This window comes from Streptomyces sp. NPDC104367, assembly GCF_055583825.1.
The window spans coordinates 1-115343 of the sequence record NZ_JBVJND010000030.1 but is presented as its reverse complement, the minus strand read 5'-3'; the positions used below and the strand labels follow the sequence as shown (position 1 = coordinate 115343).

At 71.4% G+C, this 115343-nt stretch carries 92 protein-coding genes and 7 pseudogenes (1 of these 99 running past the window's edge); 43 read left to right on the top strand and 56 right to left on the bottom strand.

What is annotated here, in order from left to right; all coding sequences use genetic code 11:
- Nucleotides 1-1560 carry the 3' end of a non-ribosomal peptide synthetase gene (locus ACZ619_RS34980; protein WP_469607739.1) on the top strand. The gene continues 2379 nt to the left of window position 1, outside the view, so only the last 1560 of its 3939 coding nucleotides appear in the window; its start codon lies off the left edge, out of view; the stop codon is at nucleotides 1558-1560.
- A gap of 15 nt (nucleotides 1561-1575) precedes the next feature.
- Nucleotides 1576-1674 (top strand): annotated as a pseudogene (locus tag ACZ619_RS34975) (ABC transporter permease); the annotation flags it as partial.
- Nucleotides 1675-1722: 48 nt separating this feature from the next.
- Here ACZ619_RS34975 and ACZ619_RS34970 read toward each other — a convergent pair.
- The 3 genes from ACZ619_RS34970 to ACZ619_RS34960 form a co-directional block, all read right to left on the bottom strand.
- Nucleotides 1723-2244, bottom strand: coding sequence for a hypothetical protein (locus ACZ619_RS34970; protein WP_469607736.1), 522 nt, complete (start codon nucleotides 2242-2244; stop codon nucleotides 1723-1725).
- Between the two features lie 441 nt (nucleotides 2245-2685).
- Nucleotides 2686-3342 carry a fasciclin domain-containing protein gene (locus tag ACZ619_RS34965; protein ID WP_469607733.1) on the bottom strand — a complete coding sequence of 219 codons (657 nt, stop codon included), beginning with the start codon at nucleotides 3340-3342 and terminating at the stop codon, nucleotides 2686-2688.
- Nucleotides 3343-3444: 102 nt separating this feature from the next.
- Nucleotides 3445-5079, bottom strand: coding sequence for a molybdopterin-dependent oxidoreductase (locus ACZ619_RS34960; RefSeq protein WP_469607730.1), 1635 nt, complete (start codon nucleotides 5077-5079; stop codon nucleotides 3445-3447).
- 481 nt (nucleotides 5080-5560) lie between these two features.
- Between ACZ619_RS34960 and ACZ619_RS34955 the strand changes: the two genes are divergently transcribed.
- Together ACZ619_RS34955 and ACZ619_RS34950 are read left to right on the top strand one after the other, a co-directional pair.
- The gene (locus tag ACZ619_RS34955; RefSeq protein ID WP_469607727.1) at nucleotides 5561-6157 is read left to right on the top strand and encodes an RNA polymerase sigma factor; all 597 of its coding nucleotides are present in this window, start codon (nucleotides 5561-5563) and stop codon (nucleotides 6155-6157) included.
- Nucleotides 6154-6756, top strand: a complete 603-nt coding sequence (locus ACZ619_RS34950) for a hypothetical protein (protein WP_469607724.1) — start codon at nucleotides 6154-6156, stop codon at nucleotides 6754-6756. Before ACZ619_RS34955 ends, ACZ619_RS34950 begins: the two co-directional genes overlap by 4 nt.
- 763 nt (nucleotides 6757-7519) lie before the next feature.
- On the opposite strand, the gene ACZ619_RS34945 is transcribed toward ACZ619_RS34950, so the two are convergent.
- The gene (locus tag ACZ619_RS34945; protein WP_469607721.1) at nucleotides 7520-8329 is read right to left on the bottom strand and encodes an SAM-dependent methyltransferase; all 810 of its coding nucleotides are present in this window, start codon (nucleotides 8327-8329) and stop codon (nucleotides 7520-7522) included.
- A 711-nt stretch (nucleotides 8330-9040) separates the two neighbouring features.
- On the opposite strand from ACZ619_RS34945, the gene ACZ619_RS34940 reads away from it, so the two are divergent.
- On the top strand, nucleotides 9041-11824 hold the full coding sequence (locus ACZ619_RS34940; protein ID WP_469607719.1) for a SpoIIE family protein phosphatase: 2784 nt from the start codon (nucleotides 9041-9043) through the stop codon (nucleotides 11822-11824).
- 600 nt (nucleotides 11825-12424) lie between these two features.
- On the opposite strand, the gene ACZ619_RS34935 is transcribed toward ACZ619_RS34940, so the two are convergent.
- On the bottom strand, nucleotides 12425-12985 hold the full coding sequence (locus ACZ619_RS34935) for a TetR/AcrR family transcriptional regulator (protein WP_469607716.1): 561 nt from the start codon (nucleotides 12983-12985) through the stop codon (nucleotides 12425-12427).
- Between the two features lie 38 nt (nucleotides 12986-13023).
- Here ACZ619_RS34935 and ACZ619_RS34930 point away from each other — a divergent pair, with 38 nt between their 5' ends.
- Complete coding sequence (locus tag ACZ619_RS34930; RefSeq protein WP_469607714.1) at nucleotides 13024-14106, top strand: epoxide hydrolase family protein; 1083 nt, start codon at nucleotides 13024-13026, stop codon at nucleotides 14104-14106.
- Here ACZ619_RS34930 and ACZ619_RS34925 read toward each other — a convergent pair.
- The 6 genes and pseudogenes from ACZ619_RS34925 to ACZ619_RS34900 all read right to left on the bottom strand — a co-directional run.
- Nucleotides 14061-14402 (bottom strand): hypothetical protein, encoded by a 342-nt coding sequence (locus ACZ619_RS34925; RefSeq protein ID WP_469607711.1) that lies wholly within the window; start codon nucleotides 14400-14402, stop codon nucleotides 14061-14063. The genes ACZ619_RS34930 and ACZ619_RS34925 overlap by 46 nt on opposite strands.
- Nucleotides 14399-15124, bottom strand: coding sequence for a dienelactone hydrolase family protein (locus tag ACZ619_RS34920; protein WP_469607708.1), 726 nt, complete (start codon nucleotides 15122-15124; stop codon nucleotides 14399-14401). The genes ACZ619_RS34925 and ACZ619_RS34920 overlap by 4 nt, the downstream gene beginning before the upstream one ends.
- 753 nt (nucleotides 15125-15877) lie before the next feature.
- Nucleotides 15878-16600 (bottom strand): hypothetical protein, encoded by a 723-nt coding sequence (locus tag ACZ619_RS34915; protein WP_469607706.1) that lies wholly within the window; start codon nucleotides 16598-16600, stop codon nucleotides 15878-15880.
- Nucleotides 16601-17127: 527 nt separating this feature from the next.
- Nucleotides 17128-18510, bottom strand: coding sequence for an NADP-specific glutamate dehydrogenase (gene gdhA / locus ACZ619_RS34910; protein WP_469607703.1), 1383 nt, complete (start codon nucleotides 18508-18510; stop codon nucleotides 17128-17130).
- Between the two features lie 373 nt (nucleotides 18511-18883).
- Nucleotides 18884-18970, bottom strand: a complete 87-nt coding sequence (locus ACZ619_RS34905; protein ID WP_469607768.1) for a DUF5701 family protein — start codon at nucleotides 18968-18970, stop codon at nucleotides 18884-18886.
- 115 nt (nucleotides 18971-19085) lie between these two features.
- Nucleotides 19086-19184: pseudogene (locus tag ACZ619_RS34900) on the bottom strand (hypothetical protein); the annotation flags it as partial.
- Between the two features lie 419 nt (nucleotides 19185-19603).
- Here ACZ619_RS34900 and ACZ619_RS34895 point away from each other — a divergent pair.
- Together ACZ619_RS34895 and ACZ619_RS34890 are read left to right on the top strand one after the other, a co-directional pair.
- Nucleotides 19604-20893 carry a 2-isopropylmalate synthase gene (locus ACZ619_RS34895; RefSeq protein ID WP_469607700.1) on the top strand — a complete coding sequence of 430 codons (1290 nt, stop codon included), beginning with the start codon at nucleotides 19604-19606 and terminating at the stop codon, nucleotides 20891-20893.
- Nucleotides 20890-21576 (top strand): hypothetical protein, encoded by a 687-nt coding sequence (locus ACZ619_RS34890; protein ID WP_469607697.1) that lies wholly within the window; start codon nucleotides 20890-20892, stop codon nucleotides 21574-21576. Before ACZ619_RS34895 ends, ACZ619_RS34890 begins: the two co-directional genes overlap by 4 nt.
- Nucleotides 21577-21937: 361 nt before the next feature.
- Here ACZ619_RS34890 and ACZ619_RS34885 read toward each other — a convergent pair whose 3' ends face one another.
- From ACZ619_RS34885 to ACZ619_RS34865, 5 genes and pseudogenes are all read right to left on the bottom strand, one after another.
- Nucleotides 21938-22723 (bottom strand): hypothetical protein, encoded by a 786-nt coding sequence (locus tag ACZ619_RS34885; RefSeq protein ID WP_469607696.1) that lies wholly within the window; start codon nucleotides 22721-22723, stop codon nucleotides 21938-21940.
- Between the two features lie 156 nt (nucleotides 22724-22879).
- Nucleotides 22880-23006 (bottom strand): annotated as a pseudogene (locus ACZ619_RS34880) (beta-ketoacyl synthase N-terminal-like domain-containing protein); the annotation flags it as partial.
- A gap of 378 nt (nucleotides 23007-23384) precedes the next feature.
- Nucleotides 23385-24080 (bottom strand): response regulator, encoded by a 696-nt coding sequence (locus ACZ619_RS34875; protein ID WP_469607693.1) that lies wholly within the window; start codon nucleotides 24078-24080, stop codon nucleotides 23385-23387.
- A complete protein-coding gene (locus ACZ619_RS34870) occupies nucleotides 24077-25267 on the bottom strand; it encodes a sensor histidine kinase (RefSeq protein ID WP_469607691.1) in 1191 nt (396 codons plus the stop codon). Before ACZ619_RS34870 ends, ACZ619_RS34875 begins: the two co-directional genes overlap by 4 nt.
- A gap of 20 nt (nucleotides 25268-25287) precedes the next feature.
- On the bottom strand, nucleotides 25288-25836 hold the full coding sequence (locus ACZ619_RS34865; protein ID WP_469607688.1) for a hypothetical protein: 549 nt from the start codon (nucleotides 25834-25836) through the stop codon (nucleotides 25288-25290).
- Nucleotides 25837-26091: 255 nt separating this feature from the next.
- Between ACZ619_RS34865 and ACZ619_RS34860 the strand changes: the two genes are divergently transcribed.
- Nucleotides 26092-29091, top strand: coding sequence for a carbohydrate binding domain-containing protein (locus tag ACZ619_RS34860; RefSeq protein ID WP_469607685.1), 3000 nt, complete (start codon nucleotides 26092-26094; stop codon nucleotides 29089-29091).
- A gap of 284 nt (nucleotides 29092-29375) precedes the next feature.
- On the opposite strand, the gene ACZ619_RS34855 is transcribed toward ACZ619_RS34860, so the two are convergent.
- Nucleotides 29376-30329, bottom strand: a complete 954-nt coding sequence (locus ACZ619_RS34855; protein WP_469607683.1) for a sulfurtransferase — start codon at nucleotides 30327-30329, stop codon at nucleotides 29376-29378.
- 339 nt (nucleotides 30330-30668) lie between these two features.
- Between ACZ619_RS34855 and ACZ619_RS34850 the strand changes: the two genes are divergently transcribed.
- The 8 genes from ACZ619_RS34850 to ACZ619_RS34815 all read left to right on the top strand — a co-directional run bounded on the left by ACZ619_RS34850 (nucleotide 30669) and on the right by ACZ619_RS34815 (nucleotide 38579).
- A complete protein-coding gene (locus ACZ619_RS34850) occupies nucleotides 30669-31376 on the top strand; it encodes a GntR family transcriptional regulator (RefSeq protein ID WP_469607680.1) in 708 nt (235 codons plus the stop codon).
- Nucleotides 31377-31906: 530 nt separating this feature from the next.
- A complete protein-coding gene (locus ACZ619_RS34845; RefSeq protein ID WP_469607678.1) occupies nucleotides 31907-33298 on the top strand; it encodes an LLM class flavin-dependent oxidoreductase in 1392 nt (463 codons plus the stop codon).
- A gap of 60 nt (nucleotides 33299-33358) precedes the next feature.
- Nucleotides 33359-34306 carry an ABC transporter substrate-binding protein gene (locus ACZ619_RS34840; protein ID WP_469607675.1) on the top strand — a complete coding sequence of 316 codons (948 nt, stop codon included), beginning with the start codon at nucleotides 33359-33361 and terminating at the stop codon, nucleotides 34304-34306.
- Nucleotides 34303-34545: a hypothetical protein gene (locus tag ACZ619_RS34835; protein ID WP_469607674.1), complete on the top strand. Its 243-nt coding sequence runs from the start codon at nucleotides 34303-34305 to the stop codon at nucleotides 34543-34545. Before ACZ619_RS34840 ends, ACZ619_RS34835 begins: the two co-directional genes overlap by 4 nt.
- Nucleotides 34542-35627, top strand: a complete 1086-nt coding sequence (locus tag ACZ619_RS34830; RefSeq protein ID WP_469607671.1) for an ABC transporter substrate-binding protein — start codon at nucleotides 34542-34544, stop codon at nucleotides 35625-35627. Before ACZ619_RS34835 ends, ACZ619_RS34830 begins: the two co-directional genes overlap by 4 nt.
- Nucleotides 35628-35632: 5 nt before the next feature.
- Complete coding sequence (locus tag ACZ619_RS34825) at nucleotides 35633-36514, top strand: ABC transporter permease (RefSeq protein ID WP_469607668.1); 882 nt, start codon at nucleotides 35633-35635, stop codon at nucleotides 36512-36514.
- Complete coding sequence (locus tag ACZ619_RS34820) at nucleotides 36511-37386, top strand: ABC transporter ATP-binding protein (RefSeq protein ID WP_469607666.1); 876 nt, start codon at nucleotides 36511-36513, stop codon at nucleotides 37384-37386. Before ACZ619_RS34825 ends, ACZ619_RS34820 begins: the two co-directional genes overlap by 4 nt.
- 20 nt (nucleotides 37387-37406) lie before the next feature.
- Nucleotides 37407-38579: a phosphotransferase enzyme family protein gene (locus ACZ619_RS34815; protein ID WP_469607663.1), complete on the top strand. Its 1173-nt coding sequence runs from the start codon at nucleotides 37407-37409 to the stop codon at nucleotides 38577-38579.
- Nucleotides 38580-39065: 486 nt separating this feature from the next.
- On the opposite strand, the gene htpG is transcribed toward ACZ619_RS34815, so the two are convergent.
- From htpG to ACZ619_RS34800, 3 genes and pseudogenes are all read right to left on the bottom strand, one after another.
- The gene (gene htpG, locus ACZ619_RS34810; RefSeq protein WP_469607661.1) at nucleotides 39066-40985 is read right to left on the bottom strand and encodes a molecular chaperone HtpG; all 1920 of its coding nucleotides are present in this window, start codon (nucleotides 40983-40985) and stop codon (nucleotides 39066-39068) included.
- Nucleotides 40986-41319: 334 nt separating this feature from the next.
- Entirely contained in the window at nucleotides 41320-41754 is a 435-nt protein-coding gene (locus ACZ619_RS34805; protein WP_469607658.1) for a protein-tyrosine phosphatase family protein, read from the bottom strand.
- A 137-nt stretch (nucleotides 41755-41891) separates the two neighbouring features.
- Nucleotides 41892-42518: pseudogene (locus ACZ619_RS34800) on the bottom strand (aspartate aminotransferase family protein); the annotation flags it as partial.
- 433 nt (nucleotides 42519-42951) lie between these two features.
- On the opposite strand from ACZ619_RS34800, the pseudogene ACZ619_RS34795 reads away from it, so the two are divergent.
- A pseudogene (locus tag ACZ619_RS34795) lies at nucleotides 42952-43191 on the top strand (DUF1206 domain-containing protein); the annotation flags it as partial.
- A 77-nt stretch (nucleotides 43192-43268) separates the two neighbouring features.
- On the opposite strand, the gene ACZ619_RS34790 reads toward ACZ619_RS34795, so the two are convergent.
- The 6 genes from ACZ619_RS34790 to ACZ619_RS34765 form a co-directional block, all read right to left on the bottom strand.
- A complete protein-coding gene (locus ACZ619_RS34790; RefSeq protein ID WP_469607656.1) occupies nucleotides 43269-43640 on the bottom strand; it encodes an STAS domain-containing protein in 372 nt (123 codons plus the stop codon).
- A 268-nt stretch (nucleotides 43641-43908) separates the two neighbouring features.
- Nucleotides 43909-45576, bottom strand: a complete 1668-nt coding sequence (locus ACZ619_RS34785; RefSeq protein ID WP_469607653.1) for a glycoside hydrolase family 43 protein — start codon at nucleotides 45574-45576, stop codon at nucleotides 43909-43911.
- Between the two features lie 42 nt (nucleotides 45577-45618).
- Nucleotides 45619-48273, bottom strand: a complete 2655-nt coding sequence (locus tag ACZ619_RS34780) for a family 78 glycoside hydrolase catalytic domain (RefSeq protein WP_469607651.1) — start codon at nucleotides 48271-48273, stop codon at nucleotides 45619-45621.
- A gap of 199 nt (nucleotides 48274-48472) precedes the next feature.
- The gene (locus ACZ619_RS34775; protein WP_469607648.1) at nucleotides 48473-49573 is read right to left on the bottom strand and encodes an LLM class flavin-dependent oxidoreductase; all 1101 of its coding nucleotides are present in this window, start codon (nucleotides 49571-49573) and stop codon (nucleotides 48473-48475) included.
- Between the two features lie 76 nt (nucleotides 49574-49649).
- Nucleotides 49650-50816, bottom strand: a complete 1167-nt coding sequence (locus tag ACZ619_RS34770) for a flavin reductase (RefSeq protein WP_469607646.1) — start codon at nucleotides 50814-50816, stop codon at nucleotides 49650-49652.
- 117 nt (nucleotides 50817-50933) lie between these two features.
- Nucleotides 50934-52406 (bottom strand): MFS transporter, encoded by a 1473-nt coding sequence (locus tag ACZ619_RS34765; protein WP_469607644.1) that lies wholly within the window; start codon nucleotides 52404-52406, stop codon nucleotides 50934-50936.
- A gap of 278 nt (nucleotides 52407-52684) precedes the next feature.
- On the opposite strand from ACZ619_RS34765, the gene ACZ619_RS34760 reads away from it, so the two are divergent.
- The 3 genes from ACZ619_RS34760 to ACZ619_RS34750 all read left to right on the top strand — a co-directional run bounded on the left by ACZ619_RS34760 (nucleotide 52685) and on the right by ACZ619_RS34750 (nucleotide 54981).
- Entirely contained in the window at nucleotides 52685-54010 is a 1326-nt protein-coding gene (locus tag ACZ619_RS34760) for an MFS transporter (RefSeq protein WP_469607641.1), read from the top strand.
- 108 nt (nucleotides 54011-54118) lie between these two features.
- Nucleotides 54119-54565 carry a hypothetical protein gene (locus ACZ619_RS34755; protein WP_469607638.1) on the top strand — a complete coding sequence of 149 codons (447 nt, stop codon included), beginning with the start codon at nucleotides 54119-54121 and terminating at the stop codon, nucleotides 54563-54565.
- Nucleotides 54562-54981, top strand: a complete 420-nt coding sequence (locus ACZ619_RS34750) for a ferredoxin reductase domain-containing protein (protein ID WP_469607635.1) — start codon at nucleotides 54562-54564, stop codon at nucleotides 54979-54981. Before ACZ619_RS34755 ends, ACZ619_RS34750 begins: the two co-directional genes overlap by 4 nt.
- Here ACZ619_RS34750 and ACZ619_RS34745 read toward each other — a convergent pair.
- Nucleotides 54962-57466, bottom strand: a complete 2505-nt coding sequence (locus ACZ619_RS34745) for a glycoside hydrolase family 3 protein (protein WP_469607632.1) — start codon at nucleotides 57464-57466, stop codon at nucleotides 54962-54964. The genes ACZ619_RS34750 and ACZ619_RS34745 overlap by 20 nt on opposite strands.
- Before the next feature lie 339 nt (nucleotides 57467-57805).
- On the opposite strand from ACZ619_RS34745, the gene ACZ619_RS34740 reads away from it, so the two are divergent.
- Nucleotides 57806-58396 (top strand): NADPH-dependent FMN reductase, encoded by a 591-nt coding sequence (locus ACZ619_RS34740; RefSeq protein WP_469607629.1) that lies wholly within the window; start codon nucleotides 57806-57808, stop codon nucleotides 58394-58396.
- Between the two features lie 118 nt (nucleotides 58397-58514).
- Here ACZ619_RS34740 and ACZ619_RS34735 read toward each other — a convergent pair whose 3' ends face one another.
- Entirely contained in the window at nucleotides 58515-59183 is a 669-nt protein-coding gene (locus ACZ619_RS34735; RefSeq protein WP_469607626.1) for a TetR/AcrR family transcriptional regulator, read from the bottom strand.
- Nucleotides 59184-59516: 333 nt separating this feature from the next.
- Nucleotides 59517-60530, bottom strand: coding sequence for a ketopantoate reductase family protein (locus ACZ619_RS34730; protein ID WP_469607623.1), 1014 nt, complete (start codon nucleotides 60528-60530; stop codon nucleotides 59517-59519).
- Nucleotides 60531-60741: 211 nt separating this feature from the next.
- Here ACZ619_RS34730 and ACZ619_RS34725 point away from each other — a divergent pair, with 211 nt between their 5' ends.
- Entirely contained in the window at nucleotides 60742-61962 is a 1221-nt protein-coding gene (locus ACZ619_RS34725; protein WP_469607620.1) for a metallophosphoesterase, read from the top strand.
- Nucleotides 61963-62187: 225 nt separating this feature from the next.
- Nucleotides 62188-63237 (top strand): cation:proton antiporter domain-containing protein, encoded by a 1050-nt coding sequence (locus ACZ619_RS34720; RefSeq protein ID WP_469607766.1) that lies wholly within the window; start codon nucleotides 62188-62190, stop codon nucleotides 63235-63237.
- 101 nt (nucleotides 63238-63338) lie between these two features.
- Here the strand turns inward: ACZ619_RS34720 and ACZ619_RS34715 are convergent, their stop codons facing one another.
- Nucleotides 63339-64124 carry a GNAT family N-acetyltransferase gene (locus ACZ619_RS34715; RefSeq protein WP_469607618.1) on the bottom strand — a complete coding sequence of 262 codons (786 nt, stop codon included), beginning with the start codon at nucleotides 64122-64124 and terminating at the stop codon, nucleotides 63339-63341.
- Nucleotides 64125-64320: 196 nt separating this feature from the next.
- Between ACZ619_RS34715 and ACZ619_RS34710 the strand changes: the two genes are divergently transcribed.
- Complete coding sequence (locus tag ACZ619_RS34710) at nucleotides 64321-64884, top strand: GNAT family N-acetyltransferase (RefSeq protein WP_469607616.1); 564 nt, start codon at nucleotides 64321-64323, stop codon at nucleotides 64882-64884.
- A 61-nt stretch (nucleotides 64885-64945) separates the two neighbouring features.
- On the opposite strand, the gene ACZ619_RS34705 is transcribed toward ACZ619_RS34710, so the two are convergent.
- The 4 genes from ACZ619_RS34705 to ACZ619_RS34690 form a co-directional block, all read right to left on the bottom strand.
- Complete coding sequence (locus ACZ619_RS34705) at nucleotides 64946-65473, bottom strand: hypothetical protein (protein WP_469607614.1); 528 nt, start codon at nucleotides 65471-65473, stop codon at nucleotides 64946-64948.
- Nucleotides 65474-65717: 244 nt separating this feature from the next.
- A complete protein-coding gene (locus tag ACZ619_RS34700) occupies nucleotides 65718-66995 on the bottom strand; it encodes an acyltransferase family protein (RefSeq protein WP_469607611.1) in 1278 nt (425 codons plus the stop codon).
- On the bottom strand, nucleotides 66992-69166 hold the full coding sequence (locus ACZ619_RS34695) for a bifunctional polysaccharide deacetylase/glycosyltransferase family 2 protein (protein WP_469607608.1): 2175 nt from the start codon (nucleotides 69164-69166) through the stop codon (nucleotides 66992-66994). Before ACZ619_RS34695 ends, ACZ619_RS34700 begins: the two co-directional genes overlap by 4 nt.
- A gap of 25 nt (nucleotides 69167-69191) precedes the next feature.
- Complete coding sequence (locus ACZ619_RS34690; RefSeq protein ID WP_469607605.1) at nucleotides 69192-69671, bottom strand: hypothetical protein; 480 nt, start codon at nucleotides 69669-69671, stop codon at nucleotides 69192-69194.
- 215 nt (nucleotides 69672-69886) lie between these two features.
- Between ACZ619_RS34690 and ACZ619_RS34685 the strand changes: the two genes are divergently transcribed.
- From ACZ619_RS34685 to ACZ619_RS34675, 3 genes are all read left to right on the top strand, one after another.
- Complete coding sequence (locus tag ACZ619_RS34685) at nucleotides 69887-70897, top strand: glycoside hydrolase family 26 protein (RefSeq protein WP_469607602.1); 1011 nt, start codon at nucleotides 69887-69889, stop codon at nucleotides 70895-70897.
- A 109-nt stretch (nucleotides 70898-71006) separates the two neighbouring features.
- Nucleotides 71007-72671, top strand: coding sequence for an outer membrane protein assembly factor BamB family protein (locus ACZ619_RS34680; RefSeq protein ID WP_469607599.1), 1665 nt, complete (start codon nucleotides 71007-71009; stop codon nucleotides 72669-72671).
- Between the two features lie 300 nt (nucleotides 72672-72971).
- Nucleotides 72972-73541, top strand: a complete 570-nt coding sequence (locus ACZ619_RS34675; protein WP_469607597.1) for a hypothetical protein — start codon at nucleotides 72972-72974, stop codon at nucleotides 73539-73541.
- Nucleotides 73542-73571: 30 nt separating this feature from the next.
- On the opposite strand, the gene ACZ619_RS34670 is transcribed toward ACZ619_RS34675, so the two are convergent.
- The 6 genes from ACZ619_RS34670 to ACZ619_RS34645 all read right to left on the bottom strand — a co-directional run bounded on the left by ACZ619_RS34670 (nucleotide 73572) and on the right by ACZ619_RS34645 (nucleotide 80570).
- On the bottom strand, nucleotides 73572-73880 hold the full coding sequence (locus tag ACZ619_RS34670) for a hypothetical protein (RefSeq protein WP_469607596.1): 309 nt from the start codon (nucleotides 73878-73880) through the stop codon (nucleotides 73572-73574).
- 742 nt (nucleotides 73881-74622) lie between these two features.
- On the bottom strand, nucleotides 74623-75588 hold the full coding sequence (locus ACZ619_RS34665) for a DUF1152 domain-containing protein (RefSeq protein WP_469607593.1): 966 nt from the start codon (nucleotides 75586-75588) through the stop codon (nucleotides 74623-74625).
- Nucleotides 75589-76182: 594 nt separating this feature from the next.
- Nucleotides 76183-77049, bottom strand: a complete 867-nt coding sequence (locus ACZ619_RS34660) for a carbohydrate ABC transporter permease (protein ID WP_469607591.1) — start codon at nucleotides 77047-77049, stop codon at nucleotides 76183-76185.
- A gap of 11 nt (nucleotides 77050-77060) precedes the next feature.
- Nucleotides 77061-78008 (bottom strand): carbohydrate ABC transporter permease, encoded by a 948-nt coding sequence (locus ACZ619_RS34655; RefSeq protein ID WP_469607589.1) that lies wholly within the window; start codon nucleotides 78006-78008, stop codon nucleotides 77061-77063.
- Between the two features lie 12 nt (nucleotides 78009-78020).
- Nucleotides 78021-79364 carry an extracellular solute-binding protein gene (locus ACZ619_RS34650; protein WP_469607586.1) on the bottom strand — a complete coding sequence of 448 codons (1344 nt, stop codon included), beginning with the start codon at nucleotides 79362-79364 and terminating at the stop codon, nucleotides 78021-78023.
- Nucleotides 79365-79505: 141 nt separating this feature from the next.
- A complete protein-coding gene (locus ACZ619_RS34645; RefSeq protein WP_469607583.1) occupies nucleotides 79506-80570 on the bottom strand; it encodes a LacI family DNA-binding transcriptional regulator in 1065 nt (354 codons plus the stop codon).
- A 217-nt stretch (nucleotides 80571-80787) separates the two neighbouring features.
- Here ACZ619_RS34645 and ACZ619_RS34640 point away from each other — a divergent pair, with 217 nt between their 5' ends.
- The 4 genes from ACZ619_RS34640 (at nucleotide 80788) to ACZ619_RS34625 (ending at nucleotide 86870) form a co-directional block, all read left to right on the top strand.
- Entirely contained in the window at nucleotides 80788-82677 is a 1890-nt protein-coding gene (locus ACZ619_RS34640; protein ID WP_469607581.1) for a glycoside hydrolase family 2 protein, read from the top strand.
- A gap of 234 nt (nucleotides 82678-82911) precedes the next feature.
- Nucleotides 82912-84891 carry a protein kinase domain-containing protein gene (locus tag ACZ619_RS34635; protein WP_469607578.1) on the top strand — a complete coding sequence of 660 codons (1980 nt, stop codon included), beginning with the start codon at nucleotides 82912-82914 and terminating at the stop codon, nucleotides 84889-84891.
- Between the two features lie 205 nt (nucleotides 84892-85096).
- Nucleotides 85097-85714 (top strand): BlaI/MecI/CopY family transcriptional regulator, encoded by a 618-nt coding sequence (locus tag ACZ619_RS34630; protein WP_469607575.1) that lies wholly within the window; start codon nucleotides 85097-85099, stop codon nucleotides 85712-85714.
- Between the two features lie 334 nt (nucleotides 85715-86048).
- Complete coding sequence (locus tag ACZ619_RS34625; protein WP_469607574.1) at nucleotides 86049-86870, top strand: hypothetical protein; 822 nt, start codon at nucleotides 86049-86051, stop codon at nucleotides 86868-86870.
- Between the two features lie 41 nt (nucleotides 86871-86911).
- Here the strand turns inward: ACZ619_RS34625 and ACZ619_RS34620 are convergent, their stop codons facing one another.
- Nucleotides 86912-87424, bottom strand: coding sequence for a hypothetical protein (locus tag ACZ619_RS34620; RefSeq protein ID WP_469607571.1), 513 nt, complete (start codon nucleotides 87422-87424; stop codon nucleotides 86912-86914).
- Between the two features lie 444 nt (nucleotides 87425-87868).
- On the opposite strand from ACZ619_RS34620, the gene ACZ619_RS34615 reads away from it, so the two are divergent.
- Nucleotides 87869-89521, top strand: coding sequence for a ricin-type beta-trefoil lectin domain protein (locus ACZ619_RS34615; protein WP_469607569.1), 1653 nt, complete (start codon nucleotides 87869-87871; stop codon nucleotides 89519-89521).
- Between the two features lie 371 nt (nucleotides 89522-89892).
- Nucleotides 89893-90021 carry a hypothetical protein gene (locus tag ACZ619_RS34610; protein WP_469607567.1) on the top strand — a complete coding sequence of 43 codons (129 nt, stop codon included), beginning with the start codon at nucleotides 89893-89895 and terminating at the stop codon, nucleotides 90019-90021.
- Between the two features lie 9 nt (nucleotides 90022-90030).
- Here ACZ619_RS34610 and ACZ619_RS34605 read toward each other — a convergent pair whose 3' ends face one another.
- Entirely contained in the window at nucleotides 90031-90480 is a 450-nt protein-coding gene (locus ACZ619_RS34605; RefSeq protein WP_469607565.1) for a hypothetical protein, read from the bottom strand.
- A 9-nt stretch (nucleotides 90481-90489) separates the two neighbouring features.
- Between ACZ619_RS34605 and ACZ619_RS34600 the strand changes: the two genes are divergently transcribed.
- The 3 genes and pseudogenes from ACZ619_RS34600 to ACZ619_RS34590 all read left to right on the top strand — a co-directional run bounded on the left by ACZ619_RS34600 (nucleotide 90490) and on the right by ACZ619_RS34590 (nucleotide 92135).
- A complete protein-coding gene (locus ACZ619_RS34600) occupies nucleotides 90490-91428 on the top strand; it encodes a polyprenyl synthetase family protein (RefSeq protein ID WP_469607563.1) in 939 nt (312 codons plus the stop codon).
- Nucleotides 91377-91673, top strand: a pseudogene (locus ACZ619_RS34595) (spherulation-specific family 4 protein); the annotation flags it as partial. The gene ACZ619_RS34600 and the pseudogene ACZ619_RS34595, both read left to right, overlap by 52 nt.
- Nucleotides 91670-92135, top strand: a pseudogene (locus ACZ619_RS34590) (endo alpha-1,4 polygalactosaminidase). The pseudogenes ACZ619_RS34595 and ACZ619_RS34590, both read left to right, overlap by 4 nt.
- A 78-nt stretch (nucleotides 92136-92213) precedes the next feature.
- Here ACZ619_RS34590 and ACZ619_RS34585 read toward each other — a convergent pair.
- Nucleotides 92214-92669, bottom strand: a complete 456-nt coding sequence (locus ACZ619_RS34585) for a MarR family winged helix-turn-helix transcriptional regulator (protein WP_469607560.1) — start codon at nucleotides 92667-92669, stop codon at nucleotides 92214-92216.
- Between the two features lie 57 nt (nucleotides 92670-92726).
- Between ACZ619_RS34585 and ACZ619_RS34580 the strand changes: the two genes are divergently transcribed.
- Nucleotides 92727-93596, top strand: coding sequence for an SDR family NAD(P)-dependent oxidoreductase (locus tag ACZ619_RS34580; RefSeq protein ID WP_469607557.1), 870 nt, complete (start codon nucleotides 92727-92729; stop codon nucleotides 93594-93596).
- 33 nt (nucleotides 93597-93629) lie between these two features.
- Here the strand turns inward: ACZ619_RS34580 and ACZ619_RS34575 are convergent, their stop codons facing one another.
- The 5 genes from ACZ619_RS34575 to ACZ619_RS34555 form a co-directional block, all read right to left on the bottom strand.
- Nucleotides 93630-94262: a LysE family translocator gene (locus ACZ619_RS34575; protein WP_469607555.1), complete on the bottom strand. Its 633-nt coding sequence runs from the start codon at nucleotides 94260-94262 to the stop codon at nucleotides 93630-93632.
- Between the two features lie 11 nt (nucleotides 94263-94273).
- Nucleotides 94274-95362 (bottom strand): FAD-binding protein, encoded by a 1089-nt coding sequence (locus tag ACZ619_RS34570; RefSeq protein WP_469607553.1) that lies wholly within the window; start codon nucleotides 95360-95362, stop codon nucleotides 94274-94276.
- A 212-nt stretch (nucleotides 95363-95574) separates the two neighbouring features.
- Nucleotides 95575-95976, bottom strand: coding sequence for a hypothetical protein (locus tag ACZ619_RS34565; RefSeq protein WP_469607550.1), 402 nt, complete (start codon nucleotides 95974-95976; stop codon nucleotides 95575-95577).
- A 118-nt stretch (nucleotides 95977-96094) separates the two neighbouring features.
- A complete protein-coding gene (locus tag ACZ619_RS34560; RefSeq protein ID WP_469607547.1) occupies nucleotides 96095-96952 on the bottom strand; it encodes a hypothetical protein in 858 nt (285 codons plus the stop codon).
- A gap of 140 nt (nucleotides 96953-97092) precedes the next feature.
- Nucleotides 97093-97539, bottom strand: a complete 447-nt coding sequence (locus ACZ619_RS34555) for a MarR family winged helix-turn-helix transcriptional regulator (protein ID WP_469607544.1) — start codon at nucleotides 97537-97539, stop codon at nucleotides 97093-97095.
- A 118-nt stretch (nucleotides 97540-97657) separates the two neighbouring features.
- Between ACZ619_RS34555 and ACZ619_RS34550 the strand changes: the two genes are divergently transcribed.
- Nucleotides 97658-98587, top strand: a complete 930-nt coding sequence (locus ACZ619_RS34550; RefSeq protein WP_469607541.1) for an alpha/beta hydrolase — start codon at nucleotides 97658-97660, stop codon at nucleotides 98585-98587.
- Nucleotides 98588-98744: 157 nt separating this feature from the next.
- Here the strand turns inward: ACZ619_RS34550 and ACZ619_RS34545 are convergent, their stop codons facing one another.
- A complete protein-coding gene (locus tag ACZ619_RS34545; RefSeq protein WP_469607538.1) occupies nucleotides 98745-99572 on the bottom strand; it encodes a M15 family metallopeptidase in 828 nt (275 codons plus the stop codon).
- A 945-nt stretch (nucleotides 99573-100517) separates the two neighbouring features.
- Between ACZ619_RS34545 and ACZ619_RS34540 the strand changes: the two genes are divergently transcribed.
- Both ACZ619_RS34540 and ACZ619_RS34535 read left to right on the top strand, forming a co-directional pair.
- On the top strand, nucleotides 100518-101207 hold the full coding sequence (locus ACZ619_RS34540; protein ID WP_469607764.1) for a DUF4142 domain-containing protein: 690 nt from the start codon (nucleotides 100518-100520) through the stop codon (nucleotides 101205-101207).
- Nucleotides 101208-101545: 338 nt separating this feature from the next.
- Nucleotides 101546-104305 (top strand): lectin, encoded by a 2760-nt coding sequence (locus tag ACZ619_RS34535; RefSeq protein WP_469607535.1) that lies wholly within the window; start codon nucleotides 101546-101548, stop codon nucleotides 104303-104305.
- 97 nt (nucleotides 104306-104402) lie between these two features.
- Here the strand turns inward: ACZ619_RS34535 and ACZ619_RS34530 are convergent, their stop codons facing one another.
- From ACZ619_RS34530 to ACZ619_RS34520, 3 genes are all read right to left on the bottom strand, one after another.
- Nucleotides 104403-105482 carry a WxL protein peptidoglycan domain-containing protein gene (locus ACZ619_RS34530; RefSeq protein WP_469607532.1) on the bottom strand — a complete coding sequence of 360 codons (1080 nt, stop codon included), beginning with the start codon at nucleotides 105480-105482 and terminating at the stop codon, nucleotides 104403-104405.
- Nucleotides 105483-105623: 141 nt separating this feature from the next.
- The gene (locus ACZ619_RS34525; RefSeq protein ID WP_469607530.1) at nucleotides 105624-107603 is read right to left on the bottom strand and encodes a purple acid phosphatase family protein; all 1980 of its coding nucleotides are present in this window, start codon (nucleotides 107601-107603) and stop codon (nucleotides 105624-105626) included.
- A 121-nt stretch (nucleotides 107604-107724) separates the two neighbouring features.
- Nucleotides 107725-108933: a HupE/UreJ family protein gene (locus tag ACZ619_RS34520; RefSeq protein WP_469607529.1), complete on the bottom strand. Its 1209-nt coding sequence runs from the start codon at nucleotides 108931-108933 to the stop codon at nucleotides 107725-107727.
- A gap of 172 nt (nucleotides 108934-109105) precedes the next feature.
- Between ACZ619_RS34520 and ACZ619_RS34515 the strand changes: the two genes are divergently transcribed.
- Nucleotides 109106-109777 (top strand): hypothetical protein, encoded by a 672-nt coding sequence (locus ACZ619_RS34515; RefSeq protein WP_469607527.1) that lies wholly within the window; start codon nucleotides 109106-109108, stop codon nucleotides 109775-109777.
- Between the two features lie 50 nt (nucleotides 109778-109827).
- Here ACZ619_RS34515 and ACZ619_RS34510 read toward each other — a convergent pair whose 3' ends face one another.
- Nucleotides 109828-110421 (bottom strand): hypothetical protein, encoded by a 594-nt coding sequence (locus tag ACZ619_RS34510; RefSeq protein WP_469607524.1) that lies wholly within the window; start codon nucleotides 110419-110421, stop codon nucleotides 109828-109830.
- A gap of 110 nt (nucleotides 110422-110531) precedes the next feature.
- Nucleotides 110532-111494: a phosphotransferase family protein gene (locus ACZ619_RS34505; protein ID WP_469607521.1), complete on the bottom strand. Its 963-nt coding sequence runs from the start codon at nucleotides 111492-111494 to the stop codon at nucleotides 110532-110534.
- A gap of 195 nt (nucleotides 111495-111689) precedes the next feature.
- Here ACZ619_RS34505 and ACZ619_RS34500 point away from each other — a divergent pair, with 195 nt between their 5' ends.
- Nucleotides 111690-113294 (top strand): multicopper oxidase family protein, encoded by a 1605-nt coding sequence (locus tag ACZ619_RS34500; RefSeq protein WP_469607518.1) that lies wholly within the window; start codon nucleotides 111690-111692, stop codon nucleotides 113292-113294.
- Nucleotides 113295-113316: 22 nt separating this feature from the next.
- On the opposite strand, the gene ACZ619_RS34495 is transcribed toward ACZ619_RS34500, so the two are convergent.
- Both ACZ619_RS34495 and ACZ619_RS34490 read right to left on the bottom strand, forming a co-directional pair.
- The gene (locus ACZ619_RS34495; protein WP_469607762.1) at nucleotides 113317-114561 is read right to left on the bottom strand and encodes a 4-hydroxybenzoate 3-monooxygenase; all 1245 of its coding nucleotides are present in this window, start codon (nucleotides 114559-114561) and stop codon (nucleotides 113317-113319) included.
- Between the two features lie 108 nt (nucleotides 114562-114669).
- A complete protein-coding gene (locus ACZ619_RS34490) occupies nucleotides 114670-115203 on the bottom strand; it encodes a P-loop NTPase family protein (protein WP_469607759.1) in 534 nt (177 codons plus the stop codon).
- Nucleotides 115204-115343 lie beyond the last annotated feature (140 nt).

Here is a 115343-nt window from a genome sequence, read left to right as displayed (position 1 = left end):
GACGAGGACCTCGCCCCCGTGTCGGTGGGTGTGCCGGGTGAGATCTACATAGGCGGCACGAGCCTCGCCCGCGGATATCTGGGCGCCCCGGCCGCCACCGCCGAACGGTTCGTACCGCATCCCTTCTCACCGGAACCCGGACGCCGTCTCTACCGCTCGGGCGACCTCGCCTGCGTCGGCCCGGACGGCCTGATCCGGTACCTGGGGCGGGTGGACGACCAGATCAAGGTCAACGGGGTACGGGTGGAGCCTGAGGAGATCCGGTCCGCGCTGCTGCGGCACCCCGGTGTGCGGGACGCCGCAGTCGTCCTGGTCGCGGACGAGGAGTACGGCGACCACCTGGCCGCCTGCGTCGTCGCCGACGACGTCCACACCACGACGACGCAGGCCCTGCGCACTCACCTGGCCGAGCGGCTGCCAGCCCAACTGGTGCCGACCACGTATGTCAGGACCGAGGCGATACCCCTCACATCGAACGGCAAGGTGGACCAGGCCGCGGTCATATCCCTCGTCCAGACCGGCCCCACCGGGTCCCCGGTCTCGTCGGTGGACGGGGCCAACACACCGCTGGCCGACCCGGTGGAGGCCGCCGTGGTCCGGGTCTTCGAGGAGCTGCTCGGTGTCGCCCCCGTCGGCGCGGACGACGACTTCTTCACGCTCGGCGGCCACTCCTTGCTGGCCGTACGGCTGATCGCACGGCTCAACGGGGAGTTCCACGCCGAGCTCCCGGTCCCCGTGCTCTTCTCAGAACCGGAGGCGAGGCCGGGGCCGATTCACGAGGTGGGGCGGCCCGGAAGGGCGGCCACGCCGAAGTACCTGGCCCGGCTGCTCAAGACACGCAACACCGTCCCGCACACCCTTCCGGACGACATCGTGGCACTGCGATCCCGGGGCGAGGGCACCCCGCTGTTCTGCGTCCACCCGGCGGGCGGCGAGGCCACCGGCTTCCGCCATCTCGCCGCCTGTCCCGAGCTGCGCGGCCCGCTGTACGCCCTCCAGACATCGACGGACGGCGCCGACCACGAGGACCAGAGCGTCGAGGTGCTGGCCGCCCGCTATCTGGCGGCCGTACGCGCGGTGGCGCCGACCGGCCCGTATCTGCTATTGGGCTGGTCCATGGGCGGGCTGGTGGCCTTCGAAATGGCCCGGCTGCTCGAACTGCAGGGTGAGCGCACAGAGATGGTCTTCCTCGTCGAGAGCTACCTCTCCGCGCAGCTCCCGAAGTTCGACGAGAACGACGAGCGGGAGAAGCCCGGTCCCTTAGCAGAGGAAGATATGAGCGCCGCCGAGTTGCTCCAACTGGACCTCCGGCAACGCGCCAACCGCGCCCATCTGAGGGCCGCCCGGGCCTACCGCCCGTCGCGGTACACCGGCCCGGTCGCACTCGTCCAAGCCGACAAACAGGATGCGGACTTCCGGGGCACCGCGATCCGCTCCTGGTCCTCTGTCTGTGCCCCCACCCGGCTGATCCACCACATCCTGGGAGGAGACCACCTAACCCTGTTCGAGCCACCGCACGTCACCGAACTCGCCCGCCTGATCGACCGGACGACGCAGTAGTCGACCGGACGCAGGAGCATCGTTCTCATCGGCGCCGACGCTGTGGCCGTCGGCTTCCGGTCCACCGACGTCACGACCCTGCAGTGGCTGGCGGCGCTCGGGCTGGCAGCGCTGAGTAAGAGCCGTCGTGACCGCCGAGGCCAACTGCCGGGCGGAGCGGACCTACGGTGCGATGGGGTCGGTGAGGGACCTCTCAGGGTGGGCTGACGCGAGGTAGTCCATGGCCGTGTCCTCGGTGATCCCAAAGACCGTCATCAGGTGAACCGGATCGGCGGTCGCCCGGGCCTCGTCCAAGATCCTGTCGATGCGCACCTGCTCCGCGTTGATTCCGAGGCACCGAAAGAAGTACTGGAATGCCTTGTGGCTCATTTGAGGACCCTCAGGATCATGCGCCGTCACCCGCGTGACCAGCAGGTGTGGGTTGGTTGAGTGCGGCCAGCGTGTGGCACGTTCCTTGGGCATCGTGGCGATGAGGGACAACGTGAAGTCGTCCAGGTAGACGAGCCGAGTCTGTTTGCCGGAGGCACCCCGTACGCCGAGGGTCCCCTTCGACCGGTTCAGATCGGACAGCAGCACTGCCTTGTCGCGGTTGACGGTCGCCGAGTACGTCAGCCGGTCGCTCAGCGGCGGCTCGACCGCGGGGCGTCCGCCGGCCAGGCACCAGCGGACGTCGTCGATCGTCACGTACTTCACCTCAGCGTCGGGCCTGGCCCGGCGCAGGGAGGAGTAGGCCTCCCGCACGTAGGCGGACAAGTATGGCGGGACGCCCAGGCCGCTGGGCTCGACGGTGTAGCAGTCCAAGATCACTAAGGGGCACCGCCGCGCCGGGCGGCAGGCTCTGACCGCCCTGGAACTCCGGCGTCGTGGAGGGTCATGCCAACCGGATCAAGACGCTCGAGCGCCAGTTGTCCGGCCGCGCAGGATTCGATCTCCGCGTAAACAAGTCCTGTTGGCGTAACCGAGAGTCACGCGGCCACACGAAGTGGACCAGAGCCCCTGGAGACGAACGAAGCCACGCCGGCCGGCGGCGGACGGACCGGACACCCCTGGCACGAGGACGGGGCCCGCCCGGACCGCTCCCGCCGAGGCGGCCGGGCAGGGCCATGTGTCCTCGGCCCGCAGGGGTCAGCTCTTGGGCATGAGAACGGTGTCGATGATGTACACGTTGGCGTTGGCGGTCTTCACGTTGCCGCAGACGACCTTGGCGGAGTCGTTGACGGTGTAGGACTCGCCGGAGCCGGACGTCGTGAGCTTCGACTTCTCCAGCGTCTCGAAGGAGCCCGTCTCCAGGTTCTTCGGCGTGAGCTTCTGGCCGACGACGTGGTAGGTGAGGATCTTCGTCAGCTCGGCCTTGTCGTTCAGGACCTTGTCCAGGGTGGCCTTCGGGATCTTGGCGAAGGCGTCGTTGGTCGGCGCGAACACCGTGATGTCCTGCGCGTTGTTGAGGGTGTCGACCAGACCGGCCTTCTTCACCGCGGTCACGAGGGTGGAGAGGGCGGGGTTGTTGGAGGCGGCGGTGGCGACCGGGTCCTGGGCCATGCCGTCGAAGGAGCCGGCGCCGTTCTTCGGCACCGCGGAACAGGCCGGGCCGAACGGCTGGTCCATGCTGCCCGTGCTGCTGCCTGCGCCCATGTCGTCACTGCCCTTGGCGGCCGAAGCGGACGTCTTGTCCGAGGCGTCCGAGGTGCTGGAGTCGCTGCTGCCCGAGCAGGCGGTCAGGGCCAGGGGCAGGACGGCGGCAGCGGCGAGCAGACCGGCGGTACGGCGGATACGGGTGTTCATCAGGGTTTCTCCTGTGGATAGGCGCGGCACGGTGCGGCCGCGACCGGGTTGTTGCGGAAGGGTGGTTCGGAAAGGGGGCCGTGGGGCCCCGGGGAGAGGTGGTCAGTCGACAGTGACGACGACGGAGTGCCATCCGCTGGCGCCGTCGGGGATCGTGCGGGTGCGCCGGTCGCTCTGCACGGTTCCGGTGCGGTCGGTGGCCCGGACGGTGAGGGTGTGGCTGCCCGGGGTGGCCTGCCAGGGCAGGGACCACTGCCTCCAGGTGTCGCGGGTGTCCTCCGTGGCCAGACGGGCCTGTCGCCAGGGCTCGTCGTCGATGCGGACCTCGACCTTGTCGATGCCCCGGTGCTGGGCCCAGGCGACGCCGGCGACCATCACGGTGCCGGTCCTGGGCCGGGCGAAGGGCTTGGGAGTGTCGATGCGGGACTGGGTCTTGACCGGGGCTCTGCGCGCCCAGCCACGCTTGACCCAGTAGGGGTCGTAGGCGTCGAAGGTGGTGAGTTCGATGTCCTCGATCCATTTGCAGGCCGAGACGAACCCGTACAGGCCCGGGACCACCATCCGTACCGGGAAGCCGTGTTCGAAGGGCAGCGGCTCGCCGTTCATGCCGAGGGCGAGCAACGCGTCACGGCCGTCCATCACGTCCTCGACGGGGCTGCCGATCGTCATCCCGTCCACGGAACGCGCCACCAGCTGGTCCGCCGGGCCGCCGCGGGACGGCGGGACGACTGCGCACTCGGCCAGCAGGTCGGCCAGCCGCACACCCGTCCACCGGGCGTTGCCCACGTACGGGCCGCCGACTTCGTTGGAGACACAGGTCAGCGTGATGTCCCGCTCGATCAGCTCCCGTCGCAGCAGATCGTCGAAGGAGTAGGCGGCCGGACGGTGTACACCCTGGCCGTGGATGCGCAGCCGCCAGGCGGTGGCGTCCACCTTCGGCACGACCAGCGCGGTGTCCACCCGGTAGAAACTGCTGTTCGGGGTGGTGAACGGGCTGACTCCGGGGATGCGCAGTGCGGCCCTTGCGGGTACCGGCTGCGCCGGTGAGCCCGGCCGGGGCAGCACGACCTCGTCGCGTGAGGCCACCGCGTCCTGGCCGCGCGAGGCGTTCAGCGACCGGCCGGCCACGCCCGCCACGGCGGAGGCCGCCGCGGCGGAGGCCGCCGCCAGGACGAACCCCCGCCGGTCCCGTCCCCCGGACGCGGGCAGACCGTCTCCGGCCCCGCCGGGCACCGGCTCTTCTCCCCCGTGCACGGTCACCGGCCGCCTCACCGCGGTCAGACGGCCCGTCAAGAAGTAGAGGAGCAGGGCCCCGGCCAGGGCTCCCACGGCCGAGGGCAGCATGTCGGCCAGGCCGGTGGAGTCGGGCCGGCCGGCGGCGGCCGCCGCCCCGACGGCCCCGAAGAGAAGGACTCCGGCGGCTCCGGTCCGGCGGAAACGCACCGCCAGCGCGCCCAGCACCAGGGCCAGCACGGCGAGCACGGCGAGGATGCCCAGCTGCAGGACGAGCTTGTCGTCGGTGCCGAAATGCCGGATCGCCCAGTCCTTGACCGCAGCAGGCGTCGCGTCGATGGACGCACCGCCCACCGCGATCACCGGGCTGGCCTGCGGGCGTACTGCGGCTGCGGCCAGTTCGGCCACCGCCAGTGCGGCGAAACCGGCCAGGAGTCCGCTCAGCGCGCTCAGCGCCAGAGGCGGCCGAGCCCGCCCTCGTAGGTCCTTCTCTTCGTCCCTCACGCGGGGAATCCGGTTCTGCCCACCGGTCCGGATTGGTCCCCCACCTGATCAGGTGAAAAGAAAACCCTGGACCAATCCGCCTCTCATTCCGCAACGGATTACGCGTTTACCCGCTGAAGCATGGTGGAGACCGGGCTGGTCTGGGTGGAGTTGTCGACCGTGGGCTTGAGAACGATCAACCCGTGTCGGTCTCGTGGGAGGCGGCTGTGTTGCCCGTGCTTGTTGGGGCGTCGATGAAGACGGCTTTTTGCTGGGCGATGTGCCGATCGTGTTCGGGCTGCTTGCGTGCAGCGATGCAGCGGGTGGTCGGGCTGGTGATGTCCGCTTCCGGGTCGGGTGCGCGTCGTTGTCGCCTGTGCCGCGGTCGTCTTGCTCGACGTCGTCGGGGTCGTTCGCGCTCGGTGCCGTCGGGCTGGGAGGGGGCGTGGTCTTTCCTGTCCCTTCGTGAAAGGAAGTGAGGGGTGGTGGACAGGCGGGGGGTATGGAGTTCTTGTTGGAGCGCGGGCATTCCCGGGAACGGGAGGCTCTCTTCGAGGTGTTGGCGGGTGTGGTGGCCGAGCCGTTGCACCGGTATCTGAGGCGGCGTACGGATCCGGGTTCGGTGGACGAGGTTCTCTCGGAGACGATGGTGGTGTTGTGGCGAAGGCTGGAGGAGGTGCCGGGGCTCGGTAGGGGGCGTCCGCTTGATGCGGCGTCGGTGCTGCCGTGGTGCTACGGCGTCGCCCGTGGCTGCCTGTCCAATGCACGCCGGGCCGAGAGCCGGCGTCTTCGGTTGGTGGACCGGTTGGCCCGGATGGCGAGGCCCTCAGACCCGTGGCCGGGGCTTCAGGAAGCCGGCGACAGCGATCTGGAGGCCGCGCTGAAGAGGCTGAGCGCCGTCGATCGCGAGGTGTTGTTGCTGTGGGCGTGGGAGGGCTTGGCGCCGGGTGAGATAGCCGAGGTGATGGCCATGACTGCGAACGCCGTCAGCGTCCGCCTGCACCGTGCGAAGAAGAGACTCGCCGTGCTGCTGACGCGAAAGAACGGCGCGGTGGCGGGACAGATGCCGGGTGAAGCGCACGGAAGGAGTGACCGGTGAATGATGAGGACCTGCTCGCCCGGCTGAGGAACGCCGATCCCGCGGCGGCCTCGGTGGCTCCTGCCCTCGATCCCCAGCGGCTGATGGAGGCCACCATGACGACCGTCGACACCGACAAGCACACCCCGCGATCGTCACCCCGGCGGCCGCGGCGTCGGCTGGTCCTCGTGGCGGCGGCGCTGCTCACGGCGGCGGGCGGCATCGCCTGGGGAACGGCGGAGTCGCGTGGGGCCGAGCCTTCCGCGCTCGTGCTCAAGGCCGACGGAGAGAGCAGCGGAGCCAGGTGCGGGGTGCTCACCAGGGAAGACCTGCGCGAGCGGGAGACGGAGCCCACCACCGCGTTCAAGGGCAGGGTGATCTCGGTGCGAGGCGACCAGATCACCTTCGAGGTCGACCACTGGTACACCGACGGTGACGCGTCGACCGTCCGGATCACGAACGTCGAAGACTGGGAGGACGGCATCGCGTTCCATGTGGGCGAACGGGGATACATCCTCGCCTACAACAAGTCCGTCGGTTACTGCGACAACGCGTTCTGGACCGAGCACTTCCTCGACGACCTCTTCCACCAGGCGTTCGAGGTCCGGGGGCGGGATTGACGCGATCGCCTGCGTCGGTGAACACCACGCCGCTCGGGCCACTGTGACCACCGACGTGCAAGGCCGCACCAGCCCGCCGTCCGCCGGACCACGGATCTTGCCACGCTCACTGAGCACTTTCAGCGGTGGAGCGAGCGATGGCCTGCTCCACAGCGGCCAGGCCGATCGGGGCTCCCAGCCGGGGGCGGGTTGTCCGCGGCACTGGCCGCGGACAGGGCACGTCGATGGTAGTCCGCCGCGGTATCGGCGTGGCCGTCGGCCGCAGCAGGACCGTGGCGAGGACGTTGAGGGCGGCGACTTCGGGGAGGGGGCACCGCGTTCCGCCGCCAGGTCGGCGGCCGCGGAGGCCGCCTCGTGGGCCTGGGCGAGACGGCCGGCGTCGCGGTGCACCGCTGCCGCATGGCGCAGGAAGTCGACCTCGAGATACCAGTTTCGGGTCACATGGTGCGCCCCAGCGTGTTGCGCGACCGTCGCAGCAGCACGTCCCGGTAGGCGTCTGCCTGGCAGCACTGTGCTGCGCCGGGGAGTGGCGATGGGCATCGCCCCGTTCCTGCCGGGTTACGCGGTCAATCTCGTCGTGGCGTGCGCAGCGGTCTGGCTGCCTTGACGGCAGCCAGGCGCTCACACATCGCCCCCGGAGGCACCGGACTCCCCCGCTACCTGCGCGTCGCACACGGCCGGAACGGCCCGCCGCTACCGCGGACCGGGACGTGTCATCGGACGGCGGCCGCCCGGGCAGCTGTCGTCGGCGTGCGGGTCAAGGTCAGGGCTTGCGGGCGACGCAGGCATAGAACAGCTCCGTGGGTCCCGTGGCGGCCGCGGGAGAGGCTGCGTCGGGCCGCCACCGGGAACCGGGGACCAGCCCGGGCTCGACCAGTTCCAATCCGGTGAAGAACCGGCCGATCTCGGCGTGGCTGCGGAAGGTGAGGAAGACGCCCCGCTCGCGGTACACGGCGAGTGCGCGGGCCGTGCTCTCGGGATCGAAGTCCGCGGTCGTGTGCGAGAGGACCAGGTAGCTGCCGGGCGCGAGAGCCGCCAGGAGCCGCTCGACGCTGGCGTAGGCGCGATCATCGGGCAGGAAATGCAGCAGGGCGACCAGAGACAGGCCCACAGGCCGGGACAGGTCCAGTGTGCGGGCGGCGGCCTCAATAATCGCGTCGGCGTCGCGGGCGTCGGCCTGGACGTAGTCGGTGGAGCCCTCAGGGGTGCTGTGCAGGAGGGCTTGGGCGTGGGCGAGGACGATCGGGTCGTTGTCGACATAGACCACGCGGGCCGAGGACTCGACGCCCTGCGCGACCTCGTGCAGGTTCGGGCTGGTGGGGATACCGGTGCCGATGTCGAGGAACTGACGGATCCCGGCCTCGGCTGCCAGGAAACGGACGGCGCGGTGCATGAACGCCCGATTGGCGCGGGCCGGTCCACGGCCGTGGGGAAGCCCCTGCAGGACGCGCTCGGCAGCCTCCGCATCGACCGGGTAGTTGTCCTTGCCGCCCAGGTAGTAGTCGTACATCCGGGCCGGGTGCGGCTTGGACGTGTCGATCCTGAATGCGGGACCATGGATGTCGTTCGTCATGGCGGCCTCGTCGCTGCAAGAGGTGAATACCGGCAAGGACGAGGCTATCTCCCCTGTCCGGAAGGGGAGTTGGCGGGGGAAGCGGCCACGGGCGAGGGCGCCGTCACACAACAGGACCACCGGGGCGAAAGCCGAGGACCGGCTCCCGCCTCCGGCTGCCGGCGGCGAATCCGGCGCCGGCGGACCGCGACCGGGAAGCCACGGCACTGTCCTGGCCATCGGCCACCGGCCACCGGCCACCGGCCACCGATCCAGCGCGCCACCCCGCCGGGCGCCGCATCGGACACACCCGAGGAGGGTCCTCTCCCTCGCCGACCGGTGCGCCGTCGGGGCCGGGCGAAGGCCGTCCCGCGCGTCCCTCGCTCCACCAGTGGGTTGCGTGCCCCCGGTCCTTCCCGACACCGACCGGTGCGGCAGCCGGACGCTCCGCGAAGGGGACGCACTCCGTGTCGTCAGGCAGGGGGTCACGGAGCGGGTTACATGATCGTGAGCCGGCCGCCGAGATCCGACTCGCAAGAGGGTCAGCCCACCTGGCACCCCTGGCTTTATTTGATAGCTTTTATCTGCTTATTCGTTTGTTGCTGGTAGCCGAATCTCCAGGTCAGGCACGTGGTGAAGAAGGCGGCAGAAGCCGGGCAGACGCGTCCGCCCGCACACCCTGACGATGCCGGGAGCGAGTCGGAATCTCTGCGGCTCGCGCTCCTGCAGTCAGTGGTGTCCCTCGGGGCGCTGGGCGGAATGATCCACCTGGCCGGTGAGCGCGGTCCGCAGCTCCGGCTCGTCTCCACCCTGGGCGTTCCGCTGGACATCCGGGACGCGTGGCAGACCGTTGACGTGACCGGCGAGTCCGCGCCGGCGCTGGCCTTGCGCTCCGGCACGACGGTGTGGCTGCCATCGGCTGATCCAGGAGTCGGCTTTCCCTCTTTCGGCACGGGGCTGGCTGCCGTCTCCCTGCCCGCCCCGGCGGGAGGAACCGGAGTGCTCTCCGTTATCACGACGGCACCCGGCCCTCCTTCAGCGCCGCAGCAGGATCTCCTCGAAGCAATCGTCCGCTGGCTTTCCGTACGGCTGGGCCGTCCCGCACTCCCCCGGAGGGAAGAGCGGATTCCCCGGGACCCGCTGCGGCAGGCGATCCACGCGGCCGGGGTCGGCGCGTGGGACTGGGACATCCGCACCGGCGAGGTGCGGGGGAACGAGACGCTGCTCCGGGTGCTCGGCGCCGGCCGGGCGACCCTCGACGGCCGGGTCGAGAGCTGGGCCGGTGCCGTCCACGACGAGGACCTGCCCCGGCTGATGGCCGATGTGGCGGAGGCGTTCGTCAGCCACCGTCCGTACACCGCGGAGTACCGGCTGCGAGGCACCGGCGACGAGGTTCGCTGGGTGCAGGTGCAGGGGCGGGTCGCCGTTGGCCAGGACCGCGTACCGACGCACGTGCGGGGCACCGTCTGGGACAGCACGGAGCTGAGAATCCGCGAGGCGTCGGTCACCCGGGTACTGCGGCACATGGACGAGGCGTTCGTGACGGCAGCCCCTGACGGACTCGTCACGTACGCCAACGCCCAGGCGGAGCGGTTGCTGGGCCCCTCCCGAGCGCTGCTCGGACAGCCACTCTGGAACCAGCCCGCCCTGCGAACTGCGGGGCTGGAAACCCTGTGCAGGCAGGCCGCGGCGCAGGGCACGCCGGTCGACCTCGACCTCCAGTGGCCCAGTGACCAGCGCTGGTACCGCCTGCACATCACGGCGTCGCCGGACGGCCCCGCCATTCAGTTCAGCGACATCACCGAAAGGCGCCTCCTGGACGCAGAGCGCCTCCAGAGCGAGCAGGCCGTGGGAGAGCGCACCGCCAGGATCGCGCGGCTCACGACGAGCCTCGGAACAGCGGTCACCGTACGTGATGTCGTGAAAGCGATCGGTGCCGGCGTGCTGTCTCCCTTCGGCGCCGTGGGACTCGTCGTGCAGTTCGTCGAGGGTGAGTTCCTGCGGGTGGCAGGGGCAGCGGGCTACCCGGAGGAGTTCGTCGAGCGGGTCGGACGACTGCACCTGTCCGACCGCACGCCGAACGCCGACGCCTTCCGAAGCCGCGCCCCGGTGTACCTCACCTCACAGCAGGACTTCATCCGGCGCTACCCCGACTACGCCGACCACGCGGTCAGAGGCAGCAAACACGCCTGGGTCTTCCTGCCTTTGATCGTCTCGGGGCACCCCATCGGCTGCTGCGTGATCTCCTTCTCCCGGCCACGCCGCTTCAGCGAGGAGGAACGAACCCTGCTCACCGCCGTCAGCGGACTGATCGCCCAAGCCCTGGAGCGGGCCCGGCTGTACGACGACGAACACCGCCGTGCCACTGAACTGCAGCGCGGACTGCTTCCCAGGAAGCTGCCCGCGCTGCCCGCCGTCACCACTGCGGCCCGCTACCGGCCGGCCGGGTCGGGCGCGAGCGTGGGCGGCGACTGGTACGACGTCATCCCGCTCTCCGCCGACCGTGTCGCCCTCGTCGTCGGCGACGTCATGGGCCACGGCCTCTCCGAAGCCGCCACCATGGGGCGCCTGCGCACCGCCGTGCACACCCTGGCCAGCCTTGAACTCCCACCCGACGAACTGCTGGCCCAGCTCAACGACCTCGTCAGCGACCTCGGCGACGACCTGTACGCCACGTGCCTGTACGCCCTGTACGACCCTGTCACCCGCGTCTGCACCATGGCCCGCGCCGGACACCCCCCGCCCGCCCTGCTCCTGCCCGACGGCACGGTCCACTTCCCCCGCTCCGCGCCGGACCCGCCACTCGGCGCAGCGACCCCACCCTTCGACGCCACACATCTGCACGTGCCGGACGGAAGCATCCTGGTCCTGTACACCGACGGCCTCGTGGAATCCGCCACCCGCGACATCGACACGGGGATGCGCCAGCTGGCTGCCGTACTCACCACCACCTTCCATGACGGCCGTCCACCCGACGACAGACAGCTCGACCGTCTCTGCGACGCAATCATCGACACCCTTCTGCCCGGGCGGGAACCCAACGGCGACGACACCGCCGTGCTCGTCGCCCGCACCCACGGACTCCCCTCCGGGACCGCAGCAACCTGGGAACTTCCCGAAGGCCCCACGGCCGCAGGCGAGGCACGTCGCCACGTACGGCAACAGCTCAGCGACTGGCATCTCGACGACCTGACCACGACAACCGAACTGATCGCGAGCGAACTGGTCGGCAACGGCATACGCCATGCCCAGGGCCCCCTCGGACTACGGCTGCTGCACGGCCACGTACTCACCTGCGAGGTCTCGGACCACAGCCTCACCACACCCAGAGTCCGCCGCGCCCGTGACACCGACGAAGGCGGACGCGGCCTCCAACTCGTCGCGGCACTGTCCCAACGGTGGGGCACCCGCTACACCACCGACGGCAAATGCATCTGGACCGAACAGCCCCTGCCCACAACCCCCGGAACGACACTCGGCACCGAAGCGCTCCTCACCTCACAGCACAGCACCTGATCCACGCGGGGCTGCACGGTCCTCGGTGCAACTCCCGGTCGTGGAAGCAACACCCCTGATGAGCGACGCGGCCGTCGCACAGACTCCGGCGCCACGGCCGACACCTCCGTCACCGTGACCCGGGCATCCACCAGACGCTGAAGAGCGCGTTCCGCCTCATAAGGCTCGGCACGCACCGGCGCCGCCTCTTCCTGGACCCCCTTCTCCCGGGCCTCCAACAGACCGATCACCGACGGCACCAGGCCCCCACACACATGATCAAGACAAGCAGACGAAACACACCCATCTCTCCCGCCACCAGCCGGAGTTCATGCCCACCCAGCCCGAACCAAACGATCACGTTGGGAAAGCTGATGACGTCGTCACCGGTCCACGTCATCCCGATGTCCTGGACGCCCAAGGCCGCGAGCGCGCTCTCGTCCGCAGGGAACGGCAAAGACGCTGAGGCTCCAACCCACCACCCGAGCAGCCTGCTCCCGCACAGCTCAGACGTTCCTCGTCACGGCGCCAGTGCCGTGATCGCGATGGTCGGGCAGACGTCGGTGACTGGACCGCGGGTGCAGACCGGAAGCGGAGTTTCAGCACTTCCTGCTGTCGCGATCACCCGTCAGCGAGGCGTTGGATGGTGGCGCTCAGCCAGGCCTGGAGAGCAGCGGGGTCGCCGAGTTCGGAACGCAGGACCCGGCGGCGGGTCGAGACACCGAGCACGAAGGCGTCGATCGCCGCGGCCCGGCTGCGGGCCTCCATGTCGTCCAGGCCGCTGTCGCGCAGGTAGCGGTGCAGCGGATCCAGCGAGTTCGTGTCGAGGAAGGCGGCCAGCGCCTCCGCCGCCTCCGGGCGTTCACCGGACGCGCGTTGCAGTACGAGCAGCGGATCCTCCCCGGGTGCGCCGAACCAGCGCTGGACGATGCTCGCCGCGAGGCGCGAACCCAGGGCGGAACGGTCGCCGTCGAAGGAGTGGGAGACCGGGATCTCCACCCGGGTCGCCGCCAGGAAAAGGCCCTCTTTGCCGCCGAAATAGCGCGTGATGAGGTTGGGTGACACGCCGGCCGCGTCGGCCACGCCCTTAACCGTGATCGCGGTGTACCCGTGCTGGGCGAACTGGCGTTGTGCGTGCTCCAGGATCCGCTGCCTGGTGGCGGCCGCGTTGCGCAAAGTCATGTGTATCAGCATACACATCGATGTGTATGCTGATACACATGGACGACGAGACGCGAGAACGACTCCAGCGGACGCGGCGCGTCAGGACCCCGTGGAGCGACGACGGGACGCGGGGCATCAGCGGCACGCGCCTCGACGAACTGCTCGAACGCTGGGCGAACGGGTACGACTGGGGTGTGCACGAGCGCCGCATCGAGGCGTTCCCCTGGGTGACAGTGCAGGCAGGCGGCACCGACCTGCGGTTGATCCACCAGCGGTCCGCCGACCCCGGCGCCCCGGTTGTCGTGCTGCTGCACGGCTGGCCGGACTCGGTGCTGCGGTTCGAGCGCGTCCTGCCTCTCCTCACGGACGCGCACGTGGTGGTTCCCGCACTGCCGGGCTTCCCGTTCTCGGCCCCGCTCACCACTCCCGGCATGTCGGTCAATCGGATCGCCGGGATTGTCGCGGACGCTCTGGGCGAGCTCGGTTACTCGCGGTACACGGTGTCCGGCGGCGACGTGGGTGGCACCGTCGCGGAGTTGCTCGCAGCCGAACACCCGGACCGGGTGGCTGCCCTGCACCTCACGAACATCGCCCCGCAGCATGCGCTCACGGCGGACCCGGCGAAGCTCGCGCCCGACGCGGCGGCCTACCTCGGCCGGACGGCGCAGTGGTTCCGGACCGAGGGCGGGTACATCGCGGAGCAGTCGACACGGCCGAACACACTCGCCGTCGCCCTCGGCGACTCACCCGCCGGCCTCGCCGCGTGGATCATCGAGAAACTGGAGTCCTGGTCCGAGGAGTCGGCCTTCACTCCGGACGAGCTTCTCACCTGGGTCACCGCGTACTGGGTCACCGGCACGATCGGCACCTCCTTCACCACGTATGCCGAACCGGCCTCCCTCCCTGACCGGATCGACACGCCGACCGTACTCTCCGTGTTCCCCCACGACATCAAACCGGAGCCGCGAAGCTACGCCGAGGCGTTCCTGAACATTTGCGATTACGTGGAACACCCCGCCGGAGGCCACTTCGCAGCCTGGGAACAGCCCGAGGCTTACGCCAACGACGTACACCGCGCCGTCAGGCTGGGCGATCATGCCGTGCCGGTGAGTACGGACAAGACGCCGATCGCGAGGTAGCCCACGTCGGTTCCTGTGACGAGCAGTCCATGGTGTTCCGTGAGCGTGTGCACTTGGCCTGCCGGGGAGAGCGCGTGTGCTGTCCTGGTGCGCCGCAGCAGGCCACCCTCGGCGACGGCGACGGCGACGGCGACGGCGACGGCGACGGCGACGGCGACGGCGACGGGCAGGAACGTCCACGCGTCCAGGCGCGCTATGCAGGGGAACTGGCGAACTGCCCGGTTCTGCTGACCGGAGCCGGTGGCGGTCGACCAGCCTGTTGCACGGCCCGAAACCGCGGTTGTCGACCAGATCACTCCGTCACGGGCAAGCACTCGGCGAGCAGGTCGACAATGTCGCGCCAGGCCCGCTGTGCGTGCCGTGGGTGGTAGCCGACGCCGGGCAGCACGGTGTGGTCGACCGGTGGGTGGTGGAAGGCGTGCAGGGCTCCGCCGTAGACCACAAGGCGCCAGTCGACACCGGCCGCCTGCATCTCGGCGGTGAACGCGTCCCGTTGCGCGGGCGGCATGATCGGGTCTTCCGACCCGACCCCGGCCCACACCGGGCAGCGAATGCGCGCCGCCTCGCCCGGTCGGCCCGTGGTCAGTGCGTTGACTGTCCCGATCGCGCGCAGGTTGACGCCGTCGCGCCCGAGTTCCAGCACGATTGCGCCCCCGGTGCCGTAGCCGACGGCGGCGATCCGGTCGGCGTCGGCCCGCGGTTCGGCGCGCAGCACGTCGAGCGCCGCGTGGCCGATGCCCCGCATCCGGTCGGGATCGGCGAGCAGCGGCAGGCAACGGGCCAGCATGTCCTCGGGGTCGCCCAGATAGCGCCCGCCGTGGAGGTCGAAGGCCAGCGCCACATAGCCCAGCTCGGCAAGCGCATCGGCCCGGTGGCGCTCGACATCGCTGAGCCCCGTCCCCTCGGGCCCGACCAGGACCGCGGGACCGCAGTCGACACCGGCGGGGAGCGCGAGGTGCCCGATCATCGTGAGGCCGTCGGCCGGATACTCGACCGTACGCGTGGTAATCGCCACCATGAGACTGGACTTTAGTGACCTTCGAGCCCGGCCGGACGGGCGTTCTGCCGTCGGCGGAACAACCAGGGTGCGCTTCTGACATGCGGCGCTGTCTCACCGATCCGGGTCAGTGCTGCCGACGAGCCGCTGGTGAGCTTCGCGGCAGGTTCCACGACTCCCGTCTTTTCCGGTTTTCCGGGCTGCTGCGGGCGCGGATCCAGCCGGCGGCCAACCGGCAGCGTGAGACCTGTCCTCGCGCACCCGGGGGCTGAGCCGTCGGTTCATGACGGATCACCGGGGCACCACGGGACGAGGCGCAGCAGGAGGCGGAGGATGCGGCCGGTGACGGTGCGGGGAAGGGCGTAGGCGGTGGTGCAGGCCATCCGCCCGCGCGCAGGAAGGTCAGTGGGAGGCTCGCGGAGGTGAGGCAGGCGGCGGCCGCGGCCTGGTGGTGCCGGGGTGTGAGCTGCCGAGGCGCCATGCTCCGTGGGCCCAGCCGCCCACCAGGTTGGTGCAGTTGGAGGCGGAGTAGAGCGGTGTTGCCGTGTCCGGAATGCCGGCGTTCGGTGAGGCCGGTGAGGCCGGAACGGCGCCGGCGAGCAGTAGCGGCACGGGCCCGGCATGCACGCCCAGCGCGCAAGGAAAGTACCCGCGGCTGCCCGAACCGTTCGACAAGGCGCCCGATCCGGGGCCCGGCGACGGCGTCCGCGACACAGCGCACTGCGTCGAGCATGACGATGCTGCCTGTGCCCCGCCCGACGGACGGTCGTGCGATCACTGCCGGGGAATCGTGGTCCTCTCGCCCTCCGTGCCACGAACCCGAGCGAGCAGGCTTTCGATGGCGGGGCGAAGGGGCATCGGTTGCGCAGTGGACGCCCAGGCCTCGACGCCCACAGGCTGACCGCCGTCCCTCTGAATGCCCTCGGCGAGACGCTCGAGATCCTCTTGGTGGAGCTGTCCATTGACGAAGAGGTAGGCCGCACAGTCCATCTCACGCGCCCGCTGGACGAACCGGTCCGACGCCGTCACATCAATGTGCCCTGTGCGGTCCAGAGAGTACGCGGCGAAGACCCCGATCCTGACGTCCCCCGGGCTCACCACAAGAACCGCGAGTGGCTCACCCAAACCGGCGTTTGGATAGTGTTCCACCTGCTCACCGTCGGAGCGTGCGGCCTCGACGGCGTCACGGACCCGGTTCTCGAAGATCGAGAGCTCCACGGCACGCACCTGAGAGTCCTGGACTGACGCCGGGTTGAGTTCTTCGAGGATGTTCAGCGTGGCCTGAGCCTGCTCGGTCAGCCCGGAAGCGGCCTGTTCCTCCGCCTGCCTGCGCAATGCGTCCGCCATCGTGACCTCCAAGTCACCGAATCGTACGCTTTCGATAGTGCGGCCGCTCAAAGCCATCAGCAGAAACAGCCCACCGATCACCAACAAGGTGGCGGTACCCGCTTGGTTCTGCGAGACAAAGACCGCCACCCCGCCGGCGCCAACGAGCAAGCACCCGACTGCCCCGACCGCAGGCCGCTCCAACCTGCCCAGCCAGCCTAGACGGACGGGCGGTGCCCCGTCTCGCACAGCCATCGACCTTCCAACCCCTCCAGGCACGAGGGAATTTTACGGCCAGGCAGACCTCATCGAGCCCAAGTACCGGGAGACAGAGTGGAGTTATGACCCCCAGCCGTCGGCAGAACGCTGCACCCTCTTCTCTACGTCCGCGCAGCCGCGCCAAGCGCTCTTCCATGCCGTCCCGGCACAACGGAGGACTCGGGAAGCACTCGGGCATGCGGTGCGGCCAGTTGAGCGGGTGGTCGTCCGGCCAACAAGCGTGGGGTCGGTGTCAGTTGGTGACGGCCTCCCGGCCCGGCAGGTCTACAGGTCGACAGGTCCGGTCCTTCCAGCGCCGGGCCCGCCTCGGAAGCACTCCCACGCCCGTGCGGGTTGCGGCAAGGCCGGGCTGACCATCGTCCGCCCGGCCGTCCGGCCACTCGTCGTCCTGTTCGCCGTGGGGGCGGCGGTCCCTGCGCTCAGATGACGCCCTGGGCCAGCATCGCGTCGGCGACCCGTTCGAATCCCGCGATGTTGGCCCCCGTCACGTAGTCTCCGGGGGCGCCCCAACGCTCGGCCGTCTGGTGGCAGGTGGCGTGGATGTCGTTCATGATGTGCGTCAGCTCATCCTCCACCCGGGCCGCCGACCACGACGTACGGGCGTGGTTCTGCGCCATCTCCAGGGCGCTGACCGCGACCCCGCCGGCGTTGGCCGCCTTGCCCGGCCCGAACGCTACGCCCGCCTGCTGGAAGAGGCGTACCGCTTCGGGGGTGCTCGGCATGTTGGCACCCTCCGAGACCGCCTTGACCCCATTGCGGATCAGGGTGGCGGCGTCCTTGTCGTTGAGCTCGTTCTGTGTCGCCGAGGGCAGCGCCACGTCGGCCGGGACGTCCCACACCCGTCCGCCGGGTACGAAACGCGCCGAGGCGCCTCGGCGTTGGGCGTAGACGTCCACCCGGGCGCGTTCGACCTCCTTGACCTGCCTGAGGAGGTCGAGGTCGATGCCCTTCTCGTCCACCACGTATCCGGAGGAGTCCGAGCAGGTCAGCGCGTTGGCGCCGAGTGCCGTCAGCTTCTCGATGGTGTAGATGGCGACGTTGCCGGAGCCGGAGACGACCGCGTTCTGACCTTCCAGGTCCTCTCCGCGTTCACGCAGCATCGCCGCGGCGAAGAGGACGTTGCCGTACCCGGTGGCTTCCGGGCGGATCAGTGAGCCGCCCCAGCCCTGTCCCTTGCCGGTGAGGACGCCGGCCTCCCAGCGGTTGGTGATGCGCCGGTACTGGCCGAACAGGTAGCCGATCTCACGCCCGCCGACGCCGATGTCGCCCGCGGGCACATCCGTGTGTTCGCCGATGTGCCGGTACAGCTCCGTCATGAACGACTGGCAGAACCGCATGACCTCCGCGTCACTGCGGCCATGGGGGTCGAAGTCGCTGCCGCCCTTGCCACCGCCGATACCCAGGCCGGTGAGCGCGTTCTTGAAGATCTGCTCGAAGCCCAGGAACTTGATGACCCCCAGGTTCACGGACGGGTGGAAGCGCAGACCTCCCTTGTACGGGCCGAGCGCGCTGTTGAACTCCACCCGGTATCCACGGTTGACGTGAACGCGGCCCCGGTCGTCCTGCCAGGGCACCCGGAAGATCACCTGACGCTCCGGCTCGCACAGCCGCTCGAGCAGGCCGGGCTGTGCGTACTCCGAGCGGCCCTCGACGACGGGCGCCAGGGTCTCCAGCACCTCGTGGACGGCCTGGAGGAACTCCGGCTGAGCCGGGTTGCGGGCCTCGATCTCGGCGAGCAGGCGCCCCAGCGCGGTCTTTCCCGTCGTTGTGGTCACGTGGATCCCTTCTGGCACGGCTGACATGGTGAAGCCCGTACTTCGGCGCCCTTGCCGCGCGCGGGACATGCATGCATTACGCGTATGTAAACACGCCGATCGGCTTTCGATCATGAACATAGTCACTCTGTGAGACGGGGCAGGCGAATCGCCCGGTTTTGGGCATTGATGGGGAAGGTGGCGCGGGCGCGGACGGTCGACCTAGGAGTGATTTCGGGAGTCAGTCGTATACGGCCGGCAGGCTGACCCGTGTCGGCGCGGACACGCCGGAGGGCTCCGCAGCGGGACCTCAGCGGCCAGCCGGCGCGATCATCTGGTTGCACCACCGCCTCCGCCCCTTCCGAGCAACAGCTCTGCACACGCTCCGAACCCGGCGGCCCGTCGCGGAAGCGAAACCCAGTCAGGTGCGACGGGTGCCCGCCCAACACCATTCGGCCTTGGGGGCGTTGTGGTGCTCGTGGCCGTCGCGCCCAGTGCCGTTGCCGATCCGGAGCGCGGGAGTCCGGGCGTCCGGGCGCCCGGAGTGCCGTTGACCTTGCGCGCGGGCGGGAGCCGATGGGCATGAAGCAGCGGTTGCGTTCCAGGGCGTCGGGCTGCCGCATCGCCCCGTGGACTCCCTCCGTCAGCAGCAAGGGACACGGGCGCCTGCGGTGAGGGCGGGCAGCGCCTCGCGCCTCATCCGAAGCCCGGTTCGCCCTCACGGCTGCTGCATGGAGGGGGCGCAGGTGTCATGGTGCGGTCGTCGCGGTCAAGGCGTCAGGGCGTCAGGGCGTCAGGGCCCCGGTGTCGGCGTCTCGCGGCAACGAAGCGACCGCCTGGCGGAGCAGCACCGGCGGAGGCGGGCGCTCGCCCCTGCCGAGGTCCACGGCGCTGACACCGTACGGCGGCCTGAACGGCGTCCGGGCGGGTCGATCGGGTGGCCCGACCGCAGCGAGCCCGCCGTAAACCTGGCGGAAACCCATCGGACGGGAAGACCTACAGGGGCGCGGGCAGGTAGACCCGGTGGAACAAGCCGGAGACAGCGGCAATGTCGCGGTTTGCCCTCATAAGAGACGACAGAAACCCCTTTCACTCGATCGAGTGAACATACATCCCACTGTGTGATCTTGAACGATTTCCCATGAAAGCTGTCGATCATCAGTACGACCAGCAAGATTGGGTGAACAGCGTGTCCGTGGACGTGGTACGGGAGTCGGCCGAGGCCGGGCGAGTGGTGCTGTGGGAGGAGTCCGCACGGGATGGCGCACAGGCCAAAACCCTGATGTCAGCCGACTTCCGGGTACGGCTGGCCCGGCAGACAGGCGGGATGTTCGGAGCCGACGGCGCCCGGCACGTGGTGTTCGCCGCGGGCTTCCCCGCGGTCTGCGCCGAGGAGTACGAGGCCGTACGCCAGGTCACCACCGAGGCCGGTGACGCGGTGAGTGCCGCCGCCGTCTGCCGGGGCGCCGTCCGGGACGTCGAGCAGGCCGTCGCCTCCGTGCGGGGCGCCGCCCACCCGAGGATCATGATCGTGGTCCCGGCCTCCGAGGCGATGGCCGAGGTGATGACGCACCGGACGGCCGCGGAAGCCCTCGCGATCGGCACCGACCTGGTCAAGCGGGCCCGGGACCTGGACGACTCCGTCGCGGTGGACGTCTGCCTCGCCGACGCCGCCCGGGCGGACAACGCGCTCGCCGGGGCGCACGCCGGGGCGATGACCGCGGCCGGGGCGGGCTTGGTGATCCTCGCGGACACCGTGGGCGGACAGCTCCCCGACGCCTGCGGCACGATGTTCCGTGAGGTGGCCGCGGCGGCGGGCCCGGACACCGTTCTCGGGTCGCACCTCCACAACGACCTCGGCCTCGGCCTCGGCCTCGCCAACTCCCTCCAGGCGCTGCGCGCCGGGGTGCGCGTGCTGTCGAGTTCGTGGATCGGCATCGCCGAGCGCGCCGGGATGGTCGCGACCGAACAGCTTCTGCTGCTCCTCGCGCGCCACCATCGCGAACTGCTCGGACCCGGAGCGGACCTCTGGTGGACGGCGCCCGACCTCACCCGCGTCCCCGGGATCGCCGCCGAGGTCTCCGGCGAGACCGGGGTGCCGCTCACCGTGACCACCCCGGTCGTCGGAACAGGCGTCGGAACCATCTCCACCGGCACGCCCTTCGTTCACCCCCAGCTCTTCCAGCCGTACGACCCCGCCGAGGTGCTCGGCACGGAACCTCGGGTGCTGCTCACCCAGTTGGCCAGCGCGCGTGTGGTCACCGCGGTGGCCGCCCGGCTCGGGCACACGCTGGAACGGGAGCAGACACAGGCCGCCATGGACTGGGCCAAGAGACGCGCCTTCCGCACCGGGCACGCCGTGATCGACGACGGCGCCTTCGCCGCCTACCTCGACGGACTCACCGCTCTGCCCGCCGGGAGCTCCCGATGAGCCGCTCCCCCGTCACCCTCGACCGTGCGGCACAGGCGGTCGGGGCGGGCTCCGCGGTGGTCGTGCCGAACCCCGCCCCGCTCACCCATGTGGTCACCGCCACCCGGGCCCGCGCCGTCAACGAGGCGAAAGGCCGCCCCGGTGACCAGGCCGTGGCGCTCTGGGCCCACCATCCGGACACCGTCGCCGCCCTGCACGAGGTGTGGGAACTCAAGCCCGAAGCCGCCCGGTCGGCGTGCCGGCTGCTGGCGGAGGAGCGGCTGACGGTGCTCGTCCCGGTCTCCGCGGCGGCCTCCGAACGGTTCGGCCCCGCCGTCAAGGACGGCTGGATGCTGCTGTTCGGCGCCCGCTGGCAGCCGCTGCGCCCTCTGCTGGACGCCCATCCGGTGCTCTACGTCAGTAGCGCCAACCGCACCGGCAGCTCGCCCGCGGCCACCACCGCCGAGGCGCTGGAGATGTTCCCCGCCACCGTGCCCGTCCTCGAACTCCCGCACCCGGAACCCGTCGCACCGGGGGACGGCCCCCTCACTTCCCGCCGTGCGACCACCACCGTCCGCCTCCACCCGGACGGCCTGACCGAACTGCATCGACACGGGGCCCAGGACGCCGCCGCCCCCACCCCGGAGAGCTACCTGGAGCACCTGCGGTCCCGCTACGGAACGTCGTACCGGCCGACCGCCTGATCACACCACTCCCCCGTCCCGGACTCGCCTGACGGACGAGTGACGTGTTCGAGCACCGGCGAAACGGCAGCGGCGGCACACGGTCGCCGCTGTCACGGCGTGTCCATGCGCACACCGGCCAGATCCTGTCCCGGATGAACTGTCTCCGCCGCCTGCGGGCATCGTCCGAAGGATCAGCGGGGTCGTCGGTGCGCGCGATGTACGGGCGGTTTCGAGTGCCTGAGCGCTGACGGGCCGGGCGCCGGCCCCCTGGGCGATCCTCGAGAACCCCAGCGGCACAGGACGAGCCCCTCGCGGACGGCGCGCGAGACCGGTCGAGGTCGAGGTCGTACGAGGGGATCGGGCGCCGGCCGCCCGGACCTCAGCCCCGCCGTCGGGCGGCGGCCGCCACCAGTACGGCCAGGACCGCACCGAACGCGACGGCCGCCGGCCAGACGTCCCCGGTGAGCCAGTACGCGCCGATGCCGCAGACCGCGGCGAAGAGAACGCCCCACCTCCAGCCGGCACCCCGATGTGACGACCCCACGGCCGCGGAGGCGGCGAGGTGCTCCCGCAGCGCGGCGCTCGGCCATCCGTCACCCGCGCCCGACAGCAGCCAGACCGGATCTGTGTGCTGCCACCGCAGGAAGTCGGCTATCAGCGCGTGCACCGGCCCGCCCTCGCCCGGCGCGTCTCCGGCGTCGAGGCGCTCCAGGTCGGCGAGGGTTCTTTCGAAGTGGAGGCGGGTGTCTGCGCCGTGGTCCAGCCCTTCGGTCCGCAGGAGCACGTAGGGGGCGAACCTCGCGTCGACGAGGGCGACGAACTCGTCGTAGAGGGGTGCGTATCGCGCGCCGAGCCGGCCGATCAGGCCCTCGCGCCGGGCCCGCAGCCGCGCCAGCGCCGTCCGCTGGTCGACCACCAGGTACGGGTACGTGGCGTCCCCCCACTCACCGAGCAGTTCCGCGTGCTCGTCGGTACCGGCGTCGGCGGTGTCGGCGAACCTCGCCTCCAGAAGGTCGCCGGAGCCGTACATCGCCCACCACAGCAGCGGTGGCCAGTTCTTGGCCTCCAGTTCCGTCGCCCCGTCGAAGAAACCGGCCCATTCCCCGGCCGACCCGTCCGGTGTACGGGGCTGACGGGCACTGTCCAGATAGAGGCGCAAACTCATCGCCGTTTCCCCACCCTCACTCGCGGATACGCCGGCCACAGGGGCACCCGTGACCGCCGCAGCGTCATCACCCCCATCATGGCCGCCTACCTCCACCCGCTTCACCCGGCCGCGCTCCTCCACGACGGTCCAGCACCCCTGTGTCAGGGACCCAGGGCGCCGCGAACACACCCGTACGACGGCCCCTCAACCCACCCGCGTCGACACCCGCCCGCTCGAACGCCTCCCACGCCGTCTCCGACAACAACGGATCCGTCGTCAACGCCTCACGCGGCGAAACCCCGGCGCAAAGGCCGCCGGAAAGGCCGACGCAAAGGCCGACGCAAAGGCCGACGACCGGGAACGAGCCGGTTTCTTGCGGGGTTTGGGGCTATTCGGCGGTGGCGAGGATCCGAAGGCGGGCCGGGGTCTCGCGGATGACGTCCCTCAGGTCGCGGTTCTCGGTGGCGTCGCCCCACCGGCTGAAGGCGACGCGGAACACGGCGCTGCCGGTCTCGGCGGCCGGACCGGCCTCGATGTCGCCGGCACCTCGCTGCTTCAGGGCGTCGGCGAGTGCGGCTGTCAGGGCCGCCTGCTTGCCGGATCACAGCCTTGATGCCGCGCCGGAACCGGCCGACGGGGCCGCGGGCCCTCGCCCTGGGCGGCCGGACCGGGGCCCGGGTCAGGCCAGGCCGGCCGCGATGGCGCGGCGGACGGCGTCGGCGCGGTCCTGGATGCCGGCTTTGGCGAACAGGTTGTTGATGTGGGTCTTGACCGTGGCCTCGCTGATGAAGAGTTTCTCGGCGATGGCCCGGTTGGGAAGGCCCTGGCCGATGAGGGTGAGCACCTCGCGTTCGCGGCGGGTGAGGTCCGGGGGCAGCGGCTGCGCGCCGGCCGACGGGCGGGTGCGCAGGGTGGCCATGAGGCGGTTCTGCACCTCGTGGTCGAGTACGGACTGTCCCGCGGCGGCGGCCCGGATCGCGCGGACGATGTCCTGGCGCCCCGCGTTCTTCGTCAGGTAGCCGCGGGCGCCGGCGCTCAGGGCGGCCAGGATCGAGTCGTCGGCGAAGGTGGTCAGCACGACCACGGCCGTTGCCGGGTGTTCCTCGCTCAGCCGGCGGGTGGCCTCGGTACCGTCCATCAGCGGCATGCGCAGGTCCATCAGGACGACGTCGACCGGTGCGGCGGCGACGGCGGCGAGCACCTCGGTGCCGTCCGCGCAGGCGGCCACGACGTCGATGTCCTCGGTCATGTCGAGCACCGCGGCCAAGGGCTCGCGCACGGCGGCCTGGTCGTCGGCGACGATCACCTTCAGCGGGCGCCCGGTCAGCGGGTCCCGCGGGTTCCGTGGCTCCTGGGCCGGTTCGTTCGTCGTCATCCTCGGATCACTGCCTCCACCTGCCAGCCGCCCCGGTCCGGTCCCTCGGTGAGCGGACCCGCGGTGAGGGTGCCGCCCAGCAGGGCGACGCGTTCGCGCATTCCTATCAGGCCCATGCCGCTGCCGACACCCGCGGTCGCCGCAGCGGTCGCGGGTCCGTTGCGGACGACGAGGCCGGTCGAGGCGGCGTCGAACGTCAACTCCACCGCGATCTCGCCCCCGGGGGCGTGGCGGGCCGCGTTGGTCAGCGCCTCCTGGGCGATGCGCAGCACGTTCTGGGTGACCTGTGCCGGCAGCTCCCGGACGGCCCCGGTGACGGTGAGCGCCTCGCGGTGGCCGGACGACTCGATCATGGCGGCCAGGCTCTCCAGCAGCGGAAGGGAGTCCTCGCGCAGCGCGTGCACGGTCCACTGGGCCTGCTTCAGGCTCTCCCTGACGAGGCTCTGCGCCTTGTTGTGCGCCGCGCGGACCTTCTCCAGGTCGCCGGTGTCCATCAGGGCGTCCGCCAGTTCCAGGTGCATGTTGATCCCGGCCAGCGAGTGCGCCAGCACATCGTGGACGTCGCGGGCGATGCGGCCGCGTTCGGTGAGCACGGCCTCTCGCGCCTCGGCCCGCGCGGCCCGCTCGGCGGACTCGGCGGCCTGGAGCCTCGCCTCCACTGCCTGTTGCCTGCCGCGGCCCATGATCCCGGCCACCACCGGGACGCCGGTGCTGAGGCCGAAGGTCCAGGTGAGCACCTGGTGGTCGGGGCCGACGTAGAAGTAGAAGACAGCGCCGCACAGCAGGCTGGACAGGGCGGCTACCGCCAGGGCCGGTCTGAGGGCAAGGCGGTAGCCGGCGTGGCCGACGAGGAAGTAGGCGAAGAGGTAACCGGAGCCGCTGTTGCTCGCCTCCAGCAGGGCGGCGGCCGCCACGACACCCGCGGTCAGCCAGACCAGCGCGGCCCGGCGTGGGTAGTCGGGCGGCAGGTGCCTGGCCAGCAGGGCGACGGAGTTGACCGCCAGCAGGGCGACCACGGCCAGGCCGCGGCCGCTGACGCCCACCGGCCGGACGGTGCTGAACGCGATGACGACGATCAGCAGGGTGACGGCCCACTGGAGGCGGGCGTCGCGCAGGGGAAGGGCCCGAGGGCCGGGCTCCCGTACGGGGGCCGGCCCAGGGGCGGGGGGATTGTCGGAAGCGGACACGGCGCGACGATAGCCCGTCGTCAGACGGTCCGGTCCGCGGAGACCGCCGCGGACCGTCCGTCCACGGCCGGCTGCCGCTGCTCCCGGGTGACCATGCGGCCGCGGAGGAATATCGTGCCCAGCCGTGTGACCACCTCGGTGAGTGCCATCAGGACGAACGCGGCCACCCACGCGTCCTGCGTGGTGATCTGGTGGGCCAGGCTGAAGCGGGCCACGTCGTCGGCGCCGCCGTGGTCGACCCACAGCTGGAAGCCCATCCGCGCTCCCATGCCCAGCACCCACAGGGTCGCGGAGACCGCGCCCGCCTTGATGAACAGATGCGTGCCGGACCTGCGTATGCGGGTGTAGACGCCGCCCGCGATGCCGAGGGCCGCGCCGAGGGCGACGAGCACGCCGATCAGCACCAGGTCGTTGCCGGCCGTGGGCACGGTGTTCAGGTAGCTGTGCGCGACGAAGGCCACGATTCCCAGGGGGATCACGTACGACTTGGCGTCGAGGCGGCCCTCCCTCAACTGCCGGAAGACGACGAGGAGGAGGGCGATGTCGGTGATCCAGTCGGTCGTTGTCATGCCTCCAGCCTGCTGGCACGGGCCCGTACGCGCCTGGACCCACGGGTGGAACTGTGGGTGGAGTCCGGTCGGCCGCCGATCTCCCGGCCCCTGAGCGGAGCGCGGGCCACCGGAGGCCGCCCGCGGTGCACGCGCCTCTGTGCCATCGCTTTACGTTTCTGTCATGGCCCTGTAATTTCCAAGCGTGCAAGAAGTTGCAGCAACTTGCCGACTTGGCTTGCACGTTGATCCGGCACCCCCCGCGCTGGGAGAGACATGAGACGACACTTCTCGACGACGTCCGCGCGCCATGAACCACCCCACCCGCTCCGCCGCGCGCTGCTGACAGGCGCGACCGCGGTCGGGCTGGTCGCCACGCTCGTGGGTTTCCCGCAGACCCCGGTCGCCCTCGGGACGGCCGCCGCGTCGTCGAACACGGCGACCGTCTTCTACTACACGAAGACCAAGAACTGGTCCTCCACCTACCTGCACTACGCCCCGGACGGCGGTTCGTGGACCACCGTCCCCGGCGTACAGATGGAGACCGCCTGCACGGACTGGGTGAAGAAGACCGTCGACCTCGGCTCGGCCACCGGACTGCAGGCCACGTTCAACAACGGCAGCGGCACCTGGGACAACAACGGCGGCAACAACTACGCGCTGGGCACCGGCACCATCACCGTGAAGGACGGGGTGATCGCCCACAGCGACCCGTGCACCGACACGGGAGGCGGGACCGGCAACCAGGCCACCGTCTACTACTCGACCGCCACTTCGGGCTGGACCACCGCCAACATCCACTACGCGCCCGCCGGCGGTTCCTGGACGACGGTCCCCGGCGTCGGGATGGAGACGGCCTGCACGGGCTGGTGGAAGAAGACCCTCGACATCGGCACGGCGACCTCGCTGACGGCCGCCTTCAACAACGGCAACGGCGTCTGGGACAACAACAACAGCGCCGACTACACCCTCCCCACCGGCACCACGACCGTGGCGAACGGGACCGTCACCGCCGACGCCGAGGACCCCTGCGCGGCCGAGCCGCCCGACACCGAGGCCCCGACCGCGCCCACCAAGGTCACGGCGACCGCCACCAACACCTCGGTCGTGGTGAGCTGGGACCCGGCCACCGACAACAAGGGCGTGACGAAGTACCAGGTCACCCGCACCGGCGGCACCAACGGCACCGTCGTCACGGACATCGGCTCAACGGTGTTCTCCGACACCGGACTCGAGGAGCGGACGGCCTACACCTACACGGTCAAGGCCGTCGACGCGGCCGGCAACACCTCGCCCGCCTCCGCCGAGGCCACCGCCACGACCGGCGACAAGGCCGCGGAACCGCCCGCCGGCACCCCGCTCGGCACCGATCCGCGCAAGGACCCCATCTACTTCGTGCTGACCGCCCGTTTCTACGACGGCGACACCTCCAACGACCGCGGCGGCAGCCAGCACGTGAAGTCCGGCAACGCGGCGAACAACGACCCCATGTTCCGCGGCGACTTCAAGGGCCTGGTCGAGAAGCTCGACTACATCAAGGCCCTCGGCTTCTCGGCGGTCTGGATCACCCCGGTCGTCCTCAACCGCTCGGACTACGACTACCACGGCTACCACGGCTACGACTTCTACAAGGTGGACCCCCGCCTGGAGTCCGCCGGCGCCTCCTACCAGGACCTGATCAACGCGGCCCACGCCAAGGGCATGAAGATCTACCAGGACGTCGTCTACAACCACAGCTCCCGCTGGGGCGCCAAGGGGCTGTTCACCCCGACCGTGTACGGCGTCCGGGACTCCGAGTGGAGCTGGTACTACGACGAGAAGAACGAGGGCTTCGAGTACGACGGCCTGACCGTCGAACCCAAGTCCGGGAAGTCGTACTACAACGGCGACCTGTGGTCGACCGCCGAGCCGTCCGGCAACACCTGCCTCAACTGGGGCACACCCACCGGCGGCAAGAGCTCCGAGGGCTACACCCTCTACAACTGCCAGTGGCCCAGCCCCACGTCGGGAATGTTCCCGAAGCAGTACTACCACCAGTGCTGGATCGGGAACTGGGAGGGCGAGGACTCACGCTCCTGCTGGCTGCACGAGGATCTCGCCGACTTCAACACCGAGTCGACGCCCGTGCAGAACTACCTGATCGGCGCCTACGACAAGTACATCGACATGGGCGTCGACGGCTTCCGCATCGACACGGCCGTCCACATCCCGCGCGTCACCTGGAACCGCCGCTTCCTGCCCGCGATCTACGACCGGGTCACCCAGCGGTTCGGCACGGACGCCGCGAAGAACTTCTTCGTCTTCGGCGAGGTCGGCGCCTTCGTCAACGACAAGTGGAACCGCGGCTCGGTCAACCACTCGGCACAGTTCTACACCTGGAAGGAACGCAAGGAGTACAGCGCCGACGACGCGACGGCGGCGATCGAGCAGTACGACTACGAGGAGCAGCTCGGCACCGGCAACCAGCCGACCTCGACCAACGCCTTCCTGAGCGGCAACGACTACCACACACCTGACCGCAGCCAGTTCTCCGGCATGAACATCATCGACATGCGCATGCACATGAACTTCAGTGACGCGCAGAACGCCTACAACAACGGCAAGGACTCCGACGACAGCGTCAACGACGCCACCTACAACGTCGTCTACGTCGACAGCCACGACTACGGTCCCAACAAGTCGAGCACCCGCTACAGCGGCGGCACCGACGCCTGGGCCGAGAACATGTCCCTGATGTGGACGTTCCGCGGTATCCCGACGCTGTACTACGGCTCGGAGATCGAGTTCCAGAAGGGCAAGCAGATCGACTGCGGCCCGACCTGTCCGCTGGCGTCCACCGGACGCGCGTACTACGGCGACCATCTCGCCGGGTCCGTCACCGCGACGGACTTCGGCAAGGCGGACTCCGCGTCCGGCGAAGTGGCCACGACTCTCGCCCAGCCCCTGGTCAAGCACCTCCAGCGGCTCAACCAGATCCGCCGGGCCGTCCCGGCCCTCCAGATGGGCCAGTACTCCACCGACGGGATCACCGGCCAGATGGCCTTCAAGCGCCGCTACACCGGCGGGAGCACGGACAGCTTCGCGCTCGTCACCGTCACCGGCGACGCCACCTTCACCGGCATCCCCAACGGCACCTACACGGACGCCGTCACCGGAACCGTGAAGACCGTCACCAACGGCACGCTGTCCGTCGCCGCCCCCGGCAAGGGCAACCTGCGGGTCTACGTGCTCAACGGCCCCGGCAAGATCGGCGACGACGGCCCCTACCTCAATTGACATCCCCTCCCCCTGCGAAGGGCGAGGTTCCCATCTACCAGCGAACCACGGTGTCGACACTGAGGTCGGACGACATCACAGACATGGACCGCCGTGTCCGCTTTCAGTCACCGCAACGGCATCCACGGCTGCACCTGTCTGCACGACACCATGGACAGAAAGGACGAGGGGACGGCCTTGTGACCAACCAGTCGTGACCCTGACGCTGCTCGAAGCCGCCGGCACCGGCCACCTGGACGGCCCGCCGGCCCTGGGCGGCGAACGCCCCGAGGACTGATCGCGGATCAGAGCCGAGGGATGTCCAGGCCTGCAAGGACCGGCAGATGCGGGTCGGCCGTCCACTCTTCGAGGGAACCGTCGTAGACGCGGACGCCCGGGCGGCCGGCGAGGGTGAACGCCAAGGCCAGAAGGGTGGCGGAGATGCCGCCTCCGCAGTAGAGGACGAGCGGCGCGTTCGGGTCGACGGGCGCCGAATGGGCGGTGTAGGCGGCGAGTTCGACGGTGGGCCGCACCGTCCCGTCTGCCTGTAGGACGGGGTGGGCGGGCAGGCTGCGGCTGCCGGGGATGCGCCCGCGGCGTGTGTAGCGGGTGTAGGCGGTGCCCTCGAACTGGTCCGCACCCAGGGCGCAGAGCAGGGTGCCCTCGCGCCGGCCCTCGCTGAGCGCGCGCACCTCGCCGAGGGAGGCCCAGTGGGATGGGCGTGTTGCGTCGCCGTCAGCGGCGGCCGTGAACTGCCCTGCTGCGGTGGGCGGTTCGGGCGTGGGAGCCGGCCCGGTGGCGACGGGGAGGCCGGCGGCATGCCAGGCGGGGAGCCCTCCGTCGAGGATCAGCGCTGGTACGCCCGCGTCCCGCAGCGTCCACCACAGCCGGGTCGCCCACTGAAGTGCGCCTTGGTCGTAGAGGACGACGACGGTGTCGGGGCCGGCACCGAGGGAAGCCAGTTCGGCTCGCGCCGCCTCCCGCGTGGGGCGGCTGAAGTGGTAGGCGGCCCCCGGGTCGGCGAAGCGGGTGCGGAGGTCGACGTGGCGGGACCCTGGGATGTGCGCCCGTGCCCACTCCCCCTCCCCCGACTCCGAGCGGTAGTCCCCGTCGCGCTCGGGCCGGGCCAGGCGGACCGTGGCGTCGAGCAGCAGCACCGCCCGCGGCACGTGTCCCTGCAGGCCGAGCAGCGTGGCCAGGGCGGCCGGGGACAGCAGGACGGAGTCGCGGTGGACGACGGGCGGGTCGGCTGCGGTCATGGGGAAGGACCTCCGGGGTCGCGGGACACGGGTGGGGGTGAGTACGGCCGGTGGGGATCACTGAGCACCGGCGGGGCGGGCGGCCGGTTCGGCGGCAGGAGCAGATTCGGCACTCCGGACACGGGAGGGAAACCGCCACGGTCCGGTCCGGCCTCGGCATCGTACTCAAGCCGCGCGCCGAGCGTCGACACACGTATACGCAGGGATGCACGCGCGGACATCTGGTAACGTCGGGGCGTCGCCCAGACGGCCCGCCCTGCGTCGGCCGGTCCGGACGGCGCGCCCGCCCACCGGACCACCGCACCGGCCACCGCCGCGCGGCAACCCAACGAGGTCACCATGACGCCACGCAGGAGCACGGCCGACGATCCGGCGCCGGCCGCGCCCGACGCCGTCGCGGGGGCCTTGGAGCAGGGCGGCTCGGAGCTGTACTGGCAGCTGCGCCAGGACGTCCTGGACGGCCGCTTCCCCCGAGGCGCGCCCCTGCTGGAGACCGCGCTGGCCACGTCGTACGGCACCTCGCGGACTCCCGTCCGGGAAGCGCTGAACCTGCTGGAGCACGACGGACTGCTGGAGCGCGCGGCACGCGGCTATCGGGTCCGCTCGGGCACGCCAGAGGACGTGGTCGAGATCTACGAGGCGCGGATCGCGCTGGAGTCCGAGGCAGCTGCCTCGGCCGCGCTGCGCCGCACCGATCTGGACCTGGCCCGGCTGCGCCACCAGCACGACCTGATCCGCGACTCCGAGGACGAGGGGCTGGTGCGGGCGGCCAACTTCCGCTTCCACGAGGCGCTGTGGCAGGCAGGGCACAACGACACCGTGACGCAGCTGCTGGTGAAGCTCACCGCGCGGCTGCGGATCTACGACAGCGGACCGCCGTCGCCGTTCGGCGGGGTGGAGGTGCTGCACGCGGAGCACGAGGACATCCTGCGGGCCGTCGCCGACCACGACGTCGAGGCGGCCCGTGCCGCCGCGCGCGGCCATCTCCAACGCAGCCTGGAGCAGCGCATCCGGTCCATGGTCGAGGGCAACGGCACCCCGCCCTGATCGGGTGAGCCGACCCCCCACCGTGCCGTTCCGCCCGGTGGCAGTGAGGCCTACGGTGGACGGTCCGCGCTCAGGGCCGCAGGCTTCGCTATATTCCCGCCCTCCGGAATCTTATGTTCCGGAAAGTCCCGCCCACCTGGACATGCCCCCCAGCTGTGCCAACACGAACCGCCGACCGCAGGTCGGACGGGCCACCGAGAGGAGAGAGCAGATGCGACGCCTTCGTACCGTCCCGTCCCCGCTCCCCTCTCGCCGTGCCGGGAGCGTGCTCACCTCCCGGCGCCACGTCGACCACGGACGCTGCGGGAGCTGTCGCTGTCGGGCGTCGGCCCGCCCCACCGGTTGCGGAGACACCACCGCGCGCTGAGGCCCTCCGGGGCACGCGGCGCGGGGCTGGGCAGTCCGGGCAACCACACGCCAGCCCCGCCGCGCCCCGACCGCAGCCCGGCCCGCCGCACCGCAGTGAGGCAGCCGCGGCACCCCGACACCCAGCCCGGACACGCACCGGGCCGCCCCACCCGGAGCACCCCATGAGCACCAGCCCCGTCCCCGCCGCGCACCGCCGTATACGCCTCAACGGACTGCGTCAGTCCACCGTCGGCCACACCGCCGTCGGCCTGTGGCGCCACCCCGACAGCGAAGCCCACCGCTACCGCACCCTGGACCACTGGACCGAGACCGCCCGGATCCTCGAACACGGCCGGTTCGACGCCCTGTTCATCGCCGACGCGCTCGGCCCGCTGGACGTCTACCAGGGCCGGGTGGACGCGGCCCTGCGTGACGGCGTCAACACCCCGGCCGACGACCCACTGCTGCTGGTCAGCGCGATGGCCACGGTCACCCGACACCTCGGCTTCGCTGTCACGGTGTCCTCCACCTACGAACTCCCCTACGCCTTCGCGCGCAAGATGGCCACCCTCGACCACCTCAGCGAGGGACGGATCGGCTGGAACATCGTCACCTCGGCGCTGGACAGCGCCGCCCGCAACCTGGGCCTGGAACGGCAGATCCCGCACGACGAGCGGTACGCGATCGCCGAGGAGTTCATGGAGGTCGTCTACAAGCTGTGGGAGGGCAGTTGGGCGGACGACGCCGTGGTCCGGGACGCCGACGCCGGAGTCTTCGCCGATCCGGCGAAGGTGCGTCCGATCGGTCACTCGGGGAAGTACTTCGACGTGCCCGGCATCGCCCTGTTCGAGCCGTCGATCCAGCGAACTCCCGTGCTCTACCAAGCCGGTGCCTCCCCGGCCGGACAGCGGTTCGCCGCCCGGCACGCCGAGGGCGTGTTCCTCTCCGCCTACCGGCCCGACATCGCGCGCGGCATGGTCGACGCGGTCCGCGCGCTGGCCGCCGAGGAGGGCCGCGACCCGTACTCGCTGAAGTTCTTCTCCATCGCCACGGTGGTCACCGCGCCCACCGACGACGCGGCCCGCGCCAAGTACCGGGACTACCGCCGGTACGCCTCGCTGGAAGGCAGCCTCGCCCGCTACAGCGCCCTGCTCGGCATCGACCTCTCCGCGCTCGACCCCGAGCAGCCGCTGGAGTACGCCGACACCGAGGGCATCCGGGGCTTGCTGGCCGTCTTCACGCGCCTCGACCCGGACCGCACCTGGACGCCGCGGGAGATCGGGGAGTTCGTGGGCGTGGGCGGCGGCGGACCGGTGCTGGTGGGCTCGCCGGCGACGGTCGCCGACGAGCTGGAGCGCTGGATGGAGGCCGGCGACCTCGACGGGTTCAACATCGCCGACCCCGTCGCCCCGGCCGGACTGCGCGACTTCGTCGACCTGGTCGTCCCCGAACTCCAGCGGCGCGGCCGGGTGTGGACGGAGTACGAGGGCGCCACCCTGCGCGAGCACACCCACGGCGCCGGCCGGACCCGGCTGCCCGCCGACCACCCGGGCCACGCCCACCGCCGCACCTGAGCCGCTGCGAGCGTCTGTACCTCAACTCCCCAGCCCCGTAAGCCCTTTCCGGAGACCTTCATGACGCGCATACGTGTGATGCTCGACTACTTCCACCCCTGGCCCAACGCGGCCGGTCTGTACGTGGCGCGTGAGCACGGCTGGTACGCCGAGGCGGGGATCGAGGTGGACCTGGTCACGCAGGACCCGGGCGTCGGGGACACACTGGAGCATCTGACCACCGGGCGCGCCGAGTTCGGGGTGTTCCCGCCGAACCGGCTGCTGGCACGGCGGGCCTTGGGCCAGCCGCTGGTCGGCGTCGCCGCCGTCAACCACCGTGCCCTGGAGGCGATCCAGACCGTCACCGGGCGCGGTATCAGTCGGCCGCGCGACCTGGCCGGGCGCCGGGTGGCCTGCAACCCGACACCGCGCGGCGTGGCGATGGTCCGCCACCTGGTGGCGGCGGACGGCGGCGACCCGGACGCGGTCGACCTGCTCGACGCCGGCTACCGGGAGCTGACCGTCGACGACATCGAGGCGGGCGAGGCCGACGCCACCTTCGGCAACTACTGGTCCTGGGACGCCCTGCGCGGCGACCTGCCCGAGGAGCGCCGGATCACCTGGCCGGTGGACGAGATCGGAGCGCCCGCCTACCACAGCTACTGGCTGGGTACCCGGCAGGACCTGCTGGACTCCGACCACGACCTGGTACGACGGTTCCTTGCGGCGACCGAGCGCGGCTACCTGGCCGCGGCCGGCGACCAGGCGGCGACGCTGACGCTGCTGGAGCGGGTCATCCCGTACTTCCCGCGCCTGCTGATCGCCCGCTCCCTCGCGCTGGTCGCGCCGACCTGGACGGACGGCGCGGGCCGTTGGGGCGTCATCGACCCCGCCCGCACCGGGCCCTACGCGGCCTGGCTCGCCGAGCACGGGGCGGTGCCCACCGCCGACGACTGGCGGGACGCCTGGGTGCCCGGACTGGTGCCGGCCACCGGTACCGCTTGGGCCCCCGCGGGAGCGGCGCCATGACCACCACGCTCGTGGCCACCCCGTCCGTGACCACCGTACCCGTGGTCACCTCGCCCCCCGCCGCACAAGCGGCCCCCGTGGCGCCGCTGCCGGCCGCGCGGCGACTGACCCGGCGTCGGTCGGTGGACCACGGCCGTACCGCGAGCGACCTGTGTCGCCGCGGCGACCGCACCCCGCTCCCCCGGCTCTCCGGCCGCCGCCCCTTCAGACCTCTCAGCAGAGACGAGACCCCGTCGTGAACCGCCCCGCCCCGCTTCGCCGACGCACCGCTCCCCGAAGCCGCCGCCTCATCCCCGCCGTCGCGCTGGGCGCAGCCGCCCTGCTCGCCCTCAGCGCCTGCTCCTCGGGCTCCTCCGACACCGCGGACGCCTCCTCGGGCTCCTCCGGCAAGCTCACCAAGGTGACGCTGGCGCTGGACTGGACGCCCAACACCAACCACACCGGCATCTACGTCGCCCAGCAGGAGGGCTGGTTCAAGGCGGCCGGCATCGACCTGGAGATCGTGCCCTACGGCTCCACCGCGCCCGAGACGCTGATCGCCAACCACAAGGCAGACTTCGGCATCTCGTACCAGGAGGGCGTCACCACCGCCCGCGCCGCCGGGCAGGACATCGTCTCGGTGTACGCCGTGACGCAGAAGACGAACGTCACCATCTCGGTGCGGGCCGACCGGGACGACATCACCTCGCCCAAGGACCTCGACGGCAAGACGTACGCCGGCTTCGGTGCGGCCTACGAGGCACCGCTGCTGAAGAAGGTCATCCAGAACGCGGGCGGCAAGGGCGACTTCAAGAACGTCACCCTCAGCACCTCCGCCTACGCGGCGCTGTACGCCGGCAAGGCCGACTTCGCGATGCCGATGCCGACCTGGGAAGGCCTGGAGGCCGAGCTCAGCGGAAAGCCGCTGAAGGACTTCCAGCTCTCCGACTACGGCTTCCCGGAGATCTACTCCACCCTGATCGCGTCCTCCGGCACCTACCTGAAGGACCACGGGGACATCGCGAAGAAGTTCCTCTCCGTCGTCCAGCGCGGCTACACCTACGCCGCCGACCACCCGGCCGAGGCGGCCGACAAACTGGTCGCGGCGAACAAGTCGGTGCTGACCAACACCGAACTGGTCGACAAGAGCGAGAAGTTGCTCGCGGCCAGGTACTACCGCAACGCGGACGGCAAGATCGGGGTGCAGACCGCAGCCCGTTGGAAGGCCTTCGCCGACTTCGAGTACCAGGCCGGCCTGCTGACGGACGCGAACGGCAAGAAGCTGACCGCGGCCCCCGACACGTCCGGCTACTTCACCAACGACTACCTGCCGCGGGGGTGATGAGCATGACGGCGACGAAGGAGGAGCTGGCGACCTCCGGTTCGGCCCCGCCCCAGCCGACGGCCCCGCGCCCGGCGGCACCCCAACCGGCCGCGCGCGAGCGGAGCCGACCGCTGCGCCGCGCACTGTCCGCGGGATGGCCGCCGGTCCTGGTCCTCGCGGCACTGCTGGCGGTGTGGCAGGGCTGGACGACCGCCGCGCACGTCGACCCGACCGTGCTGCCGAGCCCCGGCAGGATCCTGGGCCAGGGCTGGGAGAACCGGCAGGCACTCTGGGACAACACCGTGCCGACGCTTCAGGAGACGGCCGCCGGCTTCGGACTGTCCTTCGCCGCGGCGTGGCTGGTGGCGGTGCTGCTGGACTTCTCGGCGGCCGCCAGACGCGGGCTCTACCCGCTGCTGGTCGCCTCCCAGACGATCCCGATCGTGGCGATCGCGCCGCTGCTGATCATCTGGTTCGGCTTCGGCCTGTTCCCGAAGATGCTGGTGGTCACCCTGGCGACGTTCTTCCCGCTGACCGCCAACCTGGCGGCCGGATTCGCCTCCGCCGACCGCGAGGCCATGCGGCTGCTGCGGTCGCTGGGCGCCGGGCGGTGGACCGCCTTCCGGCTGGTGCGGGTGCCGAGCGCGATGCCGTACTTCTTCACGGGACTGCGGGTCAGCATCACCTACGCGGTGGTCGGCGCCGTCTTCGCCGAGTACGCGGGCGCCGCGGAGGGGCTGGGCATCTACATGCAGGCCCAGAAGAGCGCCTTCCGCACCGATCTGGTCCTCGCGGCGGTCGCCGTGACGGCGGCCCTGTCCGTGGCCCTGTTCGGGGCGACCTATCTGCTCCAGCGGCTGGTCCTGCCGTGGGAGCACCGTGCATCCGAGGAGGACCGCACATGAGCGCCACCACCCCCGCCGGCTGCCCGGCCGTGACCGATCGCGCGGCCGAGGCCCCCGCCGTCAACGCGCACGGGCGGCCCCGGCTCCGCGTGCGGTCCGTCGCCAAGCGCTACGGCGCCCTGAGCGTCCTGGACGGCCTCGAACTCGACGTGAGGCCGGGCGAGTTCGCTGCCGTGATCGGGCCCAGCGGGGCAGGCAAGAGCACCCTGTTCAACCTCATCTCCGGCCTGGAGCGGCCGACGGCCGGGGAGATCCTGGTCGACGGCGAACCACCGCGCACCCGCTCGGGCCGCGTGGCGTACATGCCGCAGAAGGACCTCCTGTTCCCCTGGCGCACCGTCCTCGCCAACACCGCCCTCGGCCTGGAGGCGGAGGGCGTGCCCCGCAAGGAGGCCCGGGCCCGTGCCAGCGAACTGTTCGAGGCGTTCGGCCTCGACGGCTTCCAGAAGTCCTACCCGAGCGGGCTGAGCGGCGGGATGCGGCAGCGCGCCGCGCTGCTGCGCACCGTCGTCCTCGGCCGTCCGCTGCTCCTGCTCGACGAGCCGTTCGGCGCGCTCGACTCGCTCACCCGCACCGACATGCAGCTGTGGCTGTCACGGATGTGGCGCCGGTACGGCTGGACGGTCGTCCTCGTCACCCACGACATCCGGGAGGCGGTGCTGCTCGCCGACACCGTGCACGTCCTCTCGCCCCGCCCGGCCCGCGTGGTCGACCGGATCGAGATCCCCCGCCGGCCCCCGGCCCACGACGAGGCCACACGGACCGGCCTGTCGGCGTACGACCGTCTGGGCCTCGATCCGGCGCTCGCCGCCGAGTCGGAGGAGCGCATCCTGCGGGCCCTGCGCGCGCCGTCCGCCGGGCAGGCCCGATGAGCACGCCGAGCACGCCCGGTGTGGCGGATGCACAAGTCACGGCGTCGGCGGGTACACCGGTCCACGCACCCGCCCACGTCACCCACGGCATGGGCTACGACCGGGTGGAGCCCGACTGGGCACCGCTGACCGACGTCGAGGCAGCCGAAGTGCTGGCCGCGGTGTGCGGGCCGGGCCAGGCCGAGGTGCGCTGGCGCAGTCCGCGCCCGCTGTCGGCGGCGGCACTCGTCGAGCATGGCGGGCGCACGGTATTCCTCAAGCGCCACCATGTCGGCGTGCGGTCTTCGGCCGGTCTCGCCGAGGAGCACGCCTTCCTGCGCCATCTACGCTCCCGGGGCGCCCCCGTCGTCGAGGTGCTGGGCGCGTACGCCTGGGGCGAATGGACCTATGAGGTGCACTCTCCCGGCGCGGGCACCGACCTGTACCAGGACGCCCTGTCCTGGACACCGTTCACCTCGGCGGCCCACGCCCACGCGGCGGGCGCGGCGCTCGCCCGCTTCCACCTCGCCGCGGCCGGGCACCAGGCGCCGGCCCGCTCGCCGCAACCCCTGGTCTCCTCGTGGAGCGTCTTCGCCGACCCCGATCCGCTCGCCGCCCTGGACCGCTACACCGCGGCCCGGCCGGCGCTGGCCGAGGCCTTGGGGGCTACCCCGGTGCGCGCCGACACCGAACGGTTCCATCTGCCCTTCCACGACCGACTGCGGCCGCTGCTGGACCAGTTGGAACCGCTGTGGACGCACAACGACTGGCACGCCTCGAACCTGCTGTGGTCCCTCGCGCCAGGTGGCGATCTCCTGGACGCACGGGTGGCCACGGTGCTGGACGTGGGTCTGTCCGACCGCACCACCGCCATGCACGACCTGGCCCTGGCACTGGAACGCAACGTATTCGGCTGGCTCGACCTGCCCCGGACACCCGACATCCCGGTCCGCCTGGGCCAGTTGGACGCACTACTGGCCGGCTACACCGCCCTACGGCCCCTGAGCGACGCAGAGGCACACGCCCTGCCGCTGATGCTCACCCTGGTGAACGCCGAGTACGCGCTGACCGAGATGGACTACTTCCACGGCATCACCCGCTCCCCGGCGAACACGGCACTGGCCCGCGCCTACTACACCGAGCACACCGCCTGGTTCACCACCACGCAGGGACACGCGGTCCTGCAACACCTGCACCGCAGACTGGGGGTCTGAGCCACCGGGAGAAGGTCCTGGACAGGGCACTGGCCGCGAGAGCCCGCCTGATGCCGTAGCGAACCTGGGGTCCGGGCCTGCCCGGGACCCCAGGCCCTTTCGACGCCTGCTGATTCTGGCGCCGTGCCAGCGGCATGACGCGACGACATCTGCAACGTGTTTGCGACCGGTCGATCACCACCAGCAAACAGCACGTCTGCCACGGCCCGGCCACTCCCGCTCTCGGCTCCTCCTTGCGCGGTCTGGATCCTACTTCGCCGGATCAGCCGCCGATGCACCCCTCGACGTCGTCAAGCAGTACATCGAATAGCAGTACAGACCGGTACCCACAGCCGAGGCCAGCGCAATTCTCAGATTGACTGCACCCCCGGGTTGAAGCTCAGTGCACCGCGGATGATCCCGTCAGCTCCCCTCCTTGACGGCACGGACCGTGCACCCCCGCCGACTGCAGAGGTTGCACGGTCCGTGCCGGGGCCGCGTCCGTGGTTACAGGGCGCGGGACAGACGGTCGGTGAGCAGCCGGGTGAACCGGGCCGGGTCGGACAGGTCGCCCCCTTCGGCGAGCAGCGCGCTGCCGTAGATCAGCTCGGCGACCTCCGCCAGCGCGGGGTCGTCGGCGTCGGCGCCGTGTGCCGTGCGCAGGGCGGTGATCAGGGGGTGGGCGGGGTTGAGCTCCAGGATCCTCTTGACGGTGGGGAGTTGCTGTCCCATCGCGCGGTACATCTTCTCCAGGGTCGGCGTGACGTCGTGGGCGTCGCCGACGATGCACGCCGCCGAGGTCGTCAGGCGTGACGACAGGCGGACCTGCTTGACCTGCTCGGACAGGGTGGTGGTCAGCCACGGCAGCAGGGCGGCGAAGTCCTGCTCGCGCCGGGCCTTCTCGGTGTCGGTCGCCTCGTCGCCGTCGGCGGACTCGTCGAGGTCGACCTGGCCCTTGGCGATGGACTGCAGACGGTGGCCGTCGAAGGCCGGGACCTGGTCCACCCACACCTCGTCGATGGGGTCGGTGAGGATCAGGACCTCGTACCCCTTGGCGGCGAAGGCCTCCATGTGCGGGGAGTTCTCCACCATCGCGCGGGTCTCGCCGGTCAGGTAGTAGACGGCGTCCTGCCCGTCCTTCATGCGCCCGACGTACTCGCGCAGCGTGGTGGGCTTCTCCGGGTCGTGCGTGGAGGCGGCCGACACCAGTTCGAGCAGGGTCTCGGTGCTGTCCGTGTCCTCGATCAGGCCTTCCTTCAGGGCCCGGCCGAACTGGGCCCACACCTTCGCGTAACGCTCGGCGTCCTTGGACTGCATGTCCTTGACGGCGCCGAGGACCTTCTTGACCAGGCGCCGGCGCACGCCGCGGATCTGGCGGTCGTGCTGGAGGATCTCGCGGGAGACGTTCAACGACAGGTCGTGGGCGTCCACGACACCCTTGACGAAGCGGAGGTAGTTGGGCATGAGCGCTTCGCAGTCGTCCATGATGAACACCCGCTTGACGTACAGCTGCACGCCGCGCTTGGTCTCGCGGGAGAACAGGTCGAAGGGTGCCTGGGAGGGGATGAACAGCAGCGCCTCGTACTCGAAGGTGCCCTCGGCGCGCATGTGGATCGTCTCGGCCGGGGCCAGCCAGTCGTGGCTGATCTGCTGGTAGAACTCGTTGTACTCGTCCTCGGTCACCTCGGTGCGCGGCCGCGCCCACAGCGCCTTCATCGAGTTGAGCGTGTCGACGTCGCGGGTGGTGTCGCCCTCGGTGCCGGTGCGCTCGGTGGCCATGCGGATCGGCCAGCGGATGAAGTCCGAGTACTGCTTGACGATCTGACGGATCTTCGACTCGGAGAGGTAGTCGGCGAGCCCGTCCTCGCTGTCGGTGGGCTTGAGGTGCAGGGTGACCGAGGTGCCCACGGGCAGGCCGTCGACGGCCTGGATGGTGTAGGCGCCCTCGCCGTCGGACTCCCACTGGGTGCAGGAGTCGGTGCCGGCCCGCCGGGTGCGCAGGACGACCTTGTCGGCGACCATGAACGCCGAGTAGAAGCCGACGCCGAACTGGCCGATCAGGTTCTCGGCGGTGGCGGCGTCCTTGGACTCCTTGATCTTCTCCAGCAGGCCGGCCGTGCCCGACTTGGCGATGGTGCCGATCAGGTCCACGAGATCGTCCCGGCTCATGCCGATCCCGTTGTCACGGACGGTCAGTGTGCGGGCGTCCTTGTCGACCTCCAACGAGATGTGCAGGTCGGCGGTGTCGTTGTCGACGAGGCTGGAGTCGGTGAGCGATTCCAGCCGGAGCTTGTCCAGTGCGTCGGAGGCGTTCGAGATCAGCTCGCGCAGGAAGATGTCCTTGTTCGAGTAGATCGAGTGAATCACCAGTCGGAGCAACTGGCGTGTCTCGGCCTGGAATTCCAGCGTCTCGACACTGCTGGCCATGTGGGGCCCTTTCTGTGGAACGTCGTCAGTGGACAGGAATCGCGGCGAGACGAATCATTGCCCGCCGTCGGCATGGTTGGGTGCAGAGCGGACCGCACCCGCATGTCGTGGCTCTCGGCGGCAGGGGACGGGGAAGGGACCAGGCGCGCTTCGTCCCGCGCCCCTGTCGAACCTGTACCCCTTCCTGGCATACGGGGATCCTATGGCCGCGTTCCCGGATCGGCCTCACGTTCTTCGTCAACTCCGGCGTGCCGGGCAGGGCTTGGAAGGCCGCGGGCCCACATCCACGGCGGAGGGGTCAGCACGTCGCCTTACCGGCCATGGTCCTTCGCGGCTACCGCGCGTCCGTGAAACGCAGTACGAAACGTCGCTGCCAGGGCGTCTCCACGGCACGGGGATGGTAGTGCTCGCGGACGAACGCGACGGCCCGGTCCGGGGAGACTCCGTCGAGGACGGCCATGCAGGCCAAGGCCGTCCCGGTCCGTCCTCGTCCGCCTCCGCACGCGACCTCGACGCGCTCCGTGCCCGCCCGGGTCAACGCCTCCTCGAACGCGTCCCGGGCCTGCTGGTGGTCCCGGGGCAGTCGAAAGTCGGGCCAGCGCACCCATCGGGCCTCCCATGCGGTCGGCGGGGGCTGTTTGCCCAGCAGGTAGACCCCGAAGGACGGCACCGGTCCTGAGGGCAGGGGACGACGCAGACCCCGGCCGCGCACCAGAACGCCCGAGGGAAACCGCAGGATGCCGTCCGTCAGGCTCCATTCCTCACTCATGAGGGCACCCTATGAGGGTTCATGGGCGGCGGATACCGCGGCCGGCGGGACGGTCCTCGGCTTCTCGGGGGCGGTTCCCGCGGGTGCGGGGGCCGGGCCCGGGTGCCGGCCAGTGGGGTTGCCCGTTGTGATCGGGGTCAGCGGGGCAGGGTCAGCTTCTCGACGCGGTCGTGCAGGTGCCGGACGTGGTGTTCGGATTCCGGCTTCATCAGGACGCTGCGCAGGATCCGGGCGCCGTCGGCGTCGGCGGTGATCCCGGGGTGGCGGGCGGTGAACTCCTCGCGGCCGGCCCTGAGGGTGCTGAGGTGGACGGGGTCGGTACCGGTCATGCCGTCGGCGAGGACGCGCGCGGAGGCCGCGTCGATGCCGGTGAGGGTCGCGGGGGCGACGGCCGGGAAGTAGGTGACGTTGTCCGGCTGGGGAGGCTGGTAGAGCTCCAGGTGGTCGGACGCCTCGATGAGGTCCGCCCACTCCAGGGCCGCCCGCCGGCCGGCCGCCAGGACCTGGCCCGGGCCGTCGGGGGTGGGCGGCAGGAGCTGGAAGGTGAGCCACAGGGCGGCCGCGGAGGCGCGGGAGCATTCCAGGCTGATCTCGCCGAGGTGGAGCTCGGTGGAGGTGAAGCAGGTGTAGGGCGAGTCGTGCAGGTGGAAGCGGCCCACCTCCGGGTCGCGGAAGAGGACGGCTCCACAGCCGTAGGGCTGCAGACCGTGCTTGTGGGGGTCCACGACGACCGAGTCGGCCCGTGCCACGGCCCGCCAGGGCTCGTGGCGGTCGCGGGGCCGCCGTCCAGGGCGTGGTTGTTGGGGTTGACGAGCATGGCGGTGAGGTAGCCGACCACCGCGGCGGGACAGCGGGCCTGGTCCGCCGCGTCCCGTCCCCCGGTGACCGGAGGGTGGCCCTGGTGGAGCCGACCGACCAGGGGCACACGACGTTCCTGCACGCGGCGGCCGTCCATGCCGAGGTGGTGGAGAAGTACTTCGTCGGTCCGCTCACGACCGACGACTACGCGCACCTGACCGACGCGCGGCCCAGATCGACAGAACGCTCCGCGAAGACCAGCGGTGAGGGGCCTGCCCGCCCCGGAGCTCCACGGCGGGCCGTGACCGGTCGCAGACTCCGGCCATCGGTGTCCCACCGCGTCCGGCCGGCCGATCGCCGCGATCTGCCACGGCCCCTGGGCCCTGCTGGAAGCGGATGCCCTTCGGCTCCGTACTGCTGTGGCCGCTCGGGGTCGGACTGGTGGGGATGGCCGTGTGGCGGCTCTCCGAGGCCGTCTTCGGTCAGGCGGGTCCCGACGGCGAGAAGCCGGGCAAGAGGGCGATGGCGGCGGGCCGTTCCGTCTTCTGCGGATTCGCCGCGTACTCCGTGCTCGCCTACACGGCCGGCAACAAGGACAGCGGCAGCGGCAGTTCGGTCGACCAGTCCCAGGACGTCACGACGGGCGACAGCGCCGGGGTTCGTGTGCCCCGGGGGGGACGGCGGCCGGGCCGGGGCACCGCGGCGGGAAGCGTCTCTCAGGTGATCGCGTCGTCCACCGTCGGCCTGATGTCCAGGACCTCGTCCGCGCCGGTCAGCTCCAGTACGCGACGGAGCTGGTGCGCGGGGCGGGCGATGCGCAGGCGGTGGCCGCGGTGGAAGTTCAGCAGCACGTTCAGGACGGTGGAGTCGGCGAAGGTCACCCCGGCCGCGTCCACGACGACCGTCGTGTGGGTGGTGGCCGCGTCCTGCAGCGCGGAGGCCAGCAGCGGGACGGAGTTCGTGTCGAAGGCGCCGTGGACGGCCACCACCCATACGCCCTGCCGCTCGTACTGGGTCAGGTGAGGCAGCGAAGCCGCGTGCGACGTGGTCGGGTCCGGCCGGCTGTCGCCACCGTTCGCGAAGCTCATGTCCGTGAGTATGCCGTGAAGATCCGGCATCTTCGAGGACGCCTCGGCGGACGGCTGACCGGAATCGTTCGTGAGGCCCGGGCCCCGGGCGTGGGCTGGATCCCGCTGGCCGACAGCGTCCACGAGGAGGTCCCGCGCTCCCGGAAACCGGTGCGGGCGGAGGACGCCGAGGAGGCGGCGCACGCGCTGGCGTACCTCATCGTCACCGGCCGCCGTCTGGACACCACACCGATGGCCTGCCTCCGCCGCTCCGCCGCACACGCCTCGCTCAGGCGCTCCGTGGCCTGTCCGAAGAGGAAATGTGCGGCGTCACGGCCGGCCTGCGGGGTGAAACCTGGCCGGTCCCTCGGTTCCGCCGAGCGTCCCACCGGTGGCATCTGCGCTGACGTCGTATCAGGGTGAGCGGTCCCTCGGCGCGACGGGCCGCGCCAATCGGCTTCTGGACGGGCCCGGTCGGCTTCCAGGGGGCGACGGCCGCGGGGTCGTCTCCCCCGTGATAGGTGAACGAGCGGATCAGGAGGTCGTCGCGGCGGCAGAAGACGCCGATGAGTCTGCCCGTCATGCCGCCCGCGACCTCGGTCGAGAAGTAGCGGCCGTCGACGCGGCCGAGTTCGAGGAATCCGTCGGCCGTGTGCACCCCGGCGACGAGTTCGTCAGGGCCGAACTCGGTGCTGAAGGGGTGGCCGGCGGCGGGGCTCGCCCCCAGTTCCAGGACGGTGTCGGCGGCGGCGTCGGTCTCGCCGAGGAGCGAGTGCAGCGAGCCCGTCCGCGCGGTGGCCCGTACGCGCCCGTCCTCGATCTCCAGGCGCAGGGCGTGCCGGGGGTCCATGCGCAGTTCCAGCCCGCCGACGCCGTCGCCGACGTGGACTTCCGCGCGGACGCACGCGTACAGGTGCTCCTGCCTGCGGCCGGCGAAGACGGTCTCGTCCGGCCTCGCGGAGAGCCGCCAGCCGCCCTGCTCCGCGTGCAGCACCTCGCCGGGGAAGCGTCCGGGCGCGACCCATGACGGCGGGAGGACGGAGCCGGACAGCCGCTCGGTCGTCGCGGCCGGGCGGGGCGGCTCGATGGGATCGCCCAGTCTCGGCCAGCCGTCCTCCCACTCGATCCGCGAGGCGAAGGTCTCCCGGCCCAGGACGTGCCATTCCGGGCTGGTTCCGCGGGTACGCACGCCGTGGTAGACGAGCGCCCACCGTCCGTCAGGCCGCTGGACCAGGTCGGCGTGGCCGGCGTTCTGCACCGGGGAGTCGAGGCCACGGGCGGTGAGGACGGGATTCCACGGGCAGGGTTCGAACGGGCCCGCCGGTGAGGTGGCGCGGGCGACGGTGACCGCGTGCCCGCGCTCGGTGCCGCCCTCGGCGATGAGCTGGTACCAGTGGGCGCCGATGCGGTACAGGTGCGGGCCCTCCGGGAACTTCCCGCCCGTGCCCTGCCACACCTGCCGGGTCCCGGAGAGCACCTTGCCCGTCGTCGGGTCGACCACGGCCTGGACGATTCCCATGGGGCCCCGGTCGTCGAACCCGGACCAGGTGAGATAGCAGGTGCCGTCGTCGTCCCAGGCGAGGTCGGGGTCGATGCCGGGTGCGTCGGGGAAGCGGACCGGTTCGGACCAGGGGCCCGCGGGGTCCCCGGCCGTGACCAGCAGATGGCCTCCGCCGTCGGTCAGGTTCGTGGTGATGAGCCAGAAGAGGCCGTCGTGGTGACGCAGCGTCGGGGCGAAGATGCCGGCGGAGGGCACCGCCCCGGCGAGGGAGAGCTGGGAGGGCCGGTCGAGGGCGTGCCCGATGTGCTCCCAGGTCCGCAGGTCGGTCGAGCGGAAGATCGGCAGACCGGGGGCGTACTCGAAGCTGGAGTGGGCGGTGTAGAAGGTTCCGTCCACCTGGCAGACGGATGGGTCGGGCTGGAAGCCGGGGATGACCGGCCGGGTGGGCAGGGACACTGTCTCTCCTGGGCTGCGAGCGGGCGGACGCGAGGCTGTGAATCAGGCCCGGTCCGGGTGGTCGAAGAGGGCGGTACCGGGGCCGACGAGCGTGCGGCGCCCGTCGGGGAGCACGACCTCGGCCTCGGTGCCGGGCGGTACCGTCACCCGCAGCCGCATGGTCTCCCCCTGCTTGCGCCAGGCCACTTCGATACGGCCGTAGGGGCTGTCGTGCGTGGCCTCCGCCCAGGTCAGTGACCCGCCCGGAGCGGGCTGCACCCGGAAGCGCCGGTAGCCCGGTCCCTCGTCGAGCACGCGCAGCCCGGCCGTGAACCGGTGCAGGAAGCCGATCACCGCGCCCTTGCTGTAGTGGTTGAGCGACTCGTGGGCCACGCCCTGGTCGTCGACGGCCTCCCACAGTTCCCACACCGTGGTCGCTCCCCGCTCCAGCATGTGCATCCACGAGGGCGGGGAGTTCTGGAGGAGTACCTCGTAGGCGAGGTCCGTGCGGCCCGTCTCGGCGAGCACGGGCAGGAGGTGCGGGGTGGCCAGGAACCCGGTTCCCACCCGGCTGCCCGCCGCCTTCACCAGCTCCGCGAGCCGGCCGGCCAGCGTGGGGCGCAGCGCGGGCTCGACGAGGTCGAAGGCGAGCGCCCGGACCAGGGTGGCCTGGGTCTCGGGGCGCACCCGGCCGCCGTCGTCGACGAATTCGCTCTGCCAGGCGTGCCGGGCGTGCTCGCTGACGCGCTCGTAGCGCTGTGCCTCGGCGGTACGGCCCAGCACGGCGGCGACGCGTGCCAGCAGCCGGGTGGAGTGGCGCAGGTAGGCGGTGGCGACCGCGGACTGGTCCTGGGCGCGCAGCTCCTCCCAGCCGGGCTGGTTCCCCGGCTCCAGCCACTCACCGAAGTGGAAGCCGGTGTCCCACAGGTACTGCTCGTGGGGCGCGGGCACGGGGCGTTCGGCGGCGCGTCGGGGGTGCCGTCCCTCGCGCGCCATGCGGATCGCCCGCTCGACCCAGGCCACCATCGACGGCCACTGCCGGGCGAGCAGGTCCCGGTCGCCGTAGGCGCGGTAGATCTCCCAGGGCACGATCACCGCGGCGTCCCCCCAGCCCGCCGACCCCAGGTTCTCGCCGAGCAGCGGGTGGTCCCGGGTGGCCGGGCCGAGCTGGTCGGGCACCCAGTTGGGTACGACGCCGTCCTCGAACTGCTGGGTCGCCAGATCCCGCAGCCACTTCCCGGAGAAGCCGGCGACGTCGAAGAGGAAGGCGGCCGTCGGCACGAACACGGCCCAGTCCCCGGTCCATCCGGAGCGTTCCCTGGTCGGGCAGTCGGTCGGGATGTCGACGGCGTTGCCGAGGAAGCTGCGCACACCCACCTCGTGCAGCCGGTTCAGCCGCTCGTCGCTGCAGCGGAAGGAGCCGGTCGGGCGCAGGTCGGTGTGGACGACGGCCGCGGTGAGATCGTCCGGCGTCAGATCGCGCAGACCGGTACCGGTCACGGCGACGTACCGGAATCCCTTGGTGGCGTGCCGGGGTTCGAAGCTCTCGCCCGCGCGCCCGGCACAGACGACCACGTCGACCTGGCCGGGGTTCAGCTGCTCCGCCCAGTCGGGCGGCATGTGGTCGGGGAGCAGGTTGCGCCGGCTCACCTCACCGTCCGGCGAGAGCGCCTCCCCGTGGGTGAGGACCACCCTGGTTCCGGCCGGGCCGAGTTCGTCCAGGCGCACCCAGCCGACGACGTTCTCTCCGAAGTCGGCCACCTGCGCCCCCGACGGGGTGCGGCGGACGGTCAGCGGGCGCCGGTACTCGGTCCGGCGTACCGGGGGCGCGGGCGACGCGGTCAGGCGGTCGTACCCGCCGTCCACCGTGGTGACGTCCTGCCAGGTCTCGGGGCCGGTACGGCCGTCCGACCAGCCGGCGGGTTCGGCCCGGAGGTCCGTGGTGACGCCGCCCAGGAGGTCCGCGCGGGTGATCCCGCCCGTGGTGCTCTGCCAGGTGCCGTCGGTGCAGAACACGTCCTGGGTGCCGTCGGGCAGGGTCAGGTGCAGCTGGAGCAGCAGGGCGGTGCGGTCGCCGAAGCAGTCGGCGTCGCGGAACATGCCGTTGACGCCGCGGAACCAGCCGTCGGACAGGATCGCGCCGACGGTGTTGGCGCCGGGCCGGAGCAGGGCGCCGACGTCGTAGGTCTGCACCTGCACGGTGTGGCGGTAGTCGGTGAAGCCCGGGGTGAGTTCGTCGTCGCCGACGCGGACGCCGTTGACGAAGAGTTCGTAGAGTCCCTCGGCGGTGACGTGGACCCGCGCCGAGGCCACCTCGCCCGGCAGGGTGAGCGTGCCCCGCAGGAGGTGGGCGGGGCGCTCGCCCGGTGGGGCCGGCTCCGGCTCGGCGGGGCGGATCCACGCGGCCCGCCAGTCGTCGGCGGTGAGCAGGCCCGCCTCCAGCAGGGCGGGCGCCGACCAGTCGCTCGGCCCGGCGTCCGTCCACACCCGTACCCGCCAGGTGCGACGCTCGCGCGAGCGGAGCGCCGGCGCCCCTACGTCGACCAGCACGCTCTCCGCGGACTCCACCCGCCCCGAGTCCCACTCCCCCATGCGCACCTGGTAGGCGTGCTGGGCACGGCATCCCGGCGGCAGCTGCCAGGACAGCCTCGGCCGGGGCCGGGTGATGCCGAGCGCGTGGTCCAGGTGCTCGGCACGGAGGCGGGTGGGTGCGCTCAACGGGGCGTCCGTTCTGTGCGTGTCAGTGCAAAGCGTGCGGGTGCAGGGGTGTGGGCGACAGGGGTACGGGGGTGGGGGTGGGGGGTGGGGTGCGTGACAGGGTGTCGCCGATGCCGGTCAGGTCAGGTCAGGTCAGGTCAATGCAGCGCGGCTGGGCACGGCACCGTCCACGTGGTGGGGCAGGTGCCGTGCCGGGGGCTCAGTGGGAACGGAACCGGGGCATGACCTCGGTGGCGAACAGTTCGAGCGACTTCTTGCCGAACTCGGCGCGCTCGGGGGTGAGCGGGCCGCCGAGGAAGCCCCCGAGGACGTTGCCGACACCGATGTCGGTGGCCTCGGCCAGGTGCTCGGCCACGGTGGCCGGGCTTCCCCAGACGCACCAGGTCTTCTGCCAGCCGGGCGTCAGGGCGTTCGGCGGCGGGTTGAGCGTGACGCCGGAGAGCTTCTCGGCCGCCAGGTTGGCCTCGTGCTCGCGCTCGATGGCGCCCTGGTACTGCGCCATGAGGATCTGGAACTCCTCCTCGGCCTGCTCGTCGGTCTCGGCGACGTGCACGTGCTGGTAGGTGTGCGTGGTCCAGTCCAGCGCCCGCGCCACCTTGTCCGGGGTGTGGCCGGCGGCCTCCAGGGCCGTGCGGTAGGCGGTGAAGTGCGTGCGCAGGTGCTTGAGGGGTTCGCCGTCGTCCAGGGCGGGCGGGGTGAAGGCGGGGATGAAGGCGGGCTGGGCCTCGGCGGCCGCCCGCTCGACGCTGGAGGGGCGCAGGGCGACCGACATCAGCTGCGGGCCGCCCGGGGTGTGGGCGGCGGGGACGATCCGGGAGACCACGGCGCCCTTGTAGTGGCCGTTGTCGAAGACGAGCGGGGCGTCCTCGGCCTTCTTGTCCCACAGCTGGCGCACCAGGGCCAGGTGGGACTTGGACAGTTCCGGCGTGTCCTTGAAGTTGATGCCGAGGCCGATCATCTCCTCCGGGGTGGTGCCGCTGCCCGTGCCGACCAGGAGCTTGCCGTCGGTGAGCTGGTCGAGGAGGTTGAGGCGCTCGGCGAAGCGCACGGGGTGGTGCAGGGCGATGGTCTGCACCGAGAAGCCGTAGTGGAGGCGGGGCAGCCGGGCGGCCAGGAAGGAGGCGAACATCATCGGGTCGCTGGCGGGGGGACAGTAGCCCGTGAAGTGGTGGTCGGGCAGGAAGACCGCGTCGAAGCCGAGGCGCTCGACGTCGACGGCGTGGTCGACGAGGGCCTGCGTGATACGGCGGTCCTCGTCGGGACCGGCTGAGCGGGTGGTGAGGAAGGCGGAGAAGCGCACGGTGGCCTCCTGGTCGGCCCTTGGGGGGCGGGGATCGGAAAATGGGGGGTGGGCGGCTTTTTTGGGGGCGCCCGGATCAGGAGCTGAGGAGTTCGCGGGCGCGCGTGGCGCCGGCCAGCAGGCGGTCGCGGCAGGACAGCAGCCGTTCGGGACGCTCGTCGCCGGTGAAGCCGATGAGGTGCAGGGAGAGCGCGACCGCTCCGTCGGCGGTCCGTACCGGTACGGCGAGGGAGGTGACCTCGGTCAGCTCGTGCAGCGGCGCGCGGAGGCCGGGCTCGGGCCCCCGGTCGGCGAGGCCGCGGAGGAGGTCGCCGGTGTCCCCCGTGCCGTGTGCGCCGTTCTCGACCAGTCGCTCGAAGCGGTCCGCGGTGGCCCGGCCGGTGGTGACCTGGTAGCCCAGGGCGCGTACCGCGGCCAGGTCCTCACGTGCCGTCCGGGCGCCCTGTTCGCCCAGCAGGTGCCGGCTCCTGGTGATCCAGGTGTCCTGTTCGGCCGGGGCGGCCCAGGCGACGAACAGGGGTCCGAAGGGCGCGGCGAGCGGGAAGGAGGCGCCGACGCGGGTGGGGCTGCCCTGGGGCGAGGAGCCCACGCCGGCGGCGACCAGGGAGACCACGTGGTCGTCCACGGCGGCGCTCACGAGGCATTCGAGGCCCAGCTCGCGGGCGATGGCCTCGGCCTCCGGGCGGACCGCGTCGGCGAGCCGCAGCCGTACGCCCGGTTCGGACGGCTCGGCCTGGAGCGACAGCGGCGCGGGGGCACCGTATCCGCCGCGCAGGAACAGCAGGGGCAGGGCGGGTGACTCGGGGACGGCGATGTCCCGGACCCGGCCCAGGACGATGTCGTGGTCCCCGGCTTCGGTCACGGACTCGATGTCGCAGTCGACCCAGAGGACGGCCTGGTCCACCCGGGGGCTGCCGGAGGGCGCGTCGTCGGTGCAGTGCCGCCGGAACCGGTCGGTCTCCTTGGTGAAGAAGGACCTGCACACCTGTTCCTGGCCGGCGCCGAGGACGCTCACGCAGAACCGGCCGGTCTCGCGGATGCGCGGCCAGGAGGTGCTGGTGCGGTCCGGGAGGAAGGCGACGAGGGGCGGGTCGAGCGAGACGGAGGTGAAGGTGCCGACGACCATCCCGACCGGTGTGCCGTCCGCTTCGCGGGAGGCGACCAGGGCGACGCCCGTGGGGTGGTGGCCGAGCGCCCTGCGGAACTCGGTGGGCGTGATCGACCCGGTCGTAGGAGCTTCCATGTCGAGCCGGTACCTCATTTCAGAATCTGAACTCTGATTTTAGATTAGGGGTGGAGTCCTGGCCGGTCAATGCGCCGACCTCGACTTTTCCTTCTGGTGGGGGCGGTCGCGCCGGCGTCAGCCGGCGGAGACGGGGTCGACGACCGGCTCCCGGGGCGCGTCGCCGTCCGGCCGGTGGCCGAGACCCGCCTTCGGCAGGAGGAGGGCGACGAGCAGGCCCGCCCCGAAGCAGGCGGCCGTGACCGCGAAGACCGGCGTGAACGCCGCGCCGTAGTCGGCGGCGGTCCGCGTCCGCCCGGCGCCGGCCCCGAGCCCGTGGGCGGCCACGGCCCCCAGCACCACCGCACCGGCCAGCACGCCCAGCTCCCGGAGGAAGCCGAGGCCCGCGGTCACCGCCCCCGCGACCTCGCGCCCGGCCGCGTCCTGGGCCACGACCACGACGACCTGCATGAAGAGCCCGGCGCCGAGCCCCAGGAACATCAGCAGCACCGCGATCACCGGCAGGGACGGCCGGCTCGCGCTCAGCACGGCGAGCGCGGCCCCGGCGGCGGCTCCCGTCACGCATCCGGCGACCGGGAAGGGCCACCAGAGCCCCCACTTGCGGATGGCGAGCCCCGAACCGTTGATCCCGGCGACGATCCCGAGCGTGACCGGGAGCAGCATGAGTCCGGAGACGGTCGCGGAGCTGCCGTGGACGCCCTCCACCCAGGTGGGCACGTAGGCGAGCGCCCCGAAGAGCCCGAGCCCGGCGAGCAGGCCGAGCGCGCAGCACTGGGCGACCGGCGTACGGACGAGGGCGCGCACCGGCAGGACCGGAGCGGCACAGCGGCACTCCCACCACAGGGCCACCCCCGTGACGGCCGCGGTCAGTGCCGCGCCGACGGCGACGCCGGTGCTCCAGCCCGTTTCACCGGCCGCCGAGACGACCACGACGAACCCGGTCGCGGACGCCGTGATCAGCGCGGCCCCCAGCACGTCGAAGCGGGCACGACCGGAGTCGGCGGAGGGATCGGCCGCCGGGACGGCGACGAGGACGCACAGCAGGGCGAGCACTCCCAGGGGGAGGTTGATCCAGAAGGTCCAGCGCCATGACGCGGCGTCGGTGAGCCAGCCGCCCAGCAGCGGGCTGACCACGGTGGCGACGGCGAACACCGCTCCGAGCGGGCCGAGGTAGGCGGCGCGTTCCCGGACCGGGACGACGTCGGCCACGACGGCCTGCGGCAGGACCACCAGTCCGGCTCCGCCGATCCCCTGGACGAGCCGGGCGACGGCGAGCGTCTCGATGTCCGTCGCGAGTCCGCAGGCGGTCGAGGCGACGAGGAACACCACGACGGAGACGGCCAGCACCGCCCGTCGGCCGAACCGGTCGCCGAGTGCGCCGACCACCGGCATCGCGGCGGTGATCGACAGCGTGTAGGCGGCGACGACCCAGGAGGTCCGCTGCGGCGCGCCGAGGTCGGTGGCGATGTCGGGCAGGGCCGTGGCGACGATCGTGTGATCGAGCGCGCCGAGCGCGGTCACCAGGACGAGGCAGAAGAAGAAGCCGCGGGGGCGCCGGAGCCGGCTCCGCGGGGACAGGGCTGAGGACACGTATCGCTCCGTACCGGCACAGCGACATCAGGTGCGGAGAGGGATCGGCTCCCCGACGGGTGGCTCACCCCGCCGTGCCCGGCCATTCTGCCGCCCGGTTGGCCAAAAATCAAAATTTTAATTTTGATAACTGTCGGCACCCAAGCCCTAGCCAAGAGACGGAGCAGCATGCATCATCCGAACAGTCAGAATCAAAATTCTGATTGTCGTTTGGCTGGATTTCGACCTGTCACCATGTGTGGCATGCCAGCCTCCGTGCTCGACGAGGAGCCGCCTCGATGTCCCACTCGCCCTCCCCAGCCCTGGCCCGACGCCCCTGGTATCTGGCCACTCTCGGCGGGCTCGCCTCCTACCTGGACAGCGGTGTGCTGTTCGCGACCGCCCTGTCCATCTCCCTCTGGCAGAGCCAGTTCGCCCTGAGCGCGTGGTCGGTCGGCGCGGTCAGCGCCGCCCTCAGCCTCTCCATAGGCGTCGGCTCGCTGTTCGGCGGGCGGGTCGGAGACCGTTTCGGCCGCAAGCGGGTCTACTCCGCGGACCTGATCGTGTTCGCCTTCGGTCTGCTGTGGCTGATCTTCGCGGTCAACGAGCCCATGCTGTACGTCGGCGTCGTCCTGACCGGGCTGGCCGCCGGGGCCGACATGCCCGCCTCGCTGGCCCTGATCGGGGAGATCGCCCCCGCGGCCAAACGCGGGCGGCTGATCTCCTACGCACAGCTCATGTGGGGCTTCGGCATCATCGTCGTCCAGATCGTCGCCAAGCTGACCGCGTTCAGCGGAACGCTCATGCCGCGTCTGCTGTTCGGCCAGCTTTTCCTGGTCGCGCTGGTCACCTGGTTCCTGCGCCGGCGCCTGCCCGAGTCGGAGGTCTGGGTCGCCGACCGGGAACGCGGGGAGGTCCGGGACGGCCGCCCCTGGGTCCGGCTGCTGAGCCGCCCGATCGTCGGCGGCCTGCTGTTCACGACCGTGTTCTATCTGCTGAACGCCTCGATGACCAACTTCTTCGCCGGCTTCGGTGCCTACGCCATGATCGGCCTCTTCCACTTCGACCTGTCCACGGTGACCTCGATCATGACGCTGCTCGGCCCGGTGGGCCTGATCTGCAGCATTGTCTTCATGCGTCTGATCGACCGGCGCCGGGCGCGCTCCGCGATGTTCGCGGTCGGCGCCGTCGTCCAGGTCCTCGCGCTGCTCCTCCTGGTGGTCCTGCCGCTCGACCCGACCGTCTTCGTCATCTGCTTCATGGCCGTGATCGCGGGAGCCAGCTTCGCCGGCGAGGGCAACTACAAGGTCTGGTCCCAGGAGATCTTCCCCACCTCGTTGCGCGGCACGGCACAGGGCATCAGCTTCGGCGTGGCCCGCATCGGTGCCGCCCTCTTCGCCCTGGTCTCGCCCACCCTCCTGCACAACAGCCCCAAGTTCGTCCTGACCCTGCTGCTCGTCGCCACCGCGCTGGCCATGGGCCTCGGGTTCGCCTTCCAGCCGCGCGGTATCGGCTCGACGATCGAGGAGATCGACGCCGCTTACACCGCCGACACGTCCGACGCCCGAAAGGCCGAGGCGGCCGAGGCGGCCAAGCCCACCCCGGCCACGGAACCGACCGTCTGACGGAGCACGCCCCTACGGAGCGGGGCAGGCATGACTGAGGGGCCGGCCGCCCGACGGCCGGCCCCTCAGCCGCACCCGAACCACCCCTGGAACCGCACCCGGCAAGACGTGTCTGCCGCCTCCGGCGAACGGCGCCGCCCGTCCTGCGACCCGACGGCGCTCTTCGCCGCCGTCGTCGAGGCCCTGCACCGGCCCGACGTCCTCTCCTCGCAGCCCACGGCCCCCGAGCTGCCCTCGCCCTGGCGCGAGAAGCTCGCGGGCCGGGTGCAGGACCGGGGGACGCTGCCGGGACACGACAACCCCGCGCACGACCGGCTGCGGGCCGTCCAGCTCGCTCAGGGACCGACCCGCCGGCACTCCCAGTGCGGCGACCGTGCCGATCCCGGCCCATGGCACACGGCGGTTCGGCGCGACAAGGAAGGACGAGGTGGCTCGCCGCACGCGCACGAGCAGCTCGACGCCGGAGGCCCGCTGCTCCGGCGAGGCCCCCGCGACAACTTCGCCCTCACGCGCCGGCCCCCGGCTACCTGTTCGTCGCGGGCGGCATCGCAATGACCCCGTTCCCGCCGAGGGCCGCCGAGGCGAACCGGCGCGGCACGCCGTGGCGGCTCGTCTACTTCGGCCGTTCCACGGACACCATGGCCTACGCCGACGGCCTCGCCCGTTCCTACCCGGCTTCCGTGACTCTGTGGCCGAGCCCGGAGGGCGGACGGATCGACCTCGCCGGGCTGCTCGCGGCGGCGCCGAAGAACAGCGCGGTGTACCACTGCGGTCCCGGGGACCCGCTCGCGGAGCTGGAACCCCGGTGCCGGCTCGGCGGACACACGCTGCGCACCGAGCGTCTCGCACCCCGCCCCCGAGGCAGCGCGGTAAACGGGACGACGGCGGCCGCCGCCCTGAGAGGGCGACGAGCGCCGTCGTCCGCGGCCTGCTCGGCATACGCCGCGTGCGTCAGCCCGCGGCCTCGGTGACATCCCGGACGAGGATGTCCACGATGTCCTCGGCGGAGCGGCCGATCAGCAGCTGGTGGGTGCCCGTCGGGGTTCTCCAGCCCGTCGACGCGGGGTCCCAGCGCGACCAGGCACGGTCGTCCAGGCGCACCTCCACCCGGGCCGACTCCCCGGCGCCGAGGGTGACGCCGGTGAAGCCGGCCAGCCGCGCGTCCGTCTCGCCCGGCGCCCGCACGTACGCCTGTACGACGTCACGTCCGGCTCGTTCGCCGGTGTTGGTCACGGTCAGCCGGACCGTCCAGGTGTCCGGCCGGTCCGGCGTGTCCTCCGTGCCCCGGACGAGGACGGCGGAGTCGTAGCGCCACGTGGTGTAGCCCTGGCCGGCGCCGAAGGCGAAGCGGGCGGGGGTGGCGGTGCGCAGCAGGTGGCGGTAGCCGGTGGGCTCGGCGGGTGCGTAGCGCCGGGTGAGGTCCTCGTCGAGCCCCTCGTCGTGGGTGGAGCGGTCCGCGTCGGCCCGGGGAACGCTCACCGGCATACGGCCGCCGGGCTCTTCGTCCCCGGCCAGCACCGCGGCGAGCGCCTCGCCGTACCCCTGTCCGGCGAACCAGGTCTGCAGGACGGCGGCGACGTCGTCGGCCCAGGGCGCGTCGATCGGGCGGCCCGCGTTGACGACGACGGCGGTGCGCGGGTTGGCGGCCGCCACCCGCCGGATCAGCTCCCGCTGTTCGGCGGGGAGTTCGGAGTCGGGGAGGTCGCGGCTCTCACGGGCGGTCCGCAGTTCGTCGCCGACGACCAGGACGACCGCGTCGGCGTTCTCGGCGGCTCGCACGGCGCGCGCCAGGGCGTCCGGTGCGGCGGGCGGCGCGGCGCTGACGGTGAGGGCCTGTACCCGCCCGCCCTCGGTGGTCATGTCGGCGACGACGGTGACCGGCTCCCCCGCCCGCAGTTCGACGGCCCCGGTGCCGGTCTCCGCCCGGGCGACCTGGCCCATCAGGTCACCGGGCGCGGGCGCGGGCCGGTGGGCGAGCCGCCGTCCGTCGACGGTGAGCACCGTGTCGCCGGAACCGCCCGCCCCGATCGTCCACGGGCCGTCCTGCTCCGGGGTGAGGACGGCGGTCAGGCGCAGTCGGCCCGGTTCGGTGGTGGGCCCCACCTGCGGGACCGTGCCGAACCAGACGAAGGAGCTGTCGCCACGGGTCTCGGCCAGGACGCGTGTGTCCGCGCGGAAGTGCTCCAGCAGCACGCCGGGCCGCCCGTCCGGGGTGGTGACCCGGAAGGCGCCCAGGGGCGCCGCGGGCGTGCTGTCCACGCCGCGCTCGTGGACGATCTCGCACCGGGAACCGAACCGGGTGCGCAGGGCCGCGAGCGGGGTGACGGCGCTGTCCGCCGGACGGACCCGGCCGAAGGTGGCGCCCTGATGGCAGGGCCGGTCGGCGTTGGGACCGATGACGGCGAGCCGGGTGAGACGGCTCGGTTCGAGGGGCAGCAGACCGTCCTCGTTGCGCGCCAGGACGAAGCACGCGGTGGCGGCCCGGGTCAGGACCTCGTGGGCGCGGTCGGCAGGCACGTACTCGTCGGGGCGGGCCGGGACGCGGTCGGCGCCGTCGAGCCGGCCGACGCGGCGGGCCAGGCGCAGCAGCCGGGTGGTCGCGTCGTCGACCCGCTCCTGCGGCACCTGGCCGCGTTCGACGGCCTCGGCGAGCCGCCGGCCGAAGTGGATGGCGGGACCAGGCATCTCCAGGTCGCAGCCCGCGAGGGCCGGGCCGAGGGTGTCCTGGAGGGCGAAGTAGTCGGAGACGACGAGGCCGTCGAAGCCCCACTCGCCCTTGACGACGGCCAGCAGCTCGGAGTTGGCCGCGCAGGGGACGCCGTTGAGCCGGTTGTAGGCGGTCATCAGGGCCCAGGCCCCGGCCCGGACGGCGAGTTCGAAGGGCCGCAGGTAGACCTCGCGCAGCGCGGTGTCGTCCACCTCGCTGTTCATGCGCTGGCGTTCGGTCTCGGTGTCGTTGGCGACCAGGTGCTTCGGGACGGCGGCCACCCCCTGACCCTGGAGTCCCTGGACGAAGGCGGCTCCGAGCACACCGGCCAGCAGCGGGTCCTCGGACAGCATCTCGAAGGTGCGGCCGGACAGCCCCGTACGGGCGAGGTTGAGGTTGGGGGCGTACACCGCGTCGATGTCCCGGCGTCGGGCCTCCGACGCCTGGGCGGCCGCTACGGCGCGCACCGTGTCGGTGTCCCAGGTCGCGCCGAGGGCGATGCCGCTCGGCAGGAGCAGGGACGTGTCGCGCTCGTCGAAGGTCGGGCTGACCAGCCCGAGCGGGCCGTCCACCAGCACGACCGGCTCCAGCCCGAGACCCGGTTCGGCGAGCGTGGCCCAGCCGGAGGCCCCGGCGGTGAGCCGGGCACGTGCGGCGGGGGCCACGGCGGCCGGTGACGGGAGGCCGTCGTGCCCGGAAGCCGGAGTGCCGTCCTGGCTGCCGAGCTTGTGGAGTGCCGGGTCGGTCATGAGGCGGTTCTCCAGTTCCCACACGAAGAGATTCAGAATTCTAATTCTGTTCACACTACCGCACAGCCGGTTCGGGTGACCCGGGGGCCGTGGGGGGCAGGGGTCCGGGGACCGGGGGGCCGAGGGTTCGGGGGGCCGCGGGTCCGGGGGTCCGCGGGCCCGCGGGTCCGGGGACTCAAGGATCCGCGGGTTCGGGGGTCTCGCACTCGGTGGGCGTCTTGACCGGGCCGACCCTCAGGATCTAGTTTTCAGAATCATCATTCTGAATGAGCTCCAGGGGCCTCACCGGTACGCCCCGTCCCCGCGCTTCCGCGCCCCCGGCCAGAACGGAACCAGCCTGTGAGTCACCTGATCGTCGGTATCGGCGGCACCACCCGCCCTGGATCCAGCAGCGAACTCGCCGTCCGAACCGCCTTGGCCGCCGCCGAAGCACGCGGCGCCCGGACACACCACTTCGGCGGTGAATTCCTCGCCTCACTCCCCCACTACGCACCGGAGCGCCCGGAGCGCACCGAGGCTCAGCGACAGCTGGTCGAGGCGGTGCGCCTCGCGGACGGCCTGGTCATCGGCTCGCCCGGCTACCACGGCGGCATCTCGGGCCTGGTGAAGAACGCCGTCGATCTCCTGGAAGACCTGCGTGACGACACCCGGGTGTACTTCGACGGCCGAGCGGTCGGCCTCGTCGTCACCGCCGCGGGCTGGCAGGCGTGCGGCACCACCCTGACCGCCCTGCGCAATGTCGTACACGCCATGCGGGGCTGGCCGACGCCGCTCGGTGTGACCCTCAACTCCAGCGCCGGACCGCTGTTCGCGCCCGACGGCGGGTGCGCCGACGCCTCCGCCGGAGCCCAGCTGGAACTGCTGGGCCGACAGGTCCACGACTTCGCGGTCCGCTCCAGCGCACCGGCCGCGAGCGTCCGCGCCGCGTGACGTACGCGTCCCGGCGCCTCGAACCCTGCGGACCGCCCTGACACGGTCCGCAGCGGAAAACGCCGGGTCCGCGGGGCATTGCCCGCGGACCCGGCGTGGTGCGTCCCACCCGGCCGAACTACGCCCCGGCACCACCGGCGCGCAGGAAGGCCAGGGTCATCACGCCGAGATCCTCCAGCAGCCTCTCCAGGTCCATGTCCTCGGCCGCCTCGGCAGGCACGTCGAGCGCCAGACCACGTGCGAGCGTCGCGTAGACGGTGGTGAAGCACGAGTCGACGGCCCGTACCGGATCCGGGTGCCGCATCTCCTCGCGCCGCGACAGCAGCAGGGCGGCGAAGCGCTCCCGCATGTCGAAGTAGGCGGCCTTGCCGACCTTGGCGACCTCGGGGTCGACCGCCCCCCGCTGCTGAAAGGCACCGAGCACCCGCCCCTGCCGCTTGAGCAGTTCGGCGAACTCGGTGACCAGCTGCGGCGCAAGGTCCCCCAGGGCGACCGCCGTCCACCGCTCGGGGTCGGTCAGAGTGCGGTGCTCGGCGAGCATGCGGTCCAGGAAATGGCCCTGTGCCGCCCGCAACAGGTCGTCCTTGCCGTCCACCCGGGTGTAGATCGAGCCGATGGACACACCGGAGCGCTTGCTGACCTCGGTGAGGGCGAAGCCTGCGTACCCCTTCTCGGCCAACAGCTCCAGCGTCGTCTCAAGGACCAACTCGAACGAGCGCTGGCTCCGCTCCTGCTTGGGCGCACGGATCCCGCCCGACGCCGTCGACTGCTTGAAGACTGAAGACACCCGGCCAGTCTAGGCCGCCCCCGCCCGGCGTCGACGGGCGACCGGCGGGCGGGGACGACGGACGGGGACGGGGGGCGACGAGCGGCGGACGGGGGCGGGGGAGGGCGGGCGACGACCGGTCTGCGCGGACTGCCGTCGGCGGGCGACGACCGGCCAGGCGGAGCTGCGCGCGGTGGGCTCGGGGGGTTCCCGTCGGTCGGTTCCAGCGAGGGCAGGGCGTGCGGCACGGTCCGGGCGGGGACCGCGCCCCCTGCCCCGCCCCTCGTGTCGACGCCCGCCCCGCCGGGGCGGGGGCCGGCGATCCGCCCCGTCGTCCGCGGACGAGTCCGTTGCTCAGGCGTGCGTGGCGGCTTCGTCGGCCAGCCGCAGCAGCTCCTCCACCGGCAGTGAGCCTGCCGCCCGCCGCCCGCGAGCGAAGCCGTTCGCCAGGCGCTGCAGCAGGTCGTTGAGCGGGGTCGGCACCCCGTGCAGGCGGCCGAGAAGGGCGATCTCACCGTTGAGGAAGTCGGCCTCGATGGTGCCGGTGGCCCGGTCGAGGGACTGCCAGGAGGAACCTCCGGCCCGCCCGACCCCGTCGAGTTCGACCAGGGTGATCTTGTCGCCGCGGGTCTCCTTCTGTTCCCAGACTCCGGCGTACGCGATCCCGGCGGCGTCGAGCACGGCCTCGCCCTCGGCACGCACCCTCCCGAACAGCTCCTGCAGACGCGGGTCGTCGGCCGGTCCGCTGACGGCGTCGAGGGCGTTGCGGAGGTTGCTGAGCAGCTTGGCGTACTGCCAGCGGGCGACGTCGGGCACGACCGGCGCCTCGAACCGCGCGGTCGCCAGGTCGGCGGCGACACCGCGGATCGTGTCGTCCGTGCCGTGAGGGTGGCGGCCCAGGTGCAGCATGCCGGTGAGCGGGGTGCCGGCCGCGGAGACGACACCGGGTTCGACGTGGACGGCGGGCAGCCAGACACAGACTCCGTACACGTGCCGGAAGCGGCGCAGGGCGATGCGCTGACTCTCCACGCCGTTCTGCGCGCAGAGCAGCGGCAAGCGCTCGGCGGCGGTCCGGCCGCCGGCGACGGGCGCGGGGGCCCAGGTGTTGAGCGTCGCCTCCGCGTCCTGGGTCTTCACCGTGAGCACCAGTACGTCGTCGGCGCGCAGTTCGCCGAGCGCGTCCGGTCCGTCCACGACCGGCAGACGGTAGGTCAGTTCGCCCTCGGGCACCTTGAGCCGCAGGCCGCCCTCGGACAGGGCCGCGCGATGCGCGCCCCTGGCGACCAGTACGACCTCGTGCCCCGCACCGGCCAGCCGCCCGCCGATGGCCCCTCCGACCGCTCCTGCCCCGATGATGATGTAGCGCATGGCAGAAGCCTGCCATGCGCGGCCGACACCCCGGCCGCCCCTCGGATCGGTGGCCGTCACGCCCCGCCTCCCCCACCGCTCCCGGGGACGACTTCCAGCCCGCCTCCACGAACCACCGGACTGCCGCTCCTGGTGGAGGAGGGCCCTCCGGCCGGCTCGGAGGCGACCGGATACAGTGCGCGGAACGGCAGCCTGCTCAGAGAGGGGAAGCGTGACCGACACCAGCAGCACCCGGCCCGCCGAGGGTGAGGCGCGAGCGCCGCGGCAGAGCCGCCTGCACCGCCTCATGCGCTACATCCCCCTGATCGCGCCCGTCCTGCTGTGGGCGGTGCCCTGCTGGGTGCTCCTGTACGCCGGTCAGCACTGGCCGCTGCCCGTCACGTCGGGCGGCACCGTCCTGTTCGTCCTCGGTCTCCTCGGTATGCCGCTCGCGATGGTGCGCGGCCACGGCAGGCGCCAGCAGGACCGGGCGGCGATCATCGGTGACACCCTGCTGGGCACCAGCTGGATCCTGTTCACCTGGTCCGTCCTGCTGGGCGTCCTCCTGCGGCTCGCCCTGACCGTGGCCGGTGTCGGCGGCAGCGAGGACCGGGCCCGCATCGTCACGTGGGCCGTCCTCGGCGTCGCCGCCGTACTGCTCGCCTGGGGATACGCGGAGGCGCGCCGTGTGCCACGCGTGCGCCGGCTCGACGTTCAACTCCCCCGGCTGGGTGCCGGGTTGGACGGTCTCCGTGTCGCCCTCATCACCGACACCCACTACGGCCCGCTCGATCGCGCCCGCTGGTCGGAACGCGTGTGCGAGACGGTGAACACCCTGGAAGCCGACGTGGTCTGCCACACCGGCGACATCGCGGACGGTACGGCCGAACGCCGCCGCGCCCAGGCCCTTCCCCTCGGAACGGTGCGGGCCGCCCAGGCGCGTGTGTACGTCACCGGCAACCACGAGTACTACAGCGAGGCCCAGGGCTGGGTCGACCTGATGGACGAACTGGGCTGGCAGCCGCTGCGCAACCGCCATGTGCTGCTCGAACGCGGCGGCGACACCCTCGTGGTCGCCGGTGTGAACGACGTCACCGCCGAGTCCTCCGGCCTCGCGGGCCACCGCGCCCACCTCGACGGAGCCCTCGACGGCGCCGACCCCGACCTGCCCGTCCTGCTCCTGGCGCACCAGCCCAAGTTCGTCGACCGGGCGGCAGCCGCGGGCATCGACCTCCAGCTCTCCGGGCACACCCACGGCGGCCAGATCTGGCCCTTCCACCATCTGGTCCGCATCGACCAGCCCGCCGTGGCCGGACTCAGCCGGCACGGCGCCCGTACCCTCCTCTACACCAGCCGCGGCACCGGCTTCTGGGGCCCGCCGTTCCGCGTCTTCGCCCCCAGCGAGATCACCCTGCTCGTGCTCCGCTCCCCGCAGCTGCCCACCTCGCCGTAGCGCGGGGCGGGGCGCTGACGGGACGCATCCTGGGGCTCCGGCCAACGCGCCGGCCACCGAGGGCTGTCGCGGTGCCGATATTCATGCCCCGTTGACATTCGGCCCCTGTCGAGCAGGGTCTTCCGCGATATTCTGCTGGAGTCTTCTCGTGCCCTGATGCGCGGCCTTCTCCCCACCCGGGACAGCACAGGCGAATCCGTGCGCCCCTAGGAAGTCGCACGCCGGCTGTCGCTGATCGTCCGCGGGGACGCGGCCCTCATCCGCGGCAGCGGAGCCATCGCCCCCACCGTGGCGATCAGCTCGATCCTCCTGCCCTTCGGGCTCGGCACCCTGCTCGGCCTGCACCTGGCCAGCGCCCACGGCCACCGGACGCCGTTCATCCTCTTCACGGGCATCGCCATGTCGATCACCGCGTTCCCGGTCCTGGCCCGCATCCTCACCGACCGGCGCATGTCGCGTACCCCGCTCGGCGTGGTGGCGCTGGCCTGTGCGTCCATCGACGACGTCCTCGCCTGGTCACCGCTCGCCGTCGTCGTCGCCGTGAGCGGCTCGGCCGGCCCCGACCAGTGGCGGATCCTGCTCGCCGTCCCGTTCCTGCTCATCATGCTGTTCCTGGTGCGTCCTCTGCTCCGCCGAGCGGTCGAACACCGTGAGGCGCCGCGCCTCACGCCCTCGCTCATCGCCTTTCTGCTCGCCGGGCTCCTGCTGTCCGGCGCCACCACCGAGTGGCTGGGTCTCCACTACATCTTCGGCGCGTTCCTCTTCGGCGTGCTGCTGCCGCGTTCCGGGGCCGAGCGACTCCGCACCGACGTGCACGAACGGCTCGGGCAGCTGAGCGGCACTCTGCTGCTGCCGGTGTTCTTCCTCGTCGCCGGCCTTCGGGTCGACCTGTCCGGTGTCGGCACGGCCGGTACCGGTGACCTGGGCCTGATCATGCTGGTGGCGGTGGGCGGGAAGTTCCTCGGCGCGTTCACGGCCGCCCGGGCGAACCGGATGCCGCTGCGGCAGTCCGCGGCGCTGGCCACCCTGATGAACACCCGTGGCCTGACCGAGCTGATCGTGCTCAACGTGGGGCTGCAACTCGGCTTCCTGGACGAGGACTTGTATGCGCTGATGGTGGTCATGGCGGTGGTGACCACGGCGATGGCGGGCCCGCTGCTGACGTGGATCCTGGACCGGCGCACCGACGACGGCGTCACCGTTGCGGCCACCGACCTCTCCGTGACTCCCGAAACCGGCAGGAGGTCCCGGCGAGCGACGGGTACCACCGCGTGACGGCGGCGAGCGGCGGGCACGCACACGTTCCGCCCTGGCCGGCTCGCCCCGCGTGCGCCACGGCCGGGCCGGGTAACGGACCCGGCGAGGGTCGGCCGTGCTCAGGGGGACCAGACGTACGGTGTCGTGGTGGTCACCGGGTGGAGGCCGAGGCGGGTGAGGATCGGCGCGCTGTCGGGCGAGGCGTCGACATAGACGTAGGGAACACCGCGCGTGGCGGCGAGTTGGGCTCGGTGGGCGACCATGGCGCGGTAAATCCCTTGTCCGCGCCACTCCTTGAGCGTCGAGCCGCCCCAGAGGCCGCCGAAGTCGACGCCGTCCTTGAAGACCAGCCAGGCGGCGCAGACGACTTCGGTGCCTGCCTCGGCGACGAGGACGACGGTGTCCTCGGGGGCGTTCTCGATCCGGGCGGCCAGGTCGTCGGCGAGCCAACTCCAGTCCTCGCCCCAGACGTTGCTCTCCATGGCGGCGATGCGCCGGAGGTCCGATGCGGCGGTGACGCGGCGGAGCGTCACGCCGTCGGGCAGGACGGGGTCGGCGGCGAGATCCGCGGAGTGCCCGATGAGCACGGTCTCGCTGTCCTCGGCGACGAACCCGGCCGCCGTGAGCCGGTCGGTGAGGTCGGCGGGGAGGTCGTGGGCGCGCGTCTTCCATTCGACCGCCTCACCACGGGCGGCGTAGAAGTCACGCTGCCGGGCTATGAGCGTGTCGAGCTCCGCCCCGCGCACACCGAGGTCGCGTGGGCCCGTGACGAAGCCACGGTGCCAGCCGACGACACGGGTCAACGGGCCGTCCTTCTCGACGCGGGCGCTGCCCCCGGGCGGGGTGACACCGCGGAGTTGGGCGTCGTACGCGGTGCGGAGTCCGTCGATCAGAATGTCCTTCACCCGGACACTGTACGGACCGGGTCAAGTCATGGATCGCCGGTCGAGACCGCGCGGACATCCAGAACTGCGGTCACATGTCCGGTGGGTGGCGACCAGTAGTGAGCGGTGCCCCAGTGGGGGCTTCCGGGGCCGGCTCGCCCCCGCGTCAGCGAGAAAACCATTGGGGCGCCCGACGCGGTCCGGGGATGATGGGCTCGTGGACATCTATCTGGAGACCGAGCGCCTGGCTCTGCGCCGCTTCACCGCCGATGACGCGGACCTGCTGATCGAGCTGGACAGCGACCCGGCGGTGATGCGCTACCTGAGCGGCGGCAGTCCGACCGCGCCGGAGATCGTCCGTGAGAGCCATCTGCCGAACATCCTCGCCGGCTACCAGAAGTGGGGCGGTCGCCTCGGGCTGTTCGCCGCGCACGAGAGGAACGGCGGCGCGTTCATCGGCTGGTTCATCCTGCGTCCCGAAGCGGACGGCCCGCTGGACGAGGTCGAACTCGGCTACCGGCTGCGGCAGGACGCCTGGGGCCGGGGCTATGCCACCGAGGGCTCGCGGGCCCTGCTGCGCATGGCGTTCACGGAACTCGGCGTGCGCATGGTCTGGGCGGAGACGATGTCCGTGAACCGGGGCTCGCGCAACATCATGGAGAAGCTCCGGATGACGCTCGCGGACACCCTTCCCACTCCCCCCGACATGGAGATGGTCGAGGGCTCCGAGCACGGAGGCGTCCGGTACGAGATCACCGAGGAGCAGTGGAAGCAGGAGTAGCCGCGGCGCCAACGGGTGCGGCCCCGTACCTGGCGGGCAGGGGCCGCGGGACGGGGGTGGGTCAGTAGTCAGGACACAGGCGCTCGCGGACGGCCTTGAGGATCTTGGCTGCCGCGTCGGTGCCGAAGCCGTCCGGGTGGCTGGGGCTGGTGAAGCGGAGGTTCGTGGTCTCCAGCAGCCGCTGCTGGCTCTCGCCGTTCTTGATGGACGTGCACTGCTTGCGGCCGCGGTCGACGGCGGTGTCCGGTTCGCCGTGGACGACATCGGGGTCGATGGCGGTCAGGTCGACGAGGTAGGCGGTGCGGTTCTCGATGTCGGGCTCGGGCGGGATCCCGGCCGCGGCTTCCGCGCTGGCCTTCTGTTCGGCGGTGAGTCCGCCGGTGGCCGTGACGGAGGCGGAGGCCCTGGGCTTGGTGTCGGCGTCGGTGGTGCCGTCGCCGAGCACTCCGGCGCAGCCGGTGAGGGCGGTCAGGACGAGAATCGAGCCGCATCCGACGGCGGCGTTTTTGAGCCCGTTCTTTCTCGGAGGCTGCGAGAGTGCTGGGCCTGATGCGGCCTGTTGCTGCGGCGAGTGCGGCTGGTTGCTCATAGTTTCCCCAGGGGACGTGCGGCTGAGGGGCCATCATCGTCAACCTGTACAGCGCGTGTCCCTGGTGTAACGGATCTGTGATGATGGTGTGTCTGATCCTCGGGTGCCGCACGCAGGCCGCTGGGCCGCACGTCCCCTGCCGCACGTCCCCTGCCGTACGTCCCGGGGAAGCGGTGTCACGGGAAGGGCGGTGGCCAGTGTGGCAGACCGCCACACCGACCACCGCCCTTTTTCCGCCGGCGATTCAGCGCTGGCTGCTGCGCCTGCGTCCCTTGGAGCGGCGGGGGTACGGGAAGAGGCGTGGGCGGCGTTTGGCCGCCACGTCCTCGATCCAGCCGAAGAGGACGATGGCCAGGCAGATCAGGGGTACGGCGAGGACCAGCGGGGTCCACTGGCTCGACAGCAGCCACTGGGCGTGGTCGTAGAGGAAGGTGTTGCTCCACAGGGGGTCGATCAGGGGCTCGGTCAGGACCAGGGCGAAGGAGTGCCACAGGTAGACCGTGACCGCGCGGGAGTTGAGCAGGCTGATGACGCCGTTGAAGCGTTCCAGCGGCTTGGGCCACTGTTCCCAGGAGGGGCTCAGGTGGAGCAGGAGCAGCACCGCGCCGAACGACCAGATCGCCTGCGCGACCGGCACCGCCTCCAGGTCGTGCCCGAACCTGGGGTTGTCCACCGGGGACCGCAGCAGCCACCACATGCCGAACATGAGCACCAGAGGCGCGAGGGACGGCACGACGTACTGCGGGATCCTGCGGAGCAGTCCCTCCTGGTGGGCCATGCCGAGCAGCCAGCAGGAGCCGAAGGTGGCGAAGTCGGTGGCGGCCTCCATCAGCCGGCCGGACTGGTCGACCAGCCCGGAGTTGACGAAGAACGCGAGCGCCAGCGGCACCAGCAGGGTGACCCAGGGCAGCTTCCGCATCGCCTTGAGCATGAGCGGCGACAGCAGCACGTACCAGAGGTAGGCACGCAGGTACCACAGCGGTACGGAGATCTGCTCGGCCCAGGAGGCCGGCAGGTGTCCGCCGAAGGTGTGCAGCGAGGCACCGAACGGCGGCTCGCTGAGCGGCAGGACCCAGAAGGCCATCTCGGCCCACCACCAGTGGGGGTGGTGGTCGTAGTGCGGGCCCCAGCCCTGAAGGATCATCAGCGGCACCACGACCGCGCCGAACAGCCACATCGGCGGCAGCAGCCTGCGCAGCCGGCCGCGGATCACGCTGAGCGCCGGTCTGCTGAGGGAGCGCGCCATCAGCGACCCGGCCAGCGCGAACATGACGCCCATGGAGGGGAAGACGATGGGCAGCCAGGTCCAGCTGAAGTTGTGGTAGATCACCACGCGGACCAGGGCGAGCGCCCGCAGCAGGTCGAGGTAGCGGTCCCGGCCGGGCTTGCCCGGGGGCGCCGGTTCGGCCGCCTCCGGCTCCGGGTCGTGCCGCGCGGGAAGCACTCCGGGGTCCAGGACCCTCAGTGCCATGGTCTCGGACGAGTCCTGGACGCCGTGGGCACCCCGTTCCGCCGTACTCATGAAGCCATCTCCCCCGTTGTGACGTCGAGCCCGACCTCGCCGGTGCGCTTCAGCTTCTGCCAGCGCAGCCGTCCCCCGGTCAGCGCGGTGATGGCGGACTGCAGCAGCACCATGTACATGAGCACCCGGTAGACCACCTGCTGGGCAGGCAGCGTGATCAGGTGCCACGCCTTCTCCCGGTCCAGGTGGAAGGACCACCAGGCGCAGACGGCCTGGAGGGCCATCACCGCGAACCACGCCGCGAGGGTCTTGTACGCGTCGACGAAGACCACGCCGTAGACCATGCCGATGTCGAAGGCGGGCGCGAGCAGCGGGGTGACCACCATGAACAGGGCGACGAACGGCAGCCCCACCCGGCCGAAGTGGCCGGCCGGGCCCCGCTCCAGCAGCGCGTGCCGGTGCTTCCACATCGCCTGCATGGTGCCGTAGCTCCAGCGGTACCGCTGCGACCACAGCTGCTTCATGCTGACGGGCGCCTCGGTCCAGGCCCGGGCGTCCTCGGCGTAGACGACCTTCCAGCCGGCCCGGTGCAGGGCCATGGTCACGTCGGTGTCCTCGGCGAGCGTGTCGTCGCTCATGCCGCCCGCCTGCTGGAGCGCGGTGCGCCGGAAGGCGCCGATGGCGCCGGGGATGGTCGGCATGCAGTCGAGCACGTCGTACATCCGGCGGTCGAGGTTGAAGCCCATCACGTATTCGAGGTGCTGCCAGGCGCCGATCAGCGTGTCGCGGTTGCCGACCTTGGCGTTGCCGGCCACGGCGCCGACGCGCGCGTCGGCGAAGGGCTGCACCAGTTCCCGGACGGTGACGGGTTCGAAGACCGTGTCGCCGTCCATCATGACGATCAGGTCGTGCGAGGCGGCGGCCACACCGGTGTTGAGGGCGGCCGGCTTTCCGCTGTTCGGCTGGCGGATCAGCCGGACCATCGGCAGGGCGAGCTCCTCCACGATGGCGGCCGTGTCGTCGCTCGATCCGTCGTCGACCACGATCACCTCGATGGGGTGGTCGCTTCTGGCCAGCGAGAGCAGGGTGTTGGTGATGCACTCCTGCTCGTTGTACGCCGGCACCACCACGGTGACCGGTTCGGTGACCGGGGCTCCCCAGGAGAAGCCCTTCTTGCGTACGCGCCGCACATGGATGGTGGAGAGCACCAGCATCAGCGCGAACCGGGCCATGACCAGCACACCGACGACCGCGAGCAGTCCGACCAGCCACGGCATCAGGCGCACCGAGAAGGTGGTGCTCCACAGGAACGCCTTGCCGAGCCACAGGTCGTAGCTGGTGACCTTGGTGTTGGCGGAGCCGACGCCGATCGCCTCGGCGGTGGTCTTGAAGGTGTAGCCCTGGGCCTTGAGCTTGTCGATGATGATCGGCAGCGCGGCCAGGGTCTGCGAGCGGTTGCCGCCCGCGTCGTGCAGCAGGATCATCTCGCCCTGGCCCGGGAGGTCGGGCATGGCGGCCTTGACGATGGCGTCGACGCCGGGGCGCTTCCAGTCGTCGGTGTCCTTGTTGATGAAGGTGGTCAGATACCCCTCCGACCCGGCCTGCTTGGTCACCGGCCACGACCAGTCGTCCAGCGCGTCCGCGGTGGAGGAGTAGGGCGGCCGGAACAGGCTGGAGTGGATGCCCGCGACACCGGCCAGCGCGAGCTGGGTCTCGCCCAGCTCCCAGGTGAGCCGGGTGCCGGAGTGCAGCGCGAGGTCGGGGTGGGTGAAGGTGTGCAGCCCGATCTCGTGGCCGTCGGCCACGATCCGGCGGATCAGCTCCGGGTTGCGGGCGACCATCGAGCCGGTGACGAAGAAGTCCGCGTGGACGTTCTTCTCCTTCAGCACCTTGAGGATCTTCGGCGTCCACTGGGGGGACGGCCCGTCGTCGAAGGAGAGGACGACCGTCTTGTCCGGGACCGTGTAGCTGACCGGCTTGCTGTTCTTGTCGCCGCGCGCGTCGACGACCGGGCCGCCCTCCAGCACGCTGGTGGGGACGGTGCTCTTGTCGACCGAGACGGCGATGCGCTCGTCGTGGAAGACCTCGTTGTTCGCCATGCCCCGGAGCACCATCAGCGCGAGCAGGGTCGCCAGCACGGTGATCGGCAGGAAGAAACGCAGAGGGGGTGCGGCGAGCCGGCGCGGCCGCGCGAGGGACTGCCGTGAGCGTTGACGGCGGGAGCGGGACATGGACTTCCTGGTCGGTCGCGTCTGGCTACTGGGCGGCGGCGGTCACGGGGCTCGACGCCTCCGTGCCGTACGCCGGCGTCGCGAGGTCCGACGCGGTGGCGTCGGGGGTGGTCGCCGAGGTGACGGCGTCGGAGGTGGTCGCCGGGGTGGTGGCGGTCACGGAGTCGGACCCCGCCGTGCCGTACGCCGGCGTCGCGGCGGCCGACGCGGTGGCGTCGGGGGTGGCCGCGGTGTCGGTGGCACTGTCGGCGGACCCGGCGACGCCGGGAGCCGCGGGCACCGGCGCGTTCAGGTACTGGCTGGGGGGTGTGGTGTCGGCGGTGCGCGGGACGTGGAGTGCGGGCGCCTGCGACTGGGTTCCGACCAGGCCGGAGATCATCGCCACCACCAAGCCGGTGCAGACGATGCCGAGCAGCCAGCCGACGCCCCGCAGCCGGCGGCCTCGCTGACCGGTCTGGTCGACGAAGACGGGAGCAGGCTCGACCTCCGTGGAGGTACTGGTCATCGGAAGCCTCGGGCCTTCGTCAGGGGACGACTGACGGTTCGGCGCTGCCGAAAGCAGTGAGTAGTCCGGAAAAGTAATAAATGCGGGAGGTAAGAGACATGATCTGACCCGTCCCGATCATGCATCTAGACTAATATGCAGATTCCGTGAATGTCACGCGGGTCCCACAGAGGTCCGGCGACTCGGCTTGCTTCCTGCTCGATGGGACCTGATGCATGGTCATACCCCGCCCGCGTGGCCGCTTTTCGGTCGCCGCGGCCCTCGTGCTCGCCGTCGTCCTCCTGGTGGGCGCCTGTGGCGGAACGGGAAGCGGAAGCGGCGCCACGGCGGTCAAAGCCACCGCCCCGGCCTCGCGGTTCGAGATCTCGTCCTTGCTCAAGCCGTCCGGCCGGGCGCTGGGCGTGGTGGACGACAAGACGCCCTGGCAGTACGGAATCGTCAAAAAGTTCACCAAGGAGGCGGGCCGGGCGCCCGACATCCGCGAGTACTACAGCAACTGGGGCGACGACTTCGACGCGGAGGGCAACGCCTACCTGTGGCAGCACGGCCAGCTGCCGATGATGGCGCTGGTGCCCTCCGACACCCGGCTCGCCGACATCGCCGCGGGCCGGGACGACAGCTACATCCGCCGTCTCGCCCAGCAGATCGCCGCCTACGACGGGCCGCTGGCCCTCTCCTTCGCCGGCGAGATGAACGGCCCCTGGAACTCCTGGGGCCCCGAGCACGCCGAGCCCGCCGACTTCGTCGCGGCCTGGAAGCGCGTGCACTACATGTTCGCCGAGCAGGGCGTCACCAACGTGATCTGGGTGTGGACTCCGCACGTGGTCGACTCGGGCACCACCGCGAAACTGCGGCCCTACTACCCCGGCAGCTCCTACGTCGACTGGGTCGGCCTCATCGGCTACTACGGCCCCCTCGACGGCGTCGCGTTCTCCAGCCTGTTCACCCCGACCCTGCACGAGATCTCGGACTTCTCCGACAAACCGGTGCTGATCGCGGAGACCGGGGTGGCGCAGAGCGAGAGCAAGGAAGCGCACATCCATGACCTGTTCCAGGGCGCGGCGAAGGCCGGGGTCATCGGGATCGTCTGGTACGACCTGCGCAAGGCCTGGCCGGGCAGCAAACAGCTGATGGACTGGCGGATCAGCTCCTCGGTGGGTGCGCTGGCCGCGTTCCAGGTGGAGTCGTCCCGCAACGACTTCGGCCACTCGTTCAAGGACGGTTGATCCCGCGCGATCGTGGGAGTTCGGGCCGCGGCCCGCGACAGACAGCACTTATCACGGCGTATCACCGCGGCAGGCGGCTGCGGATGTCAGAACAGAAGAGAGCACGGAGATGACGACGCATTCGTCGCCGGGACAGGACGCTCCGCAGGAGGAGCAGGGCTGGGCGTTCCGGCCCCGCGAGTCGGCCGCCCGTCCGCAGCACGGGAACTCCCGTCCGCAGCCGTACGGGGACCAGCGGCGGCGGGCGGAGACCGATCCGCCCGAGGACGGCCGGCCGGCCGCCGAGCGGGTCCGCCGCACGGGCTCCGGTCCCCGGTTCGACGCCACCGTGCCGCTGCGGGTCCCCGGTCCCCGCTCCGACACCCACGAGGCCGTGCGCGAGCCGGGTGACCGGACATCCCCCTACACCCGGCCCGGCGGCGACCCCGCGGACCAGGAGCGCGAGCGCCGCGCGGCGGCGGCCGCCGCCGCCGTCCTCGGACGGGATTCCCTCCGCGACCCCGAGCCGGCCGCCGCGCGGCCCGCCGCGGGCGAGGGCGGCAAGAAGCCCCGGAAGAGCAGGCAGGCGGGCCGGATCGGGCTCGTGCTCGCCATCCTCGCCGCGGCGGGCGGGGCCGCCGCCGTCCTGCTCAAGCAGGAGGACGCCGCCGCGGTCGCCTCGACGAACCTGACGCAGGCGTGGCAGATACCGGCGTCCGCCCACGACGACACGCTCATCGGCAGCTGGCTCACCGACAAGCTGCTCGTCCGGGCCGGCACCCAGGGCGGCCTGCGGGGCTACGACCTCACCGACGGCGGGCAGCTGTGGCGCACCGTCCCCTCCGGGGCCTTCGCCGAGCGCGGTACGGTCCCCTGCGCGATGTCGCCGACGCTGAGCGCCAAGGGCGTCGGCACGGTGGCCTTCGGCAAGGACGGCAGCACCTGCACCTGGCTGGCCGGCGTCAAGGCGTCCACCGGCGAGATCCTCTGGTCCATGCCGTTGACCGGCGCCAAGCACCCGTCGGCGGTGACCGCGTCGACCTATGTGCAGGGCGATGTCGCCACCATCGTCAGCGAGAACTACCTCGGCGGCGTGAACGTCCGCACCGGCAGCCGCGTCTGGGGCTACAAGCCCCGCGGCCGCTACTGCAACGCCTACGACTGGGGCACCGACGGCACCGTGCTGGTGGACGACTACTGCCTCGACCGGAAGAACCGGTTCACCCTCACCGCGTACGACGCGAAGACCGGGAAGGTGATCTGGCGGAAGGCCGAGAGCGCGCACTCGGAAGTCACGCACATCCTGTCCGGCTCACCGCTGGTCGCCGCCGTCCACACGGCCCGCCAGGACGCCGTGCGGGTCTACGACGCCCAGGGCAACGGCCGTAAACTGGCCGTCGGCGACGACGAGCTCACCAGCGGCAACACCTCCGAGGCCGACCACTCCGCCCGCCTGTACGGGACCGTTCTGGCCACCCCTGCCTCGGCCTCCGGCAGCACTGCGGTCGACGGCTTCGACACCACCACCGGCGCCAAGCTCTGGAGCCACCCGTCCACCTTGCTCGCCGTCCCGGCGTCCGGCGCGGACGAGACGGTGTACGCCGTCACCACCTCCGGCTCCCCGCAGCTCGTCACCATCGACCGGCGCACCGGCCACACCACCCCGGTCGCGGGCCTGCCGAAGGGCAGCGGCAAGTGGGACTTCACCGCCGGGACGGTGTACGTCACCCCGGACGGCGGCGTGCTGGAACTCAACGCCCTCGGCTCCAACGGCGGCGTGCGCTTCTACCGTTAGGGCTCCTGGCACTCCGGCCGGGACGGCAGGTGCGGGCCTACCGCGGCGGCTCGGGTGTCCGAGCTGCCGGGGTGCGCGGTGCCCGTTCGTGGCGGCGGGCGGGCTTCCTGGGGTTGGATGGGAAGCGTGGCTTCTTCGGCGTGCGCGAGACGTGGGACGGCGGGTGTCCTGGCGGTACTGGCGCTGTGGCTGGTGTCAGGGTGCGGCCAGGACTGGGGCCGTGGGGAGGGGCCGGGAGGGGCCGGCGGCCCGGAGGGGACGTCGGTGGGGCGGTCCGGGGCTGCGGGAGGTGCGCGGCCGTTGAGCGCCGCGGAGCTGAAGACGGCCATGACCCGTCTGGACGGTTCCACCCTCGACAGGCTGTCCGGGGAGAACGGCCCCGTGGTGGGGCTCGGGGGTTCGCGGGCGACCCCGGCCGCGTGCCGGCCGCTCGCCGACATGGTGACGTTCGGTTCCAGCCCCGAACCGACCGACGTGGTGGCCCGTACGGTCACCCAGTCCTCGCTGGCCGAGACGGGGACGACGCTGTCGGTCGCACTGGCCGGACACACGGAGGCCGATGCGGTGCGCGTCATGGCAGGGCTCCGTGCGGCGGTGAAGGCGTGCGGCGCGGGCTTCGAGGACGACGGGGTCCCTTACCTCTCGGTGAGGACCGCGACCGCTGCGGCGAAGGGCGACGAGGCGGTGGCGTACGAGATGCTCGGGGAGGTGAACGGCATCCGGATACCGATGGCGTTCACGGTGGTGCGCAGCGCGTCGACGGTGGCGACGTTCTACGCCTTCAACGTGCTGGGGGAAGACTCCGCCGAAGTGCCGCGGTCCCTGGTCACGGCGCAGCTCGCCAGGCTGGCCGGACTGCCGCGCGCATGACCCGGACCGCGTGAGCCGCCACGCACCGCCCTACGGGCAGCTCTCCCGCCGCATCCGCAGCAGCCGCAGGACCAGCCAGACCAGTACGACCTGGACAACACCCGCGAGGGTGTGGACGGACGGGGCGTACGTGTCGGGGCCGGAACCGTCGGAACCGAAGCCGTCGGAGCCGAAGAGGAGGAGGACCGTCATCACGAAGCCCGAGGGAAAGGTGAGGACCGAGACGGCCACGGCCGCGGCGTCGATGCCGCGTTCCACGCTCAGGTAGTCGAGACCGAACACCACCACCAGATACCCCAGAGCGAGAAGCACGCCCGTCCTGCGCGAAGTGGGTGTCATGGTGTCCTTTCCCGCGCCCATCACGCGTCACCCAGGGCGTTCATGCAGTGGATCATGTCCTTGATGTTACCGGCGAGCTTGAGCCAGGTCCTCATCGCCTTGGCGCCAGCATGGTCGCGTGGCTTCTACCGACGACAGGCGGTTTCCTGCGGCCCCTGGGTTCGTGATGTCGAGTGTGACCTTCGAGAGCGGGCAGCCGGTGCAGGGTGTCCGGCCGGGGTAGGTGCCGCACGGTTCTTCCTCTCGGTCGGGTCGTCGGGGAGCGGCGGACCGGCGCGGGTGCCGGCAGCCCGTCGCACCCGGGGATCACGACATGCTCCGCGCGCGGCAACTCCCGCTGTTCACGCAGCTCATGACAGTGTTCTGAGCAAAGCTCAGCTCTTTGCCTACTCGCTTCGGCTGTCCCGGAAGGATCACCGGATGCCCCCGGCCGACCATCGGCTCACCCCACGTCGCAAGCCCCGGCAGGTGCGTGCCGAGCTGCCCCGTGAACGCATCCTCACTTCCCCAACGACGACGCCGTCCTCGCGGAGTTGCTGGTGCGGCACATCGACCGCGGCACCTGGGCGCAGGCGAACACCTCGACCTGTCCCCCGGCAGCCGGGAGGCCGCCGTGCGGGCCCTGGTCCGCGACGCGATCGAGCGTCACAGCGACGACCCGCAGCTGCTCTGCTGGAGCGCCGATGAGGGCGGATGTGCGGATTCCGGGTCGCCGGTGCCGGTGCCAGCAGCGGTGGGAGGCTCAGTGCGGGAACGCGCGCGGTGGGCGCTGCCGGGGCAGCGTGGTGCGGAACTCCTCGATCACGGAACTCACCTGCCGCATCAGCGAAGTCCGTTCCAGCAGGCCGAGGTAGAGATTGCGGCGGGCCAGTCCGGGCAGGTCGACACAGAAGTACAGGGCCATCAGCGGGTTGATGAACAGCTCGCCGCCCTTGGTCCGTTCCGTGAACCGGACGTCGCCGAAGTCACCGCGCACGGCGGCGGCGACGGATCCGTTCACGATGCTCGGGTGGCTCGCGGTGTGGCGCTGGGCGTGCGCCACCGCGTCGAGATAGAGCGCGCCCTCCCGTCCTGCGCCGAGCAGCGAGAACGCGCCGAGGTAGGCGCCGTCACGGTCCAGGGCGGCCAGGTTCTCCAGCACGAGGGAGTGGTTCACGCCGTGGTAGGCGTCCACCCCGAAGCCGATGCAGGCCACCAGCCGGTGCGGGACCTCGTCGAGTCCGTGCACGGCGGCCAGGCTCGCCATGTCCTCCTCCGGGGTGCCGAGACCGTGCTCGTCGCCGCGCATCAGGATGTCGGTCCCGCCGTCCACCAGCACGATCGCGTCGACGCCGCCGAGATGTGTGATGAGCGCGCGGTAGGCCGCCCGCAGGGGACCGACCCCGATGCTCGGGAACGCGTACACGGTCGAGGGGAGTTCCTGCGTCGCGAGCCACCGGGCGAGCGTCCGCTCGGGGAAGTAGTCGCCGCGCAGGGGGGTGTCGGGCCCGACGGCCGCGACGTCCTGGTCCACCCACACGTCGAGGTCCAGGCCGTAGAGGTCGGCGAAGGACAGGTTGGCGAGGTGCACCTCCTTGCCCGCCGACCGCAGGGCGAGTGCGAGCGGCAGCCCGGCGTACACGTCGAAGCCGCCGCCCGCACCGGCGATGAGCACCCGTCGCGCGTCGCGCAGGCGGGTGAAGAAGGCGGGTTCCCCCAGAGTGATCACCGCAGGACGCTAGCAGGAAGGCGCACCCGCACCGGGCCGGTATCGGTCGGTACGGTGCGCGGCTCGCTGAAGACCGCTCGGAGCCTTCGGAGTCGGCGGAGTCGGCGGAGTCGGCGGGTCAACGGCCTTGCAGGCGGCGCGCGTCGAGGCCGACGGAGACGTGAGCCTCGGGGCAGTGCGGCGCGTCTGGGCCGACGGCTTCGCCGCGGCAGAGGGCGATGAGTGGGTCCTTGCCGCGCCACCGGGAGTCGGTCGGTCCCCGCACTTCGGGTACCGGTTCGTACCCGTCGAGGTCGAGGGAGTCGACGGCTTGCCGGTGATCTTCGTGATGGTCCTGGCCCAGCGCCTCGCGTGGTCGGCCGGCGCCGGGGATCCCGCCCGTCCCCGGGTGCCGGCGTGCAGCGGCGCCCGGTGGTGGCCATGGATGCCGGCCCCTCCCCCGGGGCCGATCAGGAATCGGTCCGGGCCGGTGACGGCGGGCACCGGATCGGCTCGGCTCGGCGGCCGGCTTCCGCAGCTGGATCGCTGCCCGGCCGCGCGGTCGGCCCCGCGTGTGGCTCGTACCTCGACTGCCGTGGTGGTGGTGGGGGTGGGTCACTTGATGCCCGTGGTGGCGATTCCCTGGACTATCTGCCGTTGGAAGACCAGGAAGACCGCGACGAGGGGGATGAAGCCGAGGACCGAGGAGGCCATGATCTCGGCGTACTGGGGGCTGGTGGCGTCGACCAGTGAGGCGAGGCCGACGGGGATGGTCTGGGACTTGGTCTGGCTGAGGACCAGCAGCGGCCACAGGAACGCGTTCCAGGAGCCGATGAAGGTGAGGATCGCGACGGTGGACACCGCCGGACGGCAGATCGGCATGCAGACGGTGGCGTAGACGCGCCACCAGCTCGCGCCGTCGATGCGGGCGGCCTCGATCAGCGCCGTGGGGATGCCCCGGAAGAACGAGTGGAAGACGAACACCGAGATCGGTGCCGCGACCGAGGGCAGGACCAGCGCCCAGAACGTGCCGAGCAGGTGGAACGACCGGTACTCGATGAACTGGGGCAGCACCAGCGCCTCGGTGGGCAGCATCAGGCCGGCCGTGGCGACGGCCATGACCAGGGCCCGCCCGCGAAACCGCAGGAAGGCCAGCGCGAACGCGGCCATGGAGCAGAAGGCCACGGTGAAGACCACGGCCAGCACCGAGATCACCAGGCTGTTGAGGTACCAGTAGCCGATCGGATGGTTGTCCCAGGTGGTCGCGTAGGCGTCCAGCGACCAGCCGCCGGCGAAGACCGACGTGGGGCTCTGGGTGATGGCCGCGTCGTCGCGGAGCGAGGTGATCAGTGCCCAGACGAAGGGCACCAGCCAGATCAGGGCGAACAGGGTCAGGCAGACGGCGCAGAGCCGGTTGAAGAGCGTGGCGCCGTTGACCGCGCCCTTCGCTTCGGCGGGCCGCGGCCGGGTGATGGTGGTCATGGGTCCTCCGCTCAGGCCGCGCTGCCGGTCGCGCGACGGCGCCGCAGCCCGTACCAGGCCGCCGAGATCGAGACGATGATGACGAAATAGACCATGGTGGCGGCAGCGCCGTAGCCACCTCGGTAGGCGGTGAAGCCGGTGTCGTAGATGTACTCGACGACCGGTCGGGTGGACTGGTCGGGTCCGCCGCCGAGCAGCTGGTAGATCTGGTCGAACACCTTGAGCGAGGCGAGGATCTGGAGGATCAGCACCAGGCTGGTGGTCCGCCCGAGCAGCGGCACGGTGATGTGGCGGATCTGCTGCCAGGGGCTCGCGCCGTCGATCGCCGCCGCCTCGTAGACGTCCGCGGGGACGTCCTGGATCGCGGCGGTGTAGAGCACGAAGTTGAAGCCGAACGTCCACCACACGGTCATCAGCACCACGGCGGTCCAGCCGCCCGAGGTGCTGCCGAGGAAGTCCGGCACCGGCAGCCCGACGGCGCCGAAGACCTTCGGGACGAGGCCGATCTGCGGGGTGTACATCCACAGGAAGACCAGGGTGACCACGGAGGACGGCACGACGTACGGCACGAAGAAGGCGATGCGGTAGAAGAGCCGGCCGCGGCGTACGCGCGAGGCCAGGACGGCGGCCCCGAGCGCGAGGACCACCAGCGGGGGCGTGGTCAGCAGCGTGAAGAACACCGAGTGCCACATGCTCTCCCAGAAGAGGGAGTCGGTGAGCACCTCGCGGTAGTTGGAGAGGCCGCCGAAGTCTCCGAGGCCGCTCTTGACGGTGGTGGTGTTGAAGAAGCTCACCACCGCGCCGACGAGGAACGGTCCGATCAGGAACAGCAGGTAGACGACGAGGAAGGGGGCGGTGAGCAGGATGCCCGCCCGGCGCTCGGAAGGGGTGGGCCGGTCGGCGGCGCGTGCGGCCGGGGATGCGGCGGGTGCCGGTCGCGTCGGGGCGACGGTCGTCATGGTGACTGCCTCCTACTTCATCGTGACCGGCGGTCGGGACGTGGTGTACCGCTTCAGGGCGGAGCGCATCGCGGCCGCCATGCCCTTGGGCGTGACCCGCCCGGTGAGCGCCTCGATGACCGTTCCTCCGATCACGCCCTGGAAGTCCGAGCCGGCGCCGGTGTACCAGGCCACCGGGTCGTACTGGGCGTCGAACGCGGCCTGGACGTAGTTGCGTTGCGGTGACAGGTCGAGGAACTGCTTGCTCTGCTGGGTCGGGAGCCAGGCGGGGATGTGCCCGCCCTCGGCCCACACCGCGCTGCTGTCGAGCAGGCTCCTGACGAACTTCGCCGCGTTGCGGGTGCGGGTCTCGTCGCCGCGGTCGTTGCGCGGCAGGATCAGCGCGTGCGAGTCGGCGTACGCCACCGCTTTCGGTCCGAGCAGCGCCGGGAACGGCACGACGTCGAACTTCAGGTTCTTGACCTGCCGGTACGACGGGATCTGCCACTCGCCGTCGAAGAGGAAGCCGGCCTTGCCGGTGCTGAAGAGGGCGTTGGCGCCGGCGCCGGTGAGGTTCTTCGGCATCAGGTCCGGTCCGGTCAGGCTCTGCATGAAGGCGACCGTCTCCCGGATCGCCTCGTCGTCGATGGCGATCCTCGTCCCGGAGTCGGTGACGATCGGGCCGGCCAGGCCGGAGTAGATCATGCTGAAGAAGCGCCAGGCCGTGGACGGGTCGGCGGTGATCGACATGACGGCGCCGTACCGGGCGCCGCCCGCGTCCTTCATCGCCTTGACGGCGTCGACGAAGTCCGCCTTGCCCTTGAGGGGCACGAGGTCGTCGCCCGCGGAGTTCAGCAGGCCGGCCTTTCCGGCGATGTCCACGTTGTAGTAGAGGACGAAGGGGTGCGTGTCCAGCGGGACCGCGTACACGGTCCCGTCCACGGTGGCCTTCTTCCAGGCCGCCGGGGTGAACTTGTCCTCGGTGACGCCGAGTTCGCCGAGCGGGGTCCGCTCGACCGGCTCCAGCAGGCCGGAGGCGGCCAGGAGCGGGAGGCGCGAGAGGTGGGTGATGCCCACGTCCGGTGGCGTGCCGCTCGCGATGGCCAGTGCCAGCTTCGTGTAGTACGGATTGCCCCAGCCCAGGATGGTCGCGTCGACCGTCGTTCCCGGGTTGGCCTTCTGGAAGGCCTTCTCCATCAGCACCATGTTGGCGCCGTCACCGCCGGTGAACAGGTTCCAGAAGATGACGTCCGCCGTGTCCGGCTGGGAGCCCGTCAGGCCGGACGCGAGCGGGGAGGAGCACGCCGCGAGCCCTCCGGTCAGGGCAAGGCCACCGCCGAGGGCGAGAAACCGCCGGCGCGCCATCGCTGCGCTCATAGGGGTATTCACCTCGTTAATTCGATGTGAACTCGATGGCGCAGACCCTGACACACGTTTTGCATCGATGCAATAGATCACCGGGAAGAGGCCTCACCCGCCCCGCGTCCCCGCCGACGTCCCCCGCACGTCGGCCCCGGTTCACTCCGGCCGGGGCTCGCGACGCGAGGACTCCCGGATCACCAGCCGGTACGGCGTGGCCTCGTGGGGAGCCGTCACAACCGCTCCCACCTGCGCGGACCCGTCGGACCCGGCTTCCCCGGAGCCGCCTGGCGCGGCCATCTGCTCCTCCAGCAGAACCAGTGAACGCTCGGCGATGGCGTCGAGGTCCGGGGCGATGGAGGTGAGCGGCGGGTGGGTGTACGCGGACTCCTGGACGGCGTCGATGCCGACCACCGCGACGTCCTCGGGCACCCGCACCCCGGAGGCGTCCAGGGCCCGCAGCGCACCGACGGCGAGCGCGTCGTTGAAGGCGAAGATGGCGTCGGGCAGCGGGCCGTCACCCTCCAGCAGCTCCCGCACGGCCGCGTACCCCTGCTCCCTGGTCCACTTCTCGACCGGTACGACCAGCCAGTTCACCCGCCGCACCCGGGCCGCCGACATGGCCTGCTCGTACCCCTCGGTGCGCTGGCGGCCGTTCTCGCTGCCGTTGCGGCCGAGCGCCACGATCCAGCGGCAGCCCTGCTCCAGCAGGTGCTCGACGGCGGTGCGCGCGGCCGCCACGTTGTCGATGCCGACCCGCGGGAACTGGTCGCCGACGCTGTGCTCACCCAGCATGACCAGCGGAAAGTCCGGCCTCTTGGCGGCGAAGTCGCTGGCGGGCAGGGTCAGGGCGCTCAGCAGCACGCCGTCGGCGACGTTGGTCAGACCGCCCTCGACGATCCGCCGCTCCACCTCGCTGTCGCCCGCGGTCGACTCGACGAGCACGGTGATGCCGCGCCGGCCCGCGGCCCGGATCACGGCCTGGGCCAGTTCGGCGAAGTAGGGCTCGGCGAGGAACGGCACCGCGAGGGCGATGAAGCCGGTGCGGCCCGAACGCAGGCCGCGCGCCAGGTAGTCCATGCGGTAGCCCAGCTCGTCGAGCGAAGCCTGCACCTTGGCGCGGGTGTCGGGGCTGACGTGCGAGTAGCCGTTGACCACGTTCGACACCGTCCGCACGGACACCCCGGCGTGCTCGGCCACGTCCCGCATCCGCACCTTGGCCACAGTGGGCCCCTTCCCGTCGCGTCGGCACCCGGAGCCTGCCGGACGGCCCCGATCGGGCGCCCGCCGGGCTCTCGGAGTCTGCCGCACCGCGGAGACCCGGATCATCGTCGCATCCCACCCGGGTATTGCATCGATGCAAACGATCACCCATGATGGCAGGGCTTCGATCGTGGAAACGCCCATGCCGGGAATTCCGGAAAGGGCAGGAGGAGGGTTCGTGAAGGCGAGCGAGCAGGACGGGACGTATCCGAGGCCGATCCTGCGGCGGGAACGGTGGCACAGCCTCGACGGCGTCTGGGAGTTCGGGTACGACGACGACCGCGAGGGCGAGCGCGACGCGTGGTTCGCCGTCGGGACGACGGGCGCGACGGACCGGACGGACTCGACGCACGCCACGGGCCCGTCGGGCTCGGCGGACGCGTTCGACCGGGAGATCACCGTCCCCTTCCCGCCCGAGGCGCCCGCCTCCGGTATCGGTGAGACCGCCGCGCACGCGGTCGTCTGGTACCGCCGCCGCATACCCCACGAGGTCCTCGCCGTCAGCGGCGGCGACCGGGCGCTGGTGCACTTCGGCGCCGTCGACCACCGGGCCAGGGTCTGGCTGGACGGCCGGCTCGTGGCCGAACACGTGGGCGGCCAGACGCCGTTCACCGCCGACGTGACCGACGCGCTGCGCCCCGGCGCCGACGAGCACGTGCTCGTCGTACGCGCCGAGGACGACCCGGCCGACCTGGCGCAGCCGCGCGGCAAGCAGGACTGGCAGGACCGGCCGCACGCGGTCTGGTACGAGCGGACCACCGGCATCTGGCAGACCGTGTGGACCGAGACCGTCGGCGCTCTGCACCTCACCGACCTCGCCTGGATCCCCGACCCGGCGCGCGGTGTCGAAGCGGAGATCACCCTGGCCTCGGCGCCGGCCGCCGCGGTGAGCGTGGAGATCGTGCTGAGCCACGACGGCGAGGTGCTCGCCGAGACCACCACGGCGGTACGCACCCCGCGCAGCCGTATCGACCTGGTCGTCCCCGCCCTGCGCAACGGCATCGACCGCGAGGATCTGCTGTGGAGCCCCGAGCGGCCCACGCTGATCGACGCGCGGGTGACGGTCCGCGACACCGCCACCGCCGAGGTGCTCGACACCGTCGACAGTTACGTCGGGCTGCGCAGCGCCGGTGTCGGCCGGGGCGCGTTCCTCCTCAACGACCGCCCCTACTACGTGCGTTCGGTCCTCAACCAGGGCTACCGGCCCGACACCCTGATCGCGAACTCCGGCACCGGCGCACTGCGCCGCGAGGTCGAGCTGATCAAGGCGATGGGCTTCAACGCGGTCCGTATCCACCAGAAGGCCGAGGATCCCCGCTTCCTGTACTGGGCCGACCGGCTCGGCCTGCTGGTGTGGGGCGAGACCGGGGCCGCGTACGAGTACGGCACCGAGGCCGTGGAACTGCTCACCCGCGAGTGGCTGGACCTGGTGCGGCGGGACCGCAGCCACCCCTCGGTCGTCACCTGGGTGCCGGTCAACGAGAGCTGGGGCTGCTCCGACATCGCGAACGACCCGGCGCAGCGGGCGTACACCGTCGCGCTCGCGAACCTCACCCGCGCCCTCGACCCGACCCGCCCGGTCATGTCCAACGAGGGCTGGGAGCACACCGACAGCGACATCATGGGCGTGCACGACTACTCCTCCGACCCCGCACTGCTCACCCGCCGCTACGGCGACGCCGCCGGGTTCGAGACCCTGCTGGCCTCACCGGGCCCGGCGGGACGGGCCCTCTCGCTCGACCCACGGCAGACGGCGCGCTACCTCGCCGGCGAAGTCCCCCTGATGGTGAGCGAGTTCGGCGGACTGTCCGTGGGCGCCGAGGAGGACGAGTTCTCCTACACACGGACCAGCTCCGACACGCAGTACGCCGCCCTGCTCGACGACATCTTCTCGGTGCTGCACACCAGCCCGATCGTCGCGGGCTTCTGCTACACGCAGTTCATGGACACCGCCCAGGAGACCAACGGCCTTCTCTCCACGGACGGTTCACCGAAGCTGCCGCTGGAGACCATCCGCCGAATCGTCACCGGCGGCGGAGCCGAACCCACGGGGAAGCCCGAGTCCTAGGCGCCGGCCCAGCAGGGGAAACGCAGCCGACTCCGGCTGAAGCACCGGGAGGTTCCACTTCTCCCGGTCGCGGTCGCGCGAGGGGCTGTCGTGCGGGGTGAAGATGGAGACGACGTCCAAGACAGGGCCGCGGCGCCTCCCGCACCCCAGGGACTGTGTGAATGTCGTGGCAAGTCCGGTGAGGCGGCGAGCCGGAGATGGATGGCCCCAGCACGTGTTGGATAACGTGCCCGCATGGTTGCGCACAGGGGGCAGGACGGGGTTCACCACATCGACCTCGACGGAAGTGGGGCAACACCTCTGGTCCCGGAGGATCCCCGGCGGATCGGACCGTACCCGCTCGTCGGGCTGCTCGGCGAAGGCGGGATGGGCCGGGTCTACCTCGGCGTCGCGGAGGGCCGCTACGCCGCGGTCAAGCGGGTCCTTCCGGCGATCGCCCAGGACCCGCACTTCCTGCGCCACTTCAACCACGAACTCGACAACCTGGCCCGGCTTCCGGCAGGTCTGAGCGTCCCGCTGCTGGAAACCGGCCGCACCGAGAAACCGCCGTGGTTCGCCACCGAGTACATCCCCGGGCTCACCCTGGCCGAGGTGGTCCGCCTGCACGACGGACCGTTGCCCAGCGAGGCTTCGTGGTTCCTGCTGCGCGAACTCGCCGCCCGGCTCAAGGCGTTGCACGCCCTGGACATGCTCCACCGGGACATCAAGCCCTCCAACGTGATGATCACGCTCGACGGGCTCGCGCTCATCGACTTCGGCATCGCGCGGGCCGCCGACCAGAGCCGGCTCACCCGGACCGGCATGGTCGTGGGCACACCCGAGTACATGGCACCCGAACAGGCCAAGGGCAGGAAGGAACTGACCGCCGCGGCGGACGTGTTCGCGCTCGGCAGCCTGCTCTACTTCGCGGCGGCCGGCGCGTCCCCCTTCGGCCCGGGCTCCGGCCTGGACGTCCTCTACCGCATCGTGCACAGCGAACCCGACTTCACCGTCCTGACCGGGCTCGACCCGGCCTTGGCCCCCGTCGTCGCCGCCTGTCTCGACAAGTCCCCCGCGAACAGGCCCACCGCGGCGGACCTGCTGGAACGCTCCGCGGAAGGCCCTGAACCCGGTGGCGAGGTGTGGCCGCCCGCGATCGCCGAACGGCTGGAGCGACGCGCGGCGTTCGCCGCGGCCGTTCCCGCCCTCGACGAACTCACCGCCGCCACCATGGCCTTGAGGTCCTCCCCGCCTTCCCCGCCTGCCGCACCGGGCGAAGGCGCGGACGGCGCGGACGGCGGGGCCGTGGGTCCGTCTCCCGCCGCGGCAGCTGCGGCCGTGGACGAGTCCACGGACAGCCTGCGGCCGAAGGGCAAGCGCACCCGCCGCTCCGTCCGGCTCCTGGTCGTCGTGCCGATCGTCCTGGCGGCGGGCGGGGTCACCAGCGTTCTCCTCCTGCCGTACGCGTCCTCGCACGCCGACGGGAAGCCGTCCGCCACACCCTCGGTCGTCCTGTCCGCCTCGCCGTCCGCCGACGGGTCGGCGTCGCCCACGCGGTCGAGCCGCTCCACGTCCGGGTCGCCCTCGGCGCACTCGTCCGGGAAGGGCGCGAAGTCGGGCTCGGGCTCCCAAGGGGCGGATGCCGGCTCGTCGACGGGCAAGAGCGCCGGTTCGTCCTCCGGCGGCTCCAGCGGTTCAGGGACCACGAAGGGGAGTACGTCCAAAGGCGGGGGGTCGTCCTCGTCCTCGGGCGGTTCGTCCTCCTCCGGTGGTTCGTCCTCCGGTGGGTCCGGGAGCGGGAGCGGAAGCACGGTCAAGGTCGGTTCCGCGGGTACCTACCGCATCAAGAACGCGTCCGACGGCAACTGTCTCGAACAGGACACCAGTAGCGGAAGCGCCGGCACGTACGCCGTGAGCAGCTCCTGTTCCTCGACGAACGGCGCCTACTCGGAGTGGACCTTCTCGCCCGGACCGAACGACACCTTCAAGGTGATCAACAAGGGCAGCGGCAGCTGCCTCACCGCCTTCATGGCGAGCGGCTGGATCAACATGGACGCATGCGGCTCCAACTCCGGGCAGTACTGGCGGATCGGCACCGCCAAGGCCGCGGGCAGCACGCTGGAGAGCACCACCTACTCGCAGTGCATGGAGGTGGTGCCGGCCAGTTCGGCGAAGGTGGCCGACTGCAACACCGCCGACTCCGCGCAATTGTGGAGCTACGCTGGCAAGAACTGACACCGACTTCAGGTGCGGGAACAGAATTCCCATGGCCTCGTCGTACCGCTCTCATGTCCTCTCGGCTCATAAGGTGTTGTACTGACGATGGAATCCGGGCGTCCCACCCGTACCATCGTTGCGCCGGGGCATTCTGCGGCCGTGCCAGGTTCCGACGCGACCGTCACACAGGGCTTGGCCCTGGCCACGGACCAAGGAGAGAAGAGTGCCCGAGAGCATGACCCAGGCCACTGAATTGACTTCGCACTACAGCAGCAAGGTAGCGGGTGACCTTGAGGTCAACATCCAGGAGCAGGAACGCGTCACCGCCGAACTGGCGTCTCTTCAGGAACAGTTGGCGGTTCTTCAGCGGAACCACGCCGTGCTCGTGAGTCTCCGGGAGGCACTGGGTGTCCCCGCGTCTCCCGCCGAGCCGACGGACACCGCGGCCGCCGCGGTACCCGCTCCCAGGAAGAAGGCGGCCTCCGCGTCTCGCAAGCGCAAGCAGGTGAAGAAGGCCGAAGTCTCCCGTCCTCAGGACGAGAAGACTCCTGTGAGCGCTGATCAGCCCACTCTGGTCGGCCTCATCCGCCAGTACGTGGCCGAGCAGAGCGAGCCCCGGTCCGCGGGAGAGATCTCCGAAGCGCTCCAGCAGAGCCATCCCGAACGCACCATCGCCACCAAGGTCGTGCGCACCACGCTGGAGAACCTGGTGGCCAGGAGCCTTGTCGAAAGAGTGAAGCAGGGTCGGTCGGTGCTCTACACCACCGTCGGCGCTCCTGAAGCCACGGCGCCTTCCCAGGACGGATCCCAGGACGAACCGCAGGACGAACTCCGGTCCTGATCCGCCACTTGGCCGATGAGGCCGGCTCGGCAGGAATCTCGGGCCGGGCCGGATGACGAAACGGCCCCGGCCCCGGCCCCGCGTCGTCCCTGAAATTTCCCTCCGCCTTCGGCCGAGGCGCATTTCCGTGTTCCAGGATCCCGCCCTTGTTTCCAGGGATGCGTCATCAGGGCGCGCGCGAGCCGAGTGACTCGTTCCGTTTGAAACCGGACCGGTCATCGACCCGCCACCGAACCCGTCCCGGGAGGGGACGTTTTCCCCATCAACCGGCGTTGTCTGCCTGCGACGCTGATCTCTCCGTGTCATCAGGAGAAGGGGGAAACCTCCTATGCGCATGAGGAAATCACGTATCGCGGTGGTAACGGCGTTGTGGGCAGCGCTCGGAGCGGCTGTCGTACCGTCGGCCGGCGCGGCGCCGGGGACGGACGCGAGCGAGCCGCTCCCGGCCGGAGCGCGGACCTGCGCCGCCGCGGCCGTGAAGGTCGTACCGCGGTCCGCGCGCAACGCCCATGTCGCCTGCACCGACGACGTCCTGACCGCGACCGTCCCGTCCCGTGGCACCGCACGGACACTCGTCTACGGCCTGCGAACCGGCCGCACGGCCGACGTGACGGGCCTCGGCCCGGCCGCCGCGCAGCGCGAGGCTGCCGACGTGGCACGCACGGACGCGGGAGACGGCACCGTACGGCCGATGTTCGGCGACTGGTACATCGACGACCAGTACCACGCCCACACGGACGAGAACCTGTTCTATGCCATCGTCACCGACGGGGAGGTCGAGTTCATCAGCTGGGTCAAGATGACCAGCCGGATCGGTCTGCAGTTCCGCCACCATTACTTCACCCTGGGCTGGACCCAGTTGGAGAACCGCGCGGTCACCGTCGACGTCGACGTCCGCAGCCGTGAGGACATCACCCTCTGGCCCGACCGCACCGTCGAGGAGGACCTCTACGGCAACGCGGGCTACCAGACGAGTTGGTCGCAGGACGGCTATCTGACGACCGACGGCCCCGGTGTCTTCTACTGGGACCTGCACGACCGTTCGATCCGGGACTCGGAGTACGGCTACTTCAAGGTGATCGACGACTTCGAGAGCCCGCACTACCGGTGCTACAAGACCGTGTCCTGCAAGTACCCCAACGGGCAGGAGGCGTAGGCCGCGTGCGCCGCGGGGGCCGTCCCGGCCGGGACGGCCCCTCAGGTCTGCCAACGGGCCGGATCGGGCGGCTCGTACGCGAACGCCGTCACCGTGACCGTCACGCCGGGCAGGGACAGCGCGGCGAGGTGCCCGTGGGCGGTGTCGAGGACCAGCCGCCCGCGGTGCCCGGCGGGCCGGATGCTCTCCACCTCGACGATCAGCCGCCCGTCCTCCGCGGCCGGCCCCTCGCACAGCCGCCAGTCGTCGCCGCGACGCCCCCACACGGGTGCCGCGAGCGGGAAGAACGGCTGCAGGGGCAGCGGCACCCAGCCGGCCCGCGCGGGCCGCTCCTCGCGAAGGCCGGCCGCGGCGCCGGAGGTGACGATCACCGAGCCGTCGCAGACCCACCGCTCGGTGCCGTCATGGGCCCGCCAGCGGTCGGGTTTGAGGAAGTCGACGTCCCAGACGGCGGCCGCCCGCCCGGCGACCTCGGTCCGTACCGTTCCCGATCCGTAGCGCGGTCCGCCGTCCAGCAGCGCCCCCACGACATGCCCCAGATGCGTCACGGACATCGCTCCCCTTCCGTCCCGTGAAGCCGGTACGGCAGGGCGTCTGCCCGCACCGACGGCGCCGAACCACCGGCACGCGGTCGATCGCGCCCCGAACGCGCAGTGGACGCGGGGCTCCTGGCCGAACCGAGGGCGAGTTCCCGAGGGCCGAGCGGAAGCCGTCGTCGGTTGCGCAGTCTTGACGGTATTGGTCTGGTCCAATAACGTCGGCCCGCACAGAACTTCACATGGCTCAACACCCGCAGCCGTCACGTGCGTTGCCGCTGTACCCGCCGGTTGAAGGACGAGAGCCCGGCCGCCCGCCCGCCTTCCATGGAACCCGTCCGGGGCGGCACAGCGAACCAGCACGATCATGTCTTTTCTTCGGAGGTAAGACATATGCAATTGTCCTCTGCAAGGACACGGCGCCGCGGGTGGAAGAGAGCGCTGACTCTGATCCCCGTCGTCGTGGTGACCGTGGCGGCCACCCTCTCCACGACGCTCACCGCCCAGGCGGCGGTGCCCTCGACGCCGTCGGGCTTCACGCTCACCTGGAGCGACGACTTCACCGGGGCGTCCGGCACCGGCATCGACCAGAGCCTGTGGAAGTACGACACCGGGCCGGGCAGCAGCTTCGGTACCGGCGAGATCGAGACCATGACCAACAGCACCTCGAACGTCTACTACGACGGTCAGGGCCATCTCGTGCTCCAGGCGCAGCACTCGGGTTCCGATCCGGCGGCCGGATGGACCTCAGGGCGCGTGGAGACCCAGTCGGCGTCCTTCGGCGCCGCGGCGGGCGGCGTCGTACGCATCGAGTCCGTCCTCCAGCAGCCCGACGTCACCACCGCCAACGGCGCCGGTTACTGGCCCGCGTTCTGGATGCTCGGCGCGCCACTGCGCGACGGGGTGACCTGGCCGAAGTCCGGCGAGGTGGACATCATGGAGGACATCAACGGCCGCAGCTCCGTCTTCAGCACCCTGCACTGCGGGGTGAACCCGGGCGGGCCGTGCAACGAGTCGACCGGCATCGGCTCGGGTGAACGCGCCTGCTCGGGCTGCCAGACCGGCTTCCACGACTACGCGGCGGAGATCGACCGCTCGGTGTCGCCGGAGCAGATCAGGTTCTACCTCGACGGGAACAACTTCTACACCGTCAGCGCCAGCCAGGTGGACGCGACGACCTGGGCCGACGCGGTGGACCATCCGTTCTTCATCATCTACGACCTGGCGATCGGCGGCGGCTTCCCTGACGCCTTCGGCGGGGGCCCGAACGCGTCCACGGTCTCCGGCGGCAAGCTGGTCATCGACTCGGTGGCCGTCTACAACAAGGCGCCCGGTTCCAGCGGCGGTTCGGTCACCGGCCAGACGATCACCGGGCCGGGCGGCAAGTGTGTCGACGTGTCGGGTGACGACACGGGCGGCGACGGCACCGCGGTCCAGCTGTGGGACTGCCAGTCGGCGGCCAAGGACCAGCACTGGACCTGGAGCGGCCAGACCCTCCAGACCCTCGGCAAGTGCCTGGACATCGCCGGCGGCAACAGCGCCGCGGGGACGAAGCTGCAACTCGCCACGTGCAACAGCGGCGGCTACCAGACGTGGCTGCGGCAGACCGACGGCTCGCTCCGGAACCCGACCAGCGGCCGGTGCATCGACTCGCCGTCGGGTGCCACCGCGAACGGCACACGCCTGCAGATCTGGGACTGCAACAGCTCCAGCGCGCAGCAGTTCGCCATCGGCACCCCGATCTACGGACCGGGCGGCAAGTGCGTGGACGTAGCGGGTGACGACACGGGCGGCGACGGCACCGCGGTCCAGCTGTGGGACTGCCAGCAGGCGACCTCGCTGGACCAGAAGTGGACCTGGAGCGGCCAGACCCTGCGCACTCTGGGCAAGTGTCTGGACATCGCGGGCGGTGCCAGCGCGGCCGGCACCAAGCTCCAGCTGGCCAACTGCAACGGCGGCGCCTACCAGAACTGGGTCGCCAACGCCGACGGCTCGATGTCCAACCCGGTCACCGGCCGGTGCATCGACTCGCCGTCGGGCGCCACCGCGAACGGCACACGCCTGCAGATCTGGGACTGCAACAGCTCCAGCGCCCAGAAGTTCGCCCTGGCCTGAGACAGCACCCGCACCGCTTCCCGTCCCCACCGGGCCTGCGACGGCCGGTCGCAGGCCCGGCCCGGACGGCGCAGCGGTGCGGGTTCCGTCGTTCCACGGAGGATGGTCCGGAGGGCGACCGGACCGGCCGGACCGAGTGAACACAGCGGCCGGCTCGTCGTGGAGAGGCGCCGCGCGGGAGTGGGCGGCACGGCGTGGTGCGAGCGTGCGGATGCCGCGGGTCGGCGGATCCACGAGGCCGGCCGTGGTGACATCGGCCCGCAAGGCGCCGGTGACCACCCCGGGGATCAGCGCGATGGCGTGCCCGGTGGCGACCGGGGCCGGCTTGCCGAACGTGATCAGGGCATGGCGCCGGAACACCTCGCCGGCCGGTGCGCCGGGCGGACCCCGCGCGCAGGGCGCTCCACCACGGCTCGGACACCTTCACCGACGTCTTCCTGCCGGTCCGCACCGACAGCGCCTGGCGTATCGCCGACAAGGCGTCCCACCGGCACTCCTGAAAGGCCGATTCACGCCGTCAGTTCACGGCGTGCGAGGGCGTTCATGGCGTCGTAGGCGGTGCGCAGGGCCCGCTCGTCGTTGCGGTTGACCGCCTGTCCCCAGTCCCTGAGCAGCCGACGCGCCTGTGGGCTGCCGAACATCTCGACCGCGATGACCGCGTCCATCTCCATCTGCACGCGCATGCCCGTCGTATAGGTCTGTTCGAGCTCGGCCAGCTCCGCGTGCATTCCCCGGTGCGTGTACCGTCGACGCCTCAGGTTGAGTTCCCCGGCTCGCAGCAGGGCGAAGTACGCGTCCCGCCGCTCATGCACGAGCCGTTGCCTCGCGGCCGCCTCCTCGGTGTGACGAGCCAGCCGTTCGACCTGTCTTCGTCCCTGTTCGCCGCTCAGCCAGGTGAAGAAGACTCCGGCCGCCGCGGTGACCCCAGCCGCTGTCGGTGCTACCCAGTCCCAAGCCACGACCGCATCATGCCGTCAACTCCCTTACGAAAAAAGCACGTTGCCTTTCCCGACCGCAAGGGGCGCGGCTGTGGTGCGGTCGCGCGACGGGGTTGTGCCGTTCGGCCGGTGCGCGCTGTCGGCTTCGGTACGCGTTCTCGCGATACGGGCATGCGCCTTGTCCGGGGAGGGCGGTCGGAGTGTCCTGGTGCTGACCGTCGTCGAGACCTCCCCGAACTGACCGCACCGCGGCGCAGGGGCGTTCGGCAGGGACGGGCATGCCGTCGGCTGGTGGGGTGGGCCTGTTGGAGGCTGGTCATGGAGGCCGCGGGTGCTGTTCCGACCGCGGTACCGCTGGATCTGGACGCGCTCCGGCGCGACGAGGAGTCGGTCCTGGCGGGCTTCTTCCGAGCCAAGGAGGCCGACGCCCACAAGGCGGGGCTGTCCGGTGAACCGGTGCGGGTGCTGGCGGACTTCGTCGGCGCCGGCGGGAAGCGGCTGCGGCCCCTGCTGTGCGTGGCGGACTGGTGCGCGGCCGCCGACGGCCGAGTCGTGCCGCCCGAGGCGGTGTTGAGAGTCGCGGCCGCCCTGGAGATGTTCCAGGCGTTCGCGCTGGTCCACGACGACGTCACGGACGGCAGCCCGGCCCGCCGGGGCCGCCCCAGCCTGCACCGGACCCTGGCCGGGCTGCACACCTGCCCCGGCGGCCTCGCGGCGGAGTTCGGCCGGGCGGCGGCCGTCCTGATCGGGGACATGGCGTTCGCCTTCTCCGACGAGCTGATCCACACGGCGGACCTGGGCCCGGACCGGCTGGCCCGGGTACTGCCCCTGCTGTCGGCCGTGCGCGTCGAGACGATGCACGGCCAGTGGCTCGACCTGCTCACCACCGGCCACCCCTCGGACGACGTCGAAGCGGCCTCGACCCGGGCGTCCACCCGGCGCCGGGGTACCTGCGGCTCGCCGACCTGACCGTCACCTTCGAGAGGCACTGGCCGACGTACGTCTCCGCGTTCAGCCGCCCGGAGTGGGCCGGCCGGCAGCCGCCCGAGCGGCTGTGTCACCAGGTCTACGGGGTTCCCGAGGCGCTCGTCCCGCTCGCCGTGCGCACCGCGCACCGGCGCGGCGCCGCCGTCTGCGGCCCGGTGACGGGTGAACCGCCCAATCCCTGGAGCCGGTTGACGCCGGCCCTGACGGGCGCGGAGACCGGACGATGAGACTCTCCCCCCTGCTCCGGGCCCGGACCGCGCTCTTCGCGATCCTGCCGGCGGAAACGCTCCTGGCCGGCTGCACCACCCACCGGGACCGGCCCTCGAAACACCCGGCCGCCGCCACCGCCGGGGCCATCTGGCATCCCGGGCCCGGTCTCGCCTGGCAGTGGCAGCTGGACGGCGAGGTCGATCCGACGGCGGACGTGCCGGTCTACGACATCGACGGAGCTGAAGAACGACCTTCCGCAGATCCCTCGGCTGCTCGCCGACTTCGGCTTCGCGGTCGACGAGGAGTGTGCCCGCTACGACGAGTGCGCGCGCCTGACGCCGTTCGTCAAGGCGGGCAAGACGGTGTTCCACGTGGAGTACGACGAGCCGCTCGGCAGCTTCTGCGCCGAGTCCCGGCGGCTGGGGCTGTCGTCGATGCGGAAGCGGCCGTCGCTGGGTGTGTGGCGCAGGCCCTGCTGATCCACGAGGGCGGCGGCGCGCCGACGATCGCGCGCCGGGGCGGGGACTCCTGCGGGCACGCCGTGCGCCACCGCCGCCTCAGTCCGCGTGTGCGGTGGCTCCGTCGACGGCGGTGAGCAGCGTTTCCAGGTCGGCAAGGCGGTGCGTGCCGAGCGAGCCGAAGAGTTCGCGCAGGATCCGCGCGCCGGCCTGTTCGCCCGCCGTGAGCGCGGCCTGGCCCTGGCCGGTCAGGGAGACCGTCTTGCGGCGGCGGTCGGCGGAGTCGCCGGTCCGGGTGACCAGACCGGCGCGTTCCAGGGCCTCCACCGCCTGGGTGACGGAACGCGGGGCCTGGCCGAGGGCTCCGGCGAGTTCGGCCTGGTGCAGTGGGCCGCGCAGGGCCAGCAGCCGTAGGACCTTCGTGCGGGACAGGGAGAGGCCCGCCGCCGACATCCGCTGGTCGACGATCTCCCGTACCCGGTGCGCGACGGACAGGAAATGCAGCCCGACCTGCTCGGCGCCCTCGGCGTCCCGCACCGTTTCGTGCTCACTCATGGTGTCGGGTATCGTCTCACACATGATTAATGAGGTACCTCATGAATGGAGTGGGCGATGAGCCGTCCCGTCGCCGTGATCACCGGCGCCACCTCCGGGCTGGGCCGGATCACGGCCATCGAACTGGCGCGCCGGGGCTACCGCATCGGGGTCGTCGCGCGCTCCCGGACCAGGGCCGAAGCCCTCCTCGGCGAGCTGCGGACGGTGGCCGCCGACGTGCGGGCCGACGTCTTCCACGCGGATCTGGGGCTGATCGCGCAGGCGCGCCGGGCCGGCGAGGAGATCGCCGCGCGCTATCCCCGGCTCGACGTGCTGGTCAACAACGCGGGCCTGCACGCGTTCTCGCAGCGGACCACCGCGGAGGGCCTGGACGTCATGACCGCGGTCAACTACCTCGGCCCGTTCGCGCTGACCGAGATGCTGACGGACGCGCTGACGGCGTCCGGCCCCGCGCGCGTCGTCAACGTCGCCTCGGAGGCGTCCCGGCAGGCCGGGACGATCGAACCGGCCCGGGATCTGCGCCGCACCGATCCCTACACACGCCGGGAGTCGATGGCACGGTACGGCCGGACGAAGCTGATGACCATCATGTGGACCCGGGAACTCGCCCGGCGCCTGGCCGCCACCGAGGTCACCGTCAACTGCTGCGACCCGGGCTTCAACGCCACCGGCCTCGGCCGGGACCTGCCCGGTTCCGGACTCCTCCAGCGCGCGCTGAACGCCCTCGGCGTGGGCGATCCGCACAAGGGCGCCGCCATCATCGTGCGCCTGGCGACCGACCCGGCCTTCGCGCACGTCACCGGCGGCTACTTCTCCGTACGCGACGCCAAACCGCTTCGGGCGCCCGAGCCCGGCCGCAGCGAGGGCGTGCGGCGGGCACTCTGGGCGGAGACCGTCGCGCTGACCTCCGGCCTCGCGACTCGGTGAGAGAGACCGGCGTGCGCCAAGGCCGGGCCGGGGTCAGCTCAGCGGGGGTCCCGGCTGGGAGCGGTCCGTCGCCAGGAGCAGGGCCAGGGCACCGAGGGCCGTGCCCGTGACGTACCGCTGGACCCGCAGCCAGGTGGGGCGTGCGGTGAGGAACGCCGACAGGGTGCCCGCGGCGGCGATGATGACCAGGTTGGCGCAGACGCTCACGGCGATCTGGATACCGCCGTAGACGAAGCCCTGGAGCAGGGCGTGGCCCTCCCTGGGGTCGACGAACTGGGGGATCAGGGACAGGTAGAGCAGCGCGATCTTGGGGTTGAGGAGGTTCGTGAGCAGCCCCAGCGCGTAGAGCCCGGGGGTGGAGGCGGCCGCCGTCTCGCGGGGCGCGAAGACGGACACGCCGTCGGTCCGGAACGCCTGCCAGGCCAGCCAGCCCAGGTAGACGGCGCCCACGGCCTTGAAGGACGCGTACAGCGCGGGAACGGCGCGCAGCACGGCCAGCAGACCGAGGTTGGTGACCACCAGGAACACCAGGGCGCCGGTCGCGACCCCGCCCAGCGACACCACTCCGGCGCGGCGGCCCTGGGCGATGCTCCGCGAGACCATGTACATCATGTTCGGCCCGGGGGTGAACACCATGCCGAGGGAGAGCGCGGCGACCCCGGCCATGCCGCCGACGTTCACCGCCGCGGTTCCCCGCCGAGCAGCGCCGGACGGGCGACGGGCCGCCAGACCGGTTCTCCGGCCTCGTACGTGACGCAGTGCGCCGTGGGGCGGTCGGCCGTGGCCGGGAAGTCCTCGCGGTGGTGCGCGCCGCGCGACTCCTCGCGCCGCAGCGCCGCCTCGGTGATCAGCCGGGAGGCGAGCAGCAGGTTCTCCAGGTCCAGAAGGGTCTGCACCTGGCCCGCGGCCCGCGGTCTGGAGGCGAGGTCCGTGGCCCGCGCGCGTTCCTCCAGCGCCGCGACGGTCTCGCCCATCGCCAGCAGGCCCGGTGCCGTGCGGATCGGGCCGGCCTTCAGGTACATCTCCCGCCGCAGCACCTGGAGCAGGGCCTCGGGACTCGGGCCGCCGGGCCGGACGTCCAAGCGGTAGGGGCCGGTGACCCGGGCGGAGCCTGCCTCGCGCGTCCGCCCCGAACGGGCGCCCGCGGCACGGTTCGCGGCGTGGCGGCCGGCGATCCGGCCGAAGACGAGTGCTTCCGAGAGGCCGTTGCCGCCGAGGCGGTTGGCGCCGTGGGCGCCGGCCGCCGTCTCGCCCGCTGCGTACGGACCGGGGACCGTGGTGCGGGCCGTGCTGTCGATACGGAGCCCGCCCATCAGGAAGTGCGCGGTGGGCCGCACGGCCAGCACCGACCGGCCGGGCGAGCCGAATCCCGGCCGCAGCAGGCACAGCCGCTCGTACAGGGCGGGGTAGCGCTCGGGCACCACCCACGTGCAGGGACCGAGGTCGAGGTGGACCGTCGCGTCGGCGTGACCGCGGCCTTCCACGATCTCGCGGTAGGCACCGCGCGACACCTTGTCCCGGGTGGCGCGCTCGCCCGCGGGGTCGTACCGCAGCATGAACCGCTCGCCGTCGCGGTTGAGGAGGGTCGCGCCGTCGAACCGTACGGCCTCCTCGACCGGCATGCCGTCGTACGTCGGCACGTCGGACGCGAGCCCGGTGGGGTGGAACTGCACGTACTCCATGTCCATCGCGGCGGCGCCCGCCCGCAGCCCGAGGGCGAGGCCGTCGCACGTCTTGTCGCTCGACGAGGCCGACGGCGCGTACATGGAGGCCGAGCAGGGTGAAGGGGCCGTTGTTGCCGGTGCTGACGAAGTCGACGAGCCGGCCGCCGTAGTGGCCGGTGAGGATCTCGCGATGGAGGATCCCCGCGTGGTCGTTGCCGAACACGACGATCGCCTCGGGGTTCACCCGCTTGATCTCCGCGGCGACGATGTAGGCCCACAGCGCGGTGGACGTGTAGACGGTGAACGCCGCCACGTCAGGGGGGGTCGGCGGCGATGGCGGCGCGTACCTCGCCCCAGGGGACATGGCTCACGTCGACGTACTTCCAGGGGAGTTCGGGAAGGTGGCGGTCCTGGTAGGTGATCATCTCCACCAGGCCGGAGTGCGGGTAGACCGTTCCCTCGTTGCGGTACCGCTCCTGGCCGTCCACGCCGTCGATGAGGGCGCCTCCGCCGGAGTGGCCGCCCCGGTGGGCGGAGGTGAGCGGGAGCGCGAAGTACCAGACGGACGGCGTCCAGTCGGCCCCGCGGGTACCGGAGGCTGCCCCGCCGCCGACGCCGGGCGGGGGCAGCTCCCACTGGAAGCGGCCGTCGACACCGACGCGCTCCTCCACGGGTTCCAGGCCCATCTCCACGAGGTCTCCCTGCACCGACTGCACCGGAGGAGCCTCAGTGTCATGGCGCCCCCGCCCGATGTCGTTCGGTGTTCCGATGGCCGGAACCGAGGGAGAGCCCCTGGGAGGTCCGCTGTCGTCCGGACCGGTCAGGTCCTGTCGCTCACGACTTGTCCGGCAGCCGTACTACCGCGGTTCCGGCCTGGGACTCGCCGAACCCCCATCCCGCGACGAGGGAGTAACCGGCCGCTTCCAGGTCGGTCCAGGGCCAGTGGTCGGCGCCGCAGTAGAAGCCGCCCTCGCCGCGGGCGTCGTCCTCGGTGAGGCAGAGCATGCGGAGATGGTCCCGGAGCGCGGGATGCGTGACCGCGCCCAGCTTCTCCTCCCAGGGCTCGTCGGCAGCGCGGGCGTGGCTCATGTCGCCGATCGACACGAGGTGTCCGGGGCCGCGACCGGTGAACGTGGCCGCCTTCATCGCGTCGCCCAGCGTGCCGTCGGTGGCGACGCGCAGCACCACGGTCAGCCAGCAGTTGAGCTTCTCGGACCTCCGGCCGGTCAGGTCCACCCCGTGACGGTCCAGGAGGGGTCCCAACTCGGCTCCGTGCACCAGCGCCGAGCCGTCCTCATCGACCGTGGCGACGGTCCGCAGGTCGGCGACGAAGGCATCGCCGAACGGCCGGGGGCCCTTGTGACCGTCTTCGCCCCACGGTCCCGTTCCGGCCAGGAGGTCGGCGTCGAAGCAGAAGAGCGACTCGCTCAGGTCGAACCACCACGCCGCGGGAGAGAAGGGGTACTCCCCGTCCTCGTCCGGCAGCCGCACCGGCTGCCGGGCCGTCAGCGCGTCGGAGGTGGCCCAGGTGTTCGGGAACAGGAACTCGTCCAGGGAGTCCGAGCCGTAGTACACCCCGTATCCGGCGGCGGGATCGGCGGCCGGCCGGCCTGCGAGCAGTATCCCGAAGGCACCGGCCAGAGCGGCGTCCCACCCGTCGGGGCCGGCCCCCGGGGCCACCTCGGATATCACGATGGGCGCTCCTTGATCTCGTATCGGACAGGTCGGCAAAGCCTGCTGAGGACGAGTCAGAGGCTACTGAACCCGATTTCGTGACGCCGACCGGGGGCGCGCCGGCTGGGCGGCGGATGCCATGTGCGGGTCGTGTCCGCTCATCCCGGCCGGCCGTGGGAGCCCGCTTCGAGGGTCGCGCGCAGCGCGGCCAGGGTCGAGGCGATGCGGACGAGGTCGTCAGGGGGAACCGCCGCGGTCAGTGAGAGGAGTTCGCTCTCGACGACGGGTCGGGAGGCGGACAGCCGCGCCTCGCCCGCGGAGGTGAGGCGGAGGACGGACGAGCGGCGGTCATGGGGGTGCGCGACCCGCAGGCACCAGCCCGCAGCCACCAGCCGGTCGACCGCCTTGCTGACGGCCCCCACGGTGATCGCCAGTTCGCCGACGATGTCGAGCACTCGGCATCCCGGCACCCGGTCGATGATCTCCAGGAGCTCGAACTGTCCGAGCCCCAGACCTTGTTCGGCGCGCAACCGGGCGCTGACCGCGTTGTAGAGCCGGGTCTCGACGCGGACCAGGTCACTGAAGATCGGAGTGATGTGGCTCACATTGGCCTTCCAGTAGATTCCCGGGAATCATCTTCCTTGGAATCCGGTTGGGGTCAGGCAGATGGATTCCGAGGAATCCATCCTCGCACCCCGACCCATGGCGCCATGGAGGCCCCGCATGTCCCGACAGCAGCGCGACGCACTGGACGCCGTACTCCGTTCCGCCCCCCGCACCGAGAGGCGGCCCACTCCCGAGGAGCAGCGGGGCGGTTTCGCCGCGGCCGTCACCCGTCCCGCGCCGGAGGAAGTGGTCACCCGCAGGACCGTCCTGGGCGGCCGGCCGGCCCTGGAGCTGGAGCCCGCCGATGTCTCCGGCCGCGGCCGGCTGCTGTACCTGCACGGCGGCGGCTATGTGATCGGCTCCCCGGAGACCCACGCCGGGCTGGTCGGCGAGCTGTCCCGCCGCGCCGGGCTGCGCGCGACGTCGGTGGACTACCGGCTGGCGCCCGAGCACCCGTTCCCCGCGGCCGTCGACGACGGGCTCGCGGCCTACCGCGAGCTGCTGGCGTCGGGCACCGACCCACGGGACCTCGTGCTGGCCGGTGACTCCGCCGGGGGCGGACTGAGCATCGCCACGCTGCTCGCCGCCCGGGAGGCCGGGCTGCCGCAACCCGCCGCCGTGGCCGTCTTCTCCCCCTGGACCGACCTCACCCTCGGCGGAGGAAGCATCCGCTCCAAGGAGGGCGCCGACCCCATTTTCACGGAGGCCGACCTGCGCGCCTACGCCGAGCTCTACGTCGGCGCGGACGACCGGGCGCATCCCCTGGCCAGCCCGCTGTTCGCCGACCTCACGGGGCTGCCCCCGCTCCTCGTGCAGGTCGGGGCGAACGAGCTGCTCCTCGACGACGCGGTCCGGCTGGCCGGCCGGGCGGGCGCCGACGGCGTCGAGGTCACGCTCGAAGTCGGCCCCGGCCTCCCCCACGTCTTCCAGCACCACTACGGCCGCCTCGACGAAGCGGACTCCGCACTCGACCGCGCCGCCCGCTTCCTCGCCACCCGCCTGAACACCGACCGCCCACACCCCGAACACCTCGAACCGGCCCACTGACACCGCTCTTGCGGCGCCGTGCGACGGCGGCGACGGCCACAGAGCGCGATCGCCGCCATCACGGGTGGCTCGGCCAAATCACGGCCGCACGCCCCCGCTCGACGCAGTGTCCTGCCGCGCAGTGCCCCGCTGGGACGTCGACGGCGGATGTCTGCAGTCAGCAGCGGGTGCTGTCGGACAGCACATCCCAGTGCCAGTGCTCGTTCCTGTACTGATGGAGCCCGAAGCGGGACGCGTTGGCGCGCAGCCACGTCCACGCACCTCCCGATCCGTTGGTGCAGCCGGCCGAACTGTCGATGCCCGCGAAGTCGATGGCCAATCCCATCTGATGGTTCGACGTCCCGGGGCGGGCCACGCGACCGTAGTTGCCCTGCCGGCAGGGGGAATTGGCGTTGCACAGGGCCTGCTGGTGCGCCATGGTCCGAAACGCGCTGGAAGCGCTCAGGGTCAGCCCCGACCCCTTCGCCGCCCGGAACATGGCCGCGACGGCACCCGACATCCGAGAGTTCACCACCGCCTCGCCGTTTGCGCCCGGTACGCGATAGGGGGTGTTCCCGCTCTCTTCACTCGTGCTGCGCAGACCGACCACGGCGCACAGACGGATCAGCACCTTGGCGTTGTTGCGGTAGCCGTCCGCCACCCCGAGGTCCCGAGTCCCCGACGCGCAGGGCACGTTGCGTGAGTCGCCGAAGACAGGAGCGACCGGAGCCGCGGACGCGCCTCCGCCGGACGTACCCGACGCCCAGACGGCAACATGCCCCGGGTCGTGGTAGATCACCGCATTTCCATCGTTCTGCAGTTCGAGGTAGGCGCCAGGGCGGCCTGCGGTGCCGCTGGCCCAGACCGCCACATGGCCCGGCGCGTAGAGCACGAGATTGCCGTCCGACTGCATCTGCGCCACGGCACCCGGACGGCCCGCGGTGCCGCTCGCCCAAAGGGCGGGATCGCTGCCTCGGTACAGGACGAGGTTGCCGTCGGTCTGCATGATCAGCGCGTAACGGCCGTCAGGGGACTGCAACCTGCCCCCTGCGGCCAGCGACTTTCCGCTTCCCAGGGCACTGGGGGCTTGTGCGGCTCGAGCCGGGCCGGCACTTCCCGGGAGCAGGGCCGCGAGCATCGGGGCCAGCAGCAGGGTCAGACCCAGTCGCCGGAGCAAGGATTTCACGGACGAACCCATTTCTTGACGTCTGCAAGGTTGCAGGCTCCGCCCTCCATACGGGGCGGCGCGCACACGGTCCTCAAATCCGTGTCCGTTCCGTCAAGATTCAAAGATAAGATGCATACCGGACATCTGTTCCAAGGAATCACTTTCTCCCGCACGCCGTCCTTCCACCGCTTGACGAAGCAGCCGTAGACCGTGTTCTGCGATCGACGCACAGGATCGCGTCCATGATCCGGAACGGGCGTGCGGCAGTCGGCAACCAGGAGGAGCCGGGGCGGGAGATCCACGTGATCGACCCGGGACTGGGCACAGCGCGGCTCTGCGGGCCGAGGAACCCGCGCCGGCCATGTACCGATCGGGCACGCGAAGGCGCACGGTGGGCGGACCGCGTCGGTGGCGAAGGAACGTCGGTGATCCCTTGAGCATGTCGGCCTTCGGCCGAACGGCACCCCCCTCCACCTCAGTTGATGTCGTACGCGAACCGGGAAGGACCAGAAGTGCGGGATTGGACATGGCCCTTCCCGGCCGCCGCTCCATCGTCGACCGCGAGGCACCCGGTCCCGATAGGGCCGAACGGCCCTTTTTCTCGCCGGTGAGCGGGCCGATGCGCGCCAACCGCCCTCAGGGCACCGATCTCTTTGCCAACCCATGACGAGCCCTAAAGGTTCTGCGGAGCCTTCGCATCCGTACATCCGGGCGTGCGGGATCCGAAGAACCGGATCAGGAGACACGGTGCTCGTTTCACGGAAGGCGGCGGGAACTCTCTTTCTGGGCGGTGCGGTCAGCATCACCCTCGGCTCCCTCCTCTACCCCTCCATGCTCGGAGTCCAGAAGGTCAGCAGTGCACCCGCGCGGGTCCTCGCCACCCCGGCGAGCGGAACGTTGACGGAGGCCGACCGGGACTTCGTGGTCCAAGTGCGCTCGGCCGGACTGTGGGAGTACCCCGTCGGCCAGAAGGCGCTGAAGAAGGGGTCGACGAAGGCGGTCAGGAGCGCGGGAGAGCAACTCGTCGACGGGGATGCCGCGCTGGACGCCGCCTGCCGCAATGTGGCCAATCAGCTGGGCATAACGCTGCCCAACCAGCCGTCCCCCCAGCAGCAGGGCTTCGAGTCCCGGCTGAACTCGGAAAAGGGCAAACAGTTCGACACCGACATGGCCACCACCGTGCGCGCCACGAACGGCCAGTTCCTCACCACGATCGCGAGTGTCCGCACCACCACGAGGAACTCACTGGTCCGCGCCCTGGCCGACGAGGCCAACGACACCGTGCTGGACCACCTCACGGCTGTCGAGAAGACCGGCCTGGTCGACTTCGGCCAGGCGCTCGTCCAGGAGACCGCCTCACCCAACCTCTCGGCCAAGGATCTGACCCCGCCTCCCGCGACCGCGGGCCAGCCGCAGGTCGTTCTCACTCCGCCGGCGAACAGCACGGTCTCGCCGAGCCCGACGGCCGGGTGACGACCCCGGCCGCAGCACACCGCTGACCGGCACCCCTGCGGGCGGCAGATCCACTGCCGCCCGCAGGGGTGCGACGGCCTCGGCGGACCCCCTGCCCGTTTCGTTGACATGTTCCTGCCTTGCGGCTAGCTTCCCGGGAGCCCCCACCGCCTCGGGCGCACACCGCCCCACGGTCCATTCCGACGTTCGAAGCCCAGGTACCTCGTCCCCACGGTTGGACAACGATGTCAGCCTCCGTGATCCGGATCTCCCGGCAAACCCGCTCGTCGTCCGGGGCCGCGCCGCCGACGCGAGGACAACGTTGTCGGCCCTCACTTTCGCGTAGAGGAGAAAGCCCCGTGACGACAAGACTGCTGAGACCTCGCGGATCCGCGGCGATCGGTCTCCTCGCCGCCGCGGCACTGGCCGCGGCCGGACTGTGCACGCCCGCGTGGGCGGCCGGGAGGGCCGCGCTCGTCACCGCACCGGCGACCGTGGTCGATCCGTTCATCGGCACGTCGAACCAGGCCGACGACTTCCCGGGGGCCGACGTCCCCTTCGGCATGGTGCAGTGGAGCCCGGACACCCCGTCGCGTCCCGACGGCGGGGGTTACGAGTACAACGACTCGTCGATCACCGGGTTCAGCCTGACCCACATCGCCGGACCCGGTTGCGGCGCGGCCGGTGACATACCGGTGCTGCCCACGGTGGGGACCGTCGACACCGGTGCCACGGACGGGTTCTCGCACACCAACGAGTCGGCGTCCGCCGGGTCGTACAAGGTGGCGCTCGACAACCAGGTGACCACGGAACTGACCACCACGACGCGGAGCGGCATGGCCCGCTTCACCTTCCCCTCGACCACCCGGGCCAACCTGGTCTTCAAGTTGACGGGCAGTCAGAACGGCGCCACGTCGACGCAGTTCACCAAGGTGTCGGGCACCGAGGTGAGCGGACAGGTGACCAGCGGTCGCTTCTGCGGTGCCTCGAACACGTACACCGTGTACTTCGACATGGTCTTCGACCAGCCGTTCGCCTCGCTGGGCAGCTCGGTCGCCAAGGCGTCGGCGACCGGGAAGGCGTCGAAGAACGCCGCCGAGAAGCCGAACGAGCCGGTGCTGCACGGCAGGAACCCCAGCGCTTCGGAAGCGAAATCGGCCGGCAGCGCTGCTCCCGACGCCGCCGCCTCGAACGGCTACGTCACCTTCGACACCACGGCCGACCGTGTCGTGCAGGCCAAGGTCGGCATCTCGTACGTGTCGGTCGCGGGCGCCACCGCCAACCGGACCGCGGAGAACCCCGGATGGGACTTCGACGCCACCCGCACCGCGGCGCAGAACGCGTGGAACGGCGCGCTCGGCAAGGTACGGATCGCCGGCGGGACGGACGCACAGCAGCAGACCTTCTACACCGCGCTCTACCACTCGCTGCTGCACCCGAACGTGATCAGCGACACCGACGGCCGGTACTACGGGTTCGACGGGACGACGCACACCGTGGACGCCGGTCACAGCGCCGTGTACGCCAACTACTCCGGCTGGGACATCTACCGTTCGCAGGCCCAGCTGGAGGCCCTGGTCGCCCCCCAGGTCGCCTCCGACACCGCGCAGTCGATGGTCGACGACTACACACAGACCGGGATCTTCCCCAAGTGGTCGGAGAACAACGGCGAGTCGTACGTCATGGTCGGCGACCCGGCGGACGCCGTCCTCGCCGACTACTACGCCTTCGGCGCCCGGGACTTCGACGCCACCACCGCGCTGGCCGACATGGTGAAGCAGGCGAGCACGGCCAACAACGACCGGCCCGGCCTGGCCTACCTGAACTCACCGGGATACCTGCCGCACGACGGCAGCTACGGCTGCTGCAACTTCTACGGTCCGGTGGCCACCACCCTGGAGTACGACACCGCCGACTTCGCGATCTCCGCGCTGGCCGGGGCGCTCGGTGACACCGCGAACCAGAAGACGTACGCCGACCGCGCACAGGACTGGCGCAACGTGCTCGACCCGGCCTCCGGTTTCGCGGAACCCCGCAATGCGAACGGCTCGTGGACCGGTGGCTTCGACCCCACCAGCGGTACGGACATGGTCGAGGCCGACTCGTGGATCTACACCGGGATGGTCCCGTTCGACATCGGCGGCCTGGCGCACGCCAAGGGCGGCGACACCGCGATGAACCACTACCTGGACACCGTGCTGCGCAGCTACACCGGCGCCAACGGCTACGCCTGGGTCGGCAACGAACCGAGCATCGAGCTGCCGTGGGAGTACGACTACACGGGGCAGCCCTACAAGACGCAGGGCACGGTGCGCGCGATCCAGGACCAGATCTGGTCGAACACCCCGGGCGGCCTGGCCGACGGCAACGACGACCTCGGCGCGATGAGCGCCTGGTACGTGTGGTCCGCGCTCGGCATGTTCCCGGAGACCCCCGGAACCTCCGATCTCGCCCTGGGATCGCCGCTGTTCACCCAGGCCGTGATCACCCTTCCGTCGGGCGGCACGCTGACGGTCAACGGCGACGGGGCCGCCGACGACGCCCCCTACGTCCAGTCCGCCGCGTGGAACGGCACGGCGTGGAACAACGCCTACGCTCCCACCACGGCGATCACGGCCGGCGGCACCCTGGACTTCACGCTGGGCACCGGCGCCGACACCTCGTGGGCGACCGCCGCGTCCGCCGCGCCGCCCTCGTACCCGGGAGACACCACGGCACCTGCCGCGCCACGGATCGGCCCGCTCACCTCCGCCGTGGCCTCGAACCTGTGCGCGGACGACGCGTCCTCCGGCACCTCCGACGGCACCCACGTCCAGATCTGGGGCTGCAACAGCACCTACGCCCAGGACTGGATCATCGCCGCCGACGGAACGATCCGCGCCCTGGGCAAATGCCTGGACGCCGATCACAGCGGGACCACCAACGGCACCCTGATCCAGCTGTGGACCTGCAACGGCACCGGCGCCCAGCAGTGGTCCGCCGGAGCGGGCGGATCGCTCGTCAACCCCGAATCGAAGCTGTGCCTGGACGACCCCGACTCCTCGACCACGAACGGCACCCAGCTCCAGCTCTACACCTGCAACGGAACGGCCGCCCAGAACTGGACGCTGCCGGCCTGAGCCGAGGACCGTCCTGCGGCGCCCGTCGGGGGGAGGGCGCCGCAGGACGGCTTCCGGGGCGGTGCGCACGACGGGTCGGCCGGGCGGGTGCGGGAGATCAGTGCTCCTGGGGTTCCTGGGTACGCAGGGCCTCCTCGACGGCCGCCTGGACTCGGGCGTTCTCCCGCTGGGTACGGCGGGTCCGGGCGCGGCGGGCCAGGAGGAGCCGGGCGGTGACGGCGGCGGCCAGGAGCAGGACGATGACCAGCAGGGTCCAGGGCACGGCCCAGCCGCCGGCGGTGGCCCGGACCGGGTCGAGCGGAGAGACGGAGCCCGAGGCGTCGGTGAGCAGCGGGGTCAGGGTCACGGTCGCGGTCAGCCGGAACGCGGGGGCCACGCCGTGCACCGGAACGGTCACCTTCCACCGCTCCCCCGGCAGCAGTTCGGGCGCGTCGGCGACGGCACCGGTCCCGGCCTTCAGCCAGCCGAACGGGCCGCTCAGCGTGGCTTTCTGACGGACCGCCAGAGTCGTGTTGCCGGTGTTGCGAACCGTGTAGGTCAGGGTCGCGTCGCCGGTGGTGAACGGGTTGGCGGTGCCCTGGTAGTCGATCGTGAGGTCCTCGACGGCGAGGGCGGGCCGGAGTTCGCCGCTGACCCGCAGCTTGACCCGGATGCCGAGCCTGCGGTCCACGTTGATGCCCGCGGCGTCGTCGGCCTGTTTCAGGGAGGTCAGGAGGCCGCCCACGTAGTCGCCGGGGGTGGCGTCGCCGGGGACGGTGACGCTGAACGGGATGCGTACCGTACGGCCCGGCGCGACCTTGACGCCGGTCTGGTCGGCGTGCAGCCACTTGCCCACGCCCACGGACTTCTTGTCCCGGGTGAGCAGGTCGAGCTGGCCGGTGCCGGTGGTGTAGCCGTCGGCCGCGTACACCGCGAGGGTGAGCGGTTCCTCGCCGCGGTTGGCGACGATCATCGCGTCGTCGATCCGGCCGCCCGGGTTGACGCCGTAGGAGAAGCTGGAGCGGTCGGAGCCGTAGCTGTTGGGCGCCGTGCGGACGGTCCAGGTGACGTCGCCGCCGGCCGCCTCGGCGGGGACGGTGAGCGGGCCGGTGACCACGAGCGCGGCGAGCAGGGCGAGCAGGACGGTGCGGAACAGGGTGGCGACGGCGGTGGTCCGGCGCGGGGTGGGCGCGTGCATCTGGGGTCCTCGGGCGGCGGTGGGCGGGCCGTGGCGGGCGGCGGGATCGGGGCGCACCGGACTGGGGCCGGTGCGTGGGACGTGCGGGGTGCGGGGCGGGCACCGTGCGGTGCCCGCCCCTCGAGGGGGACCGCCGGCGGGTCAGCTGCTCAGCGCGGTGAGCGTGAGGGTCGCGCGGTAGGTGCCCTTGTCGACGCTGCCCGGGATCTTCAGGTCCAGGTCGGCGCCCAGCTTGGCCTTGCCCTTGGCGTGGCCCTGCTCGGCCCAGGCGAGGCCGCGCGAGACGGACAGGCCCTGGCCGTTGTCGTCGTAGCCGGAGGCCACGGAGCCGCTGGCCTTGGCGCCTGCGCCGGCCTCCAGCACGTTCGGGGTCCAGCCGAGGTAGGCGCCCGAGAAGGTCTTGTCGGCGTCCTTGAAGTCGCCGACGGCGGCCGAGACCGACCACGGGGCCTGGGAGCGGCGGCTGTCCGTGACCAGGATCGGGTTGATCTGGCCGGACGCCTGGAAGTAGTCGCCGTCGTGGTCCTTGGCGGTGCCGAGGTCGACCAGGCCGTTGTAGCCGTCGACGGTCCAGCCGAACTCACCGGGGGGTGCGTCCGGGACGTCGACCTGGAGGTCCTGGGAGTCGCCGTGGTACGGGTGGACCGTCACCTTGTCGACGACCGAGCCGACCGGCTTGCCCTCGGTGGTGTTGGTGCAGGAGACCTGTCCCAGTTCAACGGCGGCGTTGGGCGACTCGCAGGTGCCGCTGCGCAGGTTCTCGACGACCAGCTTGTCCTTGCGGACCGCGACCTTGACGTAGTTGCGGACGTGCTCCTGGTTCTGGACCGAGTTGTACCAGTAGCTGTCCGGGTTGAGCGGGTCCGCGCCGTTGCCGGCACCGCTCGTGCCGCTGCTGTCGGGCTTGGTGATGTCGTAGTACTTCGAGCCGGAGGCCGAGTTCGACGTCACGTAGAGCACGCCGCCGGGACCGGGGTACACGTCCGCGGCACCCGGCTGCTCGTCCGGGTTCTCCTTCTGACCATTCTTGATCAGGTAGCTACGGGAGTAGCTGTGGTCGTGGCCCTGGAGCACCAGGTCCACGCCGATCTTGGAGAACGTCGTCGGGAAGTCCGTACGGCGCGCCTTGTTGTCGCTGTCCTTGGCGTGCGAGGCCGGCGAGTAGATCGCGTGGTGGTAGACGAGTACCTTCCACTTGGCCTCGGAGCCGTGCTTGTTGATGACGTCGGTGACGTAGTCGACGTGCGCCGCGTCACCGCCGCCGCCCTGGGAGGTGGCGTAGCTGTTGCTGTTCAGGTCGATGAACAGGACGTCCTTGTAGATGTACCAGTAGTCGCCGCCGGAGGTGTTCGACGCCGGGTTCCCGTTGGAGTAGTACGGGGCCGTGCGGTCGGTGTTCGGCGTGTAGAGGTGCTGCTCGTACGCCTTGCCGCCGACGTCGTGGTTGCCGATGGTGGCGGCCCACGGGTACTGGCGGAGCTTGTCGGGCGCCAGGAAGGCGTTCCACTGGGACTCGGTGTTGGCGGTCTCGACCTGGTCGCCGCCGGACACCAGCAGTTCGGCGTCGGGGTTGGCGGCGAGCGACACGTCGAGGGTGTCCTGCCAGCCGGCCTGGTCCTTGGCGGTGTTGCCGGAGGAGCCGATCTGCGGGTCGCCGTAGAAGAGGAAGTCGTAGTCGCCCTCGAAGTCCTGCGTCTTGAAGGCGTACGCGGTCGACCAGTCGCCGTCGGAGCCGACCCGGTAGGAGTACGCGGTGTGCTCCTTGAGGCCGGTGAGGGTGGCGTGGCGGTTGTAGCCGCCGCTGGTGGCGATGTTGGCGCCGCCGACGGCGTCGAAGCGCGTCGCGTCGGCCGGGAACTCGCCGTTGACGAGCTGCGCGGTCGGGACCAGCTGCACCTGCTGGGCGGTGTCCGCCGAGGAGTACCAGGTGACGGTGCGCTGGGACTCGTTCGCGCCGACACCGAGGATGATGCCGCTGAGCGCGGTGGACTCGGCGGCGCTGGCGGGAGCCGCCAGGCCGTTGCCGAGAGCCACGGCCACGCCCAGGAAGGCCGCTGCGGCCCCGGTGGCCATACGGCGCCGCGCGGGCCCGGAGGCCTGCGAGGAGGGTCTCGATATCATCGATTACGTTCCTTTGGTGCACGGAGTGCATGAATGGACGTCAAGAAAGTCTCTTCACTTGGTAAACCGCCCTTAAATGCGATCTTGGAACTTGTTGAACTTCCCAAGTCGCCGTCCCTGCTCAGGCGCCTGCAAGCCGCTGGACGAACCAGATCGAGCCCATCACGGCGACCCCCGCCGAGACGGCTCCGGTCAGCCGCAGGCCGGCCGCCGGGGACCGGCGGCGCACCAGCGCCAGCAGCGGGAAGACGATCGCGATGATCCCCAACTGCACCGCCTCGATACCGACGTTGAAGACCAGCAGGGACCACAGCAGCGTCCACGACCAGGCCTCGTGGATGCCGAGCGCGCCCGCGAAGCCGAGTCCGTGCACCAGGCCGAAGCAGAACACGACGCCGAGCCGCGCCCAGCCCGCCCGGTCCAGGCCCAGCCGTCCGGACCCCACCGCCTCGGCCTCGGCGGCCCGGCCGTGGCCGCGCCACATCCGCCACAGGTACCAGGCCGCCACCACGGCGATGGACAGGGCGATGACCGGTTCGACGACCCGGGCCGGTACGTCGACCACGCCGAGCGCGGCGAGCAGGAAGGTCACCGAGTGCGCCAGGGTGAAGGCGGTGGCGGCCAGCACGATCTCGCGCAGCCGCCGCGACCCGGCGATGAGCGCCAGCAGGAACAGGATGTGGTCGATGCCGCCGAGCAGGTGCTCGGCGCCCAGCCGGAAGAACTCCCAGAAGCGCTCGTACCAGGTCTGGGCGAGCGAGAAGGACGGGTGCGCGGCGTCCAGCGCGGCGCTGCCCGACCGGCCCTCCAGCTCGTAGGTGATGATCGTCTTGGTGTCGCGGACGTAGCCCTCGCCGTCGGGGAACAGCTCGCTGCGCAGCACGGGTTCGGCACTCCGCACGGGGCAGTCCCAGTCGAGGACCAGCCGGGCGTACGGCACGCCCTCCTGCCGGTGCAGGGTGAACCCGCCCCGCCGGGACGGGGTGCAGGCGCTGCCGCCCGAGCCGACGGTGAACCGGCCGGTGACGTAGTCGACGGCGGCGCGGGTGTGTCCGTTCAGGGCGGCGGCCTGGGCGCGGGTGTCCCCGTCCTCGAAGGCGGTGTTCCCCTGCCGGAAGAGGGAGTCGTCGTGCCGGGTGTCCGCGGCGGACACGACGTAGAGGTCGTACTCGAGTTCCAGGGTCGTCCGGATCCGGCCGTCGTCGCCGGCGGTGACCTGGACGTACACGGTCGAGGTGAACCCGTGGGCGAGTGCGGGGCGGACGGCGCCGAACAGGGCGATCACCGCCGCGGTGACCAAGACGACGGCCCGGCGGGCGTGCTGTGACATGTAGCTCCTTCGGTTGCCCGAGCACGCTGCATGCCGTGGGTGAACAGGGACCGCCCCGATGACGAATCATGGAAGAACAGCCGTTCGACCAGCCTCTTTCGGCCATGTCCGGCGGCCCCCGTCGTACGAGGATGTCCTCGCACCAGCAGCCACCCCCTGGAGGACGATCCCGTTGCGCACCCCGCTCAGAGCCGTGGCCGCCCTGACCGCGGCCGTCGCCCTGCTCACCGGCTGCGGCTCCGGCGACGACTGGTCGCGTCCGCACGCGAGTCCGACCCCGGTCGGCACGCTCGGCGCGGGCTTCACCGATCCCTCAGCGCCGCCCACCCCGGAGGCGACCGTCACTCCGCGGCCGGGTTCCTGGGACGGTGTCCGTCCCCCCGAGGGCTACCGGGTGGTGCTGCTCACCTCGGGCACGGACCGCCCCACCCGGACCCTGGTGACGGCGGTACGGGCCTGGGCGCGGGACGAGCACGTGGACCTGCGGACCGTGGTCGCCGAGCACCCTGCCGATCTGCTGCCGAGCGTCACGAAGTCCCTGGGGATGGGCGCGGACCTGATCGTCAGCGCCGGGAACGACCTGATCGACCCGCTGGCCACGGTGACCCCGAGCCATCTGGCGCAGCGGTTCCTGGTGGTCGGCGCGGAACTGGCCGAGCCGACCCACAACGTGACCTCGGTGGACTGGTCGGGCGCGTCCTTCCGCGGCGAGGGCCTCGGCATGTCGTCCACCTACGACGCCTCGACCTTCACCGCGACGCGCTGCGCGGCCGCCGTCCGCGCGGGCGTGGCCGCGGTGCTGTCCGACCTCACGGGCATCGTCGTCTGGCTCGACCTGGACTGACCCGTCCGCCCGACGGCCCCGGCCGGCCCTGCCCGGCCCGGGTCAGGCGTTCAGCGCCCCTGCCCCTGACCGCGCCCCTGCCCCTGGCCGCGGCGCTGGGCGGGCCGCGACGTGCGCCGCGGACGGCGGGGCTGCGGGGCCTGGCCCTCGGCGGGCTGGGCGGTGGGCGAGGAGAACCCTCCGGGGATACCGGGCGGTACGGGCACCGGCACCTGTCCGTCCCGCCGCTGGTTCGCCCGCGGGGGCCGGGCGGCGCGGGCGAGGACGCGGGCGTTGGGGATCAGCGGGGCGCACGTCTCGCAGACCTCTTCGAGCGTCCAGACCCGCCCGACGAGGGGATCGTGCTGAAGGACCAGTGCCACCCCGCCCGCGCAGTGGATCGTCGTCTCCGGGTGGGCGGCGCACTGCGAGGAGCCGCAGTGGCACCAGGCGTTGGCGTGGACGGTGGCCACCCGCGCGTGCGCGGCCGCGTGCTGGGCGGCGAACGCCCGCAGCCCGGCGAGGTCCTTGGAGCGCGGCGGCATCCGGCATGCCGCGGTGCTGCAGGTGACCGTGGCGGTCCGGTCCGCGTGCCCGGTCAGGCGGATCGTCCAGACGCGCCCGGGGACGCGTTCGGCGGATGGCTCGTTGGAAACAGTCGTCACAACCGTCCGTTCTGAAGAAACCGATGAGATGGAGCAGTCCACTATGGGCTACCCGGCGGCGGTACGGACATCACCCCGGCGCGGGCGCTTCGGAGCGCTTCGGCGCAGAATCAGCCCAGGGCGTCCATCAGGGCGGTGACATAGGCGTCCAGCCGCTCCTCCACGGCCCGCGTCGTCAGGTCGGTCCTGCCCGCCTGCCGCCACGGCCGCGCCACCTGCCCCGCCTCTCCCGAGAACCCCAGCGCGTCGAGCAGCCGCCAGTACAGCCGCTCACGCGCGGCCGGGGCGAGTACGCCGCCGGCCTCCTCGTACGCGTCGGCGAACCGCAGGCCCCACGCAGGGCCGTGCAGCAGCGCGAGGTTGGTGGAGCAGTGCGCCACATCGAGGTCCGCCGGGCCCCAGGAGGTCTCCACCCAGTCGACGACGCCGGTGATCCGGGAACCCGCCCGGCCGGCGAGCGGTCCGTCGAACAACACGTTTCCGGGCTGGAAGTCCCGGTGCAGGAAACATCCCTCGTAAGAGGGTACGGGTGTGCGGATCACGTCGGTCGCCGCGGCCCAGACGGCCGCGTCGGCGCCGGCCGGCGGAACGACCGCGTCGGCGGTCGTCCACGCCTCGTACCGCACCGGCCGTCTCGCGGGTCGCAGGGCGTGGATGGCCACGAGTTGCCGGGCCAGCAGCGGGACGCGCTCCTCCAGTCCCTCGTCGCCGAGGACCGTACGGCCCGGCAGCCGGGTCATCAGGAGCGAGGGGTACTCGCAGTGCGCGGCGGCCGGATCGACGGCGACCAGTCCGGGGGCCCTCACGTCGGTTCCCGCGAGGAGGTCCAGGGCGCCGGCCTCCCTGTTCAGCAGGGTTGCGGCGTGAGCCGCGAAGTACGCGTCCACGAAGGTCCGCAGCACCAGGTCGCGGCTGCCTCCGTCCCGCGTGGCGATGGTCAGCCGCCGCATCTCGGCGGTGATGCCGCCGTGCAGCGCCTCGGTCCTGACGATCCGTTCACCGGCCTCCAGCTGCCGGCCCGCCCAGGCCAGCGTCCGGGGGCGGACGGCCCCGGCGTCGTCGTGGTCGATCACCTCGCCAGCTCATCATCCGCACGGCGGCCCGCGCAAAGGCTTTTGCCGGGGCCCGCCGACGAGGCGGCCGGGCCCGTCGGCCCGGTCCGGCCCCTGATCCGGCCCCCGGTACGGGCGGAGCGTCGTCCGGGTTGGCCGGCCGGCCGCGGTGTGCCGCCCCGGCGGTGCCCGCGAGTTCATCTAGATTGCCCGACCATGGGTGGACATGGAGGGATCAGTCGTCGATCGGTGCTCAAGGCCATCCCCGTCCCGGGTCTCGCCGGGCCGCTCACCGGGATCGCGGCCGCCCGGCGCGCGTCGGCGGCACCCGCGGGCTTCCCGCAGCCGCCGACGACCGCTCGTCCGGCGTGCCGCACGGGGCCGGCGGTGGTGGAGCAGACCCTGGACGTCCGGTTCACGGACGTATGGATCCCGGGGTACGGGCGGGTCCGCACGCGCACCTACAACGGGGGCGTTCCCGGGCCGACCCTGCGGGTGCGCGGCGGGGACACCCTGCGGCTGACGCACGTCAACGGACTGCCGCCCAACCCGCCCCACACCGGCGGCCACAACACACCGCACCACCCCAACAGCTTCAACGTGCACACCCACGGCATGCACGTCTCCCCGTCCGGCCACGCCGACAACGTCCTGCGCGCGTTCGCACCGCGCACGCCCGACGAGGCCGCCGCCGGGGCCGTGGAGCCTCGGTACACGTCGAGCGTCCACGTCCCGGCCGGTCATCCGGCCGGGACCTACTGGTACCACCCGCACCTGCACGGATCGACCGCCGAGCAGCTCGTCGGCGGCATGGCCGGGGTGATCGTCGTCGAGGGCGACGTCGACGAGGTCCCGGAGATCAGGGCCGCCGCCGACATCGTCGTGTGCGTCAGCGAACTCAAACTCCAGGACGGCCGGGTCCCCGCCTTCACCTCCAACGGCTGGGTGAGCGGGATCGCGTCCACGTTCACGGTCAACGGCGGTGTCAACCCGACCCTCCGGCTGCGGCCCGGCGAGGTGCAGCGGTGGCGGCTGGTCGCCGCGACCGCGTTCACCGCGCTGCGTCTGCGCGTTGCGGGCAAAGCGGCGGGTCCGGTCGTGCACCAGATCGCACAGGACGGTGTCGCCTTCGCCGCGCCGGTCGTCCGCGAGGAGGTGGAGCTGGCGATGGGAAACCGCGCCGACCTGCTGGTCCAGGCGAAGACCCCGGGCCGGTACGAGCTGCGCGCCGAGGGTGTGGCCGTGCCGCTGCTGACCGTCGAGGTGGCCGGCGAACCCATGGCGCCGCCCATGCGCGTCCCGCGCTCGCTGCCGCCGGGGCGGCCGTTCCTCGACGAGCGGGACCTGACGGACCCCGACGCGGACCGGAACGTCGTCCTCCATGTCGACCCGGGGGTCCTGCCGGGGGCGTTTCCCCACGCCTACCGCATGCTGGGCACCGGGGCCACTCCCGCGGCCGACCCGCACGGCGACCTCGCCCGCGACCCGGCCTACGGGCTGTTCGACCCCGCCTTCACCAACCACACCCTGCGCCTGGGCACCGTCGAACGGTGGACGGTCCGCACCGGGGAGACCGAGCCCGCGTTCAACCACCCCTTCCATCTGCACACCAACCAGTTCCTCGTCACCCATCGCGACGGGCGGCGGCTTCCGGTGCCCGTCTGGCACGACACCGTCGGCCTGGTCGGCGGGACGCCCGGACAGTCCGTCACCTTCCTCGTCCGGTACGAGGACTACACCGGCCGCGCCATCGCCCACTGCCACCAGCTCCACCACGAGGACCTCGGCATGATGCAGACCGTGGACTACGTCGAGCCGTGAGAGCGGGGCCGCGGCGCCGGTGTCACTCCGCGCCCGGCGGACGGGGCGCGACGAGGGGGCGGTCGCGGTCCGGGTCCATGCCGGTCATCAGCTCCGCGAAGGACTGCGCGGCCGCCGGGGAGGTGAAGAGCCGGTCCAGCCGGGCGCGGGCCAGGTTGCGCAGGAACGGGCCGCCGGCGGTGTCGTCGCCCGCGTCGTGGACCGTGCGGGTCAGCCAGTGGGAGAACTCCTGGTCGTTCCAGACTCGCCGCAGGCAGCGCTGCGTGTAGGTGCCGAGCGCGGTGTCGTCGCCGTCGCGGACGTGGTCCCGGACGGCGCGGGCGAACAGGTCCGCGCCGTACAGGGCGAGGTTCATGCCCTTGCCGCCCATCGGGGACACGATGTGGGCGGCGTCCCCGACCAGGAACAGCCGCCCGTACTGCATGGGGTCGTGGACGAGGCTGCGCAGCCGGAAGGTCTCCCGGTCGGTGACCGGGCCCGGGGTCAGGGCGGGGTCGGCGAGCCTGGTGCGCAGCGCTTCCCAGACCCGGTCGTCCGGCCAGGTTCCGGGATCGTCGCCGGGCGGGCACTGGAGGTAGAAGCGGCTGCTGTGCGGGCCGCGGGGGAAGTGGGCGGCGAAACCCTGCGGGCTGACGGCGAGCAGGGGGTGCGCGGGCGGCGGGGCGTCCGCGAGCACGGTGAGCCAGCCGATGCCGTGGTCGAAGGAGTGGGCGGTGAGCACGCCCTCGGGGACGGCGGCGCGGGTGACACCGTGGTCGCCGTCGCAGCCCGCGACGAAGGAGCAGGCGATCGTGTGCGGGGTGCCGTCGGCGGCGCGGTAGCGGACGGTGGGGCGGTCGCCGGTCAGGCCGTGCACGGAGACGTCGGCCACCTCGTGGCGCAGGTCCCCGCCGGCCGCGAGGTGGGCGGCGGTGAGCTTCTGGACCAGGACCTGCTGGGGGCACAGGCGCGCCCCGGAGCCCTCCGAGCCGTCGCTGTCGTCGACGAAGTGGCTGACGCCGTCCACCCTGAACTCCAGGATGCCGTCGTGCGGCGGGCCGCCCAGGACCAGATCGGCCAGCCCCCAGGACTCGAACATCCGCACGGCACGGCTCTCCACGATGCCGGCCCGCTGCCGCTGCGCCACGTACTCGCGGCTGCGGCACTCCAGGACGACGCAGTCGATGCCGCAGGTGCGCAGCAGGTTGGCCACGGTCAGCCCGGCCGGACCGGCCCCGATGACCACAACCGTCGCGGACTCCGACACCCCACCCAACTCGCCCTGCATATCAGTCACTTGACACCTCCGAGAGCAGCGTATCCGTCGAACCCCGGAAAACCGTCCGTCCTGCCGGGCACTGGTGGCACGACTGCCGCGACCGGTCCGGCACCCGGGTCAGCGGTCCAGCGGGGGCAGATGGGACAGACCGGTGTCGCGCATGATGCGGTCGACGGTCTCGTGCAGCCCGCTGTCGGCGCCGATGACGGTCTCGGCGCCGCCCGGCAGCAGATCGCGCGTCAGGTACCAGCCCCGCAGCTGCGTCTCGCCGACGTCGTCGGCGATCGGCTTGGTGGCGTGCCGGGCGAGGGTCTCCCCGAAGGGAACGTCCAGGTAGTAGCCGTGGGTGGGGCCGCGGTGATCGGCACGCAACGCCGCGAGCATGTCGCCGTACCGGCCGGCGTGGAGAATGCCTTCGACCACGACGTGGAACCCGGCGTCCAGCGCGTAGCGGGCGGTCAGGTCGATCAGGCCGATGTTCGCGGCGCCGGCCCGGTCGCGCTCCCGGAGCACGACGCGGCGGAGGTTGTCCTGCGCGACCACGGCCAGCCCCCGGCCGAACCGCTCGCGCAGGCCGGCCGCGACCGACGACTTCCCCGACGCGCTGTTGCCCCGGAGCACGACCAGCCGCGTTTCCTCGTCACCCACCATCACGGCACTCACGCTACCGACAACCGGTCACAGCACCCGGGCGTTACGGGGGGTGCCTCTATGTCTTCCGTCAAGGCACCCCTGTCGGGTTTGGTGTGGTTCGGTGTTGCTGGGGTTATGCGGCGAGCTCGATGTCCGTC

Bases quoted from the DNA above. Each gene is read 5' to 3' on its own strand.
- ACZ619_RS34965 (WP_469607733.1), bottom strand. From the start codon at position 3,342: ATGAACACCCGTATCCGCCGTACCGCCGGTCTGCTCGCCGCTGCCGCC.
- ACZ619_RS34955 (WP_469607727.1), top strand. From the start codon at position 5,561: ATGGAGTTCTTGTTGGAGCGCGGGCATTCCCGGGAACGGGAGGCTCTC.
- ACZ619_RS34945 (WP_469607721.1), bottom strand. From the start codon at position 8,329: ATGACGAACGACATCCATGGTCCCGCATTCAGGATCGACACGTCCAAG.
- ACZ619_RS34935 (WP_469607716.1), bottom strand. From the start codon at position 12,985: ATGACTTTGCGCAACGCGGCCGCCACCAGGCAGCGGATCCTGGAGCAC.
- ACZ619_RS34930 (WP_469607714.1), top strand. From the start codon at position 13,024: ATGGACGACGAGACGCGAGAACGACTCCAGCGGACGCGGCGCGTCAGG.
- ACZ619_RS34920 (WP_469607708.1), bottom strand. From the start codon at position 15,124: ATGGTGGCGATTACCACGCGTACGGTCGAGTATCCGGCCGACGGCCTC.
- gdhA (WP_469607703.1), bottom strand. From the start codon at position 18,510: ATGTCAGCCGTGCCAGAAGGGATCCACGTGACCACAACGACGGGAAAG.
- ACZ619_RS34895 (WP_469607700.1), top strand. From the start codon at position 19,604: ATGAAAGCTGTCGATCATCAGTACGACCAGCAAGATTGGGTGAACAGC.
- ACZ619_RS34890 (WP_469607697.1), top strand. From the start codon at position 20,890: ATGAGCCGCTCCCCCGTCACCCTCGACCGTGCGGCACAGGCGGTCGGG.
- ACZ619_RS34885 (WP_469607696.1), bottom strand. From the start codon at position 22,723: ATGAGTTTGCGCCTCTATCTGGACAGTGCCCGTCAGCCCCGTACACCG.
- ACZ619_RS34875 (WP_469607693.1), bottom strand. From the start codon at position 24,080: ATGACGACGAACGAACCGGCCCAGGAGCCACGGAACCCGCGGGACCCG.
- ACZ619_RS34865 (WP_469607688.1), bottom strand. From the start codon at position 25,836: ATGACAACGACCGACTGGATCACCGACATCGCCCTCCTCCTCGTCGTC.
- ACZ619_RS34860 (WP_469607685.1), top strand. From the start codon at position 26,092: ATGAGACGACACTTCTCGACGACGTCCGCGCGCCATGAACCACCCCAC.
- ACZ619_RS34855 (WP_469607683.1), bottom strand. From the start codon at position 30,329: ATGACCGCAGCCGACCCGCCCGTCGTCCACCGCGACTCCGTCCTGCTG.
- ACZ619_RS34850 (WP_469607680.1), top strand. From the start codon at position 30,669: ATGACGCCACGCAGGAGCACGGCCGACGATCCGGCGCCGGCCGCGCCC.
- ACZ619_RS34845 (WP_469607678.1), top strand. From the start codon at position 31,907: ATGAGCACCAGCCCCGTCCCCGCCGCGCACCGCCGTATACGCCTCAAC.
- ACZ619_RS34840 (WP_469607675.1), top strand. From the start codon at position 33,359: ATGACGCGCATACGTGTGATGCTCGACTACTTCCACCCCTGGCCCAAC.
- ACZ619_RS34835 (WP_469607674.1), top strand. From the start codon at position 34,303: ATGACCACCACGCTCGTGGCCACCCCGTCCGTGACCACCGTACCCGTG.
- ACZ619_RS34825 (WP_469607668.1), top strand. From the start codon at position 35,633: ATGACGGCGACGAAGGAGGAGCTGGCGACCTCCGGTTCGGCCCCGCCC.
- ACZ619_RS34820 (WP_469607666.1), top strand. From the start codon at position 36,511: ATGAGCGCCACCACCCCCGCCGGCTGCCCGGCCGTGACCGATCGCGCG.
- htpG (WP_469607661.1), bottom strand. From the start codon at position 40,985: ATGGCCAGCAGTGTCGAGACGCTGGAATTCCAGGCCGAGACACGCCAG.
- ACZ619_RS34805 (WP_469607658.1), bottom strand. From the start codon at position 41,754: ATGAGTGAGGAATGGAGCCTGACGGACGGCATCCTGCGGTTTCCCTCG.
- ACZ619_RS34790 (WP_469607656.1), bottom strand. From the start codon at position 43,640: ATGAGCTTCGCGAACGGTGGCGACAGCCGGCCGGACCCGACCACGTCG.
- ACZ619_RS34770 (WP_469607646.1), bottom strand. From the start codon at position 50,816: ATGGAAGCTCCTACGACCGGGTCGATCACGCCCACCGAGTTCCGCAGG.
- ACZ619_RS34760 (WP_469607641.1), top strand. From the start codon at position 52,685: ATGTCCCACTCGCCCTCCCCAGCCCTGGCCCGACGCCCCTGGTATCTG.
- ACZ619_RS34750 (WP_469607635.1), top strand. From the start codon at position 54,562: ATGACCCCGTTCCCGCCGAGGGCCGCCGAGGCGAACCGGCGCGGCACG.
- ACZ619_RS34745 (WP_469607632.1), bottom strand. From the start codon at position 57,466: ATGACCGACCCGGCACTCCACAAGCTCGGCAGCCAGGACGGCACTCCG.
- ACZ619_RS34730 (WP_469607623.1), bottom strand. From the start codon at position 60,530: ATGCGCTACATCATCATCGGGGCAGGAGCGGTCGGAGGGGCCATCGGC.
- ACZ619_RS34705 (WP_469607614.1), bottom strand. From the start codon at position 65,473: ATGAGCAACCAGCCGCACTCGCCGCAGCAACAGGCCGCATCAGGCCCA.
- ACZ619_RS34700 (WP_469607611.1), bottom strand. From the start codon at position 66,995: ATGAGTACGGCGGAACGGGGTGCCCACGGCGTCCAGGACTCGTCCGAG.
- ACZ619_RS34695 (WP_469607608.1), bottom strand. From the start codon at position 69,166: ATGTCCCGCTCCCGCCGTCAACGCTCACGGCAGTCCCTCGCGCGGCCG.
- ACZ619_RS34690 (WP_469607605.1), bottom strand. From the start codon at position 69,671: ATGACCAGTACCTCCACGGAGGTCGAGCCTGCTCCCGTCTTCGTCGAC.
- ACZ619_RS34685 (WP_469607602.1), top strand. From the start codon at position 69,887: ATGGTCATACCCCGCCCGCGTGGCCGCTTTTCGGTCGCCGCGGCCCTC.
- ACZ619_RS34680 (WP_469607599.1), top strand. From the start codon at position 71,007: ATGACGACGCATTCGTCGCCGGGACAGGACGCTCCGCAGGAGGAGCAG.
- ACZ619_RS34670 (WP_469607596.1), bottom strand. From the start codon at position 73,880: ATGACACCCACTTCGCGCAGGACGGGCGTGCTTCTCGCTCTGGGGTAT.
- ACZ619_RS34660 (WP_469607591.1), bottom strand. From the start codon at position 77,049: ATGACCACCATCACCCGGCCGCGGCCCGCCGAAGCGAAGGGCGCGGTC.
- ACZ619_RS34655 (WP_469607589.1), bottom strand. From the start codon at position 78,008: ATGACGACCGTCGCCCCGACGCGACCGGCACCCGCCGCATCCCCGGCC.
- ACZ619_RS34650 (WP_469607586.1), bottom strand. From the start codon at position 79,364: ATGAGCGCAGCGATGGCGCGCCGGCGGTTTCTCGCCCTCGGCGGTGGC.
- ACZ619_RS34635 (WP_469607578.1), top strand. From the start codon at position 82,912: ATGGTTGCGCACAGGGGGCAGGACGGGGTTCACCACATCGACCTCGAC.
- ACZ619_RS34625 (WP_469607574.1), top strand. From the start codon at position 86,049: ATGAGGAAATCACGTATCGCGGTGGTAACGGCGTTGTGGGCAGCGCTC.
- ACZ619_RS34620 (WP_469607571.1), bottom strand. From the start codon at position 87,424: ATGTCCGTGACGCATCTGGGGCATGTCGTGGGGGCGCTGCTGGACGGC.
- ACZ619_RS34600 (WP_469607563.1), top strand. From the start codon at position 90,490: ATGCCGTCAACTCCCTTACGAAAAAAGCACGTTGCCTTTCCCGACCGC.
- ACZ619_RS34585 (WP_469607560.1), bottom strand. From the start codon at position 92,669: ATGAGTGAGCACGAAACGGTGCGGGACGCCGAGGGCGCCGAGCAGGTC.
- ACZ619_RS34580 (WP_469607557.1), top strand. From the start codon at position 92,727: ATGAGCCGTCCCGTCGCCGTGATCACCGGCGCCACCTCCGGGCTGGGC.
- ACZ619_RS34575 (WP_469607555.1), bottom strand. From the start codon at position 94,262: ATGGCCGGGGTCGCCGCGCTCTCCCTCGGCATGGTGTTCACCCCCGGG.
- ACZ619_RS34570 (WP_469607553.1), bottom strand. From the start codon at position 95,362: ATGTACGCGCCGTCGGCCTCGTCGAGCGACAAGACGTGCGACGGCCTC.
- ACZ619_RS34550 (WP_469607541.1), top strand. From the start codon at position 97,658: ATGTCCCGACAGCAGCGCGACGCACTGGACGCCGTACTCCGTTCCGCC.
- ACZ619_RS34545 (WP_469607538.1), bottom strand. From the start codon at position 99,572: ATGCAGACCGACGGCAACCTCGTCCTGTACCGAGGCAGCGATCCCGCC.
- ACZ619_RS34530 (WP_469607532.1), bottom strand. From the start codon at position 105,482: ATGCACGCGCCCACCCCGCGCCGGACCACCGCCGTCGCCACCCTGTTC.
- ACZ619_RS34525 (WP_469607530.1), bottom strand. From the start codon at position 107,603: ATGATATCGAGACCCTCCTCGCAGGCCTCCGGGCCCGCGCGGCGCCGT.
- ACZ619_RS34520 (WP_469607529.1), bottom strand. From the start codon at position 108,933: ATGTCACAGCACGCCCGCCGGGCCGTCGTCTTGGTCACCGCGGCGGTG.
- ACZ619_RS34500 (WP_469607518.1), top strand. From the start codon at position 111,690: ATGGGTGGACATGGAGGGATCAGTCGTCGATCGGTGCTCAAGGCCATC.
- ACZ619_RS34495 (WP_469607762.1), bottom strand. From the start codon at position 114,561: ATGCAGGGCGAGTTGGGTGGGGTGTCGGAGTCCGCGACGGTTGTGGTC.
- ACZ619_RS34490 (WP_469607759.1), bottom strand. From the start codon at position 115,203: ATGGTGGGTGACGAGGAAACGCGGCTGGTCGTGCTCCGGGGCAACAGC.